At 46.1% G+C, this 89,498-nt stretch carries 101 protein-coding genes, 9 tRNA genes, 1 pseudogene and 1 other annotated feature (1 of these 112 running past the window's edge); of the genes and pseudogenes, 24 read left to right on the top strand and 87 right to left on the bottom strand.

Translation table 11 applies throughout. From position 1 onward, the window contains the following. Positions 1-243: 243 nt before the first annotated feature. Both HYX70_04975 and HYX70_04970 read left to right on the top strand, forming a co-directional pair. Entirely contained in the window at positions 244-732 is a 489-nt protein-coding gene (locus HYX70_04975) for a hypothetical protein (GenBank protein ID MBI2798607.1), read from the top strand. After that, the gene (locus HYX70_04970; GenBank protein ID MBI2798606.1) at positions 729-1,241 is read left to right on the top strand and encodes a hypothetical protein; all 513 of its coding nucleotides are present in this window, start codon (positions 729-731) and stop codon (positions 1,239-1,241) included. The genes HYX70_04975 and HYX70_04970 overlap by 4 nt, the downstream gene beginning before the upstream one ends. 285 nt (positions 1,242-1,526) lie before the next feature. Here HYX70_04970 and HYX70_04965 read toward each other — a convergent pair whose 3' ends face one another. Continuing rightward, positions 1,527-2,813 carry a rod shape-determining protein gene (locus HYX70_04965; protein MBI2798605.1) on the bottom strand — a complete coding sequence of 429 codons (1,287 nt, stop codon included), beginning with the start codon at positions 2,811-2,813 and terminating at the stop codon, positions 1,527-1,529. Positions 2,814-2,958: 145 nt separating this feature from the next. Between HYX70_04965 and HYX70_04960 the strand changes: the two genes are divergently transcribed. The 3 genes from HYX70_04960 (at position 2,959) to HYX70_04950 (ending at position 4,438) form a co-directional block, all read left to right on the top strand. Then, positions 2,959-3,213, top strand: a complete 255-nt coding sequence (locus HYX70_04960) for a WhiB family transcriptional regulator (protein ID MBI2798604.1) — start codon at positions 2,959-2,961, stop codon at positions 3,211-3,213. Between the two features lie 22 nt (positions 3,214-3,235). Further along, the gene (locus HYX70_04955) at positions 3,236-4,132 is read left to right on the top strand and encodes a CDP-alcohol phosphatidyltransferase family protein (protein MBI2798603.1); all 897 of its coding nucleotides are present in this window, start codon (positions 3,236-3,238) and stop codon (positions 4,130-4,132) included. Between the two features lie 120 nt (positions 4,133-4,252). Further along, positions 4,253-4,438 carry a hypothetical protein gene (locus HYX70_04950; protein ID MBI2798602.1) on the top strand — a complete coding sequence of 62 codons (186 nt, stop codon included), beginning with the start codon at positions 4,253-4,255 and terminating at the stop codon, positions 4,436-4,438. A 400-nt stretch (positions 4,439-4,838) separates the two neighbouring features. Here the strand turns inward: HYX70_04950 and HYX70_04945 are convergent, their stop codons facing one another. The 23 genes from HYX70_04945 to pyk form a co-directional block, all read right to left on the bottom strand. Next, complete coding sequence (locus tag HYX70_04945) at positions 4,839-6,656, bottom strand: alanine--tRNA ligase (protein MBI2798601.1); 1,818 nt, start codon at positions 6,654-6,656, stop codon at positions 4,839-4,841. A 33-nt stretch (positions 6,657-6,689) separates the two neighbouring features. Further along, a complete protein-coding gene (locus HYX70_04940; GenBank protein MBI2798600.1) occupies positions 6,690-7,247 on the bottom strand; it encodes a hypothetical protein in 558 nt (185 codons plus the stop codon). 77 nt (positions 7,248-7,324) lie between these two features. Continuing rightward, the gene (gene mnmA, locus HYX70_04935; protein ID MBI2798599.1) at positions 7,325-8,422 is read right to left on the bottom strand and encodes a tRNA 2-thiouridine(34) synthase MnmA; all 1,098 of its coding nucleotides are present in this window, start codon (positions 8,420-8,422) and stop codon (positions 7,325-7,327) included. After that, positions 8,415-8,762 (bottom strand): hypothetical protein, encoded by a 348-nt coding sequence (locus HYX70_04930; protein ID MBI2798598.1) that lies wholly within the window; start codon positions 8,760-8,762, stop codon positions 8,415-8,417. Before HYX70_04930 ends, mnmA begins: the two co-directional genes overlap by 8 nt. Positions 8,763-8,866: 104 nt before the next feature. Further along, positions 8,867-9,457 (bottom strand): YdcF family protein, encoded by a 591-nt coding sequence (locus HYX70_04925; protein ID MBI2798597.1) that lies wholly within the window; start codon positions 9,455-9,457, stop codon positions 8,867-8,869. A gap of 4 nt (positions 9,458-9,461) precedes the next feature. Next, the gene (locus tag HYX70_04920; protein ID MBI2798596.1) at positions 9,462-10,604 is read right to left on the bottom strand and encodes a cysteine desulfurase; all 1,143 of its coding nucleotides are present in this window, start codon (positions 10,602-10,604) and stop codon (positions 9,462-9,464) included. A 27-nt stretch (positions 10,605-10,631) separates the two neighbouring features. Beyond that, on the bottom strand, positions 10,632-11,432 hold the full coding sequence (locus tag HYX70_04915; protein MBI2798595.1) for a TatD family hydrolase: 801 nt from the start codon (positions 11,430-11,432) through the stop codon (positions 10,632-10,634). After that, complete coding sequence (locus HYX70_04910) at positions 11,429-12,859, bottom strand: methionine--tRNA ligase (protein ID MBI2798594.1); 1,431 nt, start codon at positions 12,857-12,859, stop codon at positions 11,429-11,431. The genes HYX70_04915 and HYX70_04910 overlap by 4 nt, the downstream gene beginning before the upstream one ends. Further along, the gene (locus HYX70_04905; GenBank protein ID MBI2798593.1) at positions 12,856-14,835 is read right to left on the bottom strand and encodes a transglutaminase domain-containing protein; all 1,980 of its coding nucleotides are present in this window, start codon (positions 14,833-14,835) and stop codon (positions 12,856-12,858) included. Before HYX70_04905 ends, HYX70_04910 begins: the two co-directional genes overlap by 4 nt. A gap of 21 nt (positions 14,836-14,856) precedes the next feature. After that, positions 14,857-15,291 carry a GNAT family N-acetyltransferase gene (locus HYX70_04900; protein MBI2798592.1) on the bottom strand — a complete coding sequence of 145 codons (435 nt, stop codon included), beginning with the start codon at positions 15,289-15,291 and terminating at the stop codon, positions 14,857-14,859. Further along, positions 15,288-16,067 (bottom strand): ribosomal RNA small subunit methyltransferase A, encoded by a 780-nt coding sequence (gene rsmA / locus HYX70_04895; protein ID MBI2798591.1) that lies wholly within the window; start codon positions 16,065-16,067, stop codon positions 15,288-15,290. The genes HYX70_04900 and rsmA overlap by 4 nt, the downstream gene beginning before the upstream one ends. Continuing rightward, entirely contained in the window at positions 16,064-16,561 is a 498-nt protein-coding gene (locus tag HYX70_04890; protein MBI2798590.1) for an AAA family ATPase, read from the bottom strand. The genes rsmA and HYX70_04890 overlap by 4 nt, the downstream gene beginning before the upstream one ends. A gap of 2 nt (positions 16,562-16,563) precedes the next feature. Further along, entirely contained in the window at positions 16,564-17,169 is a 606-nt protein-coding gene (locus tag HYX70_04885) for an isochorismatase family protein (protein ID MBI2798589.1), read from the bottom strand. A 59-nt stretch (positions 17,170-17,228) separates the two neighbouring features. Then, entirely contained in the window at positions 17,229-18,407 is a 1,179-nt protein-coding gene (locus HYX70_04880) for a DUF348 domain-containing protein (GenBank protein MBI2798588.1), read from the bottom strand. Between the two features lie 169 nt (positions 18,408-18,576). Next, positions 18,577-19,011, bottom strand: coding sequence for an NUDIX hydrolase (locus tag HYX70_04875; protein ID MBI2798587.1), 435 nt, complete (start codon positions 19,009-19,011; stop codon positions 18,577-18,579). Next, positions 19,008-21,176, bottom strand: a complete 2,169-nt coding sequence (locus HYX70_04870) for a UvrD-helicase domain-containing protein (GenBank protein MBI2798586.1) — start codon at positions 21,174-21,176, stop codon at positions 19,008-19,010. Before HYX70_04870 ends, HYX70_04875 begins: the two co-directional genes overlap by 4 nt. Positions 21,177-21,443: 267 nt before the next feature. Beyond that, positions 21,444-21,549 (bottom strand) — a sequence feature (possible 23S ribosomal RNA but 16S or 23S rRNA prediction is too short). A 196-nt stretch (positions 21,550-21,745) separates the two neighbouring features. Then, complete coding sequence (locus HYX70_04865; protein ID MBI2798585.1) at positions 21,746-22,222, bottom strand: hypothetical protein; 477 nt, start codon at positions 22,220-22,222, stop codon at positions 21,746-21,748. After that, positions 22,219-22,674: a pyridoxamine 5'-phosphate oxidase family protein gene (locus tag HYX70_04860; GenBank protein MBI2798584.1), complete on the bottom strand. Its 456-nt coding sequence runs from the start codon at positions 22,672-22,674 to the stop codon at positions 22,219-22,221. The genes HYX70_04865 and HYX70_04860 overlap by 4 nt, the downstream gene beginning before the upstream one ends. A 2-nt stretch (positions 22,675-22,676) precedes the next feature. Beyond that, on the bottom strand, positions 22,677-23,006 hold the full coding sequence (locus HYX70_04855; GenBank protein ID MBI2798583.1) for a dihydrofolate reductase family protein: 330 nt from the start codon (positions 23,004-23,006) through the stop codon (positions 22,677-22,679). A gap of 39 nt (positions 23,007-23,045) precedes the next feature. After that, on the bottom strand, positions 23,046-23,207 hold the full coding sequence (locus HYX70_04850; protein MBI2798582.1) for a hypothetical protein: 162 nt from the start codon (positions 23,205-23,207) through the stop codon (positions 23,046-23,048). Between the two features lie 3 nt (positions 23,208-23,210). Beyond that, positions 23,211-23,723, bottom strand: a complete 513-nt coding sequence (locus tag HYX70_04845; GenBank protein MBI2798581.1) for an inorganic diphosphatase — start codon at positions 23,721-23,723, stop codon at positions 23,211-23,213. A gap of 46 nt (positions 23,724-23,769) precedes the next feature. Then, positions 23,770-24,528 (bottom strand): triose-phosphate isomerase, encoded by a 759-nt coding sequence (locus HYX70_04840; GenBank protein MBI2798580.1) that lies wholly within the window; start codon positions 24,526-24,528, stop codon positions 23,770-23,772. Positions 24,529-24,576: 48 nt separating this feature from the next. Beyond that, entirely contained in the window at positions 24,577-26,100 is a 1,524-nt protein-coding gene (gene pyk, locus HYX70_04835; GenBank protein MBI2798579.1) for a pyruvate kinase, read from the bottom strand. Between the two features lie 280 nt (positions 26,101-26,380). Between pyk and HYX70_04830 the strand changes: the two genes are divergently transcribed. Continuing rightward, positions 26,381-26,749, top strand: coding sequence for a hypothetical protein (locus HYX70_04830; protein ID MBI2798578.1), 369 nt, complete (start codon positions 26,381-26,383; stop codon positions 26,747-26,749). 56 nt (positions 26,750-26,805) lie between these two features. Here the strand turns inward: HYX70_04830 and HYX70_04825 are convergent, their stop codons facing one another. After that, positions 26,806-27,564, bottom strand: a complete 759-nt coding sequence (locus HYX70_04825) for a hypothetical protein (GenBank protein ID MBI2798577.1) — start codon at positions 27,562-27,564, stop codon at positions 26,806-26,808. Continuing rightward, the gene (locus HYX70_04820; GenBank protein ID MBI2798576.1) at positions 27,564-28,157 is read right to left on the bottom strand and encodes a hypothetical protein; all 594 of its coding nucleotides are present in this window, start codon (positions 28,155-28,157) and stop codon (positions 27,564-27,566) included. Before HYX70_04820 ends, HYX70_04825 begins: the two co-directional genes overlap by 1 nt. Positions 28,158-28,394: 237 nt before the next feature. Here HYX70_04820 and HYX70_04815 point away from each other — a divergent pair. The 4 genes from HYX70_04815 (at position 28,395) to HYX70_04800 (ending at position 31,566) form a co-directional block, all read left to right on the top strand. Next, a tRNA-Glu gene (locus tag HYX70_04815) sits at positions 28,395-28,469 on the top strand. Between the two features lie 222 nt (positions 28,470-28,691). Then, positions 28,692-29,015 (top strand): hypothetical protein, encoded by a 324-nt coding sequence (locus HYX70_04810; GenBank protein MBI2798575.1) that lies wholly within the window; start codon positions 28,692-28,694, stop codon positions 29,013-29,015. 101 nt (positions 29,016-29,116) lie between these two features. Next, entirely contained in the window at positions 29,117-30,403 is a 1,287-nt protein-coding gene (locus tag HYX70_04805) for a hypothetical protein (GenBank protein ID MBI2798574.1), read from the top strand. Positions 30,404-30,453: 50 nt separating this feature from the next. After that, entirely contained in the window at positions 30,454-31,566 is a 1,113-nt protein-coding gene (locus HYX70_04800) for a polysaccharide deacetylase family protein (protein ID MBI2798573.1), read from the top strand. Positions 31,567-31,816: 250 nt separating this feature from the next. On the opposite strand, the gene HYX70_04795 is transcribed toward HYX70_04800, so the two are convergent. Genes HYX70_04795 through HYX70_04785 form a run of 3 tightly spaced genes read right to left on the bottom strand, consistent with a single transcriptional unit; the run spans position 31,817 to position 33,671 of the window. Beyond that, entirely contained in the window at positions 31,817-32,278 is a 462-nt protein-coding gene (locus HYX70_04795) for a hypothetical protein (protein MBI2798572.1), read from the bottom strand. 22 nt (positions 32,279-32,300) lie between these two features. Next, on the bottom strand, positions 32,301-33,485 hold the full coding sequence (locus tag HYX70_04790) for a phosphoglycerate kinase (protein MBI2798571.1): 1,185 nt from the start codon (positions 33,483-33,485) through the stop codon (positions 32,301-32,303). Further along, on the bottom strand, positions 33,486-33,671 hold the full coding sequence (locus HYX70_04785) for a hypothetical protein (protein ID MBI2798570.1): 186 nt from the start codon (positions 33,669-33,671) through the stop codon (positions 33,486-33,488). Between the two features lie 127 nt (positions 33,672-33,798). Here HYX70_04785 and HYX70_04780 point away from each other — a divergent pair, with 127 nt between their 5' ends. Beyond that, entirely contained in the window at positions 33,799-34,704 is a 906-nt protein-coding gene (locus tag HYX70_04780; GenBank protein ID MBI2798569.1) for a methyltransferase domain-containing protein, read from the top strand. On the opposite strand, the gene HYX70_04775 is transcribed toward HYX70_04780, so the two are convergent. Genes HYX70_04775 through HYX70_04765 form a run of 3 tightly spaced genes read right to left on the bottom strand, consistent with a single transcriptional unit; the run spans position 34,701 to position 38,049 of the window. Further along, on the bottom strand, positions 34,701-36,902 hold the full coding sequence (locus HYX70_04775; GenBank protein MBI2798568.1) for a hypothetical protein: 2,202 nt from the start codon (positions 36,900-36,902) through the stop codon (positions 34,701-34,703). The two genes, HYX70_04780 and HYX70_04775, sit on opposite strands and share 4 nt — an antisense overlap. A 56-nt stretch (positions 36,903-36,958) precedes the next feature. Beyond that, a complete protein-coding gene (locus tag HYX70_04770) occupies positions 36,959-37,504 on the bottom strand; it encodes a hypothetical protein (GenBank protein MBI2798567.1) in 546 nt (181 codons plus the stop codon). Between the two features lie 23 nt (positions 37,505-37,527). Next, a complete protein-coding gene (locus HYX70_04765; protein MBI2798566.1) occupies positions 37,528-38,049 on the bottom strand; it encodes a hypothetical protein in 522 nt (173 codons plus the stop codon). 117 nt (positions 38,050-38,166) lie between these two features. Here HYX70_04765 and HYX70_04760 point away from each other — a divergent pair, with 117 nt between their 5' ends. Continuing rightward, positions 38,167-38,640: a pyruvoyl-dependent arginine decarboxylase gene (locus HYX70_04760; protein ID MBI2798565.1), complete on the top strand. Its 474-nt coding sequence runs from the start codon at positions 38,167-38,169 to the stop codon at positions 38,638-38,640. Positions 38,641-38,812: 172 nt separating this feature from the next. Here the strand turns inward: HYX70_04760 and HYX70_04755 are convergent, their stop codons facing one another. The 8 genes from HYX70_04755 to HYX70_04720 all read right to left on the bottom strand — a co-directional run bounded on the left by HYX70_04755 (position 38,813) and on the right by HYX70_04720 (position 45,577). Further along, positions 38,813-39,808 carry a hypothetical protein gene (locus HYX70_04755; protein ID MBI2798564.1) on the bottom strand — a complete coding sequence of 332 codons (996 nt, stop codon included), beginning with the start codon at positions 39,806-39,808 and terminating at the stop codon, positions 38,813-38,815. A 245-nt stretch (positions 39,809-40,053) separates the two neighbouring features. Next, on the bottom strand, positions 40,054-41,925 hold the full coding sequence (locus HYX70_04750) for a right-handed parallel beta-helix repeat-containing protein (protein ID MBI2798563.1): 1,872 nt from the start codon (positions 41,923-41,925) through the stop codon (positions 40,054-40,056). Continuing rightward, positions 41,912-42,241 (bottom strand): LPXTG cell wall anchor domain-containing protein, encoded by a 330-nt coding sequence (locus tag HYX70_04745; GenBank protein MBI2798562.1) that lies wholly within the window; start codon positions 42,239-42,241, stop codon positions 41,912-41,914. The genes HYX70_04750 and HYX70_04745 overlap by 14 nt, the downstream gene beginning before the upstream one ends. Before the next feature lie 26 nt (positions 42,242-42,267). Next, a complete protein-coding gene (locus HYX70_04740; protein ID MBI2798561.1) occupies positions 42,268-44,118 on the bottom strand; it encodes a right-handed parallel beta-helix repeat-containing protein in 1,851 nt (616 codons plus the stop codon). A gap of 52 nt (positions 44,119-44,170) precedes the next feature. Continuing rightward, positions 44,171-44,842, bottom strand: coding sequence for a sortase (locus HYX70_04735; GenBank protein ID MBI2798560.1), 672 nt, complete (start codon positions 44,840-44,842; stop codon positions 44,171-44,173). Between the two features lie 162 nt (positions 44,843-45,004). Further along, positions 45,005-45,081: transfer RNA gene (locus HYX70_04730), tRNA-Pro, on the bottom strand. A 116-nt stretch (positions 45,082-45,197) separates the two neighbouring features. Next, on the bottom strand, positions 45,198-45,356 hold the full coding sequence (locus tag HYX70_04725) for a chorismate mutase (protein MBI2798559.1): 159 nt from the start codon (positions 45,354-45,356) through the stop codon (positions 45,198-45,200). After that, positions 45,356-45,577, bottom strand: a complete 222-nt coding sequence (locus HYX70_04720) for a hypothetical protein (GenBank protein ID MBI2798558.1) — start codon at positions 45,575-45,577, stop codon at positions 45,356-45,358. Before HYX70_04720 ends, HYX70_04725 begins: the two co-directional genes overlap by 1 nt. A gap of 298 nt (positions 45,578-45,875) precedes the next feature. On the opposite strand from HYX70_04720, the gene HYX70_04715 reads away from it, so the two are divergent. From HYX70_04715 to HYX70_04705, 3 genes are read left to right on the top strand one after another with little or no spacing between them, the layout of a single operon-like run. Continuing rightward, positions 45,876-46,052, top strand: a complete 177-nt coding sequence (locus HYX70_04715; protein ID MBI2798557.1) for a hypothetical protein — start codon at positions 45,876-45,878, stop codon at positions 46,050-46,052. Beyond that, positions 46,049-46,402, top strand: coding sequence for a hypothetical protein (locus tag HYX70_04710; GenBank protein ID MBI2798556.1), 354 nt, complete (start codon positions 46,049-46,051; stop codon positions 46,400-46,402). The genes HYX70_04715 and HYX70_04710 overlap by 4 nt, the downstream gene beginning before the upstream one ends. A 20-nt stretch (positions 46,403-46,422) precedes the next feature. Continuing rightward, the gene (locus HYX70_04705; protein ID MBI2798555.1) at positions 46,423-46,812 is read left to right on the top strand and encodes a hypothetical protein; all 390 of its coding nucleotides are present in this window, start codon (positions 46,423-46,425) and stop codon (positions 46,810-46,812) included. A gap of 27 nt (positions 46,813-46,839) precedes the next feature. Here the strand turns inward: HYX70_04705 and HYX70_04700 are convergent, their stop codons facing one another. From HYX70_04700 to HYX70_04690, 3 genes are all read right to left on the bottom strand, one after another. Next, a complete protein-coding gene (locus HYX70_04700; GenBank protein MBI2798554.1) occupies positions 46,840-47,478 on the bottom strand; it encodes a hypothetical protein in 639 nt (212 codons plus the stop codon). A gap of 38 nt (positions 47,479-47,516) precedes the next feature. Continuing rightward, positions 47,517-48,068 (bottom strand): hypothetical protein, encoded by a 552-nt coding sequence (locus tag HYX70_04695; GenBank protein ID MBI2798553.1) that lies wholly within the window; start codon positions 48,066-48,068, stop codon positions 47,517-47,519. Between the two features lie 172 nt (positions 48,069-48,240). Beyond that, on the bottom strand, positions 48,241-48,459 hold the full coding sequence (locus HYX70_04690; GenBank protein ID MBI2798552.1) for a helix-turn-helix transcriptional regulator: 219 nt from the start codon (positions 48,457-48,459) through the stop codon (positions 48,241-48,243). Between the two features lie 106 nt (positions 48,460-48,565). Here HYX70_04690 and HYX70_04685 point away from each other — a divergent pair. Then, a pseudogene (locus tag HYX70_04685) lies at positions 48,566-49,234 on the top strand (recombinase family protein). A 1,118-nt stretch (positions 49,235-50,352) separates the two neighbouring features. Here HYX70_04685 and HYX70_04680 read toward each other — a convergent pair. The 5 genes from HYX70_04680 to HYX70_04660 all read right to left on the bottom strand — a co-directional run bounded on the left by HYX70_04680 (position 50,353) and on the right by HYX70_04660 (position 52,178). Further along, positions 50,353-50,429 (bottom strand) — tRNA-Pro (locus HYX70_04680). A gap of 142 nt (positions 50,430-50,571) precedes the next feature. Beyond that, a tRNA-Lys gene (locus HYX70_04675) sits at positions 50,572-50,648 on the bottom strand. Between the two features lie 134 nt (positions 50,649-50,782). Then, positions 50,783-50,859: transfer RNA gene (locus tag HYX70_04670), tRNA-Arg, on the bottom strand. A 58-nt stretch (positions 50,860-50,917) separates the two neighbouring features. Beyond that, positions 50,918-51,655 carry a coenzyme F420-0:L-glutamate ligase gene (locus HYX70_04665; GenBank protein MBI2798551.1) on the bottom strand — a complete coding sequence of 246 codons (738 nt, stop codon included), beginning with the start codon at positions 51,653-51,655 and terminating at the stop codon, positions 50,918-50,920. Between the two features lie 64 nt (positions 51,656-51,719). After that, entirely contained in the window at positions 51,720-52,178 is a 459-nt protein-coding gene (locus tag HYX70_04660) for a hypothetical protein (protein MBI2798550.1), read from the bottom strand. Positions 52,179-52,401: 223 nt separating this feature from the next. Here HYX70_04660 and HYX70_04655 point away from each other — a divergent pair. The 3 genes from HYX70_04655 to HYX70_04645 all read left to right on the top strand — a co-directional run bounded on the left by HYX70_04655 (position 52,402) and on the right by HYX70_04645 (position 53,099). After that, positions 52,402-52,476: transfer RNA gene (locus tag HYX70_04655), tRNA-Gly, on the top strand. Between the two features lie 240 nt (positions 52,477-52,716). Further along, positions 52,717-52,793, top strand: a tRNA-Arg gene (locus HYX70_04650). 229 nt (positions 52,794-53,022) lie between these two features. After that, positions 53,023-53,099 (top strand) — tRNA-His (locus tag HYX70_04645). 38 nt (positions 53,100-53,137) lie between these two features. Here HYX70_04645 and HYX70_04640 read toward each other — a convergent pair. Genes HYX70_04640 through rny form a run of 10 tightly spaced genes read right to left on the bottom strand, consistent with a single transcriptional unit; the run spans position 53,138 to position 61,008 of the window. Then, positions 53,138-54,511: an Nramp family divalent metal transporter gene (locus HYX70_04640; GenBank protein MBI2798549.1), complete on the bottom strand. Its 1,374-nt coding sequence runs from the start codon at positions 54,509-54,511 to the stop codon at positions 53,138-53,140. 49 nt (positions 54,512-54,560) lie between these two features. After that, positions 54,561-54,842, bottom strand: coding sequence for an HU family DNA-binding protein (locus HYX70_04635; protein ID MBI2798548.1), 282 nt, complete (start codon positions 54,840-54,842; stop codon positions 54,561-54,563). Positions 54,843-54,865: 23 nt separating this feature from the next. After that, on the bottom strand, positions 54,866-55,660 hold the full coding sequence (locus HYX70_04630; protein ID MBI2798547.1) for a YmdB family metallophosphoesterase: 795 nt from the start codon (positions 55,658-55,660) through the stop codon (positions 54,866-54,868). Beyond that, positions 55,657-56,295, bottom strand: a complete 639-nt coding sequence (locus HYX70_04625; protein ID MBI2798546.1) for a Type 1 glutamine amidotransferase-like domain-containing protein — start codon at positions 56,293-56,295, stop codon at positions 55,657-55,659. The genes HYX70_04630 and HYX70_04625 overlap by 4 nt, the downstream gene beginning before the upstream one ends. Further along, positions 56,292-56,945: a hypothetical protein gene (locus HYX70_04620; protein MBI2798545.1), complete on the bottom strand. Its 654-nt coding sequence runs from the start codon at positions 56,943-56,945 to the stop codon at positions 56,292-56,294. Before HYX70_04620 ends, HYX70_04625 begins: the two co-directional genes overlap by 4 nt. A gap of 3 nt (positions 56,946-56,948) precedes the next feature. Next, entirely contained in the window at positions 56,949-57,293 is a 345-nt protein-coding gene (locus HYX70_04615; GenBank protein ID MBI2798544.1) for a hypothetical protein, read from the bottom strand. Positions 57,294-57,334: 41 nt separating this feature from the next. After that, entirely contained in the window at positions 57,335-57,667 is a 333-nt protein-coding gene (locus HYX70_04610; protein ID MBI2798543.1) for a tRNA-binding protein, read from the bottom strand. Beyond that, complete coding sequence (locus tag HYX70_04605; protein ID MBI2798542.1) at positions 57,654-58,463, bottom strand: hypothetical protein; 810 nt, start codon at positions 58,461-58,463, stop codon at positions 57,654-57,656. The genes HYX70_04610 and HYX70_04605 overlap by 14 nt, the downstream gene beginning before the upstream one ends. A gap of 2 nt (positions 58,464-58,465) precedes the next feature. Then, the gene (locus HYX70_04600) at positions 58,466-59,491 is read right to left on the bottom strand and encodes an Ldh family oxidoreductase (protein ID MBI2798541.1); all 1,026 of its coding nucleotides are present in this window, start codon (positions 59,489-59,491) and stop codon (positions 58,466-58,468) included. Then, on the bottom strand, positions 59,491-61,008 hold the full coding sequence (gene rny / locus HYX70_04595; GenBank protein MBI2798540.1) for a ribonuclease Y: 1,518 nt from the start codon (positions 61,006-61,008) through the stop codon (positions 59,491-59,493). The genes HYX70_04600 and rny overlap by 1 nt, the downstream gene beginning before the upstream one ends. Positions 61,009-61,543: 535 nt before the next feature. Here rny and HYX70_04590 point away from each other — a divergent pair. The 5 genes from HYX70_04590 (at position 61,544) to HYX70_04570 (ending at position 65,151) form a co-directional block, all read left to right on the top strand. Continuing rightward, a complete protein-coding gene (locus HYX70_04590; GenBank protein MBI2798539.1) occupies positions 61,544-62,878 on the top strand; it encodes a lamin tail domain-containing protein in 1,335 nt (444 codons plus the stop codon). Continuing rightward, positions 62,850-63,266, top strand: coding sequence for a tRNA (adenosine(37)-N6)-threonylcarbamoyltransferase complex ATPase subunit type 1 TsaE (gene tsaE / locus HYX70_04585; protein MBI2798538.1), 417 nt, complete (start codon positions 62,850-62,852; stop codon positions 63,264-63,266). The genes HYX70_04590 and tsaE overlap by 29 nt, the downstream gene beginning before the upstream one ends. Continuing rightward, positions 63,263-63,661 (top strand): tRNA (adenosine(37)-N6)-threonylcarbamoyltransferase complex dimerization subunit type 1 TsaB, encoded by a 399-nt coding sequence (tsaB, locus tag HYX70_04580; protein ID MBI2798537.1) that lies wholly within the window; start codon positions 63,263-63,265, stop codon positions 63,659-63,661. Before tsaE ends, tsaB begins: the two co-directional genes overlap by 4 nt. Positions 63,662-63,726: 65 nt before the next feature. Then, positions 63,727-64,131, top strand: coding sequence for a prepilin-type N-terminal cleavage/methylation domain-containing protein (locus HYX70_04575; protein ID MBI2798536.1), 405 nt, complete (start codon positions 63,727-63,729; stop codon positions 64,129-64,131). 15 nt (positions 64,132-64,146) lie between these two features. Next, complete coding sequence (locus HYX70_04570) at positions 64,147-65,151, top strand: hypothetical protein (protein ID MBI2798535.1); 1,005 nt, start codon at positions 64,147-64,149, stop codon at positions 65,149-65,151. Here the strand turns inward: HYX70_04570 and HYX70_04565 are convergent. The 29 genes from HYX70_04565 to HYX70_04425 all read right to left on the bottom strand — a co-directional run. After that, entirely contained in the window at positions 65,148-65,867 is a 720-nt protein-coding gene (locus HYX70_04565; GenBank protein MBI2798534.1) for a PH domain-containing protein, read from the bottom strand. The genes HYX70_04570 and HYX70_04565 overlap by 4 nt on opposite strands. 42 nt (positions 65,868-65,909) lie before the next feature. After that, entirely contained in the window at positions 65,910-66,953 is a 1,044-nt protein-coding gene (gene ruvB / locus HYX70_04560) for a Holliday junction branch migration DNA helicase RuvB (protein ID MBI2798533.1), read from the bottom strand. Positions 66,954-67,071: 118 nt separating this feature from the next. Next, on the bottom strand, positions 67,072-67,629 hold the full coding sequence (gene ruvA, locus HYX70_04555; GenBank protein MBI2798532.1) for a Holliday junction branch migration protein RuvA: 558 nt from the start codon (positions 67,627-67,629) through the stop codon (positions 67,072-67,074). Between the two features lie 119 nt (positions 67,630-67,748). Further along, a complete protein-coding gene (ruvC, locus tag HYX70_04550; GenBank protein ID MBI2798531.1) occupies positions 67,749-68,240 on the bottom strand; it encodes a crossover junction endodeoxyribonuclease RuvC in 492 nt (163 codons plus the stop codon). A 4-nt stretch (positions 68,241-68,244) separates the two neighbouring features. Next, complete coding sequence (locus HYX70_04545) at positions 68,245-68,706, bottom strand: DUF1045 domain-containing protein (protein ID MBI2798530.1); 462 nt, start codon at positions 68,704-68,706, stop codon at positions 68,245-68,247. A gap of 137 nt (positions 68,707-68,843) precedes the next feature. Continuing rightward, on the bottom strand, positions 68,844-69,581 hold the full coding sequence (locus HYX70_04540) for a YebC/PmpR family DNA-binding transcriptional regulator (protein ID MBI2798529.1): 738 nt from the start codon (positions 69,579-69,581) through the stop codon (positions 68,844-68,846). Positions 69,582-69,690: 109 nt separating this feature from the next. Continuing rightward, complete coding sequence (locus HYX70_04535) at positions 69,691-71,166, bottom strand: ComEC/Rec2 family competence protein (GenBank protein MBI2798528.1); 1,476 nt, start codon at positions 71,164-71,166, stop codon at positions 69,691-69,693. A gap of 52 nt (positions 71,167-71,218) precedes the next feature. Beyond that, on the bottom strand, positions 71,219-71,584 hold the full coding sequence (locus HYX70_04530; protein ID MBI2798527.1) for an SET domain-containing protein-lysine N-methyltransferase: 366 nt from the start codon (positions 71,582-71,584) through the stop codon (positions 71,219-71,221). After that, on the bottom strand, positions 71,585-71,932 hold the full coding sequence (locus HYX70_04525; protein MBI2798526.1) for a MazG-like family protein: 348 nt from the start codon (positions 71,930-71,932) through the stop codon (positions 71,585-71,587). A gap of 224 nt (positions 71,933-72,156) precedes the next feature. Next, a tRNA-Lys gene (locus HYX70_04520) sits at positions 72,157-72,233 on the bottom strand. 182 nt (positions 72,234-72,415) lie between these two features. Continuing rightward, a complete protein-coding gene (locus tag HYX70_04515; GenBank protein MBI2798525.1) occupies positions 72,416-73,039 on the bottom strand; it encodes a class I SAM-dependent methyltransferase in 624 nt (207 codons plus the stop codon). A gap of 21 nt (positions 73,040-73,060) precedes the next feature. After that, positions 73,061-73,966, bottom strand: a complete 906-nt coding sequence (gene rimK / locus HYX70_04510) for a 30S ribosomal protein S6--L-glutamate ligase (protein ID MBI2798524.1) — start codon at positions 73,964-73,966, stop codon at positions 73,061-73,063. A 3-nt stretch (positions 73,967-73,969) separates the two neighbouring features. After that, positions 73,970-74,431: an ATP-dependent zinc protease gene (locus HYX70_04505; GenBank protein ID MBI2798523.1), complete on the bottom strand. Its 462-nt coding sequence runs from the start codon at positions 74,429-74,431 to the stop codon at positions 73,970-73,972. Between the two features lie 16 nt (positions 74,432-74,447). Then, the gene (locus HYX70_04500) at positions 74,448-75,368 is read right to left on the bottom strand and encodes an ATP-grasp domain-containing protein (protein MBI2798522.1); all 921 of its coding nucleotides are present in this window, start codon (positions 75,366-75,368) and stop codon (positions 74,448-74,450) included. A gap of 55 nt (positions 75,369-75,423) precedes the next feature. After that, complete coding sequence (locus tag HYX70_04495) at positions 75,424-75,624, bottom strand: hypothetical protein (GenBank protein MBI2798521.1); 201 nt, start codon at positions 75,622-75,624, stop codon at positions 75,424-75,426. Between the two features lie 59 nt (positions 75,625-75,683). Beyond that, complete coding sequence (locus HYX70_04490) at positions 75,684-76,364, bottom strand: hypothetical protein (GenBank protein MBI2798520.1); 681 nt, start codon at positions 76,362-76,364, stop codon at positions 75,684-75,686. Positions 76,365-76,406: 42 nt separating this feature from the next. Continuing rightward, a complete protein-coding gene (locus tag HYX70_04485; protein MBI2798519.1) occupies positions 76,407-78,227 on the bottom strand; it encodes a hypothetical protein in 1,821 nt (606 codons plus the stop codon). Next, positions 78,224-78,721 carry a hypothetical protein gene (locus HYX70_04480; protein ID MBI2798518.1) on the bottom strand — a complete coding sequence of 166 codons (498 nt, stop codon included), beginning with the start codon at positions 78,719-78,721 and terminating at the stop codon, positions 78,224-78,226. Before HYX70_04480 ends, HYX70_04485 begins: the two co-directional genes overlap by 4 nt. A 72-nt stretch (positions 78,722-78,793) precedes the next feature. Beyond that, positions 78,794-79,714: a DnaJ domain-containing protein gene (locus HYX70_04475; protein MBI2798517.1), complete on the bottom strand. Its 921-nt coding sequence runs from the start codon at positions 79,712-79,714 to the stop codon at positions 78,794-78,796. Beyond that, positions 79,714-80,319: an NYN domain-containing protein gene (locus HYX70_04470; GenBank protein ID MBI2798516.1), complete on the bottom strand. Its 606-nt coding sequence runs from the start codon at positions 80,317-80,319 to the stop codon at positions 79,714-79,716. Before HYX70_04470 ends, HYX70_04475 begins: the two co-directional genes overlap by 1 nt. Positions 80,320-80,327: 8 nt before the next feature. After that, entirely contained in the window at positions 80,328-80,738 is a 411-nt protein-coding gene (locus HYX70_04465) for an NUDIX hydrolase (protein ID MBI2798515.1), read from the bottom strand. Next, on the bottom strand, positions 80,739-82,658 hold the full coding sequence (gene dnaK, locus HYX70_04460; GenBank protein ID MBI2798514.1) for a molecular chaperone DnaK: 1,920 nt from the start codon (positions 82,656-82,658) through the stop codon (positions 80,739-80,741). Between the two features lie 2 nt (positions 82,659-82,660). Further along, positions 82,661-83,170 (bottom strand): nucleotide exchange factor GrpE, encoded by a 510-nt coding sequence (locus HYX70_04455; GenBank protein MBI2798513.1) that lies wholly within the window; start codon positions 83,168-83,170, stop codon positions 82,661-82,663. 1 nt (position 83,171) lies between these two features. Beyond that, entirely contained in the window at positions 83,172-83,885 is a 714-nt protein-coding gene (locus HYX70_04450; protein MBI2798512.1) for an HTH domain-containing protein, read from the bottom strand. Between the two features lie 122 nt (positions 83,886-84,007). Further along, the gene (locus HYX70_04445; GenBank protein ID MBI2798511.1) at positions 84,008-84,640 is read right to left on the bottom strand and encodes a DUF3828 domain-containing protein; all 633 of its coding nucleotides are present in this window, start codon (positions 84,638-84,640) and stop codon (positions 84,008-84,010) included. A gap of 57 nt (positions 84,641-84,697) precedes the next feature. Beyond that, positions 84,698-84,937, bottom strand: coding sequence for a hypothetical protein (locus tag HYX70_04440; GenBank protein MBI2798510.1), 240 nt, complete (start codon positions 84,935-84,937; stop codon positions 84,698-84,700). Between the two features lie 48 nt (positions 84,938-84,985). After that, positions 84,986-86,761 carry an elongation factor 4 gene (gene lepA, locus HYX70_04435; GenBank protein ID MBI2798509.1) on the bottom strand — a complete coding sequence of 592 codons (1,776 nt, stop codon included), beginning with the start codon at positions 86,759-86,761 and terminating at the stop codon, positions 84,986-84,988. Then, positions 86,745-88,343 carry a murein biosynthesis integral membrane protein MurJ gene (gene murJ / locus HYX70_04430; protein ID MBI2798508.1) on the bottom strand — a complete coding sequence of 533 codons (1,599 nt, stop codon included), beginning with the start codon at positions 88,341-88,343 and terminating at the stop codon, positions 86,745-86,747. The genes lepA and murJ overlap by 17 nt, the downstream gene beginning before the upstream one ends. A 70-nt stretch (positions 88,344-88,413) precedes the next feature. Beyond that, on the bottom strand, positions 88,414-89,498 hold the 3' portion of the coding sequence (locus HYX70_04425; protein MBI2798507.1) for an ATP-dependent metallopeptidase FtsH/Yme1/Tma family protein. 766 nt of this gene lie beyond the right edge of the window; the window shows 1,085 of its 1,851 coding nt (coding positions 767-1,851); its start codon lies beyond the right edge, outside the window; it ends in the stop codon at positions 88,414-88,416.

Raw genomic sequence — 89,498 nt, 5'->3', positions numbered from 1 at the left:
GGCAATGTAGGTTCTTACCGCCGTAGAGTATTCTCCGAAGATACATTTTAATGGTAGTTTCACTTGGTATTTGGTTGAGTTTGTACATGTTCATCATTGTCCTCCTTTTGATGAATCTGTACCAACTGGTTTACATTACCCTGCAAAAAACTATTGACAATCTCGTGATATAATGGTACAATGGTGTAGATGTAACGCTCGGCTATCTGTCGAGTGCCGCAAGCACAACAAAGGGGGTGTGGCATGACCGCCACAACCGAAACACCGCGTCCCAGGACGCAACCCACCCGGCCCACCGCGCCAGACGGACCCGACAACGGCCCCAAGATCCTGGCGATCGTTGGTGTCGTGGCGGTCGTACTGGTTCTGGCCAGCGGCCTCTGGCTGCTCACGCGTGGCGACGACGGCGAAGCCCAACGAGCCCAGCAGCGCGAAGCCACCCGCTCCAAGGCCGAGGCAGTGTTGCGAGCGCGCTTCAACGACACCAACCCTTCGGTCGGCCCTCTCCAAGTGATGGTCGTGAAGTGGGATGGTGACACACTGGTGGCCGACTGGATCCAGGGCGACAAGGTGCAGAAGAAGTGCCACGCCCCGGTCGTCATCGGCGCCGACGGGCAAAGCTTCGGAGTCGAGCGCTTCGACCCAGTGCCGTTCGCCAACCAGGACAAGGCCAAGGCCACCTGTGTGGCCACCGACACAACAGCCTTTGCCCGGCGCTTCGCGGCCTGGTGAGCAAGATCTTTACCTATCCGCATGTGACAGGCGTGGTGCCAGTAGGCGACTCGGTGCTCATCCAGTTTGAGCCACACTGCCTCACACAACCACCCACTTTGTTCATGAAGCTCACAAGTCTCGAAGAAGTGGTCAGCGAAGCAGCTGTCGCGCTAGCGCTGGGCAGGTCTTACGGTGATGATCGCATCAAACTCGTCATCCGTTCGAACCGCATAGGCGAGCTGGTAGCCACACCGCATCGTTACGAGCAGATGCTCGACATCCGCGATGCCGGCACCTACACCAACTGCGGTCTTCAACTATTGGAGGCATTAGGCGAGATCGATTGCCAGGGCTATCTCTTCTTCTATCCACCCCTTCACCCGAATGCCCAGCAGAGCTACGCGGTGGTGACAACCGACGATGCGTTTGCTGTCTGCGACGCTTTTGAGTCGGCACTCGACGGGGGCGTGATGACCCAATTCCTTCCATTCGAAGACGAGCAACCCGTTCAGCCCCTCGAAACATAGGGTGTCTCCTGCGACCCCAAACGCCCCGTCAATCACGACGGGGCGGTCGCATTTATAGCTGATATTTGCTTGATCCGGCATTAAAGCAATCAGAAAAGCCAACCAACCTGAGTAATTCTGATTCGAGAACTTGCTTGTCATAGCAGCGCAGAACAGAAAGTGAAGGCTGGTTGGGTGCTTCTTGATTGTGTCCATGCCGGAAGCTTTGGCAACTTTCCGCTACAAAGGAGTCCCGCGCGGACAGCGCAAGCTAGATTCCCGCCTTCGCCGGAATGACAAAGAAGGTTAAAGACTAAGGGTTCGACTCAATCGCTGCAAAATGTTCTCGCCCATCGATTGACTACCCACAATATCTAAGCCCAAATTGGCCAAACCCATCGGTGTAATCTCTTGAGGGCTGTTTAGGTTCCCAGTTTTGTCCACCACCCTATTCACTTCTTTGGGACTTACAAAATCAATGCTGGGTTTGCGGGCAAAGGCTAAATTCTTGTACCAGTGGTCGTGGCTTAAGGCCTTTTTGATCTCGGGCAAGGCTGAGCCGCCGCCACACAACAGAATTCGGGTTGGCAGATGGTCTAAATTATCGAACTCACTTAAACTTAATTCCACGCCCGATAGCCAAGTTTCCACGTCGCTAGCAAGAGCATCGGTTACCTCTTTGGCCTGAGCGCCAGTGAGTTTGCCAGCTGAGTGTTGAAGTTTAAGCTCTTCGGCTTTGTCGAAGCCAACACCTAGGGCTGAGCTAATACGCTTAGTAAAGCTGCGCCCACCAATGGCGAACATTTGGGTGCCCTCCACGCCACCATTATTAACTACGGCAATATCGCTGGTGCCGCCACCAATATCTATAAATATAGCACTAAACTCGGTTGAATCCTCGGCGCCCACAGATTTAGCCACAGCAAAAGGTTCGGCAGCAATATTAATGCAGTTTAGGTCGAGATCGGCTGCCACAGTTTGCAGCGCACCCAAGTGCACCATGGGCGCAAAGGCGTTAAAAATCTGAATAGTTACATCTTTGCCCTGAAAGCCAACTGGATTGGTTACTCGGTAGCCGTCGATGTAAACATCGACCACTGCGGCATTCACTAGCTTAACCTCAAGCTCACGCTTGCCAGTTTCCCAGCTTAGTTGCTTGCGTACGGCATCGAAGGCCTGCTTTTGAATGCGCTCAATTATGTCCATCAATTCAGCTTGGTCGATCTTAATATTGGGTTTGGCGCGGCGATAGCTAACGGTGGTGGTGCCGCCCTTTACCAACTCGCCGGCAATACCCAAAACCGCATCTTTGGCCACACAGCCAGCCATCTCTTCGGCTCGGCGCAAGGCGGCATCGCAGTTCTCTACCACTCCAGCAATATCGGTAATAGCACCGCTACTCATATCGGTTAGGCGCTGGCGCTGGCGGCCGCTGCCAATAATCTCTACCACCTGCTCACGCTTGCCGGTCTTTTCGTCTTTGCCCTCTACTACTTGACCAATAAGAGCCTTAACGTACTCGGTACCAATATCGAGTGCAACTAAATATTGATCTGTGTTTTGCGATTTTTTAGAAAATTTTGGAAACTTCAATTCGTATGATTTGCCTGTTTGTAAATCACCTATAATTGTACCGCTTATGGTAGGGCTTGGCTAGCCACTAAAACCTTGAAAACCATATAAAGTTATGATATTATGGGCGAACAAGCGCACCTGAAGAACAAAAGGAGATGACACCATGCGCGATGACGATTGGATGGCTCGCGGCGCGTGCCGGTTCGAGCCACCCGCAAAATTTTTTCCCAGCGATGGAGTGGGGGTGGAGATCGCCAAGCGCGTCTGTGCCACCTGCCCGGTCAAGGATCCGTGCCTTGAGTATGCACTCGAGCACCATCTCGATCACGGCGTGTGGGGCGCTACCAGCGAACGCCAACGACGGCGAATACTCAAGAAACGCAAACAACCCGACAACCCGAGCCAAATCGGAGTCTGAACAGCGAAAGGACAGCATGAGCATGAGCCAAGTTATACCTATCAACGACCAGGCTCGGGCCGGTCTCGAGCAACCCTCGCGTTGGCAGGCCGATCGGTCAGCCTACGCCAAACTAGGCAAGGATCTGCTGGCGGGGCTCGAAGCAACCTTTCGGTTCGTCTTTGTGCTACTCGCCTCACCAATCTTGATCGTGCTTATGCCGCTACGACGGCTGTGGGTGGTCAAGATGACAGCCAACATCATGAGCTTTGCACGGCTGGTGGTAGCGCCGGTTGTGATCTTGGGCTACTTCTTGCCCTCGATCCTTCAACAGGGCGATATCACCAAGTGGACCACTTGGGTGGTAGGTATAGCCCTGCTCGACGGTATTGACGGACCCTGCGCCCGCTATCTCGATGCCGAAACCGACCTGGGCAAGATACTCGACCCGTTGGCCGACAAGATCATGATGGTCTGCCTGGTGTTGGCCTATGTAATCGGCACCATCCACGAAACCGGTTGGCTGCTGGTACCGCCCTTGTTGGTGGTAATCGTGTGGGTCTTCCATGTTGAACTCAACCTGGTCAAGGTTTCGACCAAATTGATTGCGCCCATGGTGCTCCGTATGGAGGTTGCCCATCCTGGTGCTAACGTCTGGGGCAAGATCAAGTTCAACGTGCAGATGGCAGCGTTCTTGGTGGGGTTCATGTTCCTGATCCACGATCCCACCAACCAGTTCGGCCCGGTTACAACCGTGGTTCTGCTAGGCATTGCCCGATGGTTAGCCGACAAGAGTCTGACTCGCCACCGTTGGGAATACATCTGGCTGGTAGTGCTAAGCCAGATCAACCCCCCGGCGCCGCAAGTAGACGTTCAATTCCCGATCCGGTTGGCTCTGGCCACCAGATTCCCGCTCGAGAGGTTCGGCCGAGTGGCTTAAAGCCGTCGCGAAAGGAGTTACTCAAAACGAGTCCCCTCGCGGGGGCTCGTTTTCGTTATACGTGACTTTTTTCAGCCAAAGTTCTTATACTTAAAACATTATTTATAGGAGCTTAAATTAATGGCGAGTAACAAAAAAGACAGCAACGGCTCGGGCGGGTTACTGTTTGTTGGCTTTATGTTTGTCGGCATAGCAGCCGGCTCTTATTGGAACAGCGTGGCTATTGGTACCCTAGCCGGCATGGGTGCAGGTTTTTTGGCTATGGCTATCTACATGGCTTACGCTAGCAAAAAATCGCAAAAATAGCTTTCTCTGGCATTAAAGCAAACAGGAAGCCAAAGAGCTTGGTGTGCTCCACGTTCGAGGACTGTTTGAGTCCCGACAGTACCGTCGGGACGAGTTCCGCAGAACTGGAAGCGGAGAGTAGATGGCGCTCCTTGTTTGCGTCCATGCCAGAAGCTTTGCTTCTTTGGCTACAAAGAAGTGCCGTATGCACAGTACAAGATTCAGCTTTCGGCCGAATGGCCGACCGTTCTTTTGAGACACCAAAAGAGGGCAAAAGTGTTTTGGCCTATGCTGCGATTCAAGCAGCGTGCAATAGCAAAAATACTTTCCTGTTGCTGTGCGGTCTTGTAGTGACAAGATTCTCGCAACAAGAACGCATTTTGCCACTGCACTTGCTGATCACAGCAACGGCCGGAAGGAACTATTCGATAACGGCTTTAATGCGGCGCACGCCCGCTGACGACGACTCTTCTTTGGTTATCTTAAATTTACCTATTTCGCCGGTGTGTTTAACGTGCGGGCCACCACAAATTTCTTTGGAATACCAATCCCCCTCTGGATCACCCACGGTATAAACTTTCACCACATCGGGGTACTTCTCGCCAAAGGCACCCAAAGCACCTTTCTCGAAAGCTGTATCTTTCGGCATTTCCTCAAAACTCATGGGCATGTCTTTGTGGATCACATCGTTCACCATGTCTTCCACCTCTTTGATCTGCTCTGGAGTCATTTTTTCGTGATGCGAAAAATCGAAGCGCATACGCTCAGCCGTAATATTGGATCCGCGTTGCACCACATGATCACCCAGCACATTACGCAGAGCGCGGTACATAAGGTGTGTAGCAGTGTGGTACTTGGTGGCAACCTCACTATCATCGGCCAAGCCGCCCTTGAATTGCCCAGCTGTGGCGGTTCGACTACGTTCGCGTTGCTTTTCCATCTCGATCTCGAATTGGTTTTCAAAATCTTGAGCTACTGGCAAGCCAACTCGTTTAGCCTCTTCTAGGCTAAGCTCTTTTGGAAATCCATAGGTGTCGTAAAGGGTGAAGGCAGTTGCGCCATTCAGGTCTTTTTTGTCGCGTAATAGGCGCTCAAACTCTTTAAGGCCACGAGCTAGTGTTGAGCGAAATACTTTTTCTTCGCGTTCGAGAGTGCTCATAATTTCTGCCTCCCGGTCGTTAAGCTCCGGGTAAGCATCGCCATAAATCTCAATCACTTTTGGCACTATGTTTTTAAATAAGTCGCTTTGAATTCCCAATACCAGGCCTTCGCGAATTGCGCGGCGAGCCAGCCGGCGCATTACATAGCCTTGGTCTTTGTTACCAGGGCTTACACCATCGGCCGACATAAAAGTAACTGTGCGGCTATGATCGGTGATAATTCGAGCTGCGCGCAGCGATGATTCAGGTGAGGTTTCCTCAAAAACGGTTTTGTGCACGTTGCGAGCATAAGCCTCGACTGTCTCCAGGATTTCGTGCACAGAGTCGGTTTCGTAAACATTATCTACGCCCTGCATGGCTACAGCCATGCGTTCCAAGCCCATGCCGGTATCCACATTTTTGTTTGGTAATTCAGTGTAGCTACCATCCTTATTGGCACGGTAAGTCATAAACACGTTATTCCAAATCTCCACAAAATCGGTGCTTTCGGTATCGAACTTGGGATTTTTATCGCTGCCTAGATAATAGAAGATCTCGGTATCTGGGCCGGCTGCGCCTGTTTCTACCCCGCCCCACCAGTTATCGTCGTGTCCCAGAGCAAGGATTCGCTCACCTTCTTTGGCTTCGATGCCAACCTTTTTGTACAGCTCTTGCCAGATCTTGATAGACTCATCATCTTTCGGCACCTCACCATCACCCTCGTAGACAGTTATGTATAGTTTGTGTGGATCTATACCCATCCACTTTTTGTCGGTCAAAAATTCCCAGCTCCAGGTAATTGAGTCTTGTTTAAAGTAGTCGCCCAAGCTCCAGTTGCCAAGCATCTCGAAAAAAGTTAGGTGAGAGTAATCACCAACTTCATCGATATCGGTGGTTCGAACCACCTTTTGACTGTCAGCCAGGCGCTTGCCTTGCGGGTGTGGTTGACCCAACAGATAGGGCACCAAAGGGTGCATGCCGGCAGTTGTAAACAGCACCGTTGGATCGTGCTCGGGCACCACCGGTGCACTGGGGATAATGGCGTGGTCTTTAGATTTAAAGAAATCTAAGAATTTCTGCCGTATTTCTGCGGTTTTCATGAGCTTGATTATACTACTTTTTCAGGTTTGGGGCTAGTTACTAGGGGCGATGGTGCCGCCCGCATAAAATAAGGCGTCTTGAATAGATTTTATCACCGTCTGAACGTTTGGATCGTCACTCTTACAGTCAGCATTGGGCTGAATGCTGTAATACACGGCGCCGACCTTTTGGGCTCCCTTAAAGCCTTGTTGCGCGGTGCCCAACAGAGCTGCGCCCGATAATTTATTGGAGCTACCTTCGACCACTGCCTGGGCCTTGCACTGTGGAATCTTTATTGCATTGAGGGTGCGAGTCGAAAAACTCACATTGCCCGACGAATCGATAAAATAGTAGGCGTCTCTAATGGTTGGTGAGAGTTGTAGTTTTATGCCTTTTTCGGGAATGTTTAAGTAAGAACCGGCACCACTTTTAAACCCATTGGCCAATTTTTGATTGTCAGCCTTGAGATTATTTATTTGACCTTGCTGCACAAAAACTACGAATAGTAAAACAAGAGCCGCAGCCGCCAGAACCCAGGTAGCTACCCTCCAACCATTGCGCTGGGCCGGCTTTGGAGTTAACGATCTATCCTTGCGGTTTTTCACTGCCATTCGAAAGCAGGTACCGATTGGTTTTGTTGATCCATAATGAGCCCTTGTTATTTTGAACTTATTATAGCATAAGCATTTTAGAAGGGTTCGATAATGCCGCCACCCGCCACCTTGTTGCCATCGTACAAAACAGCCGATTGGCCAGGAGCTATTGCCCGTTCTGGTTTTGTGAGTTTGACCGTCCAGGTGTCGTCTCGAGCTTGTCGAGAGATCTGGCTAGACTTTTCCACCCCGGTCGAAGTGACAGGAAAACGCGGGGTAATAGTGCAAGCAATTGCCTTGACACGATATCGAACCTTAACTGTATATTCTTTGCCGGTTTCTGGCTCTTGCCACCAAACGCAGTCATTTATCTTAAAATTATTTCTCTTGAGAAGGGTTGAGTCCTCATCTGTTGTTACGTGCACTACGTTGGCTTTTGTATCAACTTTGTATACAAAGTAGGGTTGGCCGCCGCCAACTCCAAGGCCATGACGCTGACCAATGGTGTAATAAAACGCACCCTGATGTTGGCCTATTTTGTTGCCTCTCTCGCTCACGATATCACCTGGTTTAGGCCTTACAAACTCAGCCAAAAAATCGCGCATGGGCACCGGCCCTACAAAACACAACCCCTGACTATCGGCTCGGTTGGCTGTAGGTAATTTGTACTTACGAGCCAATATACGAACTTGAGTTTTGGCAAGCTCACCAAGCGGGAAAATTGTTTTCTTAGCCGCGCTCCCTGGCATGCGATACAAAAAATAAGTTTGGTCCTTACTGGCGTCCTTGGCCTTACAAAGTTGGCCGTCGATGATCTTGGCATAATGGCCAGTAGCGATCATTTCGGCGCCATCAGCCCGACACTTACTTAAAAACAGCTTAAATTTAATCTCAGAATTGCACATAATATCGGGATTGGGGGTTAGACCAGCTTTGTAGGTATCGATCATATATTTAGCGACAGTATCGAAATACTCTCTTTCAAAGTCATAGACTTTCAGGGGGATCTGGAGGTGCGCGGCCACCGAGCGAGCACTAGCCAGATCCTCGCGCCACGGGCAGTGATGGCCGGCCACATCGTGACTCCAGTTTTTCATGTACACACCTATAACTTCGTGGCCCTGGTCTTTAAGTAAGGCCGCAGCCACCGAGCTGTCGACTCCGCCCGAAAGCCCAACAAAGACCCTAGACACGTATCGTTTCCCCGGCCGTTGCAAGATCAGCAAGTGCAATAGCAAAATGCACTCTTTTTTTGAGAATCTGGTTTTTACCAGACCGCGCAGAAACAGAAAGTATTTTGCTTGTTGCGCGCTGCTTGAATCGCAGCACAGGCCAAAGACTTTTGCCTTCTTTTAGTCTTTTCAAAAGAAGGTTGGCCATTCGGCCAAAAGCTGAATCTTGCCATTCCATGGCTTGGCCAACTTTTGGCAGTAAAAGTTGGATAAAACTGCCGACATGGACACAAAACATGAGCACTAATGAGCTTTCGCTTCCAGTTCTGCGCAACTCATCTCGGTCAAGACCGGGATTCAAACAGTCCTCAAATTTGGAGCACTTAAGCTTACTTAGCTTCCTGTTTGCTTTAATGCCGGAGAAAGTAGCTAGATGTATTTTCGAATGTTGGAGGACGCCAGGTATCATTGGTAACTGCCGGTTAGGTAAATAAACACTAGCTTTTGTAACTCACTCAAAGAAATATCAAAAGCAAAGCCCGACTTCCACCAAGCCGCCTTGCTCCAGCGATCGTCGAAGGCAGAAACCCCAATTACCTTGTAGGCTGGCCCAAGCACTGCCCTAAATGTCATATCGGCCCGGCGTTGATGGTAGGGGCTGGTTACCAATATTAAACTGCGGGCATCGAGTTGGTCTAAGATATGTTTGCTATCGATTGCGTTTTGATAGGTGTCTTGAGCAGCTTCATCTATCAATATGTCTTGGTCGGCTATGCCAGCACTCAAAGCCTGATCGCGCATAGCCAGGGCGTTGCTGGGGCCATCGTCGAGAGCAGCACCAGAAAGAATTAGCTTTTTGCCGTAGCCATCTTTAAATAGTTGGATGCCCTTCTGGGCTCTAGCTGTTGTGCGGCCGCCCGAGATCACCACAATAGCATCGGCCTTTTGCAAGTTATCTTGAGGGCTCAAAAAAAAGCCTAGGCCAAAGAAAATCAACAAGACCAAGCCGCCAATAAGACCAGCCAAGATAATTGCTGCAACTGTACGCTTCTTCATTGCCTTAATTATACCCAAATTGCTTTAAACAATTCGACAAAGCTGCCAGAAATCGATCGACATCATCGCCACTAGTACTACGGCCAAAACTAACTCTGAGTGACCCTTGAGCTTGCCCGCTATTTAGGCCAAGTGTCATTAGTGCGCGGCTGGGCCGGTCGTTGCTAGCCTCGCAGGCCGCACCAGTGGCCACTTCAAGCCCTGCAGCATCCAGACTTGCCACCAAATCTTCGCCGTTGATGCCGGCAAAACAAATGCTCACACACCAAAACACCCTAGACTTTTTGTGGCCGTTAATTATAGCCTTTGGATAATTTTTTTGCACAAAACTGATTAGCTTAAGATAGAGTGCTTGAAATTTTAGATTGTCGACTTTACGATGTTGGCTTGCAAGCTCCAAGGCCTTGGCCATGCCTGCAGCAGCAACCACGTCCTCGCTACCCGGCCGTAATCCCCGTTGCTGAGCGCCGCCGAAAGCGGTGGGTTCGAGTTTGGTACCACGGCGTACATACAATACACCGGCACTTTTAGGGCCATAGACCTTGGCGCCGCTCAGGGTTAGCAAGTCCACTCCCAGCCTATTAACCTGTAAATTTAAGTTGGTAGCAGCCGAGGCATCGGTGTGAATAACAACGTTCTTATTGGCCTGTTTGGCTAGCCGGCAGATCTCCGCAATTGGCTGGACCGTACCGAATTCGCTGTTTACTGCTGAAATTGTGATTAAAATTGTTTTGCTGTTTATAAGCTTTTTGAGTTCAGCTTGCTTAACCTGCCCAGATTCGTCGACTGGGCACCATACGACCTCAAAGCCTTCGCGCTCAAGCTGTAAGAGAGGTTCATAAACCGAAGCGTGCTCGGTAGCGATACTAATTATACGTGCTTTTGGAGCTTTGTGGGCACGGGCATAACCTAAGATAGCCAGGTTGTTGGCTTCAGTAGCACCGCTGATAAATATAATCTCAGTCGAGTTGGCACCCAAAAACATGGCAACAGACTTTCGAGCTAAGCGTAGAATCTCTTTGGCTGTACGCGCACTCGAGTAGCTAGCCGAAGGATTGGCAAAGCTTCTGGCGGTTTTAACCATAACTTTTCCGACCTCATTATCTAGTGGTGTGGCGGCAGCGTAATCTAAATAAACACGCTTCATAGGCATATTACTATACCAGAAAAGCGCTTATTTTGCTAGATTAAAAAGTTTATCGACATTGCTCGTGGAGATGCTGGCTAGTTCCTCGACTTCTTGGCCACGCAAGTCGGCCAGGAACTTAGTAGTTTCCAAAACATAAGCAGGTTCGTTGCGCTTGCCACGATATGGCACGGGAGCCAGATATGGGCAATCGGTCTCAAGTAGAATTTTATCATCTGGAATCAATTCAGCCGCCTTAAGCTGGTTGGCATCTCTGGTAAAGGTCATGATGCCGTTGAGCCCAAAATATAAACCAGCTTCAAGCCCTTTTTCGACCTCTTTTGGACCGCCCGTAAAACTATGAATTACGCCCTGGATTTTGGGGTAATTTTTTAAGATTGTCCAAAAATCTTCCCACCCGTCTCGTATATGAAAAACCACCGGTAGCCCCTCTTGTGCCGCCAGTTCAAGCTGAAATTCTAAAGCTCTCTGCTGCTCAGCCTGGCCAGACAAATTTCGATAGTAATCGAGGCCACATTCACCAACAGCCACAATTTTGCCTTGGTTATCTTCGGCTTGGATGAGTTCCTTAATAGTAAGCAGCGCATCTTCTCCCCTGCTAGCTTCGTGCGGATGAAGCCCGGCCGTGGCATACAAGCCAATGCTGGCAGCCTGCCTTTTAACCTCTGCGTTACTCACGAAGTCCAGGGCTTTTTGCGAGTCAACGTCGTTCACCCCTACACAGATTATCTGGTTGACTTTGGCTTTACGACAATTACCAAAGACTTCGCCTAGATCGTGGCTAAATTCATCGAAATGAATGTGAGCGTGGGTATCGACTAAGCTCATTCTTCAACCCGAGGAAACAAAATGCCTACTGAGCTGTCAACTTTACCGCCCATGAAAGTCTTCTGAATCTTAGCGGTGGCTTCTGGAATAACCGGCTCTAGCCATTTACTCAACTCAACCAGTTCAGAAACAATCCCACTCAATACATCTTTAACTTTACCGGGTTCGGTTTTTACTAGTTCCCACGGTTTGTTTTCCTCGATAGAAGTATTAAGTTCCTCAATTCGAACAAATATTTTTTGCAAATACTGTTCAAATTTGAGTTTTTCAATATCATCTTCGAGCGCTAGAGGCTTAGCTGGGTTAATTTTTTCAAATGACCCATCGCAATATTTGTTGAGCATTGCGGCTGTTCGAGTTACTAAGTTGCCCAGCTTATTGCCAAGCTCAGTCTCATAGACAATCTTGAACCGTTCCCGACTGAAATCACCGTCAGCCCCAAAAGGGATCTCGCGCAATAAAAAGTAGCGTAGAGCATCGTTGCCATATTTGTTGGCTAGTTCAACAGGATCGATTGCATTGCCCAGACTCTTACTAATCTTTTCGCCATCGATGGTAAAAAAGCCGTGGGCAAAGACTTTTTGCGGAAGCTCTAAGCCGGCACTCATGAGCATTGCTGGCCAGATAATGCAGTGAAACTTAATAATATCTTTGCCAACAATGTGAACATTGGCCGGCCAGAATTCCTTGTACTTGTCATCTGGGTAGCCGACACCAGTTAGGTAGTTAATAAGTGCATCGAACCATACGTATATTATCTGGCTTTCGTCGAAAGGCAGTTTTATACCCCACTTTTGGCTGGCTCGCGAGATGCTAACATCTTCTAAACCGCGATCAATAAAGGCCGATACTTCGTTGCGCCGACTCTCGGGCTCTACAAAGTGTGGATTATCGGTTATATACTGCTTGAGTTGGTCTTGATATTTACTGAGTTTAAAGAAATAATTTTCCTCTTTAAGATGTTCAACTTCGGTTTTGTGTATTGGGCAGCAACCGTCGATCAGCTCGTCTTCGCGATAGAATGCCTCGCACTTAAAGCAATATGGTCCTTCGTAAACGCCTTTCTCAATGTCGCCTGCTTCGTGGATTTTCAAAATTACATCTTGTACCGCTTTAACATGGGCTGGTTCGGTAGTGCGAATAAAGCCATTATTGGTTATGCCTAGCTGTTTCCAGATAGCCTCCCATTTTTTGGCAGTCTGATCTGTATACTCTTGAATTTCCTGGCCGACTGCTTTAGCGGCCTCGATGGTTTTTTTAGAATTCTCATCGGTGCCAGTTAGTAAAAATACATTGCTATCACCAAGCTTACCGCGCCAATAGCGAGCCAACACATCGGCTGCAATGGTCGAGTAGGCGTGGCCAACATGTGGAACATCGTTGATGTAGTAAATGGGAGTGGTTACATAGAATTTTGGCTTGGTCATGATTTTGATTCCGGTGTCTTTGGCTTGTTTTTGATCTCGTGCAAGCGATTAACCGCCTGAGCTTGGGTCTGCTTAGCTTGGGCTAATTTTCGCTTAGTGTGTCTGGATTTTACCAACAAATAGATAACAATGCCAGCCAGAATTAGACAGAACACCACCAACGGCCACCATTGACTCGAGACCTGGGTAGTGGCTAGCATCAGCGAATTATTACCTGTCTGTAAAACCTTAACGGTCGAAGGATTAAGAAAGCCAATGCTTAGCCCCCAGGCCACGGAGCTAATTTTTTGAGCCGGCGCCAGCGAACCAAGCTTAACTCGCTGGCTGTAGCTACCTTCGGTTATTTCGAGGTAATAATTGTCACCGGCAGCATTCTGAGGTGCCTGTAAGCTATAGTTTATGAGACTCACAAACGGCAGAACCGCATATTTACTAACACTTATCTGACTCGTGGATGGTAGTTGTGCCACAGCTTGTTGGTAGCTAATAGTTGTAGCTTCGTATTGGTAATTAATATCCTGGCCGTTTTGCATAACCGCGGTCGGTGAGTCATTGTTTTTGCCCCAAATAGCAAAAGCTACATGAGCAAGATCAGAGGTGCCAAAGTTCTGAAACTTCTCAGCCCAGGTTGGGTCAACGTTCATCCAGCCTACACCCGGTACATAAGCTTCAACCCAGGAGTGCAGCGAATCGCTAACCGACGAAGACGGCTTGAGATTACCAGAATAGCCATAACCAATTGGCATGCGTGCCGGAATACCGGCCGCCCGCAAGAGCGCGATAGTAAGATCGGAGTACTCCAAACAAACAACATTATTGGGGTTTTCAAAGGCCTTGAGCGCACCTTGGCGAATGTTGTATTTAATTTTTTCGCTGTTGTAGCTAAGCCTGCTCACCACATAGTCATTAATAGCTTGTACCTGCTTGGCAACCGTATCTTTGCCCTTGGTTAGCTCGTTGGCTTTTTGAATAATCGCCGGATTATTGGCTTGCCAATAGGGCTGAGGGCTAGTATAGGCGCCTACCAACTCAGCCGGAATATCGGCCTTGGTGCCACTGGCTACCAGGTTGTAATCTAAGTACTTAACCACCACCGCAACACTAGTTTTCACTACCATGCGAGTTCGTGGTGGCACCATGTAATCAGCTAGTATGTTGCCCTCAGCATCCAAACGCGTAGCCGATGGTTGAGGCTCAAGCCTATTTATGTAGACTTTTTGAGCCGAAGTGGTAGGCGGTAGGGTTACAGTAAGGGTTTTGGCCGTATTAGAGTCGTTGTTGAGCGGAAAGTTAAAATTAATGTCATACACTGTAGAGTCGCCAAACACCAGGCTAAGAGATTGGTTGGCAATATCGGTTTGATCAAAGTTATAAGTAGTAAAACCGTCTTTACTGCCGGCATTGACTGGCCGCGGACCAGTGGTGTGTAGTGGCCCAAAATTGTCGGGCACAACCAAGCTAATCTTGTATTGTACGCTTGCATCGGCCGCCACCGAGGGAATATAAACTGTGCGCGCACTACCTTGGCTTTCTACCAGCTTAGTAGTATCAAAACTAACCACAAAACTCCAGCGATTGCCTAAGCCAGCATTTTGACGATTAAAGTTAATCAGTATCTGTTGGTAGTTATAGCTATAGCCCTTGCTGTTGGCCGCTTTCACAGCCGTAGTGTAAGGGATACTAGCACCGTCGCCATAGTTGACTGTTAGGTTAGTCAGCTGATCGGTCGGAGCTGAAAGCTGAATGCTGTTTAGGTATTTGTTGGCGGTTTGATTTGTAACCGCATAAGTTTCGGTAACCCGGGTGACGCCATCAGATCGAGCCTCATACTTAATGTCAACCGTATTTGCAAATTCGGCCGCCGCCCGGCTCGGCTGTGGAACAGCTGTGGCCATTAGGCCATAAAGAATCAACAACCCGATAGCTGCGGCTTGCAACAGCCAGCCGCCAGTAAATCTCTGGCCAAATTTTCTCATATTTTTATGATAGCATATGAACTATTTCAGGTCGTACTTATAAACATTGGTTGGGGCTGGTACTAGTCGTTTTCGGTAAAAGGCGTTAGCCTTCTCTTTAGATGGCCGCGACGTCCACATAAGTCTAGTGACACCCATTTTTTTGGCCCGTTCGACTGCAAAGTTAAACATTTTGTCTGCCAACCCCGTGCCTTGATTGCTTCTGTCTATAGCGAAGTGTTCAAATACGCCTTGTTTTCCTGTGAGCGTATAGTAAGCTGCGACTGTGCACATACCAACAACCTTTTGATCACGAACCGCAACTACAACGATAGTCTCTTTGTTACTGAGCATATCGTTAACAATTGTGATATCCAACTTTCTGGGCTTATCAAATAACTTAAATAATTCATTTAGGTCATTAAGATTATTATCTGTGCATTCTTTTAAAACCTTTATTGTTGACTTTTCGTTCATAGCACACTTTCTGCCGAATTATACAGCCGCCGCCATTCGTCTAAACTTAGTTCTTGGGCACGAGCAGTTGGCTTAAGCTTAGCTTGTTCGAGTAAACTCTCGACCTCATTTGTTGGCAACTGCAAGCCACCACTCAGGGAATTGCGTAGCATCTTGCGCTTCTCGCCAAAGCCGGCCTTAACTAAACGAAAAAGCTTTTTGGTGTCGGCCGTAAAGGCTGGCTTGGGGCGTCGCACAATCTGGATTATGGCCGAATCCACATTCGGGACAGGCTGGAATAGTTCTCGACTTACAGCTCGAACAATATGAGCAGTCGCATAGTATTGCACGCTCACACTCAATATCGACATCTGCCCTGGCTTGGCCACAATCCGTTCGGCAACTTCTTCTTGGATGAGCAAGCTCATAATGCTCGGTGAGTTTGGAGCCTCTAGTAGTCTACGAATTAAATTCGAGGTTAGGTAATATGGGATGTTAGCCACAACCTTGTAGCCTGGTGGTAGTTTAGATAGATCAAACTTGAGTATGTCTTGCTCAACAATCTCAACATTGCTGGTTAGTGCAAACTGGGCTTGCAAGCCAGGCAGCAAATCGGCATCGGCCTCGACCGCAATTACGGCTTTGGCCTTTCGTGCTAAAAGTTCGGTTAAGCTACCACGGCCAGGGCCAACCTCGAGCACAAAGTCGTCTTTGGTTAGCTCAGCCGCCTCCACAACTTTTTCTAGGCTTTCTTGGTCGAACAACCAATGCTGCCCAAATGACTTTTTAGCTTTCATTGCCCTACTTCTTTCAAGATGTACCGAGCTACATCTGCAACAGGCTTAGACGCATCGACCAATATTGCGCCTTTTTGCTTGGCATATTCTTCCACGCCTTTATTCCATGCAAGTTGACGCTTAAGATCTTCTGGGTCTTTGCCAAAATCGTGGCTGGTTCGGTTCATAATGCGGTGCTTCAAAGTTTCGTCGTCTACTTTGAGCATGAATATCTTACTAAAGTAATGCTCAAATTGGGCCTGGTTCATAGCTCCACCACAAACAAAAAGTATATTATCTGTTTGACTGCCTAGCCGCTGTTCAACCTTGTTTTTTTCCCACAACCAATTTAGCTGAGACTTCTCGCTGGTTGGCTCACCCGTTTTTGGATCACCATAGTAACCAAAAACCTTGTCTGCATCAATTACAGTATAGCCCTTTGTTTTTAGCTCTTCGCCAACTGTCGACTTGCCACTACCAGAGATGCCTTCAATCAAATAATTGTACTTGGCCATCCCTAAATCTTCTCTTTAAGCTCGGTCCAAGTAACGACTTTGGCCCAGTTTCTAAGAATTGGCCCACTTAGTATGAACTCTTTGTCTTCTTGGTTTCCCGAATATGGATCGACCCCCTCTTTGAGTACAAAGACTTTGTAGCCGCGCATGCTTAGCTCTTGGGCGGCGCACAACACACAACAATCAATTGTTAAGCCAATTAAGGCTACGTCGACTTCCCCTGGCTTGCCAACTGCTTTATCTAGCCACTCTCCAAGCCGTTTTGTGTCTTCATATGGATAGCCTGGATTTTTTGAGGGATCACCGGCATTTTCGCGTGTCCAAATAGGTGAGTTCATGCACTTTATCCAGACAGGTTGTAGCTTTACATCATCTGGTATAACAGACTCGTAGCCACTGGTAGCAGGCAGACAACTCGAGTCTCTATCGCCCGGCCTAGGTTGACGATAGTCCGATACAATTTCGGCAAGTTTTAAGTTGTGATCCCTCATAAAAGGTATGAGCGTTGCACTAACAAATTCAACGTTAGGATGCTCGTGGAAGTGCTTGCCGCCCTTGGCTGCAAAGTCTTTTTGCATATCTACCGACATTATTCGTGTTTTATTCATAGATTAATAATACCAAAAAGAGGCCGGGTTGGCCTCTTAAGTATGTTACCTATTAAATACTAGCGCAGGAACCGGCCACAGATAGGCCACGGGCTGGAGCCAGAGACTGCGTAGGTAGCTTGGGCTTTGGCATCTTGCACGGCCGGCGGAGCATCGGCAGGGTCACGATAGCCGCCATAATTGCCCCAAGTCGAGTAGCTAAACTGGTAGGCGCCGCGATAGAGTGGATTATTCTTGTTAGCATAATTACCGCCCGATTCACAGTTACGCAAGGCCGCCCAGCCAGAGGTGTTGGCATTATGAGCGTTTTGGGCAGCCACCGATACCGGGCCAATCACAACCACCTTGGTTTTTGGAGCAACATCAACTGCCTCTTGCAGCAGCTGCCTGGATTGTTCGGCGCCATTTTGCATGGTTATAGTAAAAGTCAGTGTCTTCTGCCCAGGCGCACCAGGATCGCGAACTTCACTATAGCCGACCGGTTTAGAGTCGTCGGTCACATACTGAATTTCGGGTTCTATAGTTTGCTGCTCGGCTACAATCTTTTGGTCAACCCGGTTAATAGCAATCTTCATGCCGGCAACTAATTTAGCGTTTGCCCCTGGAGTAATAACATCATTCGGCTGAACAGTTAGGCCTTTTTCGGCCAACAAGTCGGCAACTGTCGATTTCTGGGTACGCACGTTGAAAGTTTTGCCGGCCAACACTACAGTCACTGGTGTAGCACGCTGTATAACTAGCTTTTCGCCAACCGAGCCGTCACTAAGCATTTGGTGTTCGTTTTGGAGCTCGGGCGTTACAACATCTTCTGGATACAGAGTGATGTTGTTGCGCTCAATCACGCTGCGCGGGCTGCGATAGCCCGAAAGAATGGTTGTGGCTTTGCCACCATCGACAATTAAGTACGGCCGCGCCCGATAAATGTTTATATTGGTTACATTTGAGCTCAGAGGCTGGTCGGCACTAGGTTCAACCACATCGCCCTGGCCAAGCGTTACACCATTCTTTTCTAATGCCTCACCCACCGTATTGGCGCTAGTAGCAACCGTGCGCTTCTGGCCGTCGGCAAAAATGCTTACCAGGCTCTGACTATTGGCAAATGCCTGGTTGCTACCACTCAGGTTGATCTGATCGCGCGAAAAAGCACCGACTGTTAAGATAAACAAAAACACGAGTCCAAAGACAATTAGCCCGCGCTTGAGTGTGTATTTTGCTTTTCCAGTGTTTGCTTTTGCCAAGCCCTTGCGGACAACTGAAGATGACAATCTTCTCGGTAAAATAATAAGCCTCACAAATTATCTAAAAGGCTTTTGTTTTTGTTTATATTTGGCTAATCACTATTCTAGACCTTCAAGCATAAGCATGTCAATGGATTTTGAATACATTTTTGATTCATTTAGCTTATGCTTAACCGAGAAGCTGTAATTTTTCAAGCCAGAATTTCCAAACCGGCTCGAGCTGGCTTGATTTTAGGCTTCCCAGATCATACCAGCCAATAGATTTCACTTCGGATTCTTGTATTTTAGGCCTCCCGGTAACCTTAGCTTCATACAGATACCAGTCGTGGCCAGTTACACCAGCACTACACCAGTTCCAATCAATAAGCTCATGTTTCAGCAATTTAAGATCTTTGGCGGCTAGGCCGGCCTCCTCCAAGACTTCTCTTATAGCTGCGACTTTAGCAGACTCACCTTCATCAACATGACCAGCTATGCCTGCTAAACCAAATGGAGGGGTTGCACGATCAATTAAAAGAACTTGATTCTTGTCATTTACTACCAGAACACCTGCTGAAACATGAACTTGCTTATTGTTAATAGTAATGACCTTTGGCTTGCTCATACTTTTCTCAATGGTGCAAAGCCTAAGTTTAGGGTTTTTACGCCGGCTCGGTAGAAGCTTACTACAACTTCACTGTCATCGAGACTCTTAACGATGCCGCGGCCAAAGGCATCGTGCTCTACCTCATCACCCGGGCTAAGCTTAGGCAGATTGACAAACGGCTCATCGTCGAAGCTGTCACCGCTCGATGGATCAGACAGTGTTTGTCGCTGTAGCAGCTGGCCAAGGGTGCCAGTCGGTGAGGTTGATTCCACCAGCTCGGCTGGGATGTCGCTCAAAAAGCGCGAGGGCACGTTGTGCTGAGTGCGTCCATACAACATACGAGCATTGGCATGAATCATATAAAGCTTGCTCTTGGCGCGAGTCATGCCCACGTAGCATAGGCGGCGCTCCTCTTCGAGCTCCACAGCCTCAAACATGGCTCGAGAGTGCGGGAATATAGCCTCCTCCATACCGGCCATAAAGACGGTGTCGAACTCCAGCCCTTTAGCCGAATGTAGAGTCATCAAGGTTACGGCGTCTTGGCTTTCTTTGAGGCCATCGAGGTCAGAAATTAATGTGATTTCTGTTAGAAAGGCCTCCAAGCCAGCATTGTCGAAGCTCTTGGCTACGCCTATAAACTCTTGGAGGTTCTCAATGCGGTCGGCCGAGATGATGTTGCCGTCGTCTAGATACTTAAGGTAGCCAGTGGTTTTTAATACTGTCTCAACCAGCACGCTCAAGGGCAGAGTCTCTTGTTTTACCTGAAGCTCTTTGATGGTGGCGGCAAACTCAGTGAAAGCTTTGGCCGCCTTAGGTGTTAGCCCTTCAATCTCTGTGGCGTTGGCCATGGCCTCGAGCAAGTTAAGTTCAAACCGAGCCGTATAATCGAAAAATGTTTGTAAGCTGCGCTCGCCCAGGCCGCGCGGAGGCACGTTGATTACGCGGCGTAAACTAATCTGGTCGTTGGGCTGAAATACAAAGCGCAAGTAAGCTAAGGTATCTTTGATCTCTTTGCGTTCATAAAACCGTACTCCACCGACGATCTGGTATGGCACGTTGTAGCGCAGAAATGACTCTTCCAAGGCGCGTGACTGAGCGTTAGTACGGTACAGCACCGCAAAGTCATGCCGACTAAGCCGTGGGTCGTGCTCGATAGCGCTCTGAATAGTTTGCACTATAAACCGGCCCTCTTCGAGCTCATCGCGCACACTCACGAGCTGGATCTTAGCTCCACTGCCGGCTTCGGTCCAGAGCTCTTTTTCGCTGCGGGCAGTGTTTTTAGATATCACCGCGTGGGCAGCATCTAGTATGGTCTGAGTAGAGCGATAGTTTTGCTCGAGTTTTACAATCTTAGCGGTCGGATAATCACGCTCAAAATTAAGGATGTTTTCGTAATTGGCACCGCGCCAGCTGTATATGCTCTGCCAGTCGTCACCAACTACACAAACATTGCTGTGCTCACGCGCCAGTAAGTGAATGAGTGTGTACTGAGCGTTGTTGGTATCCTGATACTCATCGACCAATATGTACTGAAACTGGCTTTGGTATTTTTTTAACACCTCGGCCTCAGTTTGGAACAACTTAACTAACTGCATTATAAGATCATCAAAGTCCATAGCCTGGGCCTTACGCAACTCTTTTTGATAATCAGGGTAAATTTTGGCCGCGGCCTCTTGCAAGCGACCGACGGCAAAGTTGGCGTATTGGTTTGGATCGAGCAGTTCATTTTTGGCGCTGCTTATCATGTGCCCCACAGCGTTAGCAGTAATAGTTTTTTCGTCGATGCGGTGTTGTTTAATAAGGTGCTTAATGAGCGCCTGAGAGTCGTTGGTGTCGTAGATTAAAAAGTTACTAGGGTAGCCAATGTGGGTCGCCTCGCGCCGCAAAATCTTGTTGGCAATGGAGTGGAAGGTGCCAAGGAAGGGCAGATAGTTCATATTGTCTTCGTGAAAGTGCAGAATCCGCGCCACCCGTCGGCGCATTTCGCCAGCGGCTTTGTTGGTAAACGTAACCGCCAAAATGTTGGCGGCCGGAATTTTGCGCTCAGCAATCAGGTAGGCTATGCGGTGCGTAAGGGTTTTGGTTTTACCACTGCCAGCACCAGCCAGCATTAATACTGGCCCTTCGGTGGCCAGCACGGCCTGCTTTTGCGATTCATTTAGAGATTCCAGAATCTGTTGCATTGGTCTATTTTACTACAAGCATTAGCACATACGAACATTTGCCGTAAATAAAAAAGCCCAGCGAGTGGACGGGGACATGCTTTAATCCCCGCCCACCCTTCCGGATGGCACCTCGATACGATCGAGGGGTTGGTGGAGTCTCTAGTTCGGCTCGAGAAACCACCTTTGCCCCGCCTTAGCGCGAACGCCAGGGTCGGAGTGGGTATGTGATAGGCCAGAGGCCCTTAAAGTCGGCACGCGGCGGCCGACATCGCCGAAACATACCACTTGCGTTTTGTGGCGCAGAACCACTCGACCAGTGAGCTGTTACGCACTCTTTCAACCGGGGCTGTTTCTAAGCCCTAGTCCTGGCTGTCTTTGCAGTTCCACTACCACTGTTGCCCTACAAGCTCAGGAGCTCGCTCGAGCCAGTCTACCGGCTTTTCCCGCCCCTGTGTAGGACAGGCACCGAGGCACACCGGCACTTAACCCAATGGGCACCCGAGAACCGCAGTCGAACCTGTGAGTTGCCCCACTGGTGGGACCGCTTGTGGCCGGGTTGAGATTATTTTAGCACAAAAAGACGAAAATTATTTCTGAAGCTTAAAGTAGCCGACCGTAAATGGCAGCGACGGGATAGCGTTAATTTGGATCTTGCCAAGTAGTTCATTTGGCCCAGTCTGCACCACTTCATCTACCACCAAGCGTAGCCACCACGGGTTGCTTGGCAGGTTATAGTCGATCTTCAGTACTTGCTTGTCGGGGTCAGTTAAGCCTTTGGCGCTCGACATCTTAAACTCGTACTTATCACCTTCGGCAAACACATTAATTCCAGCGGCCGTTGCAGAATCGAACTTCTTACCCTGCCAGCTGCCTTGCGAAACTGTGGCTGTGCCTTTGTAGCTGCCGTTTGGCAGCTCGGTTGGAGCTGTCCCACTCGCAAACTGACTGTGCTCTGGCATCTGGCTAGTGCGCCAACCATAGTAGGCTCGCACCAATAAAAAAGCTACGAATAGTAAAACCAGTAGGCTCAGTGCTATTAGGCCGATAATTTCTAGGGTTTTCATTTACCCCACTTGAGCTCAAACTTTTGGCCTTTATAGCCGCCAAACTTTCCAAAAGCATACCAACTATCAACATTTACCTTATAAAACTGGTGGCCATCTTCGCGTTTGGCTTCTTCTAAAATACCTTCGTCACAATTTAATCGCTTTTGGAATAGTGGAAAGGCCTTGTTGCGTTCGGCTTCAACGTCAATCTTTTCAGCCCTGCCCTCAAAGTAAATGCCATGGGGATAATCATCTAATGTATGCTGGCGTACGATATTGCCGGCGACCTTAGGATTAGAGTCAATTTCACGGCTGTGTCTACGAGAAGTTAGCGATCGCCAATATAAATTTAAGTCATTGTCATAAACAAAGTGAACTTCGCAGACCCATGGTTTGTTGCCAGCACAGGTTCCGAGCAACATGTGTATAACATCTGGCAGGTAGTCGCGGATTACTTTTTCGACATCCATAGTTATTTCTCTACCTTATATTTTAGCAGAACTTCTTCTTTATGAATCTCTTCGACCGAAATTAAGGAGGTTCTTACTTCAAAAGCATCTGGCGCAATAATTGGCAGCCCCTTGCCAATCATTACAGGTTCGATGATAAGATGAATTTCATGAACTAAGCCTTCTCTGAGAAATGAAGCGTTGAGCTTACCGCCGCCGTCTACTAAAGCGCTTTCCGTGCCCTGTTCCCTAAGCAACTCTAGAGCGTGCCGCGGACTTGTTGTCAAATTATAGCCTTCCTCAAGCTGTAAATTTGTGTCGCTTGAAACAACTATCTTATAAATTTCGGCCAACTTTTTGGACTGCCTCTCGTTAAACTCTGTAAGATTACTCTAAAGGTTTTCGTAGACCCTGCGACCCCAAATTATGCAGCCGAATTCCTTGGCTTTTTGCATAACATAGTCACCGCCTTCGTCAGACAGAAAGTTTTCGCTTCCATCCTCAAGAGAAATCATGCCGTTAACCGACATCGTGTTGAGCATTATAACCTTCATGGCCTACTTTTTGTCTAAGCGATATTTCTCGATAATCTCTAAAGCTTCATCGCGTTCGCCCCAACCGCTAATTTCAACTTTTTTGTGTTGCAAGTCTTTGTAGTGTTCGAAGTAGTGGGCAACTTTATCTTTAAAATGCTTGCCCAAGTCCTTGAGCTCTACCACATGCTCGTAGTGCATATCGTCGGCGGCCACGCAGACAATCTTTTCATCTTGCTCGTCGCTATCTACCATGTATAACACCCCCACCACGCGTGAGGGTATAACCACGCCTGGGTAAAGCGGCTCGTCGATCACAATTAGCGCATCGAGCGGGTCGTTGTCATCACCCAAGGTTTGGGGGATATAGCCATAGTCGTAGGGCTGCTTTAGATTGGTGGGTTGTACTCGATCCAAAAAAATAGCGCCGGTGTCTTTGTCGAGCTCATACTTATTACCACTGCCGCGCGGGATCTCAATAATTACGTTTACCTCTTTTGGTGCGGCACCACCAATTTTGACATCGTTCAACGACATAGTTTCTCCTGTAAATTATGGCTATATTGTAACCAATTCCACCAGATTAGCCAAGGTTATTAATAATTTTGGCAAATTTGCGATAGTTAAGACTAGCGCCACCTACAAGCAATCCACTAACGTGAGGTAATGCTAAATACGTGGTCGAATTTTGGTCGTCTACGCTACCGCCATACAAAATTCTAACTTTTTGGGCTGCTTCTTCGCCAAACTTTTGGCGCAACACGTCGAATATTAATTGCACCATCTCTTCGACTTGAGCCGGTTTGGCAAATTCGCCCGTACCAATCGCCCAAATCGGCTCATAGGCAATGGCGATTTTGCCCAGATCGGTTGCTGTTACCATATCTAGATCTTCATCTAGCTGATCAAGCACAGTTTGCGTAGCCAGTTTGTCGTGGCGCTGTTTGAGAGTTTCACCTACACATAGTATTGGCTTAAGCTTATAGCGCAAGGCTTGTGAGATCTTTTTGCTTATTTGCTCATCTGTTTCGCTATAGTAAAGGCGCCTTTGGGAATGGCCAATAATCACATATCTTACCAAACCCTTAAGCTGGGTTGCCGAAACTTCTCCTGTATATTCGCCTTCTTCAAACTGTGAAACGTTCTGGGCTCCAAGCACCATTTTTGGTTCTTTGTAGGCCTGGAGCTCGCGATGACAAGCAAACAACGAGGTAAAACTCGGGCAAACCACCACTACGGCACTGCTGCCACCCTTAATCTCGTGTTGCACTCTAGCAATTAGCAAGCTAGAGCCTGGCACATCTAAGTGCATTTTCCAATTACCAACAATAAGTTTCTTCATTTTGCGTCTGCCGCCCAAAGATTAATGCTTGTGCTTATTATACAAGGCCTACTTAACTTCGAGCAAACGAATGGTATCGGTGCCACCAGCCACGTTGTGCTGTTTGCCATAAGCCGTAACCACAAAGTCACCGTCTTTCACGGCACCGCGGCTTTTCATTTTTTTGATAGCGGCCTCGTAGCCGCGCTGGTTTTTACCTACCAAGAAGGGTTTACCGCCCCAAAGCAGAGCCAATTGGTTGCAAACAACCTCGTGCGGGCTAGCTATAACTACGGGGGCGCTGGGTCGCAGGCTTGCAAGGCTGAGAGCGGTGCTGCCACTCAGTGTCTCGGCCACGATCAGCTTAGCGCGCAATTGTTCAGCCAACGTTATAGCGCTCAAGCTAATGCTCTTTTGAGCAATGTCTGTCGAAATCTTGCCAGCAGCCGTCAGCTCCCGGGTAAAAATAAGCTTAGTTTTTTGGGCCACCCTATCAACCAGGCTTTTACTGCCCTCTATATTCAGCTCTGTTTCATCGCTATCTGTGGTTTCGACAGCCATCGAGGTGGCTACAAAGTACTTTTCGGATCGCAAAATTATTCGCTTCATGGTTTGAACAGTCTCAATCGGGAATTTACCAATCGCTGTTTCGCCGCTAAGCATAACACAATCCACCCCCAAGCTAACGGCGGTAGCCACATCGTTAGCTTCGGCTCGGGTGGGCTGGGTACTATTCATCATGCCCTCGAGCATCTGGGTGGCCATGATTACGATTTTTTTGTATTTGCGCGCTAGCAAGATAATCTCGCGGCCGATTATGGGTACTTCTTCGCTTGCCGTCTCGATAGCTAAATCACCACGGGCAATCATAACCGCATCACTAGCTTTTACAATTTCCTCTAAGTTTTCAACTGCCAGTCGGGTTTCGATTTTTGTGATTATTTTAGTTGTTGACTTGTGGCTAGCCAAAATTTTTCTAAGCTCGTGAACACTAGCTGCTGTCTGCACAAAACTAAGGGCTATGTAGTCGGCCTTTTTACTGACTCCAAGGTCAATGTCTTGGCGGTCTTTTTTGGTAAGCACCGAGGCCGAGAAATGAGTTTCGGGTAGATTTATACCCTGGTTGCTCATGAGCTTGCCAGAATTCTGAGCCTCGGCCACCACAACGCCTTTTTTAACCGAGCGAATAACAGTCTTGATCTGACCATCGCGCAGATAAAGCGGTTCACCCTTGGCCACCATGGCGCTGAAATCATATTGGATAGGAATAATGCTCGTTTTGCTAAAATCGGCTCCGTGTTGGAATTTAATCTGCTGACCCGCACTAATCTCAACACCTCCGGCCGGTAAGCTACCCACCTGGATCTTTGGCCCTTGCAAATCAGCTATTATAGCAACTGATCGATCGAGCTTTTTGGCGGCAGCCCGAGCCTGTTCAAGGGCGGCCAAATGACTAGTATGAGTGCCGTGACTAAAGTTTAGACGTATGCCGTTTACGCCTGCGGCTAGTAGATCCTCTATCTTATCTTCGGTGGCTGGGCCGACAGTGGCAATAATCTTGGTTTTTTTAAATAAGGTGGCATCAATCTTCACTCTTATATTGTAGCGGCTGGTGGCCTAAACTGCCAATGCTTGCTATGGGTGTTGGTTTGAATGTGAATCACAAAAACTAACTTCTTGCCTGTTAAAATTTGTCAAACCGCCATAAAAAGTCTGATCAATATTGCCACTGTTTAGGCTTATGTGCAAACACAGGGTGAAAATATTTCGTGATTCAGGTTTACGAAAGGTTGACTGATAGCGGCTCTTGTGCTATAATATAATCCCATTTGCACCAAATTTTTTTCGACGAACGAGAGGAAAGAGGAAGGCGATGCCGAAGTCGAACACTGTTGAAGAGACACACGTAGAGCAGATGAACCTGCGAGCATATGCTCGCATGCTGTTCATCTCAGCGGCAGCGGTGGTGGTGGTGGCGACCACTATCTGGTTCTTGGCCACAATCGGCCAAAACCTGGGCGGCTCGCGTGACTACGTGAGCTGCAAGGGTCGTTGGCCCGCAGCCGTAAAGATAACTACCAGCAACGGTAACGCCACGTTGCTGGCTCGGCAGCACTTCAAGGAGCTGCCCGAACAAGTGGTAGCCCAGGCCATCTTGTCACTGAACCCGCAAGGTATCAGAGCCGATGGCGGGGCTTGGCTTCCGGCCGAATGCAACGGCCGGCCGCCAACTGGCGCCTAGCCCACATAATTTTGTCCGCCGGGACCCGTCCTACCATGGACGGGTCCCTTTCACGTTTATTGACCTTTTTCTATTCTATACGGTGGGGTTACTGAGCTCTGCCCGTTTTCGTTTTTGATAACAACCCCGGAGGTAAGTGCGTCTTCAACTACACCTCCTTGTGCCGCTCTCTCGATCTGCTTGTTATCATACTGGAGCAGTTGACCAGATCCGGTGCGACTCACGCCACTAGAATTATCGCTTGCTGTTACATATATAGCCTCGCCATTGCTGCCAAACAAAACATACCAAGGTCCAAATTTATCGTATGCAGCTCCACCGTATTCATTCGTTACAACCATTATGTTTGATTGTGTTATTGCCTCCTCGCCCATATCTACACGGTTCGATGAACCGCTTACCGAGTCCTCCTCGACATGAGGGCTGGTTCGGGCACGAACTTTACTAAAATCAATCCTAAACTCACCCGGCAGATACAAGATCCTATTACCTTTGCGCAGACCTTCAATATCTAGAGGTTTAATTTCGGGCTTGGTCTCGGCAGTTTTTTCGCGCCGGACTTGCTCGTGGCTCACCCCAGCTACAGCAGCGGCTGTTATGGCTGTGCCAGCCAACCCGGCCACAACTCCTCGGCGCAGGTTTTTTCGCCGCGCTGCTTTAGCCTTCTTGTCTACATCGGTCACAATACTGTTTGGTTTGTTTGCTAAATCTGAATGCGAGTCAATTGGCAAAGGATTATTCGGTGAGCCTAGCTTTGGCACAAGCGGCCTTACATTGTCGCCATCATGGTTGCCTGGAAACTTTTCGCCGCCCATTAGTTTTCTCCTGCCCACCAGCTAAAGAAGCGGCGCGATAGCGACTTGCCTTTTCGACTTTCTTTGATGGTAGCCTTTTCGTCTGCCTGACGCCGATCATAAGCCTCAAGCCTTGCCTTTCGCTCAGCCTTGTTGGCCTCTTTTTCGGCCTGAAGCTTGGCATCTGACTCGGCAATTTTCTCTTGTAGGGTTCTACGTGCTTTTGTTAGTCGCTCAATCTCTGCTTGGCCAGTATTGCTGCCGACCCGGTACTTATCAAACACCCCTACAAGCTCCGAGGGATCGCCGGTTGCCTCATAAGATTGCAGGCTGGTCTTCATTTCTTGCAATACTTGATCACGTATTTCGGGTGAGCCCGGGGGCTTTACTTTGCCTTCAACCATAGCCTGCGCCACTCTTTGCATCGAAGCTGCACGATCGGGGGTTATCTCGCGCCCCCTGGCTTCTTCAGCAACAATTTGGTCTTCATTGGCAACGGCCTGATCAACTGCTCTGCCCAGTTGTGAATCCGGCTTGAGCGCCTCTAGCTCTTTGGCACTTAGGCTTGAAGCTGCATGTTCTTCAGTTGAGGCTCTTGGTTCGATGTCTGTCATGATTATCCTTATGGTTTAAGTTATACCTAAATACCCACCACTTGTCCAATCTCTTGAAGAATATAGGCATAAATGGTATAATTTTGAGGTTATTTTTGCCTAGAAACTAGCTGATGGTCCCATCGTCGCGTTACAAGAAAGCCTTCAGTTTACATTGATAGCACTAACCACTATGCTCAAGCTATAAATTTCAACTTACAGCTTATTGTTCCTTCTAAATCAAAACACTTGCTTTGTGGCCCCATCGTCTAGCGGTTAGGACACCAGGTTTTCATCCTGGCAACGGGGGTTCGACTCCCCCTGGGGTCACCAAAGTGTTTTGATTTAAGAGGAAGAAGTTAATGGAGACTGAAGCAAAAAGGCGTTAAGCTTTTTGCGTAAGCCCTAATTGACTTATAACGAAAGGTACCAGGTTTTAATCCTGACAACGGGGGTTCGACTCCCCCTGGGGTCACCAGGTGGTTTTTTGATTAACAGATAAATATAAGTTAAAATGCCGGCATCGCATTTTCGGCCTACAGGGAGGTATTAGTAATGCGACTTCGTACCAAAGTGATCCTCGGGGCTGGAGCAGCTGGTCTCGGGGTTCTGCTCCTCAGAAGAAGTAGCCAGTCAGCCGGTTGTGCCACACAAGATCCACGGCGTGTTGGCCAATATCTGCCTACGGGCAGACAATCTGTGGCCTCAATGCTGGATCTGGCAACGGGCAACGACTGGGAGCAGACCGGTGCAAAACCAAGTTCGGTGGAGCCAGAGGTTACAGGCTTCGTGCGCAATACTCACACGCGGCACTACCACAAGCCAAGCGCGCGATCGTATGAGCGGCGGTTCGGACACGAACATGACGATGCCAGCTAGGTAGTCGTTCGCCATGAGGAGCGATTAGGGGTCCTGTACGGGCCCCTTTCGCATAGAATTCTTCTTACTGCTTATGCTATAATTTAGCATACAGCTATCTTATGAACATTAAGCATATATCGGCGGTTCAGATTTTGGATTCTCGGGGTGTACCAACACTGCGGGTTAATATTGTATCGGATAGTGGCAAAACAGCTACTTTTTCGGTGCCCTCTGGTCAAAGCCGAGGTAAAGACGAGGCTGTCGAAAAGCGCGATGGCGGCGAAACTTACGGCGGCATGGGAGTTACTAATTGTATAAAGGTAATTACCGAGGTGTTGGCCCATAAATTTACCGGCTATCCACTAGCCCAGCAAGAAGACTTCGATAGCCTGCTTATTGCGCTCGACGGCACACCTAATAAACAAAATTTGGGCAGCAATACGATCTTGGGGCTATCGGCAGCTTATCTTAAGTTGAGCGCAGCCGAGCAAAATAAGCCGGTTTGGCAGTATATAGCTGAGGTTGATGGCACCAGTCCGGAGTTTCCGCGGCTGTTTGCTACTATCTTTGGTGGTGGCAAGCACGCTCCAGGCGTGAGTATAGAAGAGTTTATGGCCGTCCCCCAAACCAACCAGCCATTGCAGGCAGTTGCTCAAATAGACGAAGTTTATCATACCGCTCAAACTATTATGCAGAACCTCTACGGCCCCTCGGCGCTGCTGAGTAGTGATGATGGTGGCCTAGCGCCCGTTGGAGCCAACATTGAGGTAATGCTTGAAGCTATGAGTCAGCTGGCCACTAAGCAAGCCCAAAAATTTGATGTGGCTATCGATGCCGCAGCCAATAGTTTTTTTGCTGACCAAACTTACCAAGTAGAAGCTCAAAAACTGCATGCTAGTGATCTGAACAAATTGTATCAGGACTGGCATAAAAAGTTTGGCCTGTACGCCATTGAGGATCCGTTTGCCGAAAGCGATCTTGAGGGTCTAGAAATTATTAAAGGCATGCCCAAAGACAACAAAGAATTCTTGATAATCGCCGACGATTACACGGTTTCGAACGGCAAAAAAATCGAAGAGCTCAACAAAGACAAGATATTTGACGCCATAGTAATAAAACCAAGTCAAATCGGCTCAATTAGCGAAACATTCGCAGCCATTAAGGCTGCTCGCAGCACTAGCGCTAAGGTGATAATCAGTCAACGCCTGGGTGAAACCAATGACGACCTAATAGTTGATTTAGCCTACGGCATAGGCGCTATGGGGTTAAAGATAGGCGCTCCAGTTAGAGGTGAACGAGTTGCTAAATATAACCGTTTACTCGAAATCGAGGCTGGCTTAGAAGATCGTCAAGCCACTAACCCAGCCCAAGCTACTAATGTGGCTGCACCCACCTTGTCTTTATAGTTAAGCTATTAAGTTGTTTTACTTTTGTTCGTATGTTATCTTGTTAAACTATGCCAGCCAAAAAACACCCGGCCAGCAAATCAAAATCAAAAAAATCTAAGTCCAGGGGGTCTGCGAAAGGCCGAGGCCAGCACTTGAGTCTTTGGCTAACCCTGTTGAGTATTGCAATGGTTATTCTATATGCCGCAGCTATAGGCTTTGTATATTATCGAGCTCACGCCATTGCACGTAGCCAGGCAGCTAGCAGTGTGCGCCTAAACGCTCAAGCCAATGCCCTTCAGCAGCGATTAGAACTTTTTAGAAAGCTAGCCACTCAAAGCAATCTTAGCCTCGACGACCAGTCTAGCAGCGAGCAGAAGATCCAACAGACTGGAGACCTTATAAAGCAACGTAAATACCTGCAGGCCTACAACCAGATTAATCAGGCTAAATTGAGCCTGGGAAGCGCCCAAATAGAGTTTGCCAAAGCTCTGTATGCCAGGCAACAACCAAATAAACCCGTGGCTGCTGCAAACAGCCCTACCAAAAGTGTGCTGCTACCAATATTGTTTTACCACAAACCGCCGGCCGATTTTGATTCTCAGATGAATCAATTGGCAGCCAAAGGTTACACCACTGTTAGTATGGCCGAGGCAGCCAAAATCATATCGGGCGAAATGACCTCACCGCCCAAGCCAGCGGTTATTACCTTTGACGATGGTTTTTCGGCCCAGCAAGCAGCTATGCCCAGCCTTATTAAACACCATTTTAAGGCCACGCTGTATTTGATTACAGCTGGCGAACGCTCTAACTGGTGTATTGGTGTTGAGCGCAGACCTGGCAATTGTGGCGATAGTTATTTAAACTGGAACCAGATTAGACAGGCGTTAGCAACTGGTCTAATTGAAATAGGCAACCACACTGCTGATCATTCTAATCTTCCGGTTCTAAATGCCGAGCTGCAGACATTCGAGATTGTGAGCGCCAAACAAAAACTTGAGGCAATGCTAGGTGTGCCCATAACCACCCTGGCTTACCCGTACGGCAGCTTTAATGGCACCACAATCGATGCGGTGCGCAAGGCTGGTTTTAGTACCGCAGTTACAACCATAAGTGGCTTGTATCAAACTCCCGAAAACATCTTTACCCTGCGGCGCGTTCGCAACGTTAGTCAATTGCCATGAAGCAAAAAGTTATCGAGGTAAGGTGCAAGAACGGTCATCTGCCTTTTGGCAAGTACCAGCAAAGCCAAATCAGGAGTCCTTATAAGGTGCTATTTAAATGAAATTGGTAGCGATAGAGTTGGGTAAGTAATCTACAAACCGGCACAGATGCATTTTGTGCCGAATGCGGTTTGCGTATAGAGCGGATTGGTATGGTTCATGGCCGGCCGGCGGTAATTGTAAGTCATGGTGGCATTAAGCCAATTAGAACTTAGGCCCTATGCTCTGACTCTGGGAAAAGTTGCCTATGAACTTTGCGTTTGAATCTTAGGGCTGTCGGACTCAAGTGTTCAATACCAAGATCACAAGCAGTTTTTATGTTGTCTGGCCATCTAATAGTAACTTTATCGACAACATCGGAATGATTTTGGTAAGTAGAGAAATATCCACCCTCATCTTGTTGTATAAGAATAACCTCTACCTGCACGCCATTCACCTTGAATGCCCGTTTGTGGGGCTTGTTTTTGTGTAGCTTAAGATTGCGCTTAGCTATGTAGCTATCTAGCAGATTAAAGTTTTGAGCGATGTAGTAAAGATCAATATCGCCATGCGCCCACGGCGCCTTTAGACCAAGCCGTTCTTCGGCCCAACCGCCGCCAAGCAAAACATTAACTCCATTTGCTTCTAAATCGGCGATAACTTCTTTTACTAGCTCGATTGTGTTATTTGGCACAGTCCTATTATGCCAGAATTGTTTATTTCTTAAACAGAATTTCGAGAGCCGGCAGTTTTTTACCCGCGATCAACTCCAATGTAGCCCCGCCGCCGGTTGAAACAAAGTCGAATTTATCGTGCAGTTTTTCGGCGTCTACAAAGCTTGCCGTGTCTCCCCCGCCCACTACTGTTTCGGCGCCAGAGCTTAGCATAGCCCGCGCCAACTGCTGACTAGCAGTTGCAAAGTCGGGGATTTCGGCCATGCCTAGCGTGCCGTTCCAAAAAACCGTTTTGCTAACTTTAATAACTTTACTAAACCCCTTCATAGTAGCATCTCCCAGATCGTAGGCGGCTTCGCCATCTCGAACCGAACCAACATCGACCGTGTGTTTAGCTGCCCCGCGCTGCATGGAATGTGCTACCACCAAGTCTTTTGGTAGATACAGCTTAACACCTTTTTGTTTAGCTTTTTCGACAATGTAATTAGCGTCGCGCAGGTGATCTTTTTCAACCACACTGGCGCGCATATTATTGCCAGCCGCTGCCAGAAAGGTGTTGGCCATAGCACCACCGATAAGCAGATTGTCGACTATGTCTAATAGGCCATATAATACATCGATTTTGTCTGACACCTTAACCCCACCAATCACGGCCGTAAATGGACGGGTAGGTTTGGTTAGCATATGGTGTAGAGTTTTGTATTCGGTAGCCACCAGTTTGCCAGCTGCATGTGGCAAGAGTTTGGGCACTCCCACCATGCTAGCATGAGCCCTATGGATGTTGGCAAAAGCATCGTCGACATAGGCTTCGGCTAAACTAGCCAGATCTTTGGCAAATTCGGCCGAGTCTTTCTCTTCGCCCGGGTGAAAACGTAAGTTTTCGAGCATCATTATGTCGCCCGCTCGCAGTGCAGTAGCTTCTGCTTTTACTTGTTTACCCACGCAGTCGTGCATAAAAACCACCTCTCTGCGCAAAAGCTGCGCCAGTCGCCGAGCCACTGGTTGAAGGCTCAGAGATTTATTTGGTTTGCCATTTGGCCTACCATTGTGGCTCGCCAGCACAAGCGCACAGTCTTGCTTTAACAAATACTGCAGGGTTGTTAGGCTAGCTTCGATTCGAAAGTCATCGATAATCTTTCCGTTTTCGACTACGTTATAATCAACCCGCACAAAGACTCTTTTGCCACGAAGATACAATTTGTCTAGGGTAATAAGCTCAACCGCCATTTATCTTCCTAAATTAGTATAAACAACCATGGCCGCCAGCAGCGCTGAAAAGACTGCAATTGCCAGCCAGTAGTTGTTGGTATGATCTTTGGTAATAAAATGTGTTATTTTGACAATTAGCAACAACAAGAAAGCACTCACACAAAATACTAGTACAAATAAGGCAATGAGTTTTAGTGGGGACATATTGTTCTTATGGTAATAGTTACTGCCGGAAGTTGCAAATTGTCGTTATAACGATGTTTGACAATAAGTACAACCAGGAATATAGTGCGGGCAACTGGTAGCCAAATAAACGAAAGAAGACCTACCAGTGAACACCACAATACACCCGCTCGAGGAGACTCGCCAACGGATCATCAAACTCATGATGGGCGAGCATCAGTTCTCGTGCGAGATGGCTAGCGCCATCATGGACGAGACGCTGATCTACATGCGAGCCGCGGCCATGAGTCAGGAGGGGCTCGGCTCACCCCAGCTCGTCGACATCGGTTGGCACACCTTCATCCTCTACACGCGCGAGTACCAGCAGTACTGCTGCGACGCTTTCGGCTTCTTCTTGCACCACAACCCGACAGATCGGGACGGCGATGTGGTACGGCCAGCGGACGACACAAGGATGTTCATGGCCGAACACGGCATCGCCTACGACCCTGGGTTGTACGAGGGCCATTCCGACCCTCATATCTGTGGGGTAATTGCAATGAAAAAATTAGATTGGAATAAAGCATATAAAGAAGGTCGGAAGTTTGCTTCTGTGAGTGAAATCATACTCGATGATATCAGTCCTAGAGGTGATGTATTAGATATTGGCTGTGGCCAAGGTGAACTGATGAAGCAGCTCAAAGATAGGGGCTGTAGAGTTACAGGTATTGATTTAAGTGATTATTCGGCCGGAATTGTTGGTGACTTTATGAGCTATAACTTTGGCAAGAAAAAGTTTGACTTAATAACTGTAAATTTAGTACTGGCATTCATCGACGATAAAGCTGAGTTTGTAGAAAAAATTAACAGTCTTTTGAATAGTAATGGTAGATTGATTATTGTTACGCCGGTTTTGTACGATGAGTACTTAGCTAAATATACTGATCATCAAAAAAATATCGCAGTAGAGCATAAGCAGTTAGTGCAACTATTTCCCAAGGGGTACAAGACTTACGATACAAACTATGGTGAAGGTTACTCTATAAGACTTACTTTGGAGCCAAATCTTAACTAAGCAGTCAGGTGGGCGGTTTTGGCAATTTCTTTGGCCTTACCCAACAGTTCTTGAGGAACCCCGCTCAATGGTAATCGGAACCCGAATAGCGAACCCTTACCCTCTTCGCTTTGGAATATTATTTGGCCACCCTGGTCTTCGACTACCCGCTTAACTAGGTACAAACCAAGGCCTGTGCCATCTGGCCGAACATTTTTAGCATTTCCGGCTCTAAACATCTTATGAAAAAGCCTGCCTTGCTGCTCTTTTGGCACACCAATGCCATCGTCTTGCACCGTAAACACCAAGTTGCTGCCTTCGGCGGTTAACTTAACATGAACATGCCCTCCGCCGGCCGGCGGCTGGCTATAGTGAATGGCGTTGTCGACCAGGTTCATGATTACCTGGCGGGTTTTGTTTTCATCGAGTAAAATTGGCTTGAGCGGTGTTTTGGGCGGTTCGTACACAAGCTCTACCTTCTTGGCTTGGGCCAGGCTTTGCAGTTGATCTACTTCTTGCTGAGTCATTTTAACCACGTCGGTACTTACAGCATCTATAAAGAACCGGCCGGCCTCCATGCGGCTAACATTCAGCAGATCGTCAATTAGTCGAGCCATACGGCTAGCGCCGTCTAGAGCCTCTTGCACCGGCTCTTTTTGCTGGCTGTTCAGCTTGCCAAAATCGCCCTCGGCTAACATGCTGGCATAGCCCTTAACGGTAGTTAGCGGTGTGCGCAACTGATGGCTGGCCATGCTAATAAACTCATCTTTGGCTTGATCTAGCTCTTTGAGCTGTTCGTTGGCATGACGAAGATTTTTGGTGGCACGTTGAACCTTCTCTTGCAATGTTGCATTGAATAACTGTATCTCAGTAAAGGCTTTGGCATTTTGTATGGCCACCGATAGCTCATTAGCAATAATCTTAAGAATCTGAATATCTTGATCATTATATATGTCACCTGACTTCTTTTCGCCCAACAAAAGATAGCCTATAAACTCCTCGCTGGTTCGCAAGGCCAGACTGGCGCTAACCCCGTATTTATCCATAACCTCTTTTCGCTCGCCCGTAGCTAACTCATCACGCACCACAGCTAAACGGCCAAGCTTTTTTAGATCGGCAATTAATATGTGGTGCTGATCTGGCGAAAACACCCGAGTTTGAAAATGAACTTCCTTTTCGCCAAATACTACTATGTCGGTAAAACTTAAACGCATAGAGACCGTCAATTCACTTATAACCTTGCGGCAAAGTTTTTCTAAATCAATTTCGCTGGCCAGAATGCGCCCTATTTTGTTTACCAACACTTGTGGATCGTAGCGATCACGATAAAACACCCTATCGGTTAGTTTCTCGAAGAACCGCCGCAGCGGCCCAAACGTAAAAGCCAACACCACAGCCAGCAGAACATCGGCCAGCTGTCTTGCAGTGTTAGAGCTCCCCTTTAGTATTACATTTATTACCTGAAAAGCCACTACACCATAAACTCCAGCCATAGTAGTTATTAGCAGCACAAATGTAACCGATCGGGCAATTACAGCTCTTATGTCAAATAGCTTATGTCTTACTATTGCATAGGTTATACAGCCTACAAATATAACAAAGGATGGTATCCCAAATAAAACTGCATATTGTGAATTACCAAATAGAACAAACACATAACTCGTAGCTACATTTGCAATGGCAGCGAATGCTGTACCATATATTATCAACCTAAGTTGGTCCTTCTCACTACCTTTCGATTTTCTCTGTTTTCTAATTAGCACTAGCAAGGCTAGTAACGCGTACCCAAAGAAATAAGCAGCTGAAATTGAATATATTATTCCACTTTTTGTAACCTCTGCCCCCCAATTTCTAATCGTGACTTCATTAATGTTTAGTACACTAAATGAAAATAAAGATAAAACAATTGGGGTCGGTGTAAGTAAACCTACTGTAAGTTTGTTCAGTTTCTTATTAGATAAAAAAGTTAATGAAAACAATATAAAAAAATAAGGAATTAGGAGCGATATTAAATACCCTATTTGAAGGGCTCTTAACGAAATCATTGAGTCTGTGGCTATGTCAGCCACAAATGAAGGTATCAACCAAAACAATATGGAGGCATCTAATAATATAAAAAGTTTGTTGGAGCGTGTCTTGTGGTTTTTTAGATAAACAAGTAGCCCCAATAAAAAAAGTAACAGAAATGTAGGAATATAGATAAAAAATTGAATTTTCATTCTACTTGTAGTTATTATAACAAAAAGAGAAGGGGACCCCTAAGGGTCCCCTGGCGTCAACTCTTGAAACCAACCGAGAAGTATTGCTGTACTCCAAGGTTTTCCAGTTCTAGTGGTTCATCAACCACTGAGCTGGCTGTTTCAAAGATGACAACTTGCCAATTTATGTTGACAAGTTCTTCGCAGAGATCAAACAACATTCTGCCACGTTCCGCGGCGATTCGTCGAGTCATCTCAAGCATGATCTTTGTCATGTGCCCACTTCGCTTGTTGAGAGATAGGGTTGCAACTGTGTAGTACAGTCGGCCTGCCTCAAACTCCTCGGGGTACCTCGCTTTGAAGTACTCCGCGCTAAGCCAAGGGAAGTGATCGAAGTTGTTGCTCCATACAGCCACAGCGAGCATCTCGTTGCTTTCGTCATCTCGTAGTACTGCCCTATAGACCCTGGGGTCCTTTAACGCAGCAACGAATTCGCCGTAGTTGAACGATTGCCGGCACGGACTGTGCAGGTTGATGTCTTTGAAGCCTTCGTCATACAAGGGCCACAACAATTCAACCACGTCATCCGAGAAACCACTTTCCATGCTAACGTATGACGACATACTTACTCCTTTAAGGGGTGGTGCTACGAGAGCACCTTTGTTAGGACAAAGAAAGCCACCGAAATGACAATCCAACCCCACACCAAGACGTTTAGTCTAAGCCTGATCTTCCAAATTCCTACCTTTTCAGTGAGATCCCCCCAGAAAATGACGTAGAGATAAGGAAGCGCATACGAAAACCGATTGATCAGTCCTCCTAGCGCAACTAGCGCCCAACTTTGACGAACGACACCTTCGGCCATCATGAACAGGCCAAGATAGAAAGGCGCAAAACTGAAGATGTAAAGCACAGCAAAAGTCTTGGGACTGACGTGGTAGTCGTTGATTGCTTTGTGGCGGAGTTTGACAATTCCACGTTCAATCTTCGGCCATTGCCAAATAATTGCACTCGCCGTGATTACGGAGAGAGCAATTCCTACGGGCCAGAGACCTAATCGGGTGGCATACGCGTTGATGATCCAAAGTGGGATCACGAACACGAAAACCTTGACCACCAGCGGAAGCTGGAACTCAAGATGATCGCTGTTTGATTCCAATTTCTGCATGTTTACTCCCGTTCTCAAGGATCGTTCCTTCTGTAAAAAGAACTTTCTCTATTCTACTATATTTCAGTTAGATTGTCAATATATATATGCTTTTAAATTTAGTTTACAATATCTATTATGGATATACATGTTGTTAAGGCATCTGCCAGCGGACCTACTCCTTTAGCTGCCTTTGATACTGCACTACAGGAAGCAGGTGCTGCAAACTATAATCTAATTTACTTGAGTTCGATTATTCCAGCTGGTTCAAAAATTATACAATCCAAACCAAAACCAGAAAATGGCAAATTTGGTCATAAACTTTACTGCGTTATTGCTCAAAAACGTGAAACTATCCCAAATAAACAAGCTTGGGCGGGTATAGGTTGGGTATTAGATAAAAAAACTAAACAGGGTATGTTTGTAGAACATACTGGGAGCAGTGAAGATGAGGTTCAAAAAGATATTTATAAGACCTTAACAGATATGATGAAAAGGCGCCCAGATCATAGCTGGCACCCCATCAAACTATCAGTTTCTGGAACAATCTGTGAACACAAACCTGTTTGTTCTCTAGTTATAGCAGTTTACCAATCTAGGAGCTGGGACTAAAGAAGTTTACCAGTTATTTTAGGTCTTAGCCAATAGATAGCAGCAGCCAGTGATTATGTGTGTGGATTATGGGTTCGGTTTTCTTATTATATTTGATTCACCTATAAAATTTATTACAAAAACAGCGGTAGAACTAACATAGTCAGCTTATTGCGAATGTGCTCGCAAATAATCAAACACCAATCACGGTTATCCAGGTTAGCCCTGATAACTTTTTTAATCTCTGTATCTTATCAAACATTTTTTTGTAAAAAACTACATAAGCAAAGCTAGCAGTAAAGGCTAGAGTGGCAAGATTACTCAAGTAGATGAAGGCAGTAGTATTCAGTACTTGAACGAATATAAAGTTGAATACAAAGATACCAAAAAAGCTAAAAAGTATGCCAACAGCTATTATGACTAGTTGTAGTTTTCTAGTTTTTGTGGCAACCTTGGATTTCTTGTATATTTCATAAATTGTAAGTACTATTAAGCCAAATTGTTGAACAAGTATTAAAAAGAATAAGTTGCCAAGACGTGCATTGGGAGCTTGAGTTGTGGCAACAAAAATCGTTGGTGTTAAGCACAAGCCTATTAATATGAGTGAAAGTCCAATGACACTTTTTTGGAATTGCGACAATTGAGTAATTAGCCTATTGGGAAACAACAAGATTATGAGGTAATAGCCTAATACAAAGCTAACTACACTCACCATTTGTAATCTTATCCAAGTAATTTGTGCTAAAGCTAGGGGGTGTAAAGACATAAAATTGGTCAGTAAAAAGCCTGTCAGTACAATCGATGTTGCAAAGAATATCTTGTTACATTGACTCTTTGGATTTTTTGCAAAAACCATACCCCCTAATATCAAATTAATGAAGCAGCTAAATATTAATACGGTAATTTGAGCTGAATTATATGCACCACTTAGTGTAAAAGTCGCGCCTAGTAGTGCCCCTATTAGTGCAAATATGGCTAGCATCGCGCCCGGTTTTTTACATACAGACAGAAACCTAAAGCCGCCTTCTTTTCGATCATCTAACTGTACTATGCTGCTTTTTAACAAAACCATCGCTTCGGCAGCACTTAGCCGACCCTGCTCGTAGTGTGAGAATATCAACCTGCATACTTCTTGGCAAGTTTTCTGAGGATTGCCAGAGTTTTTTATAACAGATATATTTTTGGACATGTAGTCATTCATAGTGTTTGTCCCAAACAAAAAACTGCAGCTTTTTTGCTGCAGCCTTCAGTGTTTCGTTGGCAGTTTGCGCCAACTAGATGGGTAGAGATTATTATAAACAAACTTGGCTCTTCCAAATTCCACCTATACTTTTGTAAAACTAATTACACTATAGTCGTTTCTAAAGATTTTGCAAAGGGCTTTTAATTACAGTCACTAGATATCTGATAAGGTGGTCCGTCACTAATACAAAACTACATAGGGCAAGAACCTACATAATTATATGGTGGTCCATTGCCTTCTCGTTCGGTTTCACCGTCACACTCTCGTGGCGTAATAGCTGGGCCTGGACTATTAGTCCAAAGCACGGTCGTGGTAGCAGTTATTGTTTGGCCGTTGGTCAAAGCAACAGAGCTAATAAAAGTATGGTTGGCATTTGTTTCTGAGCCATTTACTATAAATGAGCCCAAATGGGTTTTGCCCTGCCCATAGCCAGCATAAGCGCCGTCCTGGCCGCCACTATTTATATAAAAATCCAAGCGGTAGCCAACAAGATCACTGGCAAGTAAGCTAACACCGTCACTACTATTTTGTGCCGGGTTGGCTTGCAAGCTGTAATTAACAGTAACCTGGTTGCCAGAGTAGGTAGCCGAATTCACAATAGTGGTATTAAGATAATAATTGGCAACTGTGGTGGGGTAAGTCATAGCTAGTAAATTTAGCGGGTTGGGGCCAAGATCGGTGTCGGCAACCCCATTCGTAGTGCTACTGTCGGCAGCTAAATCAATACCAAACTGACCGTTGCCATAAATACTATTCACGATAGCCGTTATGCTAAATACATCGTGATTGGTGTCCTGGTGGATTAAGATACCTTGAGCACCATTGCCGGCTATAATGTTGGCTTGGCCAGCACTATCGCCGCCAATTTGGTGTTTATAAACCGACCCACAGTTGCCTTGGTATTCATTAACTTCAATGCCCGCCTTGCCATTGCCGAATACAGACTGCACTGTGCCATCTGTATTGGTACCAATATAGTTGCCGTATGTGTTCGAGACTAGTGATGAGCCGACATCACAGTTGGCAAAAATATGTAGCCCATCACCGGTATTGGCCGACATTACGTTGCGAAGTGTGGCAGATGTGCCGCCAACCACAAACCCGTTCGAGCCCTTAAAGATTGCTCCATCGCCCGTATTGCCCAATGGGCTACCAGATAGGCCTATGCCCACCAGATTACCGGTGAAAGTGGTTGAGGTACCCAAATCGTCCCGCGTACCACCGCCGCCGTTCGCAGCAACAATGTTGTGGCTAATGGTCGCATTTGTGAGATTGTAGGTATATATGCCAATACTGCCATTACCCAGCGCCTGCGTGCCTATTGCGGTAGTCCCAACCAAGTTGTTTTGGATAAGCACATTACTACTGTTGTAAATAAACATGCCTGTGTTATTTGTGCCGCTTAGCAAATTATTTTGAATTGTTGAATTATTGTTGCTTTGTAGATTTATACCTTCTGTGCCACCCTCGGCTGCCGTGCCAGGTGGATTTGTGCCAATGTAATTGCACTCAATTAGAGTATTATTTATACTCGAGTTGCCATAAACTGCCGTTGAGCCGTCGTGGATTGCAAGACCGCGCAGAGTGATATTGCTGGCAGCTAGACTAAAAACACGATTTACACTGGTGCCATCGATTTCAATCTTAAGTACGTGTGGGGTGTTTGAACTCGCCGGCAAGCTAGCGGGCACCAATGTGCCACAACTCGCACCATCTGGCGCAATCGTAGGATAGCTTGGGTTATTTTGGGTTTCACCATTTATAGTAAGCTGCTCAGTTATATCCGGATAGTCTGACCCCGGTGTAATGGTGTTTACACCCCCACCACCAGGAATGGCAAAATTAATTACATCGGCTCCAGCTGTAGTGTTGGCTGCCTCTATAGCCGCGCGCAGCGTGCACTTGCCGCCGCCATCGTCACAAACACCTGGGCCACCCGCGTTGCCGCCGTCATCAACGCTATCGACCGTAAAAGTTGCAGCCTGGGCAGTTTGGGCAAAAAATAACAATGCAAACAAGCCAATGCCTAAAGCAGCTACTAAATATGCACTACGTTTTAACATTTTTGGCTGCCCTAACTCCTGGTTTACGCGACAAGTACAGCGCCACGCTAGCACCTAACGCCAGCAAACCGGCTGCCAAATACCCGACCAACTGGTCAGATCCTGTTTGAGCCAAAGAGCTGTTCCCCGAAGCGCTTAGCGACACATAGGGCGAAAACTCCGAGGTCGAGCCATAGCTGTAGGTGCCTGGGTCTGGATTAATTTCTTGTGCCCTAGCTGGCAAAGCCGTAAGCTCCAATGCTAGCAATGTAGTCGCAACCCCCAGCAAAACTAGCACTAATAGTTTTTTTGAATCTAATTGTTGATTTGTTTTCATATCCTTACTCCTTAGCTTATTTTCTATTAACCCCCACAGCCGCCATAGGGTGGTCCAGCACCATTTTGATCTTGCTGGCCAGAACAATTCTGGACTTGCCACAATATAGTTGCAGTGGCTGTAATGTTTTGATTTGGGTTTAGCGCAACCGGGCTAGTAAACGTATGCGTTGCCCCTGCCTCCGAGCCGTTTACAACAAAGCTGCCCAGGTGAGTTTTGCCCTGTGAATAACCCGAATAGGCACCGTCTTGAGTGCCGTTATTCAGGTAAAAGTCGAGCCTATAGCCGACCAGGTTTGAAGCCAGCAGAAAGTTGGGGTTCTCTACTACTCTGGGCGGTGCCTGAAAACTGTAGTTAACCGTAATATTGTTTCCGCTTGTACTGAGTGAGTTTATGATTGGGCTATTTAGATAGTTGTTGGCACGGCTGGCTGGGTAGTCAATCAAGAAGCTATTTAGACTATTTGGCCCTAAATCAACATTTGCAACGTCGTTGAACGGATCACTGGCCGACGCCAGGTTTATGCCTAGGTTGCCGTTGCCAAAAATACTATTTTGCACCACCGAGATGCTGAAAACATCAGTATGATCAGTATCATCTTCTGGGTTATTATATTCATACACCCGTACGCCGTCCTGAGCGTTGCCAGCTATAACATTACCTTCTCCAGAGTTGCCACCGCCTATCTGGTGTTTATATACACTTGTAACACAGCTGCCGCCAACAGTTTCGCTGGCAGATATGCCCGAGCCACCGTTGCCATAACCAGACTGTGCTTCACCGCTTACGTTCGTACCAATCTTATTGCCAAAGATGTAGGAAATCTGATTCGCTGGACACGCAATACCAGACTGGCTTCGAATAGAAATGCCATTATTGGCATTGGCCGAAATTATGTTGCCCTCGCCAGCCGATGAGCCGCCAATGCGGTAATCGTTACTGGTTCTGTCGGTATTTATGCCGCTACCGCCATTGCCCAGCGCCGAGCCATTCATACTCAACCCAATGTAGCTATCAGTTATGCGGTTGAAGTAGCCCTGTATAAATATCCCATCTGTTGTATTACCGCTAACAATATTATGGCTAACGGTTGTATATTGGCTAGCTACAATGCCAGAGCCCATATTGGCAAGTGCGCCTAGCCCGTTGGCCGTTACGCCAACTAAATTGTTTGCCACCAACGAACCAGGTGAATATGCCGACACATACATTCCTCTACCCTCATTCGCAGAAATTAGATTATTTTGAATTGTCAATGAGGCACCACTAGCTTCGAGTCCGCTGCCGGTATTACTGGCGCCAGCCGCAGTTCCACTAACATTTGTGCCTATATAGTTACACTCAACCGTAACACTGTTGGCATTTATCTGGATTTCTGGCCGAGACTGCGCATCGTTCACAACCAACCCACGTATTACCGAGCCGTCAGAGCCAGAGCTTAGCTCTAAGCCCGACCCAGTACCCATGCCCGAACCATCGATTTCAATCTTAAGTACGTGTGGGGTGTTTGAACTCGCCGGCAAGCTAGCTGGCACTAATGTGCCACAACTCGCACCAGTTTGAGTGGAGCCATCGATTGTAACCTGTTCTGTTATTTCGTATGGCAGGGCCGGTGTAATGGTGTTTACACCCCCACCACCAGGAATAGCAAAATTAATTACATCGGCTCCAGCTGTAGTGTTGGCTGCCTCTATAGCCGCGCGCAGCGTGCACTTGCCACCACCATCGTCGCAAACACCCGGCCCACCCGTGTTGCCGCCATCGTCTACACTATCAACCGTAAAGGTTGCAGCCTGGGCTTTGGTTGCAAAAAAAGCCAGCACCAATAAACTGGTTAGAGCTAGGCCAAATATTTGTATCAGTTTTCTTACCACCATAAACCATAAGTTTTTTTATAGCTTATCAGATAGACATAAAAGCTACAAGGCGCTAGCTTTTTGATTTTGCAACCAGCACTATTCGCCCATCGGCTGTGCCCCCTTGAGTACAGGTATAGATAGTTAGTTGGGGTATCTTGCTGGCAGCTTCAATTGCCACCTCGGTAGGTTTAACGGTTTGTTTGTCGGTTATAGTGTAGTTATACATTTGCTTGTTCCACCTTACAATCACCTCGTCGCCCGGCTTAGCATCACCCAAACTATAGAATATTGATTTCTTGGAGGTTTCGCCCGGAGAATAGCCCCACACAAAGCTATGGCCAGTAATAATAAAGTTGCCACCTTTTTGGGGGTCGCCGCGATCTGGGAACCTATGCCAGGCCTTGCCGCGATCGAGCTGGTCTGCACCGCCCTCGGCTATTTCGGCTTGAATTCCTGCCGATGGAATAAAGACCATATCGGTATCCGAAGTAGCCTGTTGCGCACTACTATAAATTTCTTTAGCACTCTTCTTTTGAACTTTTGGCCACAGCAATAGAAACAGTACATATATAGCAATGCCTATTAATACAATTGCTAGTAATACAAGCAGAAGTCTTTTGTTTCGTTTTAAAAAGCCGGGTTTTTTCGTCTGGCCAATAGTGGCAGTGTTTTGCTTTGCTTCTTTTCGATCGTTAGCTGGCTTGCGTCTCAGATCTAGTGACTTATTGTCGTGCTTATTCATACAAACAAGTATAACTTAAACGCTGGTTTTTGCTGAGTCTATAGTAATCTATTGGTCGGGGTGGCCGGACAGCGCCAGATATACAATTCTGGCTAACCGGCGCGCCGATTCAGATCACGCAACTCTTGGCCAAGTTAAATTAAGCAAGTGATGAACTTAGATTGGTCGGGGTGGCCGGACTTGAACCGGCGACCTCAGCGTCCCGAACGCTGCGCGCTACCAGGCTGCGCCACACCCCGCAATGGCTATTTTAGCTTATCTTGTTCTAGTACAGAATATTTGTGAATTAGACCAAAGACTTCTATAGCTAAGTCCTCGGGTAGCCCAGCGGCCTTGGCTGCTTCATTTCTGGCCACTAACATTTTTGATACCTGGTATTATCTAGGCTTGGTAAGTTATGAGTCTTCTTGTATACGCCGGTCTCATGAGTTAGTTCAAAACGCCGCTTCAAATCATTGATGAGTGCTTTATCGACAACGTCTATATCGGCTCTAATCTGATCTAACGACCGCATTATTTAGAGGCAGTTTTTGTAGCGGTTTTTTGCTTGGAAAAATAGAAGACATAAAAAACTTCTAAAATTCCAAGGGTGTTAACAATCATAAAAACCACAAACCAAGCTTTTTGATCCAGTTTGGCTGCCCGCCAAAGAGCCCAACCTTTCCAGCCCAAACTCCAGGCGGTTAGAAGCAACAGCCACCACAGATTTTGCTGTACAAATAAGTTCAGATCCATAATCTAATTTTATCACTGCTGCTCTTCAATTGAAAACTATACTGTTTTCAATTGAAGAGTAAAAATGCTGCACAAACAACAAAAGTGATTTCAGTTGAAATCACTTTTTGTGTTGAAGCGGTATTATGACGTGGTCGGGGTATGCATACTCAAATCGAACCTAACTTAGATGCCCTGTATACCCTTCTACTCAATTATAGGTTACTCAATAATCAATTAGAACATCTAAAACAACAGCTTGATAACCTGGTAAAGCCTAGTAGAGCCTTAGAAACTACATTCTTGCTATAATGTAATTATGGAAGATAAACCTCAAGAACAACCACTGCCACCTCAAGCGTCGCCCTCAGACACGACTAATTGGGAAGATAGGCCATTTATTGCACCAGATGGTAGAGTTCATATTGAAGAATTTAAGCCACAAACACCTGATATAAGCCAATCTGTACAGAATAAACAGGATACAGAGCAATGAATTTAAAAGATTTTGTGAAAGATGTTTTAACTCAGATCAATGCTGCTGTTGATGAAGCTAGAACAGAGACATCAAGAGATATTCAGTTTTCTGAGAAAGACAATGCACGCACTATTGAGTTTGATATAGCAGTATCAGCAGAACATTCAGACAAAAAATCAGGCAAAGCTGGTATTAAAGTGCTGGAATTCATTGAAGGCGGTGGCGATATAAGCAAAGAAAACAAGAATGCCACCGTAAGTCGTGTTGTATTTGGTCTTAAGATAAACTACTGGACTAAAGAAGAGGAAGAAAAAAATAGACAGGCTGTGGAACGCCACAATGCTCAGGCTGGTAATAATTTTCTCTAAGCCAGAAGTTTGTAGAACCTATGAATGAGAAGAAACAGCAGTTTATTGAGCTAAGAGCCAAAGGCAATAGCTACAACAGTATTGCTGAATCTATTGGAGTAAGCAAACCCACCCTAATCAAATGGAGCGATGAACTAGAAAGTGAATTAGCAAATTATAAAGCGATTGAACTAGAATCGCTACGTGATCAGTACCTTGCTACAAAAAGACATAGAGTGATGGTTTTAGGGACTCAATTGACAGCTATTAGAGATGAATTAGGTAACAGAGACTTATCAGAAGTATCAACTAGCAAATTGATAGAGTTAGCTATTAAGCTATCTGATAGTCTAGCCAAAGAAGAAGAACCCATAATGTTTACAAGTGATAACTTGAAGCTAGACAGCCTTGGCCACAGCTGGGCTGCCTAAATGTTTACCAGTAATTGACCAGTTATACTATTTGTTGCTACTATCGAGCGATTTTTGTACACCTTGATAGTATAAATCAAGCTCGTTGTTGTTATCTGTAACTTGAAAGTACTCATTTCGCTGCATTTCAGGGTACTTCAAATACAACTTATTACTTTCTACGCTAAAAGCTAAGATATTAGAGTATGGGAGTGACAATATCTCTGACCCTACAAACAATAGTCTCTTATTTGTTAAGTAAAATGACCCTCTGTCTATTTCTTCGGTGCGTATATCGGTTTGTTGGGTGGTTTTGGAGTTGTGTTTACTGCCTGCTGTGGCCGCACCTGCGACCAGCCCAACAGGGCCTAAAAGCACACCACCAACTAAACCTCTACTAACGACATGTTTCTTCTTACTTTTGCCAGTTGTGACTTCAGTAACATACTCTCTGTCAGCAAACCTTATTACGCCAACACCATAATAAGCTGTCTCACCATCATCTAAACTTAAGCCTTGAAATGAAATGGGTGTAAGTTTCCCAGACAAAACCGCTTCACGGCGTTCGTTCTCTGCTTTTACTTGTGCTTCATGCTCTTTCCTTGCTTCTTCCGCTCTTTGCTTAGCAGCTTCGTTGTAAGCGTCCCACTTCGCTTTTGCCTTTGACGTTAGATCCTTAAATCCCAATTGTTTTTCCTAATTAAATATCTTGGTCTATTGAACCATTACTGCACTTGGCTGGCAAGATAATCTACAATCTCAGCCTGCTGTGAAGCAGTTAATTTGCTAGATGCTCTTACAATCACTACACCAATCTGCTTATAAGCCCCTGGGTCTAGCAAAGCATTGCCTTGAAACTGCTTTAGATATTCTGTTCTCTTTGCTGCATCTGCTTCTGTCTGATATATTTCTATACTTCCACCCGCTTCTGCACCCCAATTGCTATCTGAGATTCCGCCTGCTCGTGAATCTGCAAAAGCACCTCCCGCTATGTAATACCCTGGCTTACCTAGCTGATTGTTTGGGTCATTTTGTTCACTGTATATTTTTACTTCTGTTACGGTAGGATATTTTGCTTTTACGTTTGCAAGTATTTGCTCTACATTAAGTTGTTTCTTATTTGTGTTACTCTCTACACTTGCTGTACCGTTATTTGTTGTAACTTGGGTCTTGTTGCCCCAAATGAAATAGTATGCTCCTCCACCTACTACCAATAACGCTACAATGATCGCAATTACAACGATAATAGCTGTCTTGTTAGATTTCTTAGTTGCCATAGTAACTCCTGATTTAATTTTTAACTTGCGTAGATTATAAGTCACACTTAAATATAATGCAATATCTAAACAAAAGATTCAATAGCTTCAAATTAGGCCAGGTTAGAAGAATTAATTGACGCTATAAAATGATACACAGAGGGTAGTTTTCTCACACAATAAAAAGCATACACTAATTAAATAGATCCGTGATCTTTACGTTTAAACCTTTAGCCAGTTTTGAGATATTGATAAGTGACGGATTGCGTCTGCCTCTTTCAATTCCAGAGACATATGTGCGATCAAGCCCAGATTCATTGGCTAATTTCTCTTGTGAGATGCCCTTTGATTCACGAATTTTTCTAAGCCTTTGACCAAACTGAGCGGCTACCTCTGGGTATGTTTTTGTCATACCCTATCTTGATTAGCAGTAGACTATGGGTCTACGGACTATAAGTCACACTTAGGATTTGATAGGTTCGTAATCTAGTGAGAAAATAACTATTATTGAGGTGTGAATGGCTAATCAGAAAAAACCAGCACGAAGACGCAAGATTGCATACCTACCGAGCGACAAGGTAGTTGAAATTGAAAAAAGGCTTGCCAAGCAAAAGGAAGGTAATCCTGACGTATTTAATTTACCTGCGAGTAGCCATACAGTTGAGCAGTTAACAGAGTATTTTGCTCGTGAGCAAGAAGGAAGTAAACGAATACTCCCAAAAGAAAGGCGGTGTTATGTACTATATCTACGTAAATCAACTGATGACGAATCAAAACAAGTTAGATCATTAGAAGATCAACGGTCTGAGTGTCTTGAACTAGCGGAAGCACAAGGTATTACAATACGAGAAGAAGATATACTTGAAGAGTCAGCTTCTGCCAAGATCTCAGGCAATCGGCCTATATTTGACGACATGATTATGGGATTTAAGACTGGCAAGTATCATGGTCTAATTTCGTGGTCGCCCGACAGAATATCAAGGAATATGAAAGAAGCGGGCGAAGTCATTGAAATGATAGACCATGAGCAGATTCAGGATTTACAGTTCAGAACGTACCAATTTGAGAACAATCCAAATGGCAAAATGATGCTAGGAATACTATTTGCCACTTCGAAACAGTATTCTGATAAGTTGTCTGTGGATGTTAAGCGTGGTACTAGTGGCAATATTAAAGAAGGTAAATATAACGGCGTAACAAAAAAAGGCTATTATGTTGATGCTAGTACAGGATACTTTATTCCAGATGGATATAACTGGGATTTATTGAGACAAAGTGTAATCATGCGATTACAGGAGGGTAAAAGCAATATAGAGGTTGCCGAATTCTTAAACTCTGCCTACTTTAGCGAACGTAAAGATCAAGACGAGCCTTATAAGGTAGTGCGAGTGGATAAACAAATGGTGGGCGATTTATTTGAAGACCCATTCTATTTTGGGCTATATAGATATGGTAACAACCTGACCAATTTAGCAGAAACTTATGACTTCTTGCCTTTAATGACGCCTGACGAGTATATTGCCCTTAACAAGGGTACGGCAGCTAGTTACGGTGAAAAACACGTGGGCAACTCTGTAAACGCCAAAAAGCTAGGTTATGGCCTACTAAGGGGCAAGGTTATTTGTGATTACTGCGATCTTCCAATGCAATTCCAACATCAGCCTATTAAAAAGGGCAAAAATAAGGGGAGATGGGTTATTAGTTTTTATTGCAGGAATACTAACTGCCAACGTTATAAAGCAGAAGAAAACCGAGAGAAAGGTATCAAACTCAAAAAGAGTATTAGAGCCAAATATGTTTCGTCAGCTATTGAGTGGACTTTACGACATCTAACGAAGAATAGTAAAGAAGCATATCAGCTGTACATTGAACGTCTAAAAAGCAAGCATGCACAGGAGATAGCTATTGCTAAACGCAAGTTAAGTAATGCGAAAAAAGACGTTAGAACGAATACACAGCATTATATGCGTTACCAACAGTTTCAGGTTGACCACCCAGAAGATTATAAAAAACATCACAATGGCAAATTAGAACACTACCAAAAACTGGTAGATATAGCTAAACACAACAAAAAAACTAGTGAGCAAGAATTGGAGCGACTAGGCACTAGCTTACCAAGCGAGCAAGATTTCTACGAACTCATTGATTCTTATCTGAAAACATTGCTCAACACAAACGATTTAGTGGAACAAGATACTATTTGCAACGAGCTAGTGTCGAACCTACGAGCCGCAAACGACTCTATATCTGAAATAACACTAAATCCGCCATATAATTTACTGGCGGATTTACCAAAAATATCTTCTGGTCGGGGTGAAAGGACTCGAACCTTCGACCTCCGCGTCCCAAACGCGGCGCGCTAGCCAACTGCGCCACACCCCGGCTATTCGATTCAAATTTCTTCGACAATTTGAATCGGTTATTTTGTTTTCGATCAAAAGCGGGAATGGTTTTGATCGCAAGGAGAATTGCTATGTCAGCTGAAGTAATCATGGATTACGAAAGCTACAATAGTAATTCGACGTGGAGGGCCATCTGGGACTCGAACCCAGGACACTCTGCTTAAGAGGCAGATGCTCTAACCAACTGAGCTAATGGCCCCCAACTCAAATTTCGACAACTTGAATCGGCTTGTTTTCAACCGATCAAAAGCAGCAATGGTTTTGATCGCGAGGAGAATTAATATGTCAGCTGAAGTAACTGTGAGTTACGAAAGCTACAATAGTAATTCGACGTGGTACGCCCTGAGGGATTCGAACCCCCGACCTACTGGTCCGAAGCCAGTCGCTCTAATCCGCTGAGCTAAGGGCGCTAGAAACCAGGTTATTTTACCATATATCTTATGGCAATGAAAGTCACCCAGGAGATAGCTATTCTTGCCAGTCTACACCATCAAAAAACGGCTTAAACATATCTTGTTCTGGTGGTATTTCAAAGCTACCATCAGGATCTGTCGGTCTGTAGGGTTGGCTAATAAACTCTACATCTAAATCTTCAATCAAGGCCAATGGGCAGACTTCTGCGCCCTCTCCCATTACCAGTGTGGCGGCTGCCGCTAAGCCATCAGCAAGATTGGTCATTGTGGCTTTAAGCTCTCGCCCAAATATATCTTCTTTACCACGATAGTCCTTTAATGGCTTTAGGCCGTAGCTCGCCAACGATATGCCCACCGTGCCTCGCCTCATCGCGACAGAATGAGAATCAGTTATTAAAACTGCGAATCGCTTAGTTCCAAATTCACTTTTCAAATACTCAAAAATCTGTTTAGCAGAAGCTTTTGGATCTTCGGGCCAGAGTATAAAGTAATTGTTGGCGTTACTCTCATCTATGCCAGCAGAGCCAATTAGCAGGTTGTTCTTCAGAGTATGTATAATGTGGGCTCCAGGCACACAGCTACGCGGTAAATACTTATCAGACTCTCGTTTCACTAGGTCATCGTGCTCAATCTCGCTCAGCGGGATACATCTACCCTCATCAATCGCCACTACCTTCGAGGCAATGGCCAAAACTGATTGCTCTGGCAGCTCCTTTAAACTTTCTGCTATTACGGCTAGCAAGTCATCTTTAGGCGGAATTAACGGACGGGTTTTGATTGGAGTAATTTTCATTGCTCTCGCATTATACCAAAAAGCGCCCGGCTTAAACTCAGGCGCTTTTATGGTTTGTAAACTGTTACTTTTGTTGGTTGTCTTGTTCTGGAGTGGCCGGTTGAGCTGGAGCTGTTGGCTGGCTAGCCTGGGCAGCCACTTGCGGTGCCGCACCCTTGTCGAGAGCTCGCTTGATAATGAAGTAGTACAGCAGAGCCGCCAACCAAGCCAAGCCCACGAAAATCGAGACGATCAGTATTATTAGCCACAGATTCTTTTGGCCTTCGTCTTGCCAGTTGGTTCGCTTAAAGGCATCAATTAGCATTACAACCCAAAAAATAAAAAATCCTAACGCAATTGCCAAGAACAAGATCCAAAAAATTAGAACAACACCCAATATACCACCTGCAGCGGCAGTACCGGCCGCGGTGCTGGCTGTATCGGTGGTAGTGCTGCTAATATCATCGGCTCGAGCGACCAGCGGCGCCAAGCTACTTAGCGCTGCTGCCGCAGCCGAAGCTTTAATAAGTGCAGATTTTGTCATTGTATAACTCCTTGTAGTTTTTACTATATAGTTAATTAAACACCAATCGTTGAGCTTATGCAACCGAGTATTGGGCCGTGCTATACTTTTGATAGGATAGGTGCATTAGCACCAACTTGAAATATGGCTTGTTTTCTAGTATTATATTGTTCTTGTGGGCCTCGGCCTGGCACCTTATATTAAGTAGCCTTAACGACCATCTAAAATGGCGTTTTGGCTCTAAGCGGGTATCGTATAATGATTATTATGCCTGCCTTCCAAGCAGGCGATGCGGGTTTGATTCCCGCTACCCGCTCCACGTCATTTTTAGGCTTTAGCCTTCGAGAACAAAAGACTTTTATGTTCTCTTTGGCTGATGCCTAAAATTTCCTATTACCAAAAACAATTGAAAGTATTCTAATTGTCTTTGGTAAGAGTAGCCAGCAGCTGACTCTGCGATTCAAATTGTCGAATAAATTTGAATCGCAGAGATAAATAATGCGAGAATATAAGGTGCGAATAACTATTCGTACCAAATATCAGAGTATTATTTGAACGTGCCCCCGTAGCTCAGCTGGATAGAGCAACGGTTTTCTAAACCGTAGGTCGCAGGTTCGAGTCCTGCCGGGGGTACCACGTCGAATTGCTATTGTAGCTTTCGTATTTATTAAATTGCTACAGCTGATATAGCAATTCTCCTCACGATCAAAACCGTTCCCGCTTTTGATCGAATAAATTTCATTGCTTTTCTAGTCGATTCAGCAAGAGAATTGTTTCTATTTGTTGAATCGATAGGAGAAATAATGCGAGAATGTAAATTGCGAATAACTATTCGCAATGCTTATCGAAGCATTATTTGGACGTGGTGGGTGTAGCTCAGCTGGTTAGAGCGTCGGGTTGTGGTCCCGAAGGTCGTGGGTTCGAGCCCCATCACTCACCCCAAATTTATCTAAAAAGATCCAAAGTTGGATCTTTTTTAGTCATGACAACATCGAGATAATAGCGGCAATGCCGACTATTGCCATAACACCAGTTATAAGCCAGCCCATGATGGTAACCGACTTTTTGTTCACCCAGCGGCCCATGTGCTTTGGATTACTACTAATTATCACAATTAGTGCCAACACAACAGGCGCAACAATGCCGTTGCCAACAGCAGCATAAATTAAAGCCTTAATCGGATCTAGGCCAACAAAATTTAAGGCCAGACCAATTAGCATAGAGAAGATTATAACACCATAAAAGGCATGAGCCTGTTTGAGATTTCGGAACAAACCTTCTTGCCAACCAAAGCTTTCAGCGAAAGCATATGAGCTCGCACCGGCCATAACCGGAATGGCAAGTAAACCTGTGCCAATAATACCGATTGCGAATAACCAATATGTTGCATCGCCAGCAAATGGCCGCAAGGCTTCGGCGGCTTGGGCAGCAGTACCTATATTGGTTACGCCGTTTGGGAACAAGATGCCACCAGAAGCCGCAATAATAAAAAACATTACAATGTTTGATAGCAACATACCCGACCAAACATCGACCCGCATTTGACGCACCTCTTTTTTATTGGAATCCTGGCGCTGTAACACCGTGGTGCGACCCTTTAAGATCTGCTCTTCAACTTCTTGCGATGTCTGCCAGAAAAACAAGTATGGCGAAATAGTCGTGCCCAAAATAGCAGAGACTATGAGAATTTGAGTTTTGTTAAAATTAAAACTTGGAACAACAGCACGTGTAAGCACCTCTTGCCAATTGGGATTAGCCAGCCAAGCCGAGACAATATATGAGAGCAAGATTAGCGCTAACCATTTAAGGTACTTGGCATATTTTTCGTATGGCGTAAAGATTTGCAAACAAATACTAAAAGCAGTAAAGCCAATTACCAAAACACCGTAGTTCATACTCGGCCTTATCAATTGGACAGCCTTAGCCATAGCACCCAGGTCAGCACCAATATTAAAGGCATTGGCAGCAAATAACAATATAGCTGCGGTTGCAATCACCCAGCGTGGAAAATGAATCCGAATATTACCAGCCAACCCCCGGCCGGTTACCAAGCCAATACGTGCACACATTTCTTGCACAATCGACATCAGAGGATAAGTGAATATTGCCATCCACAAAAATTGAAATCCAAACTGGGCACCAGTTTGTGAATATGTGGCTATCCCCGATGGGTCGTCGTCAGATGCGCCGGTGGTTAATCCAGGGCCCAAATTATGCCAAAAGTTTTTGGTTCGCTGAATCACATGCGGTTGCGGTAGCTTACCAGAAACGTTTTTAGCAGTATCAACCGTTTTGTCTAAAGCTACCGCTGGAACCTCGACAGCTTTTGTAAATATATTCTTTTTTCTTGGCATGTTAGCTAGATTATAGTTAAGGGAGAGTTATTACACAACCTGCTTTGGCTTAAGGAGACTTACGCAGCATCTCTTTAAAGGTTGAGCCAGCTCGAAACTTGGGCAGATCCATAGCCCCTATCTTGATCTTGCCACCAGTCATTGGGTTAATGCCAGCCCGAGCCGCCCGCTTGCCACGATAAAACACGCCAAAGCCGGTTATGCCTACTTTGTGGCCAGCCTTAACCTCGGTCATCACGATCTGGCTGAGCTTTTTTATCGACCGCTCGGCCTGGGCTTTGCTTACCCCCAGCTCTTCGGCCAGTTCGCGTATTAGTTCACGGTGTGTCATTTTACCCTCACTTACTTTCACTATTATACGTCAATAAAGCGTAAAATTTGCTCAATCGATTTGGCTTTTCCGCTTTGGTCAACATCGATCAGTACCGAACTAAAGCGCACCGTGCCGCTTTTTGGCCAATCGAACGATTCAGTGCGATCACCAAGCCAACGGCCTATAATAATTTCTTTTTTTACACCCAACACGCTGTCGATGGGGCCGGTCATGCCGGTGTCGGTAATGTGGGCTGTGCCGCCTGATAGCACCCGTGCATCGGCCGTGGGCACGTGAGTATGACTACCCACCACCGCACTCACTCGGCCATCGAGGTAAAATCCAACAGCCACTTTCTCGCTACTTAAGTCGCCATGAAAGTCCACCAGTGAAGCAGCCAGTTTTTGGTGGCTGTTTTCCTCTAAGATTTTATCGACAACTCTCAGCGAATTCTCAACTTCTTCGCTATTAAAGGTTATGCCAAGTACATTAATTATTAGAATCTTACCAAAGGCAGTGTCCACAACCGCCCAACCTCGCCCAGGCACATGCTCGCCCGGCATGTTGGCTGGGCGGATTACTGGCACAGTGTGATCTTCAAACTTCGGCAAAAACTCTGGCTTTTTAAAGCTGTGGTTGCCACCGGTAAAAAAATCTACCCCTGCGTCCATCATGTCGCTAACACCCTTTTCGGTTAAGCCATTGCCGGTGGCCATGTTTTCGCTTTGGGCAATTACAAAATCAATCTGCTTTTCGCGCTTCAGCTCGGGCAATACTTGCGTAACAGCCTTACGACCAATGCGGGCTACGATGTCACCGATGTAGAGGATTTTCACTTAAACTCTACCCATTTACCTTCACCGAGCGGCGTCACTTTTAAACCATCAACCTTTACCGCAGTGCTATCTTCAAGCGCATATACTGTTTTTGGTGTGTCTTTAAAAATCTTCGCAAACAATTCTGGGGTTCTATCGCTAAAGTATGGCGAGTTCATATGCGGCTTGATCCAAAAGTCTACAAACCCTAAACCACCACCCAATTTTTCGTTGAAATATTTCTGGGAAAGTTCGTCATCAATGTCTGGCCCTACAACCATACTGCCCGCACTTATGCCGACATAAACTCTATCTTCTAGTAGCTTAGGCAAAATCTTCGAAAGTCCAGACTCCACAATTTGTTTATAAAGGTAAGACGACATACCGCCGCCAACTACAATTGCATTAGCCCATTCTAGCCGTGGCTTAAATTGTTCAAGTTTTAGCGAAGAAACATCTACAATGTCGACTTCGCCAACCAGCTGTCTAAATTCATACAAATTATCAATCAGCCAATCTTTGTTCCCTACCTCAACGTTAGCCGCAGTAGGAATATAGGCAACTTTAATTTCTTTCGCTGGTTTACCAACGAGCCTTAAGAACTCATCAATAAGAGTTTGGTTCTTAAGGCCAGCTGAAGTTAGTAAAAGTTTCATACGATTCCTTTCACATTCTTCGCCAAAGCTTCACCTAACTTGCGATTGTTTGCTTCGTCTAAATGCACACCATCTCCAGAACCGGCTTCACAAACCTTGCTGGCTTCAAAAAATGCCCAGTCCAGTCCCCTAGCAGCTTTTTCGTATCCAGTCGGTAACTCTGCGACTTTGCTCGCAGCTTGCTCGCCAAATATAGCACGTTGACCGTCATCGAAGTACTTGTCTTTGATGTTGGGTGGTGCAACCAATAAGACTTTGGGCATGGGTACTTCCAAGAACTCACACCATTCATCGATCTGCTTTTGGTAGGCCCTTAAATCCTTGCCAACACCTACTGGTTCTTTTGAGCTCTTCGAGTTAAAGTCGTTGGTGCCAAGCATTATCACCACAAGATTTGCTGGCAAATGACTGCCGAGTATTGGGCTAAATTGTTGCAGCCTATCGCGATCGGCAAAGAATCCATTCTCGCCCGATAGCGTACGGGCCCGCAAGCCCTCTTCGATCACATCGTAGTTGGCACCCAGTGTGTCTTGCAGTACTCCACTAAATCGAGTTTTTGAATCGAACCGTTTGTTCTGCCCACCAACTTTGCCAAACACAAAAGAATCTCCATATAGCAAGATTCTTTTTGCATTTGGGTTGGTAAGCATCTGCTAATATTCTAGTTTGATGCCAGTTTTCTTAGAGACTTTGATTGCCCAAGCTTCGAGCCGAGCCAGCTGGGCATCACGAGAACTATTCTCAAGCTCTTCGCGGTCCAGCCGAGCAATAAATTTATCCATTGTGAGCAAAGGTTGGCCATAGTTTTTCTCGAGCCTGTCGAGCCGCTGTTCAACATTATCAAAACGGCCACTAAATTCTTCTATCAGTTCACGGATCAAGCCAGTAGTGTCATCGAATCTTTGGTTGATCTTTTCATCAAGTTTATCGAGGCTAGTTTCTAAATTGCGCTCGGTAGTCTTGAGGTCTTTTTTGGTTGCATAATCTACATCTGCCATAGCTCAATTATACCCTGCTCGACAGATACTGAAAAGTGTAATCAAAACAACTTCCCGCCGAGTGGCACATCTTTGGTCGAGGTTATTAAAACAGCGTTGCCGTCTTCGTCGGGAAAGCCGAGCGTTAGAACTTCGCTAGTTGTTGGGCCAATTTGGCGTGGTGGAAAGTTTACGACTGCAGCTACCAGCTTGCCTTCGAGCTCTTCTTTGCTATAGTTCTGCGGCAACTGAGCACACGACTTTTTAATGCCGATCTCTTTGCCAAAATCAATCTTCAATTTATAGCTTGGCTTACGAGCCTCGGGAAAGTCATTAACCTCCACAATCTTGCCGACCCTTATATCTACCTTGTCGAAGTCTTCAATCGATATCATTCTCTAGTCCTTGCTTAATTATTGCCCCGACTTCCTGGGTATATTGAGGCGACCACTCGTCAATATCAACTGGTCGGCCTTTGTCGTCATGATACACCACCACGACAGGCGCAGCTTCGTCAAAAAGCTCAAATAATCTTTTAACCCTATCTTGCTGGCCTTTATAAGACTCCGGCAAGACAGTAACCGTACCTTTTGAGCCCCAGATCTTTTTACGATACGCAACCATATCTAACACTTCGCAGCTGGGCAGCTCATCATGTTCTAAAAAACCAACCATGTCTATTCTTTGGCGATTTGGCCCACTACCAACTATTAACTTTTTGCCGCCCTCAGAGATGCGCCAGCCATCTTTCATTTCGGCGGCTTTTTTGAGCTCCTCAATTAACTCACGAGCGGGGTCAACATACTTCGATTCTTCCTCAAGCTTTACTGGCGAAGATGAGCTAAGTTTGGTGCGGTCTAGTGCCGTCATTACGGCTCTGTTAATAAACAATTGCCAGCGCCAGGAATCTACTGATTTACTTTGTTCAATCTTTACATCGATGTCATCGTGGAATAATATTCGCTCTACCGCAAAATTGTGGCGGATTAGCAAGTCTTCAACTTCTCTTCCCAGCTCTAGCCCCTGCTCAATTCTTTCATTGCGGACCTTTCTTTCAGCGGCGTTGGATTTGCCTTGTGGATCATGAACATCATAGCCGTCAGTAACATTTTCTGGACCGTAAAAGTGGCCCGATTCTACCCGAACTGGCTGATTTTCGTTGGTCAACGGCTGAGATTCAGGGCCTACCATATCTATTTTGTAAGGCTTTCTAGTCTCTTTATTAAATCTTCATCAACCTCAATCTCTGCGCCAGAAAGTTTGCTGAATTTTTCATTGTTTCCCTCTCCTGGATAAAGAACCTTTTCGCCCTTTTTCGCTTTCTGGTCTTTTATTGCACCACATAGTGCCTCAATACTTTGTGCAAACTTCTCACTTGTTCCCATCGCTTTTGGGCTGAACGCAAGCAGCACCGCCCCATGTTCTTCTGGAACAAAATCGGTACTCATTTCTGGGCTTGATGGCATGCCTATAAGAGCACTTGTTAAAACCTCCATTAAGTAAACGATGTAGTAGCCCTTGTAGCCACCACCCATCGGCACGATATTAGAAGTTGGGTCTGTTTCGCTTTCAGAAAAATCCAGCGCCGCTTTTGCATTGGTCGTAAACTCTCCATTGCTATCTACGGCTGCTCTTTCTTTTAAAGTCTCGTTGTTCTTATTGGCATTCATGATTTCAAAATAAGGAATTTCGGATGTAGCCATATCTACGCAGAAAATCTCGCCACTTTTGCCCGGTATGCCGTAAGCAATTGGATTCGTACCGAATAGACCTTTTGTACCGTTGAACGGGACTACAGCCCCGGGCCCACCATTGCAAACAGCAATAGCCAAAATTCCTTTCTTAGCTAGCCCCTGTACCCAAGTGTGTAGCGTATGCATGGATTGTGAGTTTACAAAAGAGGCCATTGCAAGCCCATTCTTGGCCGACCTACCGGCGAGTAAATCATGCACTCTTTTTAAGTAAGTAAGTGGCCCTTGATGCTCAAAGTTAATTTCGACAAATGAAGGCAAGTCCACTGAGTATTTAATCTTGTTGCTCGAAAACTTTTGTGTTGCGCCTAGGTCGTCAATCGTGGACTTTAAAGGGTTTGTTCTCGGGGCTTTCCTTAAATATGCCTCAATTGTTTCATCGGCTAGATATGCGGCTTCATCGCTGGAGACAAATTTTTCTGCAGCGCTTATTAACTTTTCCGTTAGTTTTTCCCGGCTAAGCTTCACTACTTGGCGTACTCCTGTGCACGGGTTTCCCGTATTACATTAACTTTGATTGTGCCAGGATACTTTAGTGTTGCCTCAATCTTGGTGGCTACATCGCGAGCCAGCTTAATGGCACTTAGGTCGTCAATCTCTTCGGGTGTTACAAACACCCGGATCTCGCGGCCGGCACTAACGGCATAGCTTTTGTCGATGCCAGCAAAGCTATTGGCTACGTTTTCGAGATCTTGCATGCGTTTAACATAGTTTTCGAGCGTGTCACCGCGAGCTCCTGGGCGGCCAGCGCTTAGGGCATCGACTACACGCACAATCAGTGCCTCGGGCGTGGTGGCCTCAATGTCGTCGTGGTGAGCTTCGGCGGCGTGGGTGGTAGCCTCGTCAAACCCAGCCTTGCGCATCATGTCGCCAGTAATGTGGTGGTGCTTACCCTCGATCTCATGGCTCACGGCCTTGCCAAGATCGTGCAAGAACGCCGCCGTGCGGCTCACTTGAATATTTGCACCCACCTCTTCGGCAATCATGGCAGCTAGGTGAGCCATTTCGACCGAGTGGTAAAGCACGTTTTGGCTATAGCTGGTACGGAACTTAAGCTGACCCATGAGCTTAACAATCTCGGGTGGTAAACCGGCAACCTTGGCATCGCGGGCGGCTTGTTCACCAGCCTTTTTAATTTCGTCGTCAACTTCCTTTTGAACTTTTTCGACAACCTCTTCTATTCGGCCTGGGTGAATCCGACCGTCTTCGATTAGTTTTTCTAAACTGCGGCGAGCTACTTGGCGGCGCACTGGGTCAAAACCCGATATCATAATCACACCCGGAGATTCGTCGATAATCACATCAACTCCTGTAAGTCGCTCTAGGGTTTGTATGTTACGACCTTCTTTACCAATAATGCGCCCCTTTAGCTCGTCGCTCGGGATAGCCACGGTGGTAATAGGCCGCTCAGTAGCGGTGGCGGTAGCCAGGCGCTCCATGGCCTCGGTCATAATTTGCTTGGCGTCTTCTTCGGCATTTTCGGTCGCATCGCGTTTGCGCTTTTCTATATAGGCCGCCAAGTCTACCTTAAGCTCCTTTTCGGTCATTTCCATTAGCTTCTTTTGTGCATCGTCTTTTTTGAGCTTGGCAATTTTTTCTAAGTTCTTTTCTTGTTTAGCACGAATGCTGCGCAGCTCATCTTTAATGGCTGAGATCTCTTTTTCGTCGGTATTTAAAGCCTCGGATCGGCGTTCAATTTGTTCGAGTTTGCTGTCGAGCAAGCTTTCGCGATCAGCCACCCGCTTTTCGAGCGCATCGAGTTTGGTGCGGCGTTCGCGTTCTTCGGCCTTGGCCTCGTCGGCAATCTTTAGAGCTTTTTCTTTACCTTCGAGTTCGAGTTTTTTAGCCTGTTCTTTGGCCTCGTCTAAAACCTTTTTGGCCTTGGCCTCGGCATCGCTGTTTTTCCGTTTATTAATTACGGTTTGGCCCGTGTATCCCAAAACACCACCACCAATTACGGCAATGGCCACAAAAACCAATAACATAATTCACCTCTCTTCCATAAGAGTTCGTGTGCTTCGGATCTGCATAAAGTCAACTGTTGCTGCACACACTGCGACCTTGGCCAGAACACACAAACTTTAGTGATTAATTAAATCTAAATCGTAAAAAGTTGGTAATATACCTAACCCCATTAAACGCCTTTTGTATCTGAAAGTCAATCTAGGAATCTTCTCTCCCAGCCGTTGCTGAGCTTACTCCGGCATTAAAGCAAACAGGAAGCTAACTGAGCTTGAGTGCTCCATGTTCGAGGACTGTCTGAGCGTTTAGCGAGTTCCGCAGAACTGGAAGCGAGAGCTTAAGGTGTGTTCATGTTTTGTGTCCATGCCAAGAGCTTTGCTTCTTTGGCTTTCAAAGAAGTGCCGGCTGCTTAAAGCCATAGATTCGGTTTCGGCCGAACGGCCGAGGGATTAGTTTTTGGGCTTCTTTGATTATGCAAAAGACGCAAACAGACTTTTTTCAAAAAAGTATTGTGCATACGCTTTACTTTCGGTTTTTGGACTGCATACAATGGGGTTTATGAATGTGTTACACAAAGTTTTAAATCGGACCATGATTAGTTTGCTCGTGGCTTTACCCATGCTGGGCATATTAATCAATGGCGCACCGCCCGTAAGGGCTGTTGCCAAACCTGTAGTAATAAGCGAGCTTCAACCCGGCTCCCCTACTTCATCGGGGGATGAATTTGTTGAGCTCTATAACAACACGAATAGCGATATCGACATTTCAGGCTGGAGCTTGTATTACAAATCAGCCACCGGCACCAGCTGGAGCAAGAAAGCTACTCTACCGTCAGGCTCGGTTATAGCCGCCCATGGCTTCTGGCTACTAGCCAGTGATATTGCTGCCAACACTAAGTTTAACAGTGGGTTGGCGCAAACCGGTGGTAACATTCAATTGCGCGACTCAAACGACAGCGCAGTTGATCAGTTTGCCTGGGGTAATGGTGATAGTCCATTAGGTCTGGCCGCACCCGCACCTGTTACCAACGAGGTGCTGGCCAGGGACTTCGATGATGCCACTCAAACCATGCTCAATAGCGATAACAACTTGAGTGACTTTTCGCTCAGCACCACTGCTACACCAGGCGCAATTCCTGCTGTTGAACCACCAAATCCTGGAGATCAAGGTGTCGATGATCCCAGCCCAGCAAATTATGCCCGCATTGTAGTTACAGAATTATTACCAGATCCAGCCAGCCCACAGGTTGACAGTAGCGATGAGTTTATTGAACTGTACAATCCGACTGGAGCAGATGTAGATCTAAATGGCTGGAGCTTGCGCGATGGCAGTGGCAAAGTGTTTGTAATCAAGAGCAAAACGATTGCGGCTGGTGGCTACTTGGTACTTTATAGCAAGGAAACAAGTATTACACTTAATAACACCGGCGATGTAATTAGCCTGCTAGCGCCCGATGGATCAATTGGCGATACTACACCAGATTATGGCAACGCCAAGCAAGGCCTAAGCTGGGGGCTAGTAAACGGCGAGTGGACTTGGACAACTAGCCCAACACCCGGTGGCGTAAACTCCGCCGCCCTTGTAGATTCGGCTGGCAGTACGACAGCAAAGGCTGCTGCTAGCAAGAAAACTACTGCCAAGAAAGTTGCGGCTGCCAAAACCAGTAAGGCCAAGGCGGCTGCTAAGAGCCCGGTAGCCAAAATAGCCAATAGCGCTACCGAAGCTGCCGCCAACATTAGTAAGAATTCTACACTGTGGACCTGGTTGCTGATTGTGCTAGGAGTCGGTACTATTGGATATGGGATTTATGAATACCGGCCAGAAATCATTAATACTTACCACAAACTTAGAACAAAGTTCGGACTTGGCGTTAAGACTAGCTCAAAACCTTAAGCCGCCCTTGCTAATAGAGCTGGTTGGAGATCTGGGTGGCGGTAAAACTGCTTTTGTAAAAGCCCTGGGCAGGGCTCTTGGTGTTGAAAAGACGATTGTTAGCCCTACCTTTACCATCCACCAAAGTTACAAGACCCCTAGTGGCGGTAGCTTGGAACATTTTGATCTATATAGGCTAACAGACGATCAGCTCGTGCAAAACGAGCTAGCCGATTCACTCGAAAACGGCAACTCGGTGGTTTGTGTAGAATGGGCTGAGCATTTTCACTCACACTTGAGCAATGACCGGCTAGTTATTAAGTTTGAATTTGTAAACGACGACTCTCGCAAACTAACATTAAACGCAATGGGTCCTAAGAGCCGGGGGCTGTTAGAGGCCATCAAGTGATTTTACTAATCCGCAGCGACGAACCACAAGCTGAGCTGTATTTATTAGACATTCAAAAAGTGTTTGCCAAAGACAAGTGGCTGGCTGAACGTCGCTTAGCCAACGAGCTTCTACCACATATAGAAGCCCTGTTAAAAGATAGTGGCACAAAGCTGGCAGACCTCGATGGAATCGGGGTATTTACGGGTAGCGGATCTTTTACTGGATTGCGAATTGGCGCGACTGTAGCAAACACTCTGGCATATAGCCTGGGCATTCCAATTGTTGTCGGCCAGGGCAGTGGCTGGCAAAAGCAAGCCGTAGAAAAGCTAACTAATGGCGGGGCTGAGCACATTATTGTGCCTAGTTATGAGCGGCCGGCTAATATTACTCAGCCCAAAAGCCAACAAGTCTGATTTCTCGGTTGCACCGTAAGCACAAACGGTATACAATTTGTATATCATTTTACTAAGAGGTGATTTTGTTTCGTACAAAACAAAGCGGCTTTACCCTGCTCGAACTCGTAATTGTGATTGTAGTAATCGGTATTCTAGCTTTCCTGATTGTGCCGCAGCTACTAACTGGTCCTGCCCGGGCGCGCGATGCCCAACGCAAAATTGATTTGCGTAATATTAAGACTGCGCTAGAAAACTATTACAACGAACAAGGCGCCTACCCCACCACTCTAACCGCGCTCGAAGGTGGCTCTATACCATATATAAAAACTGTGCCGACCGATCCAAAAACCCGACAAAACTACACGTACATAGTTACGGGCAACCCGCCTAGCGGATTTATTTTGCAGACTAATCTAGAGAATAAAACTGACCCAGATATAAAAGTGGGCACCAAGAACACCTACGAAATTACTAGCTCTAACCCATAGCTAGGTAGGTTGATCATGAGCCAAACTGAGTTCTCACCAATCTGCGTGAATCTAGATGGTCATACAATCAGAGTTCTGCAACTGCGGGCTACCAAACCCGCTACAGTTGCAGGCTATGCTTACAGTCAATATTTGCAAGACACCACTCCTAACAGACTAGATGTTAGCGAACAGCTAAAAAAACTAAACATCCAGCTGGCCGAGCCACATTGGGGGAATTTTGTTGGCAATAAGGTTATCATTTCCTTACCTGGTATATCCGAAAACGAGCAGGTTAAAACCTTGGCATTCGCACATGTTCACGAGCTCGACTCTCAATTGCAAGCACATATTGCCGATGAGAGTAGCCCACAATATTTTACACACCTGCCCCTAAATCAATATATTGACTCGGGAGGCAATGTGCAACAATCATTTTTGATTCGGTCACAGCCGGCAATTTTGCATCACTACCTAACAGAAAGGCTCAGCGAACAACCGTACGATTCTGAGCTGGTTTCGGCCACCGCTAGTCTTGGCAACCTGTTACTAGATTCAAAAGTTGAGCAAACTATTGTAGTCCACATGGGTGTGCTTAGCACCAAAGTTATTGGCCTAACAGACCGAATAGAATCAATTACTACCGTTCCTGTTGGTTTTGAACATATTTTGCAAAACTTAAGCAAAGTGCTGTCGCTAGAACGCCAACACTCCTACAAAGCCATGGTGTTAAATTTAGAAGCCAGCTCTAATATCGTACGGGCTCTAAATACAGTTTTAAAATCATGTCTGACACCATTGGCAGTGGTAGTCGATGAAACTATAAAATCATTGGGACTAGATGAGACGACTTTAGTAGTACTCGGCGATGGCGCGCGGGTAGCTGGGCTGGCCGAAAGTATTGCAGCACAAACAAATACTAAGCTTGTGCAATTTGACCCGTGGAGCAAGGTCGCCAGTTATCCCTTACGGCCACTGGCCCGCAGTCTAAAACCAGTTTTTAGCCTACCGCTGAGCATGGCGCTAGCTAGCCTGAGCTAAGTTTGATTTGGTGGTTTTTGAGAGCCAGCGGCTTCAGCTACATTAAAATCATCTTCGCCCGGCTGCAAACTATTGGTTTTGCCCGCCTTAGAGCTTGGTGTGATTGGATTTGAGATAGCTTGATTAGATACAGCACTGCCACTATCGGTTTTGGACGGTCTTGGCGGGGCAACATCTTCTTCGACCCCGCTATCTTGGTTGTAGAACTGTTTGTGCACTTCTAAAATATAATTCTCTAGGTCGTATGGGTTGGGCACATAGTCGAATTCAAAATTGCGGTCTTCGCCGGCTGTTTGGACATTGATATTGCCATAACCCAGCACAGTTTGGAGGGGTCCGCGCACCCGAGCCGATACGTCTTGGATACGCGACAGGGTTAGGGTAGAAACGCGTTTGTTAAAAAGCCCAATCTGGTCGATATCAACTATGTGCTGGTTAGTTACAACAATTTTGTTAGCTCGCCATATCCAAACCACCGCCACCAACATTAATAGCAGCATGACAATTACACCAAAGCCCACTAGGCTGAACAGGCCGGCTGAAAACTTTATTGGTAGCACATTGGGGTTCATGGATAGATATGAAAGGCCAACTACCACTGCCACGCCTACAATTACAGTAGCTACCAAAAATGGCACAATCGAAATAATATGTTTATAAATTACTCGTTTGGTAACTTCGTCGGCAGGCTGGCCTGGGTAATGATAGTTTTCCATATCTATAGTTTAGCTCAAAAACTATGCAGACGGAAGCTGACACTACAATAGCTTTTGCCGATTATCAGTATTTGCAGCTGGCTTCTGAAAGCCCAAATGATCGTAAGCTTTAGCAGTGGCCTTACGGCCCCGTGGCGTGCGCTCTAAAAAGCCAATCTGAATCAGATAGGGCTCGTAAACATCTTCGATAGTCTGGCGTTCTTCGCCAATACTAGCAGCAACCGCCTCGATTCCAACTGGTCCGCCCCGATAGTTTTCAATAATTATGCTCATAACTTGGCGGTCGGCGGCTTCGAGCCCATATTCATCGATGCTTAACAGTTCAACCGTTTTATACAAGGCATCTTTGTCGATTTTGCCTGTGCCATGCACCTGAGCGTAGTCGCGCACCCGCTTAATCAGTCGGTTGGCAATACGGGGCGTTAGCCTGGAACGAGCCGCCATATGAGAAAGAGTCTTGGGCTCTACGTTGATATCGAGCAGCCTAGCAGAACGTGCTAAGATCTTTTCGATTTCTTGTGGCTGGTAATATTCAAGCCGGTTCACCAAGCCAAAGCGATCACGTAATGGTCCCGACAGTGAGCCATAACGAGTGGTAGCACCAATTAGAGTGAACTTTGGCAGATCTAGGCGTAAACTCTGAGCCGATGGCCCTTTGCCAAGCATAATGTCGATTGCATAATCTTCCATAGCCGGATACAAAACTTCTTCGACCGTGCGTGGCAGCCGGTGAATCTCATCGATAAACAAAATGTCACCATCTTGAAGATTTGTTAGCAGCGAGGCCAAGTCGCCAGCTCGCTCAATTGCTGGCCCACTAGTAACTTTAATTTGCTTACTCATTTCGTGCGATATAACATGAGCCAGGGTGGTTTTGCCTAATCCCGGAGGGCCATAGAGCAAAACATGATCAATCGCCTCGCCACGCTTGCTAGCCGCAGCAATCGCCAATTGCAAACTTTTTTTGATTTGTTCTTGGCCAATGTAGTCGGCAAAGGTTTGGGGCCGCAGAGTCTCCTCGAATACCAACTCTTCGGGTGCTTCAGCTTGAAACTCGTTGGTTGGATCTTCTTGTCGTTCAATCATTTGGTTACTCTTTCATCGTTGTTATCGCCACGCAGGCGAGGATCCAAACCAGACTCTCCAACCAAAGCATTCGCTAGGCGGCGAGCTTTCGACAGAGAGTAACGGATAGAAAGACGGCTCACGGCTTAACCCCTTTCAAGGCTTCTTTCACCCGCTGGTTTGTATCTAGTTTTTTGTCAACATGCTCCAAAGCTATCATGGCGTCTTTGGCAGTAAAACCAAGGCTTATTAAGGCCTGGTGAGCCGGGTCATCGGGGTTGGCTTTTTGCATCGGTGCCTCTACCAGCTTGCCCTTGAGCTCTAAGATAATCCGCTGGGCGGTTTTCTTGCCAATGCCGCTTACATTACTAAACAAACTAATGTTGCCAGCCAAGATTCCACTTTGAATTTCCTCGACTGAATGATGACTAAGTATAGCTACGCCGGCCTTAGGCCCCACACCCGTAACCGAAGTGAGAGAGTAGTACATGTTGCGCTCATTGAGAGTTAAAAAGCCATAAAGCGTGTGCGCGTCTTCTTTGATCTGTTCGGCAATGTATAGCACGGCCTGGTCATTAACAGATATTCTTTCGTGAGTAGTAGGTGTAACAAAAACTTCGTAGCCGACACCCGCCACATCAACAATGGCGCTAGCCGTCAAAAGTTCCGAAACTGTTCCGGTTATTTTCGCAATCATATCTTGTATTATACACTATGATACTTTAGAATGAGCATTTGTCATCAGCGCAGCTCAAGGCAAAACCGAAACCCGAAATGAGCCGTAGAAATGCCTACGGTGAATGAGGATTGGAGTTTTTAACGCAGAGGTGTGCGATGAGAATTGTTCGACGCCGAACAGCAAATTGCAATCGCCAGCGCATCAGCTGCATCGTCTGGTTTTGGAATGGTTTTGAGCTTTAGAATTTTAGTTACCATCTCTTGCACCTGCTTTTTGGTGGCTTGCCCATAGCCGGTAACAGATTGCTTAACTTGCAAAGGAGTAAATTCCCTAATTGGCAACTTAGCCTGCTGGGCAGACAACAAAACTATTCCCCTGGCCTGCCCAACAGTCAGCGCCGTAGTAACATTGCGAGCAAAGAACAACTGCTCCACGGCAACAGTATCTGGCTTATGGTGAGCAATTAGTTCTTTAATATCTTTGTATAAAATATCGAGTCGCTCTGGCATCGCTAAAGATTTATCTGTCGAAATTACACCACAATCGATTGCGGTCAACTTGCCGTCTTTTTTTTCAATCACACCAAATCCAGTGGTTGCCGTGCCTGGATCGATGCCAAGAATTTTCATTTTGTTATTTTAACTTAATTTCAAAAATCTTTCGCCTACAAGTTCCGCTTTCACCCATTTCAAATAGACCAATGCGGTCAAATGAGCCGCTAAAGGAATCAATTTTGGGCATATTAGTAAGTTGCTGTTCGTTTTTATTACTAAACCTTGTTAGGGTTAAATGCGGGCGAAACAGCTCGCCTATTCCTCTGTATCCGTATTGCTGTAAGTTCTCTCTTGCGAGGCCTTCGGTAGTCGCTAGTCGTGCTCGGTCTTTTTCGCGCATGCCGTCTCGCATTGAGTTAAAAATAGCCAGTACCTTCTCTTGAAGAAAGGTTAGGCTCGAGAGCTTCTTATACTCGACGTCTACAAAGCCTTCGTCTTGAGAATATTTAATGGCCTGAAGTTGAAATATCTTAAAATTAGAAGCAATTATTTTTAAGTCTTTTTCGGCGGTTACAATATCGTCTAATTTAAGTTGTAGCATATACAAGCTTATATGCGGATAGTACTCAGCTTCACTTAGCGCAAAGGAGCCATTCAGGGTTTTGCTTATTGCGATAGAGCAGTCTGAAATTTCTTTACTTGGACGCAGTGCTATGTCGCAGGGAGTAGATGGCATGGCTATTCCAACTTACTTAAAATTTTATCGGGGATGTCGAAGTTGGCCGTGACCTCAACTACATCATCTAGATCGTCGAGGGCGTCCATTAGTCTGGTTAGGGTCTTGGCTTTAGCCTCATCGTCTACAGTAATAGTTTGAGTTGGCTCCATTTTAACTTCGGCCGACTCCACTGTATCTTCACCCAAAGCATCGCGAACTTTTTCGAGGTCGTTGGGTGTAGTGTACACAACTAGTTGGCCTTCACTATCGTCAATATCAGTGGCGCCAGTTTCGATAGCCTGCAAGCCGACTTCGTCTTTGTCTAGACCGTCCTTACATGTAATAACTCCTTTGCTCTCAAACACGTAAGCTACCGAACCTGGCGCACCCAAGTTACCGCCATGTTTAGAAAATGTCGACTTTACCTCGGAGCCAGTGCGATTGCGATTATCGCTTAAGGCCTTAACCATCACCGCCACTCCGGCAGGGCCGTAGCCTTCGTAGCTTAGCTCTTCGAGTTTGGCACCATCGCCAGTACCGCTACCTTTAGCGATTGCCCGGTCGATGTTGGCGGCCGGCACATTAGAGGCCTTGGCTTTTTGAATAGCCAGGCGCAACTTAAAATTCATGCCGGGATCGGCACCGCCTTGGGCCGCTACGGCAATTTCGCTAGCCAGCTTGGTAAAAATTTTGCCGCGCTTGGCATCGGCTACGCCTTTTTTGTGTTTAATACTAGCCCACTTGCTATGTCCAGACATGTTGGATCTCCTATCTTGGTGAATTCCTGCCTTACTGGCTACACTGCTCGATCAGCGTAGAGTCTGCTACGCTTCACTCACTGCTCGCCCAAGTCTTGGGCTCCATAAACTATGAGGCCCTTGACTTTAAATGCTCCTGCGACGATACAGAATTTACTCCAATTATAGCATTTTTCAGATCTGTTGATAAGCCTTTGGCCTGACTTGGCCGCACCAAAAATACCCAGGCCAAAAGGATTGCATAGTAAGCAGCCACAGCCAGCAAGCTAATGCCGTTTATACGATTAGCCGCCAGCGGCAAACGCGAGAGATAGCTTATTAAGTCAAAAAGTTGGTTAACCAGCCAAGTCACAGAATGGCCCAAAAAATAAGCTAGCTCGGGTAGAGCCATACCAAACAAAGCCAAGACTGTACCAATCAACATCAATACTGGTACTAGTGGCAGTACAATTAAATTTGCCAACGGTGCCACCAAACTAACCTGTCCAAAAATATAAACTATCAAACCAGCAGTAGCTAATTGTGCCGCAAGACTGACCGCCAAAAGCTCATTAAGCCAGCTTGGGCGCTTGGGTAATATGTATTGAAATTTGGGCGCCAACAGCACGATGCCTGTGAGTGAAAGAAACGACAGCTGCCAACCAATGTCAGTGATTAATAGGCTTGGATTCAACAACAGCATAGCTGCTGCGGCCAAACTCAGAGCGGTAAATATGTTTAACTTTCGGCCATAATAGCTCATAACCAAAAACAGGGCCGACATAATTCCCGCTCGCACAATAGATGGGCTTGCACCGGTTAGCAGCACAAACCCCAAAATTGCCCAAAGCGAAAATACCAGACCACCCCAGCGCCAGTTACGACCAAAGTGCCTTTGTAAAAACCCCGTTAAAATCGTAAGGTTGTAGCCCGATATGGCAACAATATGACTTAAGCCCACGGCAGCTAGTAAATCCTGCAGGTTGCGCGGTAGGCCACTCCGGCTCCCTAGCAAGATGCCGGCCATAAATGAGCTAGCCGGCTCGTCCAATGCAGCTCGCAAGCCGGCTAAGAACCTTTGCTTAACTTGGACTAAAAACGACTGCGAGGAGCTAATAATCTTTACCTTGGCATAGCCTATACTAGCTTCGGCGTTACTCCCATCAATCGGGTAAAGCTTGCCGGTAACTAAAACTGTGTTCCCTTCTCTGGCTGCTCCACTTAGTGCTTTAACCTTGATCATCGAGCCCACAGAACGACCATTGATTTTAAGATTATTAATGTAAAAAACATAATCACGATTGTCATCGCGGGTTGGCTCGCCAACAACAACTCCCACCACATCGATCTTTTGACTATATAGAGCTTGTAGGGGTCGTATTGGATTGTTGTAAATGTAAATTCCAAACCGACACAGACCAATAATTAATCCGAGCACACAAAACAGAACGTAACCAAGCTTGCCACGAACAAACAGCAGGCCGGCACAGGCCAGCAATAGCGGCACTAGCCACCATAATGTAATGGCAATAGCAAAGTTGGCGGCAATAACAATGCCAACCAAAAATCCTATTACTATAGTGGTAATTTGCCAGCTTCTGCGCACAAGCTTTAGCTTAGCGGCGTAAGCATTTTAGTAGCAAGCGTAAGGGCTAAATTTATTCTTTAGTGTTGAACCAAATTTTGGCTTGGCTCTTGGGCTTACCATTGTAGTTAACAGTTATTTCGCTATTGCTTTTAATGTTTTGGTGCGCCAAAACTGCAACTGTTCGATCCAGGAAATTCTTTGAATATTCAGCATTGGGTCTAAAAGAATGATTGTACATCATGCCGTAGCCTAGAACTATGCCGGCTTGGCCGTCTTCCCAACCGAAGTAGTAATTAAACAGCTCTGTCTTATCAATGAGCTGCCGCTGTTTGGCAGACAACACAACCACAGGGCAGATCTCTATAAGCTCCCCTTTTTTATAGTCTTTCTCGGCAAAAACTCCCCGCCCCTTGTTCTGTGTTTCTTTAATAACCATCTACACACCTTTTGTCTTAAGAAATTCATCTTCTATGCGCCGGGTTTTGACATTGGTGGCCACAAGATCAATACCATAATGGTCGGCGATTCGTACTATAGCGAACATAATATCGGCTAGTTCGTCGGCAATTTTGTTGTTCGATGCTTCATAAATGCTATTGTCTTTTTCACGATCCGCATAGTAGTAGCCTTCGCGATTCATGACCACAGCTGCAAGCTGGCCAACTTGCTTAGATAGTTCAATTACTGCGCCCTCAACGCCCCATTGTTTACCTTCGATCTTCTGGAATCGGCTTACGGTCTTGCGTATTTCATTAATGGAATCTTCAAAAGATTGCTGTTTCATGGGTGTGAGTGTAACAAAAAACGACACCGGTTGATAGGGCAGTTTTTGTAAGTACAAGCGCTCATGAGGCCCGGTGGGATAGCGGCTAGCGCGTTCTTCGCTTAGTTATGCTCGAAGTAAACTTCTGCGCGTGGCTTTCGCTACGCCGAACCCACCACTTCGTGGTATTGGGTTCTCACTCTGACTACCACTAAATAAGTCCACCGTTTGGTGGACTTATTTAGTGGAGGGCCCGGTGGGATTCGAACCCACGACACCCTGCTTAAAAGGCAGGTGCTCTAACCAACTGAGCTACGGGCCCTCGTCACAAGTGTGTTAACACTTGTGACGAATTCTTAATTCAGAATTCGCCTTCAGTCAACACACACTTGTTCCTCTTCGACCAAACAAATAGAGTTTTACTCTCTTATTTGGTCGACTAGTTGCATAGAAACAACGTTTTTAACCTGAATATTGTACAGTTTTTACAGCCTAAAATCAATCTTAAGCTTTGACCCCAACAGGTTGCTTGTAGAGTAAAACTGTAAAGTCTTTGGGGTGATAGTTATTAATAAGAACAATCTCCGAAGTTAAACTCTTGCAGTGCTTCAATATGTCCAAGCAGTTGGCATAAGCAATCGTTTTAGTTGAGGTATTCGGTTCAAAGCCACCTGCCATATTAAAAGCACATATATTATTGGAGAGGCTATAGAGCTTGGTGATCATTGTTTTGCGCTGTTCTAGCCAATCTTCCCCCACCGAGTTCATTACTCCAGACGACAATACAATATCGAATTTTTCATTAAATTCGCTAGAAAATGGATTAGCTACTTGGAACTTATCCCCATCGTAGCGCTTGTTAGCAATGTCAATAAACTCTGGAGTTACGTCTACCCCAAGATACTGAAAGTTTCCCGTGTCGGCATAGAGATAAGGCAATAGATCGCCCATGCCACAACCAGCATCAAGTATGCTTTTACCCTCTATGGTTAGGCTAGATACTAGTGCGTGATAACGCAGTGCGGCAGCACGATAATTAACCCACTGTAAGGACTTGGGGCTTTCACCGTGCGATTTAAGTGTCCTTTGATAGTATTTTTTTCTTGAAGAACTTGTGGGTAACGTCATATATCGAGAATTCTGTCTTACTTAGGCACCAATGCGATCTTTGCGACGCTTGCCAGATGATTTTGAAATAGCATAGTCCACGATTATACCAGCTATGTCTATGCCAGTTTCGCTCTCGATACCTTCAAATCCGGGTGAGGCGTTAACCTCAATAACAAGTGGACCGCGTTTGGAACGAAGTATATCTACCCCCGCCACAGTCAGCCCGAGAGTTTTGGTGGCTTTGATTGCAATATTGCGCTCTTTGGTGGTGAGCTCCACCGGTTGTGTAGTGCCGCCTCGATGCAGGTTGCTTCGGAAGTCGCCCTCGACTCCTTGGCGCAGCATAGCTCCAACCACCTCGTCACCAACTACTAGTGCACGTATATCTGCGCCATGAGCCTCTTCTATATATTCTTGAATCAAAATGTTGGCTCCTACCCCATAAAAAGCCTCAACCACAGACTGGGCTGCTTTACGTGTCTCTGCCAATACTACACCGATACCCTGATTCCCCTCTAACAACTTAACTACTACTGGGGCACCCCCTATCATATCTAGGATGTCTGTGACATCGGCAGTTTTTCGTGCAAAAACAGTTTTAGGGATCTGTACCCCTGAGCGAGCCAGCAACTGCAGCGATCTTAGCTTGTCAGATGCACGAACTACAGCCAACGATGAGGTTAAACTATATACCCTCATCATCTCAAATTGCCTTACAACCGTACTTATATAGGCGCTAAACGAAGCAATAATTCTAGGTATTACAATATCAACATCTTCCACGGCCCTACCTAAATAATAAATAGATGGCTTACTAGCCTCAATTTCCATGTAGCAACGAGAGTAATCCAAAACCTTAACTACATCCATACGTTTCTTAGCAGCCTTTAGTAGTGTCTGCGTGGAGTAGCTTTTGGGTTCTTTAGATAAAATGACAGTTTTCATAGGCTACTGTTTCCTCGAGGGATCAACTAAAAAGTTTCCTCTTAACAATGTCCGGCCCAGAAGTATAGGATATTTTAGTCGGCTTCTGTTGGCCAGAGTGAAGTTTGCTATGTATATTTTATCATTAATTTTGACCTTAAGCTTAATAATATAGCGCTGCTGCTTATTGCCAAACGAGCTAGTAACAATTGTTTTTTTGAACTTTTCAAAAATGAGTTCCTTTTCGTGATAGGCCGGATGTTCGGGGTCCAAGAAGCGAACTGATAGCACAGTCTTGCCATCGATAAGTTTTTTTTGGACTTCGTGACAATGAATGGCCGAGTGGTAAGCACCGGTATCAACCTTGGCGTCCAGATTATAAAGCCTTTGGTTGGGCAATGATATCTTTACTTCTCTACCAATAGTTTGCATTTTTTGACTCTCTGTAAAATCAAAGCATGATTTTAGCTCATGATTAATAAGCATGTCAACCTTAAAAGTCTTACTTGGCGAACCAATCTACAAACGATTTTGCTACGTTTCTGCCCTTGCCGACACTAGGATGTTCATGTAGGCCAAACGAGGGAGCAGCATTAATCTCAATTAGAAACATCTGGTTATCTTTAGTATTGTAGATAAAGTCGACACCGCAAAGTCCCATATCTAGATAGTTCACAATTTTACTAGCATATTCTAACATCTGGCTCGATACATTGTCTGTAACATCTATGGCCTTACCACCTCTACCCATGTTGGCTACACCTATCACCTGAACTTTCTCATCTTTGCGAGGAACTTCTGACACACGATCGCCAAGATACTCCACGGCAGCGGCTTCATCGATAACATTCAGCTCTTTTACATAGTTTTTGCCTCGTTTGGGGTTTTGATTTTCTGCCAATATCAACTCAGAGATAGATTGTTTGCCGTCACCTACTATACTGGCGGGCTCTCGAATTGTTGCAGCAACCAGTTTTTTGTCGATATAAAGCAGCCTATAGTCATCACCTTCAACGTGGGTCTGTATTAATGGCTTGTTAGAATATGCTTGAGCGAATTTGATTGCTGTATGCAGTTTCGATACATCCACAATACCGGCAGTTACTCCTTGGCCATGCGCAGAATCTTGCGGTTTTACAACAACCCGTCCTTCTCGACCCAGAAATTCTTCAGCCCCCTCCATTTCTGTAAAGGCTAGTGTATTAGGGATTGGGATGCCTAAGTCGGCAGCCAGTTTATAAGTAATTTGCTTGTCTTTTGCGATGTAGAAATTAATCAAGCTAGTTTTCTCAGTGTTGTCATTCTTAAGTAAATGGTGCTTCCCCGAGTCATCCCAAAAACGCAGAAAGTTCTTTTGTTCATCCAAGATCTCCACTTTCCAGCCGCGTAAAAGTATCTCGTCATATATTAACTTAGTTGTCATTTTTAACATTAATCGTTGCTCGCTTAATCTCTGGTTTAAGATTATGAATATTATATCAGCTACCTGGGTCGGCTGCCGAATCCAGGTATCGAGCCATGGCATTTAGCTTATACTCGATCATGCTCCCAGTATCAATTTGGGGTGTCCCATTTACTTCTAGCAAAAAGAGGTGCTGTCCATCTTGATCTTGTATAACATCCACACCAGCAACTTCGCGACGCATTACACGTGCCGCTTTGATGGCGAGCTGTACAATCTTTTTGTCAAGTTCTCTGGTTTCGAGTAAAGAACTAAACCCTTCTTGAGAAGTATTGTTTAAGTGGCTTTTTTTATTGCTCCTTGTACGATATAGCCCCCAACAGCTTGGCCATTAAAGACCCAGATTCTATAGTCACCTTTGTTGGGGATAAAGCTTTGAATAGCAAATCGTATGCCGGGATTCTTTTTAAAAACTTCTCTCAGCTCAAGGAGGGTTTTTACCAAGTAGTTATCGCGACCCTTTGAGGCATCTACGTCTTTGGCTATTAATGGAAATTGGAATCTAGGAAATTGCTTTAGTGCTTGTTCAATATGTTGTTCTGAGCATATGAGCGTGTTGGGCACCGGTAAGCTGTGAGCGGCTAAACAAAAATACTCACTTTGCTTTGACTTTGAACGATATCCAGCAACCTCAGAGTCAGAAAACTTGCGGCCATACTGTTTAAGATATTCTGCACAAGCAGCCGCTTGCTCTGCAGCTTTATGCCAAAAACGAAAATGCACAAAGTCGTATTCTATTAAATCAACCTCATTGCGGGTATCAAAAATGCGGGTTTTTCCATCGACAATTGAATAAATGAGATCGTCGTAGAATGTATAAAACAATTCAACCGAATCGCTTAAAAACGGCTTTAGTCCTTCCAAAAGATTTTGGTGTCCGTTTTTGTAGGTAGTTGAATTCTTTAGTACAAAGAAAATTAAAATCTTTTTGCTGGGCTTTTTATGTGATTGGTTCATGGTGGTGATATTATTCTATGATGCCACCTATCTGTCAAGCGTCTATTTGGCGGGTTGACTCAAGACGTCATTACGGACAAAATTCTCTACTGTCTGAGACGGCATCTCATTGGGTATTACGAAGTCTGAATTCCCTAAAAGCCCGGTCCGATGTAGCTGTGCAAGAATATCTAAATTTATCCTGCCCACAAATTGGTACTGTCTCAAATTCTCAGGTAGCTTCTCGTTCAATATGTTTTGCTCAGCATAGTGTAAAGAAGCGCTGTCAGATACATAATTGCCGTGCTCAACTATTCCCTGCCCTTGGCGGAAAACACGCATGGCTCTACTAACAGCTCTCTTAACGGCTTCTTGCCTATTGGCATCAGGAAAAACTTTAAGGTAGGCGTTAAGCGAAGCTCTAGCACATTCGGCCATTGAGCCCCCACGCAAACGCTTTTCTACAGCCGCGAGGTGCAACAACCCCTGCCCTGTATACTGATTTCCAAAAAGTCGTTTTTGAGCAGCTGCCTCATTGGCCATTGCGCCTGCTTCGTGCCAGAGATTAGCGCGACTTGCTGGAAAACTGAATATTTTAAGTCCAATACGACTAGCATTTTCGTACTGAAAAACATGCGTCATTTCATGGTCTAATAAAGGAAGTGCCCCTGCTGGATTTTCGGCACAAATGGTTCTATTAAAATCTGCTGGGATGTTAACCCTCTTTTTTGCCCCATCCACCGACATGGCTGTATGGGTATTACTTACAACCACTTGCCATTTTGAATCGCTAGCATGCTCGCTTTTATCTAAATCAACTTCTTCTGAGCTTAGAAGATCATAGTGTCTTAGAATCATTTCAACCATGAATTTTAGTGTTTCGGAATCTACAAAAGTGTTTTCTAAAACCTCGGGGTCAACATCTGAATATTCAAAGTCCTTCAACCTATCTGGCAGACCTTTTGTATTGTATTCTTTCTGCATCCGAACAAGATCTTGATTTACGATGCTCCCTTGGTTTTCAGAGGCACCATTTATAAATTTATCGAGTCGTGATAAAAACCTGCTAAGTTGCTGTCTATCCTGAGATTTAGCCAATCGCTTCTCTGGGCTCTCTTGGCCTCGCCAGCCTGGCAAGTACTGCTCTAAGCTCGATAGTATTTCTCCATATCGGTCATCCTCACTAGCTTCATTTTGCACAGACAGTTTAATAGCGGCTTGGTAGATTCTGGCACTGAGAACATTTACCCTTTGACTATAGATATCAAATATAACTTTTTTGGTTTCGTAGAGCGGGTCGTCCTTTAGTTCATCTAGGTGTCGCCTCACATCTAGTATGTATCGTCTTAGCTCACTTGAAAATTTGGCTTTTTCTAAAAGCTTTTCTGGAGCTCTTAGAAAGCCAAAAAACTCTGGCTCTTCGTCGCTTGCATGGCCCAAAACAATCTGCTCCAATTTATTGCGAGCGAATTTATCAGAAGGTGCTTGCAATTTTTTGATTTGAGATGGTTTGTAGCCGGCTATCTCTGTTGCAAAGAACTGTCTAACCTCATCTAAGCTGCTAAAATTGATACTTTGGTTGGTTACCTCCTGCAGCAAACTGGCTCCAGCGGGTGTCAAAAAATAATCTAAGCTAAGTACACTTGGCTTTAGCTCTACTAATTCTGCTTGTCTAAGTGTTTTCTCTGGACTCTTAACATTAATACTTTCAGAGAAAGGATTTTCGGCGTTAAATAGCTTGGCCTCAAACTCGCGCACCCCTTTCAGCTGTTCCGAAGTCAAGTTAATCTCTGGAGGTCTTTCAAGGATGGATATGGCCCCAGTAAAGCTTTCAGACATTTCCCCTGGCCTTTCAGGGTATACTCTTGGCGCCTTTTCGCTCATTTTTTGTGCTTGTCATCTTTTTCGGCAACAAAAAGTGTAATTAGCGACCATACGATCAGTGCAAGCAGTACATAGTAGCGAATGCTGTAAGCCATGGCAGCTAGATTGTAGTCGGTAACCAGCTTAGCTCGATTAGCATCGGGCAAAACCGCTACCGAAAAACAGATCAAAAACAGCGCCGCAATAATACTCAAAATGAACGAGCGAACCTTGTTTTGAGCCTTCTTAATACCCAACATGGCACCAACTGCAAACAAGCCAGTTATTAGAGCTGTCAAGATCAATATACTTTGCGCCCCAGCTGGGTAAAAACCAAGCAGGCCCTTTTGACTTATCTCCTCTAAGCTTTCTAAGGGTACTTGGCTAGCGGCAAATAGTGCCAACGAGCTTCCGAGGACAACTAACCTTACTCTATTTTCGCCAAGCAATATGCCGTAAGCAACAAAGCCGGCAACTAAGCCAAGGGCAATAACATTGAAATTAAAAAATGACATAAGTTTAATTCTTATGTTTTAGTATAGTACCAGCACAGATCCTTCGACAAGCTCAGAACGGCAAATGGGTTGCTACCAAAACTTGTGTTTTTTGGTAGACTTTTTAAACTCTTCTAGCAACTCACGCTGTTTGGCACTAAGTTTGGTTGGAACCTCAACATTCACTACAACTAGGTGATCGCCGCGATTGGTTGTATTTAGAATGGGTAAGCCCTTACCGCTAAGTTTAAGAATCTTACCTGGCTGGGTACCGGCGGGAACTTTGAGCGTTACTTTGCCATTGATAGTTTCGACCTCAATCTCCGTGCCGAGTGCGGCATCGGCAAAATCTATCGATTTTTCAGAGATAATATTAGCACCCTCGCGCTCAAAGCGGCGATCTGGCCGAACTCGAATATGAACATACAAGTCACCGCGCTGGCCATTAGCATTCACCTCGCCCTTGCCAGTCATCTTTATAGACTGGCCGTCATCGATGCCAGCCGGTATCTTGATCTTCACATCTTCTTGTTTTCGCCCGCCACCCTGCCGATCGTTGACTCGCAAACTAATCTCTTTGGTTACGCCTTTTACAGCCTCCATAAAATCAATCGTCATGGCCACTTCGACATCGCGGGTTCGGTTGCGAGCTCCAGTAAAGAACATGTCGAAAATATCGTTGATGCCACCGCCGCCGGCACCACCAAAATCAAAGTGAACACTGTTGGGGTCGAAGCCCGCACCGCCAAAGCCTTCGAATGGGTTGCCGCCGCCGTAAGCCCCGCCGCCAGCCTGGTGCGCCCCGGCGGCATGGCCAAACTGATCGTAAGCTTGGCGCTTTTGATCGTTGCTTAAAACCTCATAAGCCTCATTGATCTCTTTAAACTTGGCTTCGTCGCCTGTGGATTTATCGGGATGCAGCTTGACTGCCTTTTTGCGAAAAGCTTTTTTAATCTCATCTTTACTGGCGCCCTTGGCAATGCCGAGCACTTTGTAGTAATCGTGCTTATCCATTAACTATTTACTTCTTTATAGCCATCAACTATAGCTTGGCGTTTGAGAATAATTGTTTTGTCGGCATGGGCACTAATGGCCCGGTTCTGCCCGCCCGGCATAGCCACATAGGTTATGTTGTGCCCCTTTTCTTTAACTACTCGCAAGGCTGGGATGATGTCGGAGTCGGAGCTGGCCACCACAAAGTTCATTTTGGGTCCTTCATAAGCCTGTTTAACCATATCAACGGCCAAGCGAACATCAACACCCTTTTCTTGAAACACCACGCCTTCTTTTTTTTGCCGCGCTTTTAGGTTGCCTGCGGTTATATAAAGTATTTGCTGTTTATCGAGCCATTCGCCCCAAGCTTGTTTGTGCTCATGCATCTTGGTTGAGGCCTCAAGCGCCTCCTCGCCCATGTCTTTTACGATGTGTGGTTTGGTGCCATAGTAAAATATCTTGATTGGCTTGGCATTATCTTTGGTAGCCTCTATAAATAGCGATATGAGATCGAATTTAACCAAATCCGCTCGTTCGGTCACCAACTTCTCTTGCAATAAAACTGGCAACAAACCATAAAGCAGGTTTTCGCCATCGATGTATATATTGGCGGGCAGTTTATTCATCTTTAGTCCTATGATACTTTCTTGATTGCTTCTTTGTAAAATTCTGGCATGTTCAGCGAATCGATCTCCATAGGGTCAAACTTCTTAAATTCTGCATGCCCAGCTTCACCGTTATGCTCAACATCGCCAGTTCGTTTGATGAACTTGCACGAGTAGCTTATGACCAAAACACCACGCTTTTCATCTTCGCTAACCTTGATGGTGTAAAGATAAGAACTGGTAATTTCACCAACCGAAACTTTTAGCCCAAGCTCCTCGAGCATCTCACGCTTAACTGTTTCTTGCGGCTGCTCACCCTCGTCTAGTTTACCCCCGGGCAGCTCCCACTCACCTCTCTCGTTTTTGCGGAGCCACACCTGGCCACCCTCAAAAACAATGCCCTTACATGATATGGGAACTGCGTAGGTGTTGTGAGCCACTTACTTCTTATCTTTCTCGTCGACTACCTCGCCTTCTTCGGGCTCTCCGCCGGCTGGCGGATTTTTATCATCACCCTTTTGGTCGGCCTTATCACCTTCTTTGCTTTCAGCCTCTTTGGCCTCGGCTTCGTACATGGCAGCGCCAACTTTTTGCAGTTTTGTATTCAAATCTTCAGTAAGCTTCTTGAGCTCTTCGACATCGTCGGTCTCGAGTTTATCTTTCAATGCCTTAGTGGCATCCTCAACAGCCTTCTTATCTTCTTCCTTAGCCTTATCACCAGCATCTTTCAAAGTCTTCTCGGCAGTGTAAATTAGGGTGTCGGCATTGTTGCGAGCCTCTACTTGCTCTTTCTTCTTTTTATCCTCATCAGCGTGGGCTTCGGCATCTTGCTGCATCTTCTTGATATCCTCGTCGCTTAGGTTACCGCCCCCAGTAATGGTAATGTGCTGTTCTTTGCCGGTACCCTTGTCTTTGGCGCTAACATTTACAATACCGTTGGCATCGATGTTAAAGCTAACTTCGATTTGTGGCACACCCCGCGGAGCAGGTGGAATGCCGTCGAGCACAAACCGACCTAAAGATTTGTTGTCGGTAGCCATTTCGCGATCGCCTTGCAAAACGTTGATCTCTACACTGGGCTGATTGTCGGCTGCGGTGCTAAATACCTGACTCTTGCTGGTTGGAATGGTGGTGTTGCGCTCAATTAGCTTGGTACTTACACCACCCAATGTTTCTAGGCCGAGTGATAGAGGGGTGACGTCGAGTAGCAACACGTCTTTAACGTCGCCGCCCAGCACACCACCTTGAATAGCTGCGCCAATGGCTACTACCTCGTCTGGGTTCACGCCCTGCAGTGGTTTTTTGCCAAAGAACTCCTCAACCTTTTTTTGCACTAACGGCATACGGGTCATGCCGCCCACCATAATTACTTCGTTAATGTCTGCTTTTTTGAGGCCGGCATCTTTTAGAGCTGCCTCACATGGCTTGAGTGTTTTGTCGACCAAGTCCATAACCACCTTCTCGAACTGGGCGCGGGTTAGGGTAATGTCTAAGTGCTTGGGTCCGCTAGCATCGGCCGTAACAAATGGAATGTTAATATTGGTCTCGGTAGTTGTGCTAAGCTCGATCTTGGCTTTTTCGGCCGCCTCTTTTAGTCGCTGCATAGCCGCTTTGTCGGCTTTTAGATCAATCCCTTGGTCTTTTTTGAACTCATCGATCAGCCAGTTAATGAGCACTAGATCGAAGTCGTCACCACCTAAGTGGGTATCGCCATTGGTGCTTTTAACTTCAAACACACCGTCACCCAGCTCAAGCACCGAAACATCGAACGTACCACCACCAAGGTCGTATACCACCACTTTTTCTTCTTTGTTCTTTTCGAGACCGTAGGCTAGGGCGGCGGCAGTGGGTTCATTGATAATTCGTTTGACTTCGAGGCCAGCGATCTTGCCGGCATCTTTGGTGGCTTGTCGTTGAGCATCGTTAAAGTAAGCCGGCACAGTAATAACGGCCTCGGTTACTGGCTGACCCAAGTATTTTTCGGCGTCGGCTTTGAGTTTACCCAAAATCATAGCGCTGATTTCTTCGGGCGTATATTCTTTGTCGCCCATTTTAACTTTTACATGGCCGTCGGCCTTTACGATTTTGTAGGGCATGAGCTCGATATCGCGCTGAACTTCGGGATCATCGAAGGTTCGGCCAATTAGGCGCTTAACACTAAAGATTGTGTTGTCGGGGTTAATCACGGCTTGGCGCTTGGCGGTCTGGCCCACCAGCCGTTCACCGTTTTTATTAATCGCCACCATACTGGGGGTAGTACGAGCCCCCTCGACATTGGTAATAATTGTTGGGTCACCGCCCTCCATAACCGCCATGGCTGAGTTGGTGGTACCTAAGTCAATTCCAATAATTTTACTCATAACTATTCTCCTTTACTTACTTTTACCGTAGCTGCTCGAACTACTTTTTGATTAATTTCATAACCCGGCGTTACAACTTCTACAATTGTGTCGGCCGGCTTCTTGCTTTTAATGTGGTCTAGCGCGTCGTGCCGAGCGGCGTTGAACTGCTCACCCGTTTGTGGTGCAAACTTATGCACACCCATGCTATCGAGCAGATCAATAAGTTGCTGGCCAACATATTGCATACCCTTGGCCCAAGCGTTGTTTTCTAGCTCAGCAGGTAAATGTGTGGCTGCGCGGTCAAAATTATCGAGTGCTGGCAGCAATTCTGCTAAAACGGCCTCTTTGGCACCATTCATAAGTTCGGCTTTTTGAGCAGCTTCGCGCTTTTTATAATTTTCGAATTCGGCCTGCAGACGTTGCAAGTGAATTGTTAGCTCGCCAATCTGTTGTTCGTATTCTGCCGCAGTCCGCCGGCTGGCGAATGGCTTGGCTTTTTTAGCTGGTTTAGGATTTTTATCAGATTTCATATTAAGCTTCGCTAAAGACTTCTTCTAGGGCTTTACTGGTTGCACCTACTAAGTTAATGACCTTGTCGTAACTTTGCCGAGTTGGACCAACAATTCCTATGTAGCTGCTGTCGGAGTAGGGGCCAGAAAACCGATTTACCACCATGGTAAGATTACTAGTTTTGGCGATTGGGTTCTCGCGACCAATAAATACCTGTGTCTGATCTAAATGTTTCTCGAACAACCATTGCTGCAAGCTGTCCAAAAACTTAGCCGCTCCAGCCGAGGCTGCTTGATCTAAAAATTCAGGTTGGCTAAATAATTGGCTAAGGCCATGCAGGTACACGGCATCGCTCAGGGTAGCAAAAGCCATGTTGCCAGTCAGATCGCTCAAGGTTTCGGCGGCAATTTTGATTGCACCGTCGGCTCGATCCTTGAGCGAATCGACTCGCTTGGTGATGGTTTGGAAGCTCCGACTCGATGGGAATTCCACTTGCGTGGATGAATCGGTTAAATTGTTTACAAAGTAACGGTATCCTTTGTCGGTAGGCACCCTGCCAGCAGATATGTGGGGTTGGTAAATACAGCCCAATTCTTCGAGCTTTAGCATCTCAGTCCGGATAGTCGCGGAACTAAGCTCGAAAGCTTTGGCAAGCTCACGAGAGCTAACTGGCTCGGCTGAATCCGCATACAGGCGGATGATTTCCGATAAGATTCGTTCTTGTCTATCTGTCATGACGATTTACTCTAGTTTAGTACGTCTACCAACTAGCAGTCAACACTGTCGAGTGCTGACAAATTTAGTATATAAAAATTAGCACTCTCATGTCAAGAGTGCTAATTAACTTTTTACGATGCCTACCCGCAAGTAATTTGGCTAATCACCCAGGTTGAGCCCTGAGGTATTAAGTTTAGCTTGGCCTTGGATTTGTCGCCGTTATTCAGATCGAAGTTGACAGTTGCCGTAGACGTATTGTTGTCTTTGGTTAGCTCGGTGTATTGATAACTTTTTACGGTTGTGGCCGCACAAGTAGCTGGGTCTGGATTACCATTTGATTTGTTAATGTAACTCTGTACTGTGGCATTTATATAGCCTTTGTTAATGGCCTGGGAGGCCAAGGTGTTTTTGGCTACTGGAGGATTAGCATTGGCGCCTTTAATCCAGTCGTCGTAGAAACCCTTTATGGCCTTATTGATGGCCACTTGGGTATCGAGATCAACATTAATCTGGTTTTGTAGTGTCTTGTTTTTAGATTGCAAATCTTGAATCTGGTTATTCAAGTCGTTGACCTGGCTTTGTAGTGCGGCTTGTTGCTGCTTGGATTTCTGGTTCATAAAATAGTAAACACCACCGACCGAGGCCAAAACCAAGGCAACAATCACTAGCACCACCAGAAAAGTTTTGCCTGCACCTCTCTTGGGTGGCAAACTCATGGTGTTTGCTGGCGGCACTTCTAGCGGAGTTGCTTGTGGGTCTTGAGCTGGGGGCATAGTAAGTCCTTATTACTTATGCTTATTTTGGCACTCGTGCAATAAAATTGCAAATTGCTATTCAGAATTTTCTTCGTTCAAGAACTTGTTTTGCTGATTTTGCTCGAAAGACTTAACTTTAGCTTCTAACTGCTGGGTATTCTCTTGAGCGGCTTGCTCATCTTGATTGGCCTTTTGATTTCTAAAGTAGTACATGAGCCAGCCAGAAATCGTTAATACCAATAAAATAACTACCAATACCACCAGAAAAGCCTCGTGAGACTTAGCTTGTTTTTTGACTGCAGATTCCTTTGCCATTGCAAATAATTATACGCACAAAAGCCGTACAAGCTCAAGCGTAAGTAGTTAGTCTTTTTTTAGCATTACCATAAAGGCCTCGGGCGGAATATCGACCTGACCAATCTTTTTGAGGCGTTTTTTGCCTTCTTTTTGCTTGGCCCAAAGCTTCTTTTTGCGCGAGATGTCGCCGCCATATAGTTTGGCAGTTACATTTTTACCCAGAGCTTTAACATCTTCGCGCGCGATTATCTTAGCGCCTATGGCGGCCTGCAGGCTAACCTCAAATAATTGGCGCGGAATAACGTCTTTGAGTTTATCGATTACCTTACGGCCAACACTAAGTGATTCTGAGCGGTGAACCATTAGGCTTAGGCTGTCTACTAACTCGCCGGCAACCAAAACATCTACCTTAACCAAGTCTTCAGGCCGATAACCCATTAGTTCGTAATTAAATGAGCCGTAACCAGAGGTAACGCTTTTAAGATCATCATAAAAATCTGTTAACACATTAGCTAGCGGTGCTTCAAAATTTACAAGCGCCAGTGTTTGATCAATGTAACTCAAGTCTTTTTGAATCCCGCGAACCGAATTTATAAGTTGTATAACCGAGCCAACGTAGCCACTTGGCACAATTATCTCGCCCTTGATCCATGGCTCTTGAATCTCAGAAATGCGGGTTGGCTCAGGAAGCTCAGAAGCACTTTTTATATCAACTTCGTCGCCATTTATGAGTTTAACCTTGTAGTCAACGCTGGGGTTGGTAACCACCAAGCTTAACCCATACTCTCGCTCAAGCCGAGCTTTTACAATATCCAGATGTAACAAACCCAAGAAGCCCAGGCGAAAACCATAGCCTAAGACCTGTGAATTCTCGGGTTCATACGCAAGAGCCGAATCGTTAAGCGTAAGCTTCTCGATAGCATCTTTCAGACTCGGATAATCCTCGGCCGAAGCCGGGAAGAAACCAGCATATACATAGGGCTGCACTTTCTTGTATCCCGGCAGAGCCTCCGGCGAATGTAGCTTTGAGTCTGTTACCGTATCCCCCACCCGAGCATCGGCCGTTGTTTTTAGATTGGTTGCAATATAGCCAATTTGCCCACAGTGTATGATCGCATCGGATGTAAGTTGGGGGCTAAAGTACCCAATATCAACGGCTAAAGTATTTTTACCAGATGCCATCAAAAACAAATCTTGACCCTTTTTTAGCTCACCATCGATGAGTCTTATATAAAGTATGACCCCCCGATATTCATCGTATACCGAGTCAAAAATTAGAGCCCTAGTTGGCTTGTCTGGTTGACCGGACGGTGGTGGTACATGCTCGATCACTCTATCTATAAGCTCCGTTACTCCAGTTCCCTCTTTGGCAGAAATTCGCAAAACATCGCTTGGCTCACAACCCAAGAGAGCCGATATCTCTTTGGCGACTCGCTCGGGTTCGGCAGCAGGCAAATCAATCTTATTTAATACTGGAATAATCGTTAGGTTAGCCTCTAAAGCCAAGTAAACGTTGGCCAAGGTTTGAGCCTGAATGCCTTGGGCGGCATCAACCACTAAGATTGCGCCTTCGCAGGCCGCTAGGCTGCGACTAACCTCATAGCTAAAGTCGACGTGGCCGGGAGTGTCAATTAGGTTCAACTGGTGAGCTTGCCAGTTCATGCGTACCGGCTGGAGCTTAATGGTTATACCCTTCTCTCTTTCCAGATCCATTTGGTCGAGCAACTGGGCCTTCATTTCGCGAGCCTGAACGGTACCTGTTAATTCCAACATGCGATCAGCCAAAGTGCTCTTGCCATGATCAATATGAGCAATAATGCAAAAGTTACGAATTCGATCCATACAATCGCCTTACCCGACGCAATGGATGCAGAGCTTTTTTGATAACCTTATCGACCTCTTTGAGCCTGAGCACCTTAGCCACCCCGAGGTAGACCCCAATACCTACAACCGATAGAATCATAAATTTTGGTGCAATATTCGTAAACCCAACATCGTTTTTGTAGAGTGGTAATATCTGACTCACCAGGTAATACAGTACAGATGTCATAGCCGCACTAGCCAATGAAATCTTAGCAAATTTAATTAGTATTGACTTAAGGCCAATATGCTTATAGCGAACCTGAAGGATTACGACAAGCAAAACTAGCTCGTATAGCGTTGATATCGACAGTGCTATTGCCATGCCCGAGATCCCAAATTTAGCCGACAATACAAAACTCAAAATTATGTTGATCACAATCGAAGATAAGCTGGTTAAAAGTGGTGTTATCGTATTTTCGAAGGCATAAAATACCCGGGCCACCATGAAATATAGGCTCTGGGCAATGATTACGCCCGCTAACCAGCCAAGGGTGTCGGCGGTGGCTTGGTCGCCAAAGCCAAAAAGCAGGCGCACTATATAGCCGCGCATAACTACCGCAATAGCTGCCGATGGTATGGTTAGAAACAGAATGTAGCCAATGTCGCGTACCAAAATAGCTGGGAGATGGGACTTATCCTTAGACTTTACAGCTCTTATTAAACTTGGGAAAGCTGCGGTTGCAATTGCTGAGCCAAATAGCGCTACCGGCACATTTTTAAGGTTATTGGCATAGTAATAGGCCGCCAGGCTACCGGTTGTTAGCCGTGAGGCAATTGCGGTCTGGATAATCCAATTAACCTGATCGATCCCAAGATCTAGCGAGCGTGGTACCATAAGCTTAACCACCTGAATAACATCTTTATTTAAGAAGTCGAGACTAAAGCTAAAGCGCCAGCCTAAACCCAGCGTGCCCAAAAACTGGATCACGGCCTGCATGACTGTACCACCAACAACCCCCCAGGCAACGCCATATATGGGGTGAGCCGGAAATAGCTTAGGCGCCAACAAAATGCCGATAATTATACCAACGTTATAAAAGACGCTTGCAAAAGCAAACAGCGCAAACCTATTAAAAGATTGCTGGATACCACCAAACACGCTGGCTAGGGCAAACAGAGTTGGTGTAACCAGCATTATGCGTGCCAAGGTAACAGTTAGTGCGTGCTGCTGGGCATTGAAGCCGGGCGTTAAAAGACTTACCAGCGGGTTGGCAAAGATAAACGCCAACAGCCCAAAGATAGTTGTAGCTAACAACAGTAAGGTGGTTAAAGCGTTGGTCATATGCCAGGCCTCTTGCTGTTGTTTTTTCTCAATGTGGCCAATAAAAACTGGTATGAAAGCTACAGCAAAGGCTCCCGACACAAGCAGGGTAAATAAAAGGTCCGGGATTCGAAAAGCAGCCGTGTAGGCATCGGTACTGGCAGATACACCAAAGTTAGCTGCCAACATACGATCGCGCAATAAACCCAAAACTCTACTTAGTAAATAACTAAGTGAAATTAAAAAGGCCGCTACTCCGAGCGTGCGCGATTTGTTGATCTTTTTTAGAATGTTGTTCATCGCGTGTTAGTTATTATATCAGGAGTAGGCTGATTATTAAATCAGATAGACCTAAGCCGAGCATAACCGCCTAAACTTCTTGGTGCGGGCCGAGTGCCGTGTCGATGTCTTTGGGTGGAGCTTTTTTGTCTAGACTAGCAAAAAGTTTTTCGAACTCTGGCCCCTCAAGAGTTTCTTTTTCTATCAAAGTCTTAGCAATCAAATCGAGTTGCTGGCGATTCTTGGTAATCACCTCGCTGGCACGCTGGCTGCCTTCGTCGATAATCTTGGCTACTTCGTTATCTATCTTAGAGGCAATCTCTTCGGAATATTGTCGGCCTTCGCCCATGGTGCGCCCCAGGAATATCGAATTATCGACCTCGCCAAAGAAGCGATTCTTGAGACTATCGGTCATGCCATATTCGGTCACCATTCGGCGAGCCAGCTCGTTGGCATGCTTCAGATCACTTTCAGCTCCAGTGGTAATTTCGTTGAACACAATTTTTTCGGCCGTGCGTCCACCTAAGCTCATAGCAATGTCATCTTTGAAATCCGCCACCGAGTGCAGATGCTTATCTTCTTCTGGCAGGCTCCAAGTAACACCGCCGGCCATACCGCGACTAACAATGCTAACTTTGTGAACCGAATGGCAGTGCGCCAATAGATGACTCAGCAAGGCATGGCCAGCCTCGTGATAAGCCGTGATTTTCTTTTCTTCGTCGTTTAGAATGTGGCTCTTGCGCTCTGGGCCCAAAGCAACTTTTTCGACTGCCTCGTGCAGATCGGCCTGACTAACCTTTTTACGGTTTTGGCGAGCAGCCAAAATAGCAGCTTCGTTGGCAATATTGGCCAAATCGGCTCCCGAAACGCCGGGGGTTTTGCGAGCAATCTCGCGTAACTTAACCTCGGCCTCGAGTGGCTTGTTTTTGGTGTGAACCTCCAGAATCTCTTCACGGGCTTTCATGTCGGGAGCGTCGAGGGTAATGCGACGGTCAAAGCGACCTGGTCGAAGTAAGGCTGGGTCGAGCACATCGGGGCGGTTGGTAGCTGCCATTACTATCACATTGGTGCCTTGTTCAAAACCGTCCATTTCAACCAAAATTTGATTCAGGGTTTGCTCGCGCTCATCGTGACCACCACCCAGGCCAGTGCCACGCTGGCGACCAACTGCATCGA

This window comes from Candidatus Saccharibacteria bacterium (genome assembly GCA_016191105.1).
In the GTDB taxonomy this organism is placed as follows: Bacteria; Patescibacteriota; Saccharimonadia; order CAILAD01; family BJGX01; genus JACPPH01.
This window is presented reverse-complemented; position numbering and strand designations above follow the sequence as displayed.

What these genes read in the sequence shown, in the direction of transcription:
- HYX70_04975 (MBI2798607.1), top strand. Translation starts at nt 244, where the DNA reads ATGACCGCCACAACCGAAACACCGCGTCCCAGGACGCAACCCACCCGG.
- HYX70_04960 (MBI2798604.1), top strand. Translation starts at nt 2,959, where the DNA reads ATGCGCGATGACGATTGGATGGCTCGCGGCGCGTGCCGGTTCGAGCCA.
- HYX70_04955 (MBI2798603.1), top strand. Translation starts at nt 3,236, where the DNA reads ATGAGCCAAGTTATACCTATCAACGACCAGGCTCGGGCCGGTCTCGAG.
- HYX70_04950 (MBI2798602.1), top strand. Translation starts at nt 4,253, where the DNA reads ATGGCGAGTAACAAAAAAGACAGCAACGGCTCGGGCGGGTTACTGTTT.
- HYX70_04945 (MBI2798601.1), bottom strand. Translation starts at nt 6,656, where the DNA reads ATGAAAACCGCAGAAATACGGCAGAAATTCTTAGATTTCTTTAAATCT.
- HYX70_04940 (MBI2798600.1), bottom strand. Translation starts at nt 7,247, where the DNA reads ATGGCAGTGAAAAACCGCAAGGATAGATCGTTAACTCCAAAGCCGGCC.
- HYX70_04925 (MBI2798597.1), bottom strand. Translation starts at nt 9,457, where the DNA reads ATGAAGAAGCGTACAGTTGCAGCAATTATCTTGGCTGGTCTTATTGGC.
- HYX70_04920 (MBI2798596.1), bottom strand. Translation starts at nt 10,604, where the DNA reads ATGAAGCGTGTTTATTTAGATTACGCTGCCGCCACACCACTAGATAAT.
- HYX70_04915 (MBI2798595.1), bottom strand. Translation starts at nt 11,432, where the DNA reads ATGAGCTTAGTCGATACCCACGCTCACATTCATTTCGATGAATTTAGC.
- HYX70_04910 (MBI2798594.1), bottom strand. Translation starts at nt 12,859, where the DNA reads ATGACCAAGCCAAAATTCTATGTAACCACTCCCATTTACTACATCAAC.
- HYX70_04905 (MBI2798593.1), bottom strand. Translation starts at nt 14,835, where the DNA reads ATGAGAAAATTTGGCCAGAGATTTACTGGCGGCTGGCTGTTGCAAGCC.
- HYX70_04900 (MBI2798592.1), bottom strand. Translation starts at nt 15,291, where the DNA reads ATGAACGAAAAGTCAACAATAAAGGTTTTAAAAGAATGCACAGATAAT.
- rsmA (MBI2798591.1), bottom strand. Translation starts at nt 16,067, where the DNA reads ATGAAAGCTAAAAAGTCATTTGGGCAGCATTGGTTGTTCGACCAAGAA.
- HYX70_04890 (MBI2798590.1), bottom strand. Translation starts at nt 16,561, where the DNA reads ATGGCCAAGTACAATTATTTGATTGAAGGCATCTCTGGTAGTGGCAAG.
- HYX70_04885 (MBI2798589.1), bottom strand. Translation starts at nt 17,169, where the DNA reads ATGAATAAAACACGAATAATGTCGGTAGATATGCAAAAAGACTTTGCA.
- HYX70_04875 (MBI2798587.1), bottom strand. Translation starts at nt 19,011, where the DNA reads ATGAGCAAGCCAAAGGTCATTACTATTAACAATAAGCAAGTTCATGTT.
- HYX70_04870 (MBI2798586.1), bottom strand. Translation starts at nt 21,176, where the DNA reads ATGCAACAGATTCTGGAATCTCTAAATGAATCGCAAAAGCAGGCCGTG.
- HYX70_04865 (MBI2798585.1), bottom strand. Translation starts at nt 22,222, where the DNA reads ATGAAAACCCTAGAAATTATCGGCCTAATAGCACTGAGCCTACTGGTT.
- HYX70_04860 (MBI2798584.1), bottom strand. Translation starts at nt 22,674, where the DNA reads ATGGATGTCGAAAAAGTAATCCGCGACTACCTGCCAGATGTTATACAC.
- HYX70_04850 (MBI2798582.1), bottom strand. Translation starts at nt 23,207, where the DNA reads ATGAAGGTTATAATGCTCAACACGATGTCGGTTAACGGCATGATTTCT.
- HYX70_04845 (MBI2798581.1), bottom strand. Translation starts at nt 23,723, where the DNA reads ATGTCGTTGAACGATGTCAAAATTGGTGGTGCCGCACCAAAAGAGGTA.
- HYX70_04840 (MBI2798580.1), bottom strand. Translation starts at nt 24,528, where the DNA reads ATGAAGAAACTTATTGTTGGTAATTGGAAAATGCACTTAGATGTGCCA.
- HYX70_04830 (MBI2798578.1), top strand. Translation starts at nt 26,381, where the DNA reads ATGCCGAAGTCGAACACTGTTGAAGAGACACACGTAGAGCAGATGAAC.
- HYX70_04825 (MBI2798577.1), bottom strand. Translation starts at nt 27,564, where the DNA reads ATGGGCGGCGAAAAGTTTCCAGGCAACCATGATGGCGACAATGTAAGG.
- HYX70_04820 (MBI2798576.1), bottom strand. Translation starts at nt 28,157, where the DNA reads ATGACAGACATCGAACCAAGAGCCTCAACTGAAGAACATGCAGCTTCA.
- HYX70_04810 (MBI2798575.1), top strand. Translation starts at nt 28,692, where the DNA reads ATGCGACTTCGTACCAAAGTGATCCTCGGGGCTGGAGCAGCTGGTCTC.
- HYX70_04805 (MBI2798574.1), top strand. Translation starts at nt 29,117, where the DNA reads ATGAACATTAAGCATATATCGGCGGTTCAGATTTTGGATTCTCGGGGT.
- HYX70_04800 (MBI2798573.1), top strand. Translation starts at nt 30,454, where the DNA reads ATGCCAGCCAAAAAACACCCGGCCAGCAAATCAAAATCAAAAAAATCT.
- HYX70_04790 (MBI2798571.1), bottom strand. Translation starts at nt 33,485, where the DNA reads ATGGCGGTTGAGCTTATTACCCTAGACAAATTGTATCTTCGTGGCAAA.
- HYX70_04785 (MBI2798570.1), bottom strand. Translation starts at nt 33,671, where the DNA reads ATGTCCCCACTAAAACTCATTGCCTTATTTGTACTAGTATTTTGTGTG.
- HYX70_04775 (MBI2798568.1), bottom strand. Translation starts at nt 36,902, where the DNA reads ATGAAAATTCAATTTTTTATCTATATTCCTACATTTCTGTTACTTTTT.
- HYX70_04770 (MBI2798567.1), bottom strand. Translation starts at nt 37,504, where the DNA reads ATGTCGTCATACGTTAGCATGGAAAGTGGTTTCTCGGATGACGTGGTT.
- HYX70_04765 (MBI2798566.1), bottom strand. Translation starts at nt 38,049, where the DNA reads ATGCAGAAATTGGAATCAAACAGCGATCATCTTGAGTTCCAGCTTCCG.
- HYX70_04760 (MBI2798565.1), top strand. Translation starts at nt 38,167, where the DNA reads ATGGATATACATGTTGTTAAGGCATCTGCCAGCGGACCTACTCCTTTA.
- HYX70_04755 (MBI2798564.1), bottom strand. Translation starts at nt 39,808, where the DNA reads ATGTCCAAAAATATATCTGTTATAAAAAACTCTGGCAATCCTCAGAAA.
- HYX70_04750 (MBI2798563.1), bottom strand. Translation starts at nt 41,925, where the DNA reads ATGTTAAAACGTAGTGCATATTTAGTAGCTGCTTTAGGCATTGGCTTG.
- HYX70_04745 (MBI2798562.1), bottom strand. Translation starts at nt 42,241, where the DNA reads ATGAAAACAAATCAACAATTAGATTCAAAAAAACTATTAGTGCTAGTT.
- HYX70_04740 (MBI2798561.1), bottom strand. Translation starts at nt 44,118, where the DNA reads ATGGTGGTAAGAAAACTGATACAAATATTTGGCCTAGCTCTAACCAGT.
- HYX70_04735 (MBI2798560.1), bottom strand. Translation starts at nt 44,842, where the DNA reads ATGAATAAGCACGACAATAAGTCACTAGATCTGAGACGCAAGCCAGCT.
- HYX70_04725 (MBI2798559.1), bottom strand. Translation starts at nt 45,356, where the DNA reads ATGCGGTCGTTAGATCAGATTAGAGCCGATATAGACGTTGTCGATAAA.
- HYX70_04720 (MBI2798558.1), bottom strand. Translation starts at nt 45,577, where the DNA reads ATGGATCTGAACTTATTTGTACAGCAAAATCTGTGGTGGCTGTTGCTT.
- HYX70_04715 (MBI2798557.1), top strand. Translation starts at nt 45,876, where the DNA reads ATGGAAGATAAACCTCAAGAACAACCACTGCCACCTCAAGCGTCGCCC.
- HYX70_04710 (MBI2798556.1), top strand. Translation starts at nt 46,049, where the DNA reads ATGAATTTAAAAGATTTTGTGAAAGATGTTTTAACTCAGATCAATGCT.
- HYX70_04705 (MBI2798555.1), top strand. Translation starts at nt 46,423, where the DNA reads ATGAATGAGAAGAAACAGCAGTTTATTGAGCTAAGAGCCAAAGGCAAT.
- HYX70_04695 (MBI2798553.1), bottom strand. Translation starts at nt 48,068, where the DNA reads ATGGCAACTAAGAAATCTAACAAGACAGCTATTATCGTTGTAATTGCG.
- HYX70_04690 (MBI2798552.1), bottom strand. Translation starts at nt 48,459, where the DNA reads ATGACAAAAACATACCCAGAGGTAGCCGCTCAGTTTGGTCAAAGGCTT.
- HYX70_04665 (MBI2798551.1), bottom strand. Translation starts at nt 51,655, where the DNA reads ATGAAAATTACTCCAATCAAAACCCGTCCGTTAATTCCGCCTAAAGAT.
- HYX70_04660 (MBI2798550.1), bottom strand. Translation starts at nt 52,178, where the DNA reads ATGACAAAATCTGCACTTATTAAAGCTTCGGCTGCGGCAGCAGCGCTA.
- HYX70_04640 (MBI2798549.1), bottom strand. Translation starts at nt 54,511, where the DNA reads ATGCCAAGAAAAAAGAATATATTTACAAAAGCTGTCGAGGTTCCAGCG.
- HYX70_04635 (MBI2798548.1), bottom strand. Translation starts at nt 54,842, where the DNA reads ATGACACACCGTGAACTAATACGCGAACTGGCCGAAGAGCTGGGGGTA.
- HYX70_04625 (MBI2798546.1), bottom strand. Translation starts at nt 56,295, where the DNA reads ATGAAACTTTTACTAACTTCAGCTGGCCTTAAGAACCAAACTCTTATT.
- HYX70_04620 (MBI2798545.1), bottom strand. Translation starts at nt 56,945, where the DNA reads ATGCTTACCAACCCAAATGCAAAAAGAATCTTGCTATATGGAGATTCT.
- HYX70_04615 (MBI2798544.1), bottom strand. Translation starts at nt 57,293, where the DNA reads ATGGCAGATGTAGATTATGCAACCAAAAAAGACCTCAAGACTACCGAG.
- HYX70_04610 (MBI2798543.1), bottom strand. Translation starts at nt 57,667, where the DNA reads ATGATATCGATTGAAGACTTCGACAAGGTAGATATAAGGGTCGGCAAG.
- HYX70_04605 (MBI2798542.1), bottom strand. Translation starts at nt 58,463, where the DNA reads ATGGTAGGCCCTGAATCTCAGCCGTTGACCAACGAAAATCAGCCAGTT.
- rny (MBI2798540.1), bottom strand. Translation starts at nt 61,008, where the DNA reads ATGTTATTGGTTTTTGTGGCCATTGCCGTAATTGGTGGTGGTGTTTTG.
- HYX70_04590 (MBI2798539.1), top strand. Translation starts at nt 61,544, where the DNA reads ATGAATGTGTTACACAAAGTTTTAAATCGGACCATGATTAGTTTGCTC.
- HYX70_04570 (MBI2798535.1), top strand. Translation starts at nt 64,147, where the DNA reads ATGAGCCAAACTGAGTTCTCACCAATCTGCGTGAATCTAGATGGTCAT.
- HYX70_04565 (MBI2798534.1), bottom strand. Translation starts at nt 65,867, where the DNA reads ATGGAAAACTATCATTACCCAGGCCAGCCTGCCGACGAAGTTACCAAA.
- ruvB (MBI2798533.1), bottom strand. Translation starts at nt 66,953, where the DNA reads ATGATTGAACGACAAGAAGATCCAACCAACGAGTTTCAAGCTGAAGCA.
- ruvA (MBI2798532.1), bottom strand. Translation starts at nt 67,629, where the DNA reads ATGATTGCGAAAATAACCGGAACAGTTTCGGAACTTTTGACGGCTAGC.
- ruvC (MBI2798531.1), bottom strand. Translation starts at nt 68,240, where the DNA reads ATGAAAATTCTTGGCATCGATCCAGGCACGGCAACCACTGGATTTGGT.
- HYX70_04545 (MBI2798530.1), bottom strand. Translation starts at nt 68,706, where the DNA reads ATGCTACAACTTAAATTAGACGATATTGTAACCGCCGAAAAAGACTTA.
- HYX70_04540 (MBI2798529.1), bottom strand. Translation starts at nt 69,581, where the DNA reads ATGTCTGGACATAGCAAGTGGGCTAGTATTAAACACAAAAAAGGCGTA.
- HYX70_04530 (MBI2798527.1), bottom strand. Translation starts at nt 71,584, where the DNA reads ATGGTTATTAAAGAAACACAGAACAAGGGGCGGGGAGTTTTTGCCGAG.
- HYX70_04525 (MBI2798526.1), bottom strand. Translation starts at nt 71,932, where the DNA reads ATGAAACAGCAATCTTTTGAAGATTCCATTAATGAAATACGCAAGACC.
- HYX70_04515 (MBI2798525.1), bottom strand. Translation starts at nt 73,039, where the DNA reads ATGACGTTACCCACAAGTTCTTCAAGAAAAAAATACTATCAAAGGACA.
- rimK (MBI2798524.1), bottom strand. Translation starts at nt 73,966, where the DNA reads ATGAAAACTGTCATTTTATCTAAAGAACCCAAAAGCTACTCCACGCAG.
- HYX70_04505 (MBI2798523.1), bottom strand. Translation starts at nt 74,431, where the DNA reads ATGCTTATTAATCATGAGCTAAAATCATGCTTTGATTTTACAGAGAGT.
- HYX70_04500 (MBI2798522.1), bottom strand. Translation starts at nt 75,368, where the DNA reads ATGACAACTAAGTTAATATATGACGAGATACTTTTACGCGGCTGGAAA.
- HYX70_04490 (MBI2798520.1), bottom strand. Translation starts at nt 76,364, where the DNA reads ATGAACCAATCACATAAAAAGCCCAGCAAAAAGATTTTAATTTTCTTT.
- HYX70_04485 (MBI2798519.1), bottom strand. Translation starts at nt 78,227, where the DNA reads ATGAGCGAAAAGGCGCCAAGAGTATACCCTGAAAGGCCAGGGGAAATG.
- HYX70_04480 (MBI2798518.1), bottom strand. Translation starts at nt 78,721, where the DNA reads ATGTCATTTTTTAATTTCAATGTTATTGCCCTTGGCTTAGTTGCCGGC.
- HYX70_04475 (MBI2798517.1), bottom strand. Translation starts at nt 79,714, where the DNA reads ATGGATAAGCACGATTACTACAAAGTGCTCGGCATTGCCAAGGGCGCC.
- HYX70_04470 (MBI2798516.1), bottom strand. Translation starts at nt 80,319, where the DNA reads ATGAATAAACTGCCCGCCAATATATACATCGATGGCGAAAACCTGCTT.
- dnaK (MBI2798514.1), bottom strand. Translation starts at nt 82,658, where the DNA reads ATGAGTAAAATTATTGGAATTGACTTAGGTACCACCAACTCAGCCATG.
- HYX70_04455 (MBI2798513.1), bottom strand. Translation starts at nt 83,170, where the DNA reads ATGAAATCTGATAAAAATCCTAAACCAGCTAAAAAAGCCAAGCCATTC.
- HYX70_04450 (MBI2798512.1), bottom strand. Translation starts at nt 83,885, where the DNA reads ATGACAGATAGACAAGAACGAATCTTATCGGAAATCATCCGCCTGTAT.
- HYX70_04445 (MBI2798511.1), bottom strand. Translation starts at nt 84,640, where the DNA reads ATGCCCCCAGCTCAAGACCCACAAGCAACTCCGCTAGAAGTGCCGCCA.
- HYX70_04440 (MBI2798510.1), bottom strand. Translation starts at nt 84,937, where the DNA reads ATGGCAAAGGAATCTGCAGTCAAAAAACAAGCTAAGTCTCACGAGGCT.
- lepA (MBI2798509.1), bottom strand. Translation starts at nt 86,761, where the DNA reads ATGGATCGAATTCGTAACTTTTGCATTATTGCTCATATTGATCATGGC.
- murJ (MBI2798508.1), bottom strand. Translation starts at nt 88,343, where the DNA reads ATGAACAACATTCTAAAAAAGATCAACAAATCGCGCACGCTCGGAGTA.